The sequence below is a fragment of the Kribbella jiaozuonensis genome, from assembly GCF_005233875.1.
Taxonomy (GTDB): domain Bacteria; phylum Actinomycetota; class Actinomycetes; order Propionibacteriales; family Kribbellaceae; genus Kribbella; species Kribbella jiaozuonensis.
Window position 1 is genome coordinate 1,527,539 of sequence record NZ_SZPZ01000001.1, and the last position, 109,629, is coordinate 1,637,167.

A 109,629-nucleotide genomic window follows, 5' to 3' on the forward strand; every position below is an offset into this window, starting at 1 on the left:
GTCATTGGTTCTGTGGACCGCATACAAGGAGGCCTTGTACCTATATCCACCGCGTCCAGTCGCCAAAAGTTGCTCTTCAGCCCAGGACGTCGTCCCGTCCTGGGCTGAGGGATTCGTGCGAATCGACGCGGGTCTTGTGTCGACGGTGATGGTGCAATGGAAGGGGCCGCAGGACAACGCAGCGCTGGCCGAGGGACTTCATCGCGTCCTCGCAATGGAGCCCTTCGACACCGACACGGCGTAGGGCTCAATGCGTGCTTTGCAGAGACGAGATGGTCCGGTACCACGCGTACCGGACCATCTCAGATTTCACGGTGTGGACTCCGGCCGGCGTCGGAGCTGAAGCACCTTCGCATCGCGTGTCGGACCCTGCTGGGCTTCGGTATCAGGAAGCCAACGGCGCAGGTTGACCGGGTCCTGGCCGTACTCGTTGATGGCGGCTCGCCAGTCAGAGCCGACCGCGCGTTGAAGCGTCTGTGAGTACAGCTGCGGATTCTCTCGCGCGACCTCGACCGGCTCGTCGGTCCGCCAACCTTGACTTGACAGCTGGATATTCAGACTGCGGTAGCGGTCATCGCTCAGGATCCCGAGCTCCCATCCTCGCCGGATGATGGCGCCCACCGAAACGCCATAGTCGGCTTTGATGCGGAGGTATCCGTGCAACGACAGCGTGTTGGTGATTCGCTTGCGTGCGACCCGCTCCGGCAGGAGCAGTGCTCCGGCGAACCGATATGCACGTTGCTCCTCTGGGGCCCTGGTGCTCTTCAGCGCGCGCGTCAACTCTTTGTCGAAGAGGATGTGTCCGAGCTCGTGGCCGAGTGTGAGTCTCTGCACGGCGCCTGGGAGCGGACGGGCGGTGGCGATGATTGGCCGGTCGTTGTGACCGGCTGGTCTCGAGATACCGAAGTGGCCGTCGAGTGTGACGTCGGATTCGGAGCTGTCGAGGTGCGTGATGACTCCGACTCCGCGCCGTTCGATCAGGCGGGTGAGGTTCCGTACCGGATCCTCTGGTCGCAGGCCGGCCACAGATCGGAGCTCTTCTGCAACCTCCTCGGGATCATGATCGAACTTGCCCGGATCCGGCAGGTCCACCGGCCAGAATCCTGAGGCCTTCGACACCTCAAAGAACGTGCGTGCGGCCTCGTCGAACAGAGCTTTGACGCGTCGCTCATCGCGTGCACTGGCGCGAGCCTTCTTGCGGAACGTGTGGACGCCCCAGTCGGTCGGTCCTGGGCCGACGCTGAAGAACGAAAGCGGCAGGCGATATCGAGCCGCCGCCTCGGCAACAACGTGGTCAGGTATGGCCTTCTGTCCCTTTTCAAGCTGAGAGACGAAGCCCTGGGTGACGCCCAGGACATCGGCCAGGTCTGTCTGGGTCAGACCATGAAGATCACGGAGCACGGTGAAGCGTTCGCCGCGCCATGCTCCGTGGATCTGGTCACCCATCGGCATCGGCATCGTCCTCGACCTCGTCGATCTCGGCGTCGAAGAAGTTCACCGGGTCCTCGTCGCCCTGGAAGACGAGAGTCTCGAAGACAGTGCCCCCTGGCATGATCGCGAAGTCCATGTCGCACCGAACCTTCCGGCCATAGTCGCCCGACTCCGTCGGATGTACGACGCGGATGGTGAACCCCTCGGCGACCTTCTGCACCGACGCGTAGTCCCACAGCAGCAAAAGTTCCGAAAGGCGTCCGCTCCGGCCGCCCGGCATCAGGAACAGCGGAGCCGTCCAGTACTCCTGGCGCTTAGGACTGCGGCCAGCGGTCGGAACTCCGCCGGGATAGGTCCTCGACCGCTCCTTGAGGACACGGAGCTGAAGTCCGGCCTGCTTGTTGACCAGGTTGATCTGGCCCATCAGCGCGGGATTGCCGCCGATCGTCCAGTCGTCGGGCAGACCCTCGCGCTTCAAGTACCGACGTAGCTCGGTACGGACGATCAGTGGGCGTAGGTGGGGACACTCCGAGTGGTCGAGGCCTTTGGCGCGCTTCGCAGCAGATGCGATGCTCGTCGACATCCCCTCGAACACCACGGGCCCGAGCCGGTGAACCTCCGCCTTCACCAGCTCGTGGGTTTCCTGCGGCGTCATATTGGCACCTTCCTGTACGGCGAGGTATTAATATCACCACAAATGTAACCCGGCTGCCAGCCGCCACGCCGGACAGGTTTCTCAGCCTGCGATCGCCGCTCGCGGCGGCGTCCGGCCGCGAGCGAGCAGCGCAGCCTCGAGCTTCAGCGGCAGGTCGCCGCCTCCTGTGACGAACGTGAGGAGGGCGTAGAAGCCGGCCATCGCTTCCTGGATCTGGCGTTCGCGCTCCTCGAAGGGGGCTGGGCGAAGACGGCGTCCGCGGCCGCGATCTGCGCGTCGGGCAGCAGGTGGCTGTACCGGTCGACCGTGGTCTGGATGGACTCGTGGCCGATGCGACGAGACACCACGTGGATCGGGATGCCGGCGCGAGCAGCCAGCAGGCGTGCGTGTGCCGGACGTCGTGGATCCGGAGCCAGGACTGCAGGGTGCCATCGCAGCCGCGGGGCTCAGGCAGTTCGTCGCCGGGGTGGAGTTCGCACGGCCTCGGCCGGGTTCCGCCGCACCGCCAGCCGGCCAGCTAGTGGTCGTCACATCGCTGCGCGCGCCAGGCCGCGTGGCGCCAGATCTCGGACCAGAAGTGCGGTGCACGATGTGCGCGCCGCGGGGTCCGGTGAAGATCAGGTCTGCGGCCTTCTTGCCGTCTAGCGGCTCTTCGAGCTCGAGGGCCAGGTGGGCGGGGGAGGACGATCGTACGGCGGGAGCGTTTGGTTTTCGGTCCACGGATGACCACGGCGCGGGTCCCGCTGCGCTTCAGCGCGGCGGATCCGCACGACAGGCTGGTCACCGGTGAAGTCGAAGTCCACTTGCGGAGCACGGTTTTTTCGCCCCACCGGCAGCCGGTGCCGACGAGGAACCGTACGAGGTCGCAGTGCATGCCGCTGAGCTGGTTGCTGAGGATCTCGAACGGCGGCATGGTCAGCAGCGTCGTGTCGTCGTCTTCGGTGTCCGGGTCGATGTCACGGTCGGCAGGCGGATGCCCTTGGCGGGGTTCGTCCGAAGGGGTTCCTTCTCGATCGCGCGGCCGAGCACTGCCGACGGTAGACCGCGGTGGTTCTCCATCGACTTCGGCGAGTACGGCTGCTTGAGCTCGTCCACCACTTCCCAGATCGCGTCCTTGTCCACGGTCTCGGGCTGGACAGGAAGGTCGCCGAGAAACAGGCCCCGCGTACGCGCCCGCGTCTGACGTCAGCGGTTGTCGCCGTTGCCGCTGAGCATGTTGCGGGATTGGCGGTCGGCGAGTTTGGTGAGGTTGAGTTGGGCTACTTCTTCGAGGGGTACGTCGAAGTGGTCGGCGAGGACGGCGATGTACCAGAGGGTGTCGCCGAGTTCCTTCTTCAGGTCGTCGGGGTCCCAGCGGGTGAAGTCGCTGTCCTGGTCGCGGACGATCTTCTTCGCCTTCTCGGCGAGTTCGCCTGCTTCGCCGACCAGTCCGAGCAGCAGGTGGAAGACCTCGTTGGGCTTGTCCTTCGGAGCGGCGGTCCGGAGGGCGGCCTGCTGGTACTCGTCGAGGTGCATGTGCCAGAGGCGGGAGTTGAACCCGCACGCCCGGGGGCGCCGGCACCTAAAGCCGGTGTGTCTGCCGTTCCACCACTCTGGCTGAAGAGACGCGGACGCCTCCCCTAGGCAGACATCCTAGGGGAGGCGTCGGCGTCAGCGGCTCTGCAGGGCGTCGATGAAGACGTTCTTCAGGTCGCCGGGCTGGCGGGCGACGTACGCCTGGCCGCCGGTGGCCTGGGCCAGGGCGCTGAGCTCGTCGGCGTTCACCTCGGGGCCCATACCCAGGGCGATGATGCGGACCGGGCGGCCGGGGTCCTGCAGACCGCGCAGGGTGTTGACCGCCTGGGCCAGCGTCGGGCTGCCCGGGTCGTCGTTCTTGCCGTCGGTGAACAGCAGGATCGAGTTGACCGCACGCTGGTCGTAACCCTGCCGTACGGCGCGGACCGCGGCGATCGCCGTGTCGTACAGCCCGGTGCCGCCGTTCGGGATCGGGTGCTGGATCTTCAGTTGGTCGACGATCTTCCCGCGCTGCCGTTTCGACAGCGGCCCGATCGACACCAGCTCCTTGTAGTCGGCGCCGTCCGACCCGATCTTCGTCGAGAACGTCCACAGGCCGAGCGAGGCGCTGTCCGGGAACAGGCTCAGGCCGCCGATCGCAGCCTCGATCGTGAGCTGCATCCGGGTCTTGGTGCCGACCTTGTCGGCCATCGAACCGGAGACGTCGATGACTGCCAGCGAGTGCGTCAGCAGCGACAGCCGGGTCCAGTTCTGCAGCGTGGTGTCGATCGCCTCGCTGGTCGGCTTGGTCAGCTGGTTGACGTCGCCGACGCCACGCCCGCCGCTGAGCGGGCTCAGCTGCGTGTCGCGGAACCCGGCCTGGTCACGAGCCTGGCCGGCCGAGTCGGTCAGCAGTTCCCCGGCCAGCGCCTGGGCGGCGTTGGACGCGGCGTCGGTGTCCGACTTGGCGGTGACCACGATCGGGTAGTCCAGGTACAGCGTGCCGGTGGCCGGCTGGATCGCTCGCAGCTGGGCGTCCGGGTGGTCTTCCTGGTACTTCACGAAGCTCTGCTCGGACGCCGGCACGATGGTCGTGCTGCCGTCCTGGTCCGCCCGGCCGAACAGTGCTTCGGCGTCCGTGTACGGCTTGGCCATCGAACCGAGGCGCTGCGCCAGCGGAACGATCACCTGCGACACCTGCGTCTCGGACGCGGACGTCTTCGCCCGCTCCGCCTGTACCGCGAGCAGCGCGAGCGCGCCGGGCGAGGTGCTCAGCGGGTCGAGCAGGGCCGGCTGGGTCTTGCTCATGATCCGCAGCCAGGACGAGGTGTCGGCGAAATTCGTCCTCCGCCCGACGAGCACCAGTGGAGAGGTCGCGATGGACTGGACCGCGATGGTCGGGACGCTCTGGCCGTCGTCGGCCTGGGCGACCCACAGCGAGGAGTCCGGCACCCACAGGTCGGGCCGGTTGTCGCTGCCGTGCGCGACGTCGCGCGCGATCTGGGACGACGGGGCCGCCGTGATGGTGAACTGCAGGCACGGGTTGCCGTCCTTACCGCCCTTGGCCGCCAGCGACTTGGCCGCGGCTTCGAGCGAGGACTGCATCTCGGGCGTCGTCGCCATCTGGATCTGGGTCGGGTCGTCACACGCCTTACTGCCGCCGAGGAAACCGTCGGCACCCGATTCCGATCCGAAGGAGCGGACCACGAACACCGCTCCCAGCGAAAGCACCAATAATCCGACCGCGGTGATGTACACCGAACGGCGGTTGTTGTTACTTCCCGTCACCGCAGAGGAATGTTTTCCCATCGCGGCAGGTCCCTCCCTCCCAGAGGCTGACTGCGCGCGCAGATTACCCGGTTTCGGCAGGTCAGGGCGAAGGCCGCAACGATTCTTGACACAGCTGTGGTTGAACGCGGGTGGTCCCCGCAGTACCGCTCTTACACAGGAACGCTCTAAAACTCACCGACCGTGTCGGACCGGTCGCGGTCCGGTGAGATCTGAGTGTGATCCAAATCACAGTAACCAGTTTGCTCAAACGACCGTTCCATGGACCATCTGCATGAAACTGTCGAAGGTTTCCCTCCGGTAGCTGTGGTTTTAGAGGTGCCTTTTCACAGTCCCAGGTCGCGGCGGAGCTTCGCGACGTGCCCGGTGGCCTTGACGTTGTACTGCGCGACCGCGATCTTCCCGTCCGCGTCGACGACGAACGTGGACCGGATCACGCCGGTCACCTTCTTGCCGTACATGGTCTTCTCGCCGAACGCGCCGTACGCCTGCAGGACCTCCTTGTCGGGGTCGCTCAGCAGCGGGAACGTCACGCCGTCGCGCTCGCGGAACTTCGCCAGCTTGGCCGGCTTGTCCGGGGAGATCCCGAGTACGGCGTACCCGTGCGCCTGCAGCGAGTCGAGCGAGTCGCGGAAGTCGCAGGCCTGCTTGGTGCAGCCCGGGGTCATCGCGGCCGGGTAGAAGTAGACGATCACGTTCTTCCCGCGCAGATCCTTCAGCGCCACGTCGTTGCCGTCGGCATCGGGCAGGGTGAAGTCGGGTGCGGTGTCGCCGACCGACAGGCGTTCGGACATCAGGCCCTCCACGAATCGATTGAAGTGCCGCAATCGTACGTGCAAGATGCGCAGATGAGCCGCGCATCCGCCCGCCCCTTGTTCGACGGCTACCTGGACCCACGCCGCCCGCACGCCGGGGCGTACGACGAGATGTTCGACCCCGTCGACGGCGTCCGTACGGCGTACAAGCGGCTGCATGACTCGCTCATGCCGTTGCAGCCCGCGGACCTGACTACGCGGGCCGAGGCGCTGGACCGGGCACTGGTGGACCAGGGCATCACGTTCAGCCTGTCGGGGGAGGAACGGCCGTTCCCGCTGGACCTGGTGCCGCGGGTGATCACTGCGACGGAGTGGTCCCGGCTGGAGCGCGGTGTGGTGCAGCGGGTGCGTGCTTTGGAGGCGTTCCTCGCTGACATCTACGGCGACCAGAACATCGTCGCGGACGGAGTGCTGCCGCGTCGGCTGATCACCTCCTGCGAGCACTTCCATCGGCAGGCGGCCGGCATCGCACCGCCCAATGGCGTCCGTATCCATGTGGCCGGCATCGACGTGGTCCGCGACGAGCAGGGTGACTTCCGCGTGCTCGAGGACAACCTGCGCAGCCCGTCCGGGGTGTCGTACGTGATGGAGAACCGCCGGACGATGGCGCGGGTGTTCCCGGACCTGTTCGCCAAGCATCGGGTGCGGGCGGTCGGCGACTACGCAGTACATCTGCTCCGGGCTCTGCGGGCCGCGGCTCCGCCCAGTGCGACCGATCCGAACGTCGTCGTACTGACGCCGGGCGTCTACAACTCGGCGTACTTCGAGCACTCGCTGCTAGCGCGCCAGATGGGAGTGGAGCTGGTCGAGGGGCGGGATCTGTTCGCGCGCAACAACGTCATCTACCTGCGGACCACGGAAGGCGAGCAGCGGGTCGACGTGATCTATCGGCGGATCGACGACGAGTTCCTGGACCCGGTGCAGTTCCTACCGGACTCCGCGCTCGGTGTGGCCGGTCTGGTGAACGCAGCGCGCTCGGGCAACGTGGTGATCGCCAATGCGATCGGGAACGGCGTGGGCGACGACAAGCTGATCTATACGTACCTGCCCGAGATCCTGAAGTACTACCTGGGCGAGACGCCGCTGCTGCCGAACGTCGACACGTACCGGTGCTGGCTGCCCGCGGAGCAGACCGAAGTACTCGATCGCCTCGACGAGCTGGTCACCAAGCCGGTGGAGGGTTCTGGCGGGTACGGCATCGTCTTCGGGCCGGATGCCTCGCCGAAGGAGCTCCAGGCGCAGCGTCGCCGCATCAAGGCCAACCCACGCGGCTGGATCGCGCAGCCCGTCGTACAGCTGTCCACTGTGCCCACGAAGGTCGGTGAACGGCTGCAGCCGCGACATGTGGACCTGCGGCCGTTCGCGGTCAACGACGGCGAGGACGTGTTCGTTCTGCCCGGCGGGCTGACCAGAGTGGCGATTCCGGAGGGCAGTCTGGTCGTCAACTCGTCGCAGGGCGGCGGCTCGAAGGACACCTGGGTGCTGGCGCCCAGAGCGTCCGACGAGGACGCCGAGCTTCGTGGACCCGGTCTGGGGAGCCCCACTCCGAAGTCGGACAGTACGCCGGAGCAAGGCCCGGAACTCAACGTCGCCCAACAGCAGCAGCAACAGTGATGGGGAGGTGCTGACGATGCTCGCACGCAACGCCGAGTCGCTGTACTGGATCGGCCGGTACGTCGAACGCGCGGACGACACCGCGCGAATCCTCGACGTGTCGGTGCATCAACTGCTCGAGGACGCCACCGTCGACGCGAACACGGCCAGCCGCAGGCTGCTCTCGGTCCTCGGCATCACCCCGCCCGACGGCAGCACGCTGGACGTGTGGGGACTGACCGAGCTGGTTGCGATGTCACCGGAGACCGGGTCGATCGTGTCCTCGATCGCCAGCGCGCGCGAGAACACCCGCGTCGCGCGCGAGGTGGTGTCCAGTGAGCTGTGGCAGTGCATCAACGCCATGTGGAACGCCGTACCCGAGCGGCAGCGGGCTGCGCGGCGTGTAGGGCCGCATGAGTTCTTCACGTTCGTGGAGGACCGGGCGGCGATGTTCGCCGGGCTGGCCGACTCCACGATGAGCCGGGACGACGGGTGGCGGTTCCTGGTGCTCGGCCGGTCGGTGGAGCGCGTGGACATGATCGTCCGGATGCTGATGTCCCGAGTGGGCGACCGGCCGACCTCACCAGGCTGGGTGACGGTACTGCGGTCTGCCGGTGCGCACGACACGTACCTGCGGACGTACCGCGGGGCGCTGGACGCGTCGCGGGTCGTGCAGTTCCTGCTGATGGACCGCCTGTTCCCGCGGTCGGTGTTCCATGCGCTGCAGCAGGCAGAGTCCTGTCTGGACGACCTCGACCACGGGCCGGCGACACGGATCGGTGCCGGTGCGGAGGCTGCGCGGTTGTTGGGCAAGGCCCGGAGCGATCTGGAGTTCCTGCGGCCGGCGGACCTGCTGGACGACCTGACCGGCAGACTGCAGGACCTGCAGACCATGGTCCGCGAGGTCGGCGAGGCCGTGTCCCGTCAGTACTTCCACGCGGTGCCGTGGATCGAGTGGAACAACGCGGAGGTGAACCTGTGAACTGGCGTCTCCGTGTGGTGCACACGACTGGCTACAGATACGCGACTGCCGTCACGCAGTCGTACAACGAGGCCAGGCTGACTCCGCGCCACGACGACCGGCAGAACCTCATGGTCGCGCGACTGGAGACGGTCCCCGCGACCCGCGCGTACAAGTACACGGACTACTGGGGTACCGAGGTCAACTCCTTCGACCTGCACACTCCACACACCGAGCTGAAGGTGATCGCGGCGTCCGTCGTCGAGACAACCGACCAGACCCCACCGTCCGTCGACGCGACCTGGTCCCAGCTGAGATCGCCAGAGGTCCTTGACGCGTACGCCGAGTACCTGGAGTGGACCAGCTACGTCCCGAAGCACCGTGAGCTCGCTGCCGTCGCGCGCTCGCTCCGCAAGGGCCGTACTCCGCAGGAGACCGTGCTGGCCGTGTCGAAATGGGTGCACGACAAGCTGAAGTACCAGCGCGGCACCACTGGTGTGCACTCGTCGGCAGTCGACGCGTGGCAGGCCGGTGAGGGCGTGTGCCAGGACTACGCGCACCTGACGCTGGCGATGCTGAGGGCGGTCGACGTACCGGCGCGCTATGTCTCCGGCTACCTGCACACCAAGCCGGACGCGTCCGTGGGCGAGACGGTCGTCGGTGAGAGTCATGCGTGGGAGGAGGCGTGGACCGGTGAGTGGTGGGGGTTCGACCCGACCAACGACATCTCGATCGGTCACCGGCACGTCTGGGTAGCGACCGGGCGGGACTACGGCGACGTGTCGCCGCTCAAGGGCATCTACTCCGGCGGCGCTGCGACAGCCATCGAAGTGACCGTCGACATGACCCGGTTAGCCTGACCCCATGCGGGCCATGACAGTGACGCCGGGCAAGTCCGACTCGGCGACAGTAGGCGAGGTCTCGGAGCCTCCCGTTGCCGACGGTTCGATCCTCGTGGAGGGCCTGCTGACGGGCATCTGCGGAACCGATATCGAGCTGGTCTCCGGCGCGTTCGGCAGCGGACGTCCCGGCTCGGATCACCTCGTCGTCGGACATGAGTCGCTCGGACGCGTGCTGGAGGCACCCGCGGCCTCCGGCTTCGCTCCCGGCGACCTGGTGGCCGGAGTGGTCCGCCGACCGGACCCGGTGCCCTGTCCGGCGTGTGCGCGGGGCGAGTGGGACTTCTGCCGCAACGGCCTGTACACCGAGCGCGGCATCAAGGAGATGGACGGGTACGGCGCCGAGCGCTGGCGGGTCGACCCGTACTTCGCCGTACCGGTGCCGGCCGAGCTGGGAGAGCTCGGCGTACTCGTGGAGCCGGCCAGCATTCTGACCAAGGCGTGGGAGCAGGTGGACCAGGTCGGCGCGCGCTCGTGGTTCGGACCGCAACACGTGCTCGTGACGGGAGCCGGTCCGATCGGGCTGCTCGCGGCGCTCATCGCCCAGCAGCGCGGGTACGACGTACATGTGCTGGACCGGGTCACGGACGGGCCGAAGCCGGAGCTGGTCCGGGCGCTGGGCGGGACGTACCTGACTGACCTGGGACAGCTCGATGTCGTACCGGACGTGGTGATCGAGGCGACGGGAGCCGGCCAGTTGGTGTTCGACTGCGCCTCGCTGCTCCCGCCGGCCGGTGTGATGTGTCTGGCCGGGATCCACCCCGGGCCGGCGACTGTCGACGTACAGCTGGACGCGCTGGTCCGGCAGCTCGTGGTGCGCAACGCGGCGCTGGTCGGGACGGTGAACGCGGGCAAACGGCACTACGCCGACGCTGTGGACGTGCTGCTCGCGGCCGATCGGGCCTGGCTGCGGCGGTTGATCACCCGGACCGTGCCGCTGTCGCAATGGCCGGACGCATTGGTGCGGGAACCGGATGACATCAAGGTGGTCGTGGACTTGCGGGGATGACCTGCGAGGATGGTGGGTGACGAGGGGCAGATCGGGGCATGCCCCGCGGATGGAAGGAGCGTCGACAGGTGTCGGACACGAAGGCTCGGACCGCCGAGCAGATCGAGGCGGACATCGCCGCCACCCGGTTGCGCCTGGCCTCGACCGTCGACGAGCTGGTCGACCGCGCGAACCCGAAGAACGTGGCCCTGCGACAGGTCGAGCAGGCCAAGTCCCAGGTCTTCGACGAGCAGGGGCAGCTGCGGACCCAGAAGATCGTCGCGGTCGCCGGTGCGGTGGTCGGCGTCGTCGGCGTACTGCTGGTGATCCGCCGGCTGGTGGGCCGCCGGTGACTCCACGCAAGCGGCTGTCCGACGACAAACTCCCGATCCGGATGCTGCACGACCGCGTCCTGGTCTCCCTCGAGCAGGAGGGCGAGCGCAAGTCGTCGGCCGGCATCTTGATCCCGGCCACCGCGCAGATGGGCCGCCGGCTCGCCTGGGCGAAGGTAGTTGCCGTCGGCGCCAACGTGCGCACGGTGGAGGTCGACGACCGCGTCCTGTTCGACCCGGAGGACCGGGCCGAGGTGGAGGTCCGCGGCGACGACTACATCCTGCTGCGCGAACGCGACCTGCACGCAGTGGCTGCCGGCCGCCTGGAAGACGGCCAGACCGGCCTCTATCTCTGAAAACTGAAGCGGGCAGGCGTTTTCGCACTGCCCGTCACCAGGTCACGGACGAGCTCGCCGACCAGCGGAACGAACTTGAAGCCGTGGCCGGAGAAGCCAGCCGCGACGGTGATCGGTCCGGCGCGGTCGATGACGAACCTGGCCGACGGCGTGTTGTCGTACAGGCAGCTGATCGCAGTGGATCGCCCCGGGTCCAGCCCGGGGTACCACTGCGCGACGTACTCGCGAAGAGCTGAGTCCCGCTGCGGCTCGGGCCGGAAGTCGCGGGTGTCGGGGTCGACCTCCGGCCCGCTCGCGTGCATGCCGACCTTCACACCGGAGCCCGGCTCGTAGAGTCCGTAGCAGTCCGGGCCCCAGTGCACGAAGCTCGGCCACTCGAAGTCCTCCGACAGCGGAGTGAAGAACCGCGGCTGCTCCTGCGTCACCGTGAACCGCGGCAACGGCACCAGACCGGCCAGCAGCTTCGGAGTCCACGGTCCGGTCGTCACAACGACGTGCTGCGCCCGCACGGCCCCACCCGGTACGTCGAGCTCGACCAGCTCGTCGTGGAGCCGCAGCGCCCGTACCGGCGACTGGACGCGGAACTCCGCGCCGAGCCGGCTCGCCACCGTCTGCAGCGCGTGCACCGTGCGTTCGGCGTACAGCCGGCCAGAGCCCGGCTGGTAGAGCACCGGGCTCTCGAACCGGAAACCGGGCCAGCGCTCGGCGGCCTCTTCCGCCGCCAGCACCGACCCGGTTGCCGCATGCAACGACCGGAAGATCTCGACCGACACGTCGCTCATCCCGTGGTCGATCCCGCCGGTCTCCTCGAGCAGCGTCTCGCCCGAGTCGGCCTCCAGTTCACGCCACAGCGGCCGCGCCCGCTCGGTCAGCTCAGCCAGCTCGGCGTCGTCCGCCGCCGGCCGGAACAACCGCGTCGCGCCGTGCGAGCCGCCCCGCTCGTGCCCGAGCGTGAACTGCTCCAGTACGACGACATCCCGCCCCGCCGCTGCCAGTGCACGAGCCGCCGCCGACCCCATCGCACCGGCCCCCACCACCGCCACGTCGTACGTCATCCGAGCAGCGTACGGGCGGCGGGCACAGGCTAGAAGCTGTTGGGCCCGAAGCGGAGGATTGCTACCAGAGCCGTGAGGATCAGGATGACGATGTTGATCGCGATCGGCGGGAATTCCTTGCGGCGGCCGTGGGTGATGATGGCGCCGATCATGATCAGGGCGAGCCCGGTCGCGGCCAGCGGGACGAGGATCGGGGCGATGTCGAGGGCGGCGGGCAGGATCAGGCCGATCGCGCCCAGGACCTCGGCGGTGCCGATCAGTTTGATCGTGCGGGCGGAGAAGTCCTCGACCCATTTCATGTTCTGGTTGGCCAGCAGTTTGCGGCGGCTCTGGCTCAGCTTGGTTGCACCGGCGGCCAGGAAGAAGGCGGCCAGCACTCCGGCGACGATCCACAGAAAGACGTTCATATCCCACTCTCGGTTATCAGTTGACGCATCAACTCAACCGTAGAGGTTGTTGACTTGAAGCGTCAAGTAATCCGGTAGAATGGGGTCATGGTGGGGGATGCGCGGTGGTTGGAGCCGGACGAGCTGGCGACGTGGATGTCGTTCGCGGCGCTGATGTTCAAGCTGCCCGGGGTGCTGGACTATCAGCTGCAGCGGGACTCCGGGCTGACACATTTCGAGTACCTGGTGCTCGCCGGGCTGTCCGAGTCGCCGGGGCGGTCGCGGCGGATGAGTGACCTGGCCGGCTTCGCGAACGGCTCGTTGTCGCGGCTCTCCCATGTGGTCAAGCGCCTCGAGCAGCGTGGTTTCGTCGAGCGCCGGCCCGCCGAGGACGACGGGCGGATCACCGTCGCCACCATCACCGACAGCGGCTACGAGTTCCTCGTCGCCGCCGCTCCGGGGCATGTCGCGACCGTTCGTGAGTACGTCGTCGACGTGCTGAGCCCGGAGCAACTGGCGCAGCTGAAGGACATCGCCGACACGATTCTGGCCAAGGTTGATCCAGGCAAGGACTGCTGACGTTCTCGCGGAGCGGGCAGGCGGAGGCGGCGGGATCGGCAGGCGGGGGAGAATGGGCCCGTGATCTTCGAGACCTCCAGCCGGTTGCCAGACTTCCCGTGGGACAAGCTCGCCCCTTACACGCAGAAGGCGGCCGAGCATCCCGACGGCATCGTCGACCTCTCCGTCGGCAGTCCGGTGGACCCGGTGCCCGAGCTGGTGAAGAAGGCGCTGGCCGACGCGGCGGACGCCCCGTCGTACCCGACGACCATCGGTACGTCGGCTGCACGGCAGGCGGCCGTGGACTGGATGGCCAGGCGTCTCGACGTGACCGGAGTGGACCCGAAGAGCGGCGTACTGCCGGTGATCGGCACCAAAGAGCTGATCATGATGCTGCCGACGCTGCTCGGCATCGGCGCGGGTGACACCGTTCTCATCCCGGACCTGGCGTACCCGACGTACGAGGCGGGCGCTGCGCTCGCCCGCGCGACCAGCGAGCCGGTGGCGGACCCCACGACGTACGACGGGCCGGTGCGGGTCGCGTACCTGAACTCGCCGCGCAATCCGTCCGGTGAGATCACCTCTCCGGACGAGCTGCGTCGTGCGGTCGAGTGGGCGCGGGCGAACGACGTACTGCTGGTCAGCGACGAGTGCTACACCGAGTTCGGCTGGGACGAGAAGCCGGTGTCCGTGCTGCATCCGGACGTGTCGGGCGGCAGCTTCGACAACCTGCTCGCGGTGCACTCGCTGTCCAAGCGGTCCAACCTGGCCGGGTACCGCGGTGGCTTCGTGGCCGGTGACCCGACCGTGGTGACCGAGCTGCTTGCCGTACGCAAGCACGCCGGGCTGATGGTCCCGTCTCCGATCCAGGCGGCGATGGCGGCTGCCTTCGCGGACGACGTACACGTCGAGGAGCAGCGTGCGCGCTACCTCCGGCGGCGCGCGGTACTGCGGGATGCGCTGACCGATGCGGGCTGGGAGATCACGCTGTCCAACGGCGGGCTCTACCTGTGGGCGTCGCATCCGTCGTACGACGCGTACGGCTCGGTCGGGGCGCTGGCGGACAAGGGGATCCTGGTCGCTCCCGGTGCGTTCTACGGCACTGCCGGTGAGCGACACGTCCGGGTGGCGCTCACGGGGACCGACGAGCGCATCGATTCCGCGGTGAAGCGACTGCAGGAGTAAACAAAGTCCGCACTCCCCTGTGACGTATCCCGGTGTGGCCGCCTCTTATAGGGGGTACGGGTGCTGTCAAGGGGAGGGTGAGGCGGATGAGACGCTTCGTTGGGGTGGCTGTTGTGGTGCTGCTCGGGCTGGGGCCGGTGGGTGTCGCGCACGCGGACGACTCTCCGTCGCCGTCGATCACACCTTCATCGACACCAGCGTCGACACCGACGCCAACGCCTACACCCACGCCAACTCCCACGCCGACCCCCAAACCGGCGGCGACTCCCGCGGCGGCCTGGTCGATCACGCTCGACCAGCCGGCGGCGTCCTGGGAGGACAAGCCGACGGTCTTCACCGGCAAGATCAGCCAGCCGATCACCGGGTCGTACATCACCCTCTGGCAGCGCGTCCCCGGCGCCTGGGTGCTGCGCGGGTCGACCCGCACGACGGCCGGCGGCGTGTACAGGTTCAACTACGTCTCCGCGTACACCGGGACCTGGGCGTTCCGCACGATGATCGGGGTGAAGGCGGAGACGGCGCTCGCGATCTCGGCGTACCGGACCGTGCCAATCCAGGACCGGAAGATCCTGATCAACACGCCCGCTGCCTGGTACGCCACGCTGACCGGTGTCTCGGTCACCGGCCGGATGGTGCCGGCCGAGCCGGGCAAGGAGCTCGCGCTGCAGAGCTATCTCGGCAGCGGCAAGTGGCAGCTGCTGAACATCGGGGTCATGGATGCCAAGGGCAACTTCCGGCTCCGGGTGCCCGACGACCTGCCCGCTACCCGGACGGTGCGCGTCGTCACCCGGTACGTCAGTCAGGCCGCAATGGAGTACTCCGGCCTGGCGACGATCGTCATCAAGGCGGCCCTCAACCCCAAGGTGTACGCCGTCTCCGCCGCGATGGTGCCGAACACGTACCGGGCCGGCTGTCCGGTCGCACCGGCGTCGCTGCGGCTGCTGCAACTGAACTACTGGGGTTTCGACGGCCACGTGCACCGCGGCGAGCTGATCCTGCGGGACGCTGCCGTGGCGAAGATGATCACGGTCTGGACCACGACGTTCGCGTCGAAGTTCCCGATCCGGCAGATGCGGCGGGTGGACGTGTTCGGCGGCAGTGACGTGAAGTCGATGGCGGCGGACAACACGTCGGCGTTCAACTGCCGGCGGGTGACGGGTGATCCGTACTCGCTGTCGCCACACTCGTACGGGTGGGCGATCGACATCAACACCGTGGAGAACCCGTACCTGGCCGCGAACGGCGTCTGGTACCCGTCGAACGGGCTGGCGTACCGCACGCGTACGCCGGCGCGTCCGGGGATGCTGTTCGCGAGCAGCGTGCCGACGAAGGCGCTGGTCGGCCAGGGGTACTTCTGGGGCGCAGGCTGGGCCAAGCCCGACTACCAGCACTTCGAGCCGAAGTGAAACGCGTAGTCGTCGCTGGAGTGCTGGCGGTAGTGCTGGCGGGGTGCAGTTCGAACTCGGCGGCCCAGCAGCCTGCGCCGGGTGTTGTCCAGCGATCCGCGTCGCCGGTCATCCCCAGCACGGTCGGCGGGACGGTGCCGGTGCCGCCCGCGACCATGAGCACCGCTAAGCCGACAGATGCGGCCGTTCCGCCGGAGGTGCCGGAGCAGGCGACCGCACCGCCGCCCGCCAACGCCGGACCGCTCACCGCTCGCAACCTGCCGACTCCTGACAAGCTCGGCGCCGGCTGGAAGACCTACACCGACCCAGGTGGCGCGGAGGCTGGTTTCATCGGCAACAACACCTGGACCCGCCGCCGCGACCCCCACCAAGCCTCCTACGAAGCCCTGCCCTCCGGCTGCGCAGGCAAGCCCGTCACCGGATCGCTCCCGATCCCCGCCTACGCCCTGACCGGTAGCTACCGCACCGCCGACGCCCAGCCGGCCACAACTCTTCTCCTGCGGTTCAAAGGCTCTGCGCAGGCGGCTGACTACTACGCCGGCTATCAGGCCCGGATGAAGTCCTGCGGCTCCGGCGGCGACCTCTCCGTCAAACAGCTCTGGACTGCCGCCACAGCCGCTGCCGTGTCCCGCGCGTACGCAGGAGCCGAGTCCTACGTCGACCTCTCCGTGGTCGATGGCTCGACCGTCGCTCTCCTGGCAACCACCTCCGCCACCCCGGATCAGCAGGCTGCCTGGGCGCGCGGCGTCGTACCAGCCCTGGAAGAGGTCATAGATAGATCCTGAAGTCCCCCCGCTTCGGCGCCGGAGGCGCCGAAGTCCCTCCTGCAAGCGATTCCCACAGAAGTTGTATTACCTTTCAGTATTTCGTGACCTACACTCCGGTTATGGGTGACTTCGACCGGTATGCCCGCCTGACCGCGGGCCTCGATGCGCCGTACGCGGTGATCGATCTCGACGCCTTCCGGCGGAACGCGGACGATCTGGTCCGCCGCGCAGGCGGTACGCCGATCCGGATCGCCTCCAAGTCGGTCCGTTGTCGCGCCCTGATCGCCGCCGCGCTCGAGCGCCCCGGCTTCCACGGCGTGATGAGCTACGCACTCCCCGAGGCGCTCTGGCTCGCGCGCAACGGCGTCGACGACATCCTCCTCGGCTACCCGACCACCAACCGCACCGCTCTGCGCGAGCTCTCCGAGGACCCCGAAGCGGCCGGCCGGATCACGCTGATGATCGATTCGCCCGAGCACCTCGCGTACATCAAGGCAGCCGCGACCGGCACCGCCCGGATCCAGGTCTGCCTCGACGTCGACGCCTCGCTCCGCGTCTTCGGCCAGCATCTCGGTGTACGCCGTTCGCCGCTGCGGACACCCGCCGACGTCGCGGCCCTCGCCCGGACCGTCGCCGCCGACGACTCGTTCGAGCTGACCGGCGTGATGTTCTACGAGGCCCAGATCGCCGGCCTGCCCGACACGTCGCCGGCAGTCCGCTGGGTCAAGCGGCGTTCGGCTGCCGAGCTCGCCGATCGCCGTGGCGCGGTCGTTGACGCGGTCAAGCAGGTCGCGGCGCTCCGGATCGTCAACAGCGGCGGCACCGGCAGCCTGGAGATCAGCAGCGCCGACCCGTCGGTCACCGAGGTCACTGCCGGCTCCGGTCTCTACGGCCCGACCCTCTTCGACAAGTACGACATCTTTCAGCCGGAGCACGCGATGGCGTACGCCCTGGACGTCGTACGCCGTCCCGCGCCCCGCATCGCCACGCTCTTCGGCGGCGGTTACGTCGCGTCGGGGCCGGCGAAGAAGTCGCGGTTGCCCTTGCCTGCTTGGCCGTCCGGCCTGAAGCTGCTCGGCACCGAAGGCGCCGGTGAGGTGCAGACTCCGGTCCAGGGACAATCAGCCGATCGGCTGAATCTCGGCGACAGAGTATGGATGCGCTACGCGAAGGCAGGCGAGATGCTGGAGCGGTTCGACGTCGTGCACGCGATCGGCTCGGACGGGTCGAGTGATGAGGTGAAAGAACTCCTCACCTACCGCGGCGAAGGGAAGAACTTCGGATGAGCACCTGGCGGAACTGGTCCGGCACCGAGTCGGCGACCGGGATCGACACCCTGCGCCCGCGGTCGACCGACGAGCTCGCGGCTGCGGTCAAGTCCGCCGCCGAGCAGGGCAAGAAGCTCAAGGCGGTCGGCTCGGGGCACTCGTTCACAGGCTGTTCGGTGCCGCAAGGGGTGATGATCCGTCTCGACGGGCTGTCCGCGATCACGCATGCCGACCAGGCGTCCGGCCGGGTGACGGTCGGCGCGGGCACCGGCCTGCGGAAGCTCAACGCAGGCCTGGCTGCATTCGACCTCGCGATGGCGAACCTCGGCGACATCGACAAGCAGACGATCTCCGGAGCGATCTCCACCGGCACGCACGGCACCGGCGCGCGGCTCGGCGGGCTGGCCACGCAGGTCGTCGCTCTCGACCTGGTCACAGCGGACGGCTCGGTGCTGCATTGCTCGCCGGAGGAGAATCCGGACATCTTCGCCGCGGCCCGGGTCTCGGTCGGCGCGCTCGGCGTGATCAGCTCGCTGACCCTGCAGTGCGTGCCGGCATTCCTGCTGCGCGCGCAGGAGATGCCGCTGCCGCTGGCCGAAGTACTCGACGGGTTCGATGAGCTTGCTGAGGGCAACGATCACTTCGAGTTCTACTGGTTCCCACATACCGACATCGCGCTGACCAAGCGCAACAACCGGGTCGCCGCGGGCGTCGACGCGTCGCCGGTCGGCCGGATCCGCGGGTGGGTCGACGACGAGCTGCTGTCCAACAAGGTCTTCGAGCTGACGAACCGGCTCGCAGTACGAAGGCCCGCGATGGTTCCGCGTATCAACCAGCTCGCCTCGCGTGCGCTGTCGGCCCGGGAGTACGTCGATTCGTCGTACAAGGTGTTCTGTTCCGAGCGCAACGTGATCTTCCGCGAGTCGGAGTACGCCGTACCGCGGGAGCACGTGGTCGAGGTGATCCGCCGGCTGCGGGACTGGATCGACACGTCGGGGTCGCGGATCCCGTTCCCGATCGAGGTCCGGGTGGCTGCGCCGGACGACATCTGGCTGTCCACTGCGTCCGGGCGCGAGACGGCGTACATCGCGATCCATCAGTACCACCGGTTGCCGCACGATCCGTACTTCCAGGCGTTCGAAGACATCGTCGCCGAGTACGACGGGCGGCCGCACTGGGGCAAGCTGCACACGCTCACCGCGACCGACCTGCGAGCGCGGTACCCGCACTTCGACGACTTCCTCGCTGTGCGCGACCGCCTGGACCCGCAACGGACCTTCGAGAACGCCTACACCCGTCAAGTCTTCGGCTGATGCTTCGGCGGGCGATAGCCTGCGGGCATGAATGCTGCGGAGGGGCTCGAGCCATTGGCCGAGGATTGGCAGAAGGCGCTGGCGATTGTCGCGCATCCGGATGATCTCGAGTGGGGATCGGCGGCCGCGATCGCGCGCTGGACCGGCCAGGGGAAGCAGATCGCGTACTGCCTGCTGACGTCCGGCGAGGCGGGGATCGACGGCGTCGACCCGGCCGAGTGCGGACCGCTGCGGGAAGCGGAGGAGATCGAGTCGGCCCAGATCGTCGGGGTGTCGTCGGTCGAGTTCCTCGGCCAGCCCGACGGGACGATCGAGTACGGCGTACCGCTGCGGCGCCTCATCGCCGCCGCGATCCGGCGGCACCAGCCCGAGATCGTCATCACCGGCAACTTCCGCGACACCTGGGACGGCGACGTCGCGCTGAACCAGGCCGACCACATCAACACCGGCCGGGCGACGATCGACGCGGTCCGGGACGCCGCCAACCGGTGGATCTTCCCGGACGCCGGCGACAAGTGGGACGGCGTACGGCAGGTCTGGGCGGCCGGCTCACCCAACTCGCGGCACGGCGTGGACACGACCGACACCTTCGACCTCGGCCTGCAGTCGTTGAAAGCGCACCAGGCCTACATCGACGGGCTGAACCGCGCGTTCGACCCGGAGGAGTTCCTCGAGGGCGTCTCGCGTCCGACCGGCACTCAGCTCGGGACGAAGTTCGGCGCGCGGTTCGAGGTCTTCACTCCGTAGGGAGGTCGCGCGCGGCCTTCAGGTGCGGAGGCATCGGCTTCGGGTGCCGCGGCTCACGGTCGCCGGCGGTGCCCGGGCCGGGCGGGTTGCCCGGGCCGACCCACGAGCGGACCAGCGCACGGCCGCCCTTGCGGGTCATCCGGTGCAGGTCGATCTGCTGGACCTGATTGGCCGGGATGCCGAGCTGGGCCAGGCTACGGTTCGCCATCGCGCACGCGGCGTCGTGCTTGCGCGGCGAGAGGTTCTGCTGGAGGACGATCGCGATCGTCCCGTCGGGGAGGTCCTCGACCCGCTGGAACCGCATGCCCTTGTCGAGTGACCAGGACTTGAGGGCGAGCTCGAGGTAGTCGGAATCGGACAGTCGTCGATCGGTCTTCGCGCGCGCAACCACTTCGTAACGGGCCATATCCCGATCATCCGTCGGCCGACCGACGTTTTCCAGGAATCAATGGAGTGCGTTGATCGCCGCGGCCACCTCGGTCGGGTTGGAGATCAGCGTGAGGTGGTTGGCGTTCGGGATCAGCGTCGGCGCGGGGGCGCCGATGCGGGTCGCGGTCTCGGTCGCGTTGCCGCCGTTGGTGTCGAGCGCGCCGAACACGACCGACTTCGGGATCGGCAGATCGCGCAGTTTGGCCAGGCGATCAGCCGAAACGGCCGGGATTCCATGTGCGGTCATCTGCCACACCGCCTTCTCGGCCCCTGGCTGCCGGAACGGGCGGGTCCAGTCGTCGACGTTCATCGCCGGGCAGTCGGGGGAGCAGACGCTGTTGTAGATCTTCTTCAGCAGCCACCCCTGGTCGAGCACCAGCCGGAACAACGAGGTGCGGTACGGCGGAACGATCAGCCAGCGTGGCGGCCCGGCCTGCCCGCCCGGCAACGGCAGCGCGTCACCGTCGAGGAACATGATCCCGGCCATCCGGCTCGGCGCCTCCAACGTCGCCTCGGCGACGACGCCCGCACCGAGCGAGTGCCCGACCAGGATCGGCCGCGGTTCACCCGGCCCGCTGAGGTGCATCGCCTCCAGGAACCCGAGCAGTTGCGCCGCGAGATGCTCGACCGTGTACAGCGCTTTGCGCTCGGAGTACCCGTAGCCGGTGATGTCGTACGCGTACACGCGGTGGTTCGTCGCAAGCAGCGGGACGAGGCGCGACCAGGTGTCGACGGATTCCGCTGCGCCGTGGACCAGTACGACGGGTGTGCCCGACGTACCCCAGGTTTCGTAGCGGGTGTTGATGTCGCCGGTCTGCACGTACTTCAGCCCGGGAGGCGGTGCGGCGGTCCCGTTGGTGGCGAGGTTGTAACCGAGCGATGCCGCGGTGACGATCAGCCAGAGCCCGAGAAGTCCCAGGACCCCCCGCCACAGGAACCGTTTCACGCCCCCAGTGTTACAGCTGCAGGATGCGCTGCGACTCGGTGAGGACGGCGGGGGAGGCAATGGACTGCCAGCGCGGGACCTGTTCGGTGAGGAACGGGCCGAGCTTGACCGCGCGCTTGGCATCGTTGTCGAGGACGTCGAGCTCGTTGACGATGGTGAGATCGACGAAGTCGCGCAGGTCCGCCGTGCCGAGCTCTTCCGACGTGCCGGTGAAGCGGTCGGTGACCGTGCGGTGCTCGGCGAGATCGCGCCACGTGGTCTCGCGGTCGCAGGCGCCGTACCGGTAGACGATCTGCTCGGCCTCGGTGCCGATCACCGACTCCAGGACCGGTCGCTCGGTCTGCCAGTCGAAGAGATGGGTCGGGAAGCCGTCCGTCCCGTACGCCGCGTGGGCGAGGCCGGCGAGCACCAAGGTGTCGGAGGCACCGAGGGAGCCGAGGCGCTTGGCGACCCGATGCAAGTGGACGTAGAGGCTTCCCCCAGCGTGGTCGATCTCGTCGGCGCCGCGCACCAGCAGCAGCGAACCCAAGTCCTGAAAAGTGCTCATCTGACCTCTTCTCACCCCGGAGCGGTCAAATCGCTCGAACAGATCAGGGCCAAGGAGAGGACCCAGGTCACCCACGGTAAGGCCAACCACCCACGCCCGCCCACAGCTGCGGCGTGCCGTTTCGGTCACACCCCGTTCATTTCCTGTTCCCCGAGGTGGTGACCCGTGCCCAGGCGGTCAGGACTTCACCGGAGCACACCCCGGAGCGTCCCCTGAAACCCGGGCTCACCCATTCCCACCGGCGATCCCGCTGCCGACCATGAATCCATGAGTAACGCCGCAGCCCGCTGGACCTTGATCGCCGTCATGGCAGCCATGACCCTGCTCACCATCACGCTCACGACCGCTCTGAGCTAGGTCGTTGCCGTTGGCAAGGGATCCAGTGCGCGACGGGTCTCCTCGAGGAGCCGGTGCAGGAGCGGGTTCGCGCTGTGTCTGGGCCAGATCAGGGCCAGCACGTTCGGCGGTGCGTCGACCAGCGGCAGCCAGGTGAGCTTGGGGTGAGCGAAGTACGTGACGGTCGACGCCGGCGCGATCCAGCAGCCGTGTCCGGCCGCGACGAGATGCAGGCACTCCTCCGGTGTCCGCGCCTGCGGGCCGAAGATCGCGCGACCGCCGTCCGGACGCGGGTCGATGAACCAGAAGTTCACCACCGCTTCCGGCATCCCGTCCCGCGGCCCGACCACCGGTACGTCGGCCAGATCCTCGATGTACAACGACGTACGCGTCTCGAGCGGATGTCCCGGCGGCAGCGCGACCCAGCGCTCTTCCTCGAGCAGCGGGTGAACGGTGAACCGCGGATCGTCGCCGATCGGCAACCACAGGAACGCCGCGTCCGCCCGGCCCTCGACCAGCGCGGCGATCTCGTCCGGCAACGTGTGCGACGAGATCGGCCGTACGTCGACCTCGGGCACTCCCCGTCGTAGCGCAGCCTCGACCGCGGGCATGAAGTGTGCCGTGCTCTGCGCCTTGAACGTGATCCGCAGCGGATCCGGCCGACCTGTCGCCGTCAACCGTGCCTCGGTGACCATCGCCTCCGCGGACGACAACAGCGCCGCACCCTGTTTGAGCACGACCTCACCGGCCGCGGTCAACTCGATCCCGGTCGGGCGCCGCTCGACCAGCGGGGTCCCGACCACCCGCTCCAGTTGACGGATCTGCCCGCTGACTGCCTGCTGTGTCAGGTTCAGGACTCCGGCCGCGCGCGTCATGCTGCCCTCGGCCGCAACGGCTTCGAGCGCTTGCAGCAGCCGCAGGCTCAGATCCACGCCGTCCTCGCATCCACCCAGCCATCGTGCCACAACGATTCGTTGTGCCCTCGCCAAGAAGTCTCTGTTTCCACCCGCCGCGATCTCGCAGGACGATCGAGGCAGGCCACTCGAACGGAGAAGAAGAAGGATGACGCTCAAGGGAAAGACGGCGCTCGTCACCGGATCGTCGAAGGGGCTGGGACGGGCGATCCTGCTCCGCCTCGCCGCCCAGGGCGCGAACGTCGTGGTCAACTACTCGCGCGACGAGTCCGCCGCGAACGAAGTACTCGACGCTGCCAGGTCGCTCGGGGTGCAGGCCATCTCGGTCGCCGCCGACGTGTCCCAGGTCGACGGGATCCAGCGGCTGTACGACGCGACGGTGGACGAGTTCGGCCAGGTCGACATCGTGGTCGCGAACGCCGGCATGGAGAAGGTGAACGTCCCGGTCGCCGACGTCACCGAGGAGGACTTCGACCTGCTGTTCCGGGTCAACACCAAGGGTCCGTACTTCGTCCTGCGCGAGGCGGCCCGCCGGATCGCCGACAACGGCCGGATCATCACGATCTCGTCGAACACCACCACGGTCCCGCAGTTGGGTGTCGGTCTGTACGGCACCAGCAAGGTCGCCACCGGCTACCTGGCCCGCGTGCTCGCGCTCGAACTGGGGCCGCGGGGGATCACGGTGAACACGATCGTGCCGGGGCCGATCGACGGCGCGGGGATCTTCACCGACCCGGCGAACGACGAGTACAAGCAGAGCCTGATCGCGATGGTGCCGATCGGGCGGTTGGGCACCACCGAGGACGTGGCCGGGATCGCGGCCTTCCTCGCGAGTGATCAGGCCGGGTTGATCACCGGCCAGCAGATCGTTGCCGACGGCGGAATGCACTGAGGAGAGACGAGAAATGACTGAAACCATGCGGGCGGCCCAGGTCCAGCAGGCCGGTGGCCCTTTTGTGGTGACCGATGTGCCGATCCCGGAGCCGAAGGCCGGGCAGATCCGGGTGAAGGTGCACGCCTGCGGGATCTGCGGCGGTGACGCGATCCCACGGAACGCGCTCTTCGGCACTGTGCTGCCGCGGATCCCCGGGCACGAGATCGCCGGCGTCGTGGACGCGGTCGGCGAGGGCGTCACGGTCTGGGAGGTCGGTCAGCGGGTCGGCGTCGGCTGGTCCGGTGGCGTCGACTTCACCTGCGAGTTCTGCCGGCGCGGTGACTTCACGAACTGCGTGAGCCGCACGATCGTCGGCACGTCGTACGACGGTGGGTACGCCGAGTACATGGTCGCGCCGCAGGACGCGGTGGCGCGGATCCCGGAGGCGTTGTCGTTCGAGGACGCGGCGCCGTTGATGTGTGGCGGGATCACCGCGTTCAACGCGCTCCGGCACGCGAAGGCCGGCCCGGGGGACACGATCGCGGTGCAGGGTGTCGGTGGTGTCGGGCACCTGGCGATCCAGTTCGCCGACAAGATGGGTTTCCGGACGGTGGCGATCAACCGCGGCCGGGACAAGGAGAAGCTCGCGCGTCAGCTCGGGGCGGACGAGTACATCGACAGCAATGAAGGCGACGCCGGCGAGGCGCTCCAGGCGATCGGCGGCGCGGCCGTCGTACTCGCGACCGTCTCTCGCGCTGATCTCCAGTCGGACCTGGTCAAAGGCCTGCGGCCGAACGGTGAACTGATCGTCCTCGAAGGTAGCGATCCGATCCAGGTGACCGGTCACGCGTTGTCCGAGGGACGGTTGTCGGTGTCCGGCTGGTACTCCGGGGTGGCTCAGGATTCCGAGGAGACGTTGAACTTCGCGGTGCTGAAGAACATCCGGCCGATCATCGAGACGTTCCCGCTCGAACAGGCCGAGGATGCCTGGCAACACCAGCCGCAGGCGAACCTGCGCATCGTGCTGACTACCCAAGCCCAGTAGATCTCCCAGAACCCGTCCGCAACCACCTCACACGGTTGCGAACGGGTTCTGCATTTGCTGCCCGTGGTGATCAGGGAAGGTGACTACCACGGGGAGTCCTGCGTCGGGATCTCGTGAAGCTCAGGTGCGGCCTCAGTCGAGGTCGGCGAGAGCCTTCTTCGCGGCTTCCAGCTCGGCCTCGAGCGCGGCCACCTTGGCGGCCTGCTGGGAGCGGGCCTCCTCGATGACCTCGTCGATCGGGGTCGAGAGGTCCTCGTGCAGCTCCTTGGCCGCGCGGGACACCGCGGCCGCGGCAACGGCCAGGTCGCGGGCCAGGTACGTCGTGCCCTGCTTGAGCTCGGCGTGCCACTCGCCGTCCGCCGTCCCGGTGACGGTGAGTGTGAGCTCGATGGTCTTCGCCTTCTTGCCGGCAGCCTTCTTCGCCGGCGCCTTCTTCGGCTTGGGAGCCTCGACCGGAGCCGAGGTGGCCTCAGGTGTCGTTTCGGGCGCAGCTGCCGACGGGTTGATCAGGTCGGGAGTGTCGGCGAGGTCGGACGGTGTCTCTACTGCCAGAGTGTCTACAGTCATCGTTGCGGCGATCTCCTTCTGGGACTGGCGCTGTGTGACTATTAGAACACATGTTCGATTCGTAGGCCAACCAGCTTCACCAGGAAGCGGTCGATCTGGTCTGCCAGCGGCGGTAGGTCGGCCTCCGGCTCGTTGATCCGGATCGAGACCGCGCCGTGCACGGCGGCGCGAAGATCCAGCGCCACGGCAGCCGCGTCGTCCGCGGGTGCCAGGCCGGCGTCCATACAGGCCTGTACGGCGGCGGTCGCGCGCGTCGACAACTCCTCCTTGAAGACCAGGTGCATGCGCCGGTTCAGCGTGCTCTCGTGCAGCACCTTGTAGAGGCCGGAGTACTCGCGCACCCATGTGCCGAGGAAGAGGAGTCGGGCGCGTAGTCGCCGTACCGGATCGTCTCCGGCGCTGTCCTCTGCCTGCCCGAGGTCGCGGAGGAGGTTGGTCGTGGACTGCTCGAGTGCTGCGAAGACGAGCTCGTCGCGGTCGGCGAAGTGGATGTAGACCGAGGTTGCCGCGATCCCGACCTCGCGAGCGACCGCGCGCAGTGAGAGCGCCTCGTCGTCGCCGAGCTCGTTCAGCATTCGCAACGCGGCGTCGATGATCTCCTGCCGCAGCAGTTCCCCTTGCCCGCGACGGTTCCGGCTGCGCGACGTTCCAGCGTCCATAAAGCCGATTGTATTGCAACGGACGTTGCCCTACAGTCGTAGCACTACAGCTGTTCACTTAAGGATGATGATGAGCGAACTCAAGGGACAGGTCGCGGCGCCGGAGGTCGACGCCCGGCGGTGGTGGGCGTTGGGGGCGGTCGCCACGGCGCAGTTGATGGTCGGGATCGATCTGACCATCGTGAATATCGCGCTGCCGTCGGTGCAGCGGGATCTGGGGATGTCGGATCCGGCGCGACAGTGGGTGATCACGCTGTTCGCGCTGGGGTACGGCGGATTGCTGCTGCTCGGTGGGCGGATGAGCGACCTGATCGGGCGGCGGCGTGCGCTGCTGGTCGGGCTGACCGGTTTCGCGGCGGCCTCGGCGCTTGGCGGGGCCGCGACCGGACCGGCGATGTTGCTGACGGGGCGTGCGTTGCAAGGGGTCTTCGGTGCACTGCTGACACCGGCGGTGCTGGCAACGCTGGCGGCGTCGTTCCCGTTGCCGGCTGAGCGTGGGAAGGCGTTCGGGATCTACGGGACGGCGATGGGCAGTGCGTCCGGTCTGGGCGTGCTGGTCGGCGGCGTGCTCACGCAGTACCTGGACTGGCGGTGGTGCATGTTCGTCAACCTCCCGATCGCCGCACTGGCAGCGGGAGGTGTGCTGTACGCCGTACGTCCGGTCCCGCGCGCTAGTGGGGTGCGAGTCGACGTACTAGGTGCGTTGCTGGCGACTGCAGGTTTGATGGCGGTCGTGTTCGGGTTCGCCCGGGCGGAGTCGGATGGGTGGAGCGCGCCAGCGACGTACGCGTCGCTTGCAGGTGGAGTGGTGTTGCTGGCGGCGTTCCTGGCGGTGCAGGCGCGTTCGAAGTACCCGCTGCTGCCGTTGAGGGTCCTCGCGGACCGCAGGCGCGGTGCTTCCTACCTGGCTGTGTTCAGCCTGGCGATCGGCATGTTCGCCGCGCTGTTCTTCCTGACCTTCTACCTGCAGAACATCCAGCACAACTCACCGCTGAAGGCCGGACTGGCGTTCTTGCCGCTGACGGTGGGGCTGATGGTCGGAGTGCGCGCAGTGAGTCGGCTGCTGGCCAAGGCGCCGGTGCGGTCTCTCATCTGCCCTGGACTGCTGACCATCGCCATGGGCCTCGCACTGCTCGGGTTGCTCAGGGCAGACAGCAGTTACTGGCTGCACGTCATGCCGGTGTTCCTGCTGGTCGGTCTGGGGACCGGATGGGTCCTGATTACGGCCAACAGCACCGCGACCCTGGGCGCCGGCCCCGACACTGCAGTGGCCGGCGCCATGGTGATGACCTCTCAGCAGATCGGCGCATCACTCGGGACGGCACTGCTGAGCACAGTCGCGGGCACGGTCGCCGCCCACTCCGATGCTGTCCACGGGTTCAACGTGGCGAGCCTCGGAGCGGCCGGCTTCCTGTGCGTAGCGGCGGTGGCTGTCTACTGGGTGCTCTCGGAGCGGTCGCCCGACCACTCCAGGTGGAAGCTGCCCTCACGGTCGACGCGCTTGTAGGTGTGCGCACCGAACAGGTCGCGCAGACCCTGGATCAGCGCAGCCGGTAGCCGCTCGGCCCGGAGGCCGTCGTAGTACGACAGCGCTGCCGAGAACCCCGGAGCCGGTACGCCGACCGTCGCGGCGGCGGCCACCACCCGTCGCCATGCCTCCTGCCCGTTGGCGACGGCTTCCTTGAAGTAGTCGTCGACGAGCAGCGACGGCAGGTCCGGGTTCCGGTCGTACGCCTCCTTGATGCGGTCGAGGAACCGGGCCCGGATGATGCACCCGCCGCGCCAGATCGTCGCCATCGCACCGAGGTCGATGTCCCAGTCGTACTCGTCGCTCGCCGCCCGGATCGCGTCGAAGCCCTGCGCGTAGGCAACCAGCTTCGACGAGTACAGCGCGTGCCGTACGTCGTCGATGAACGCCTGCCGGTCGACGTCCAGCTTCGGGTTCGCAGGACCGGGCAGTACGCCGGCCGCCGCCTCCCGCCGTACGACGTCACCGGACAGGGAGCGCGCGAACACGGCCTCGGCCATGCCGCTGACCGGGATGCCCAGGTCGAGCGAGGACTGTACGGTCCAGCGGCCCGTGCCCTTCTGCTCCGCCTGGTCGAGGACGATGTCGATGAACGGGCCGCCGGTGGTCGGGTCGGTCTGGCTGAGCACCTCGGCGGTGATCTCGATCAGGAACGACTCGAGGTCGCCGGTGTTCCAGTCGCGGAACACCTCGGCCAGCTCGGTGGGGGACAGGTCGAGCACGTGCCGGAGCAGGTCGTACGCCTCGGCGATCAGCTGCATGTCGGCGTACTCGATGCCGTTGTGAAGCATCTTCACGAAGTGGCCGGCGCCGTCCGGACCGACGTGCACGCAGCACGGCTCGCCGTTCACGTGCGCGGAGATCTTGGTCAGCATCGGCTCCAACGCCGCGTACGACTCCGGGGAGCCGCCCGGCATGATGCTCGGGCCGTTGAGCGCGCCCTCCTCGCCGCCGGACACGCCGCTGCCGACGAAGTGCAGCCCCTTCTCCTTCAGCGCGCTCTCGCGGCGCCGGGTGTCCAGGAAGTGCGCGTTGCCCGCGTCGACGACGATGTCGCCCTCGTCGAGCAGCGGCACGAGCTCGTCGATGACCGCGTCGGTCGGCGCGCCGGCCTTGACCATGATGATGACCTTGCGCGGCTGCTCCAGCGACTCGACGAAGCCGGCCAGGTCCGTCGACGGGACGAAGGTGCCCTCGGAGCCGAACTCCTCGACCAGCGAGTCCGTGCGGGCCTGGGAGCGGTTGTGCAGCGCGACGCTGAACCCGTTGCGCGCGAGGTTCCGGGCCAGGTTGCGGCCCATCACCGCAAGGCCGGTGACACCGATCTGGGCTTTGGCAGAACTCATCGAATCTCCCGCAGTCTCGAGTTGTGTGCGGACCAAGTCTCGCGCGCCCGGCAAGAGACCCGGGCAGCGGGCCCGTACTGCACTTTAGGCTCGGCGTGTGAATCCTCTTGAGTCCCGTCGTACCGCGCTCATCCTCGTCGACCTGATGCCCCGAATCATCGCGCTCGACACCGCTCCGCTGACCGGTGCAGCTGTGGTCGAGCGCTCCGTCGAACTGGCCGCGGCGACGCGCGCGGCGGGTGGGCTGGTGGTGAACGTCCGGGTCGAAAGGCCGGGGGTCGAGGTACAGCCGGAGGGGAGCGGGTTCGCCGCGGAGGTCGTACCGCAGGCCGGCGACCTGGAGATCGTGAAGCGCACAATCGGCGCCTTCGGCCGCACACCTCTCGACTCGGAGCTGCAGTCGCGGGGGATCGCCAACGTGGCCGTCGCCGGCATCGCGACAAACTTCGGGGTCGAGTCCACGGGCCGTGCGGCGTCGGACCTCGGCTACGAAACGTTCTTCATCACGGACGCGATGACGGGACTGGATGGCTCAGCCCACGACTTCGCCGTCTCATACGTGTTCTCACGGATCGGCGAGGTCTGCACCACCACGGAGTATTTGAACGCGTTGAAGGAGTAGCCCATCGCGGTGCTACGCGCGGCTCGTCCCTCGCCGTGCTACGCGCCGCACCCGCCCACCCCCGGGCTTATCGCCCGGAGCATCCTCTCCGGCTATCGCCGGACGTGCGCGCTATCGCGCGGTCGACCGCCGGGTGGTGGGGCGCGGGCGGTTCACCTGAGCGGACCGTGGTTCCGGGTGCGGCGCGCATTCCGCCCCACCACCCGTCGGTCGACCCCGATCACGGCTCCGCCCGTCCCCCCGGGCCTCCACTCCGCGTCCCGACCACGCCCCGCCCCGGCCCCAGCCGCGCGTCGACCCACGACTACCCCTGTGTACCCCGTGCGGATCGGTCCGCACCAGCCCGGCCCGACCGCAGTCAGCTGTCGAGCGGGCGCGGGGCCGCGCGTAGCACCGCGATGGGCTGGCAGCTGTCCAAGGTGCCGCAGTCACCTCACCCGTCCGCAGCACGCCCCGCCACATGGCGGTCGATCGCGCGGCAGCGCGCACGTCCGGCGATAGCCGGAAAGGATGCTCCGGGCGATGAGCCCGGGGGGTGGGTGGGGCGGCGCGGAGCACGGCGAGGAACGAGCCGCGCGTAGCACCGCGAGGGCTGGCCGCAGTACCGCGGTGGGCTGTCCGCAGTACCACCCGCGCGGGCTGATCGAAGTACTAGGAGAACAGTTCGGCGTTTTCCTGGACCCAGGTTTGTAGGGTGCGGGGTGTTTGGCCGGTGACCTGGGTGACTGTGTTGTTGACCGATGTTTCGTCTATGGTGCCGTCGGCGAAGAAGGACTCGATGGCGGCTGCGTACGGCGCCGGCATCGACGCGAGCAGCGCATCATGCGTCTCGGACCGGCTCATCGGGTACGCCGTCAGCCCTCGCCCGATGCCCTCGCCGAGAATCCGCACCTGTTCCACGGGAGTCAGCGCGACCGGCCCGGTCAGCCGCAGTACCTCGCCATCCGACGAGCCCTGCAAAGCCGCCACCGCAACATCCGCAATGTCGCGCGGATGGATCGTCGACACCGGTACGTCCGGGAACTGCACCCGGACCTCGTCGCCAACCCTGAGCTGATCCAGCCAGCGCAACGTGTTTGACATGAACGAGTTCGGGCGCAGAAAGGTCCAGTCCAACGAAGTCGCCCGGACCGCTTCCTCCGTTGCATGGTGGTACGCCGCGACCGCGTTCGTCAGCTCTCCGTCGAGGGAGCTGCTCGAAAGCACCACAACCTTCCGAACCCCTGCATTTACTGCATTCGTGAGCAATTCCTCGAGCCGGTCGTACCCGCTCAGCAGGAAGATTCCGGTGACGCCGGTGAGCGCCTCCACGAAGGTGTCCGGCCGGTTGAGGTCGCCGAAGACAGGCTCGATCCCGTCCGGCAGCGCCCTCTCGGAGCGGATCAGCGCGCGGGCCGGGATGCCCTTTTCTGCCAGCGATTGCACGACGGCGCCGCCGGCGTTTCCAGTAGCACCCGTAATCAGGATCGTCACCGCTCAACCCTGACACATGCGCAGGGCCGCACGCAGACAAATGCCCGGGTCGTCCTCGTGGTAGATCCGTTCGTCGGGCTCGATGTTGTCGAGGAAGCGCTGGTACATCAGCGCGTACGTCAGCGGCCCCAACACACTCATCGGCTGCAGCGCCCGCAGCGGCTCACACCCCGGGAGCTCTCGCCGCCAAGCCGCTGACCACACGTCGCCCGCATGCGAGCGCTTCGACTCCGGCAAGAAGTCGAGCAGCCGCCTGATATCGGTCGCCGGATGACCCACGAACGTATCGGCCCAGTCGACGATCACCCGCCGCGTACCGTCCGACCGCCAGTTCCCGGGGTGGAAGTCACCGTTCACCAAGGTGATCGGCAACCCCGCCGACTCGAGCTCATCGACGATCGCGGGCAGCCGATCGACCAGGTCCACCAGACTGCGCACCTCCTCGTCGGACAATGCAACCCGCGGAATCAGAGCGGCAACCTCATCGGCCAGAGAAGCCGGCAGCAACCGAGGCGCGTCGAGTTCATCGACCTCCGCGGCGAGCGCGGCCTGCGCGCCGACCCATCGACTCACGACGCTCTCGACCGAAGGCCGGTCCGGCTCCCAGCAGTCCGTCCCCGGCGCATGAGCGAGCAACGACCAACGATCCTCACGCGACGATGCAAGTACGGCGGGCGCCAGCGTCTCGTCGTACCGCCGCACATGCTCGATGACGTCCGCGTCAATACTCCCGAACCGACTCGTCGCCTTGGCCCAAGCATCCGGAAACCGAACCAGACACGACAGATTCCAAGTCTTCACCTGCACACCGTCACCCGGTCCGAGAACGCTCTGAGCCCACGCAATCAACCGCGACGGCCCACCAACTTCGGCCCAACTCGCCCGCAGCGGTTCGGCTGCGACGATCGAATCCCAATCAGCCAACGGCGTCTCATCCAGTACGCCGGAACGCACCTCGCCCAACGCCTCGACGTGATACACAGCCCGCCCGCCGCGTCCGATCTCCGCCTCGTCGGCATGCACCAGCCGCAGTACGACGGTCCGAACCCCGAGCAGCTCCTCGAGCCGACGGTTGATCGCCTCGACCTCAGACCACCACCCCGGCTCCACGTCGAACGCCGGCGCCCGGCCGACGTACCGGGCGCCAACGCTGACCAAGGCCTCAACCGTCTTGAATTCCACCGGCCTACTGTCGCGTGATCCGGTGCCAAGTGCGAGCACCTGACTTCAGTACGACCTCGCCGCGAAGGTCGACGGGCGCAGCCGGATCATCCGTCTGTACGCCGTTGATCGTGACCGCGCCCTGCCGCATCAGCCGACGCAACTCGGAGTTGCTGTCATCCGGCCGAACCGCACGCAACAGGTCAAAAGCTGTCTCGACCTCGGAACCCACAACAACGCCAGGCATTTCAGCAGGCTGACCGCGATCCGAGAACGTCTGCCGGAACCCCGCCAACTCAGACCGAGCCACCCCCGCCCCGTGGTACCGCGTGACCACCGCCGCGGCCAGCCGGAGCTTCGCGTCGCGAGCCGCCGGACCACCCGAGGTTGCCGAGTCCGCAAGCGCCGCGACCGTGTCGAGCGGCAACTCGGTGTAGACCCGCGCGTACGGCTCGACCAGGTCGTCCGGGATGCTCATCAGCTTCCCGAATTTGTCCCGCGGACTGTCCGTCAGCCCGATGTAGTTGTTCAGCGACTTGGATTGCTTGGCCCGACCATCAATACCCGGCGTGATCGTCGTCGTGATCACGACCTGCGGCGGTGCCCCCAACCGCTGCTGGAAGTGCCGTCCCAGCTGCTCGTTGAACAGCTGGTCCGACCCGACGATGGTCAGGTCGCTCTGCATCGCGAAGCTGTCGCTGCAGCACCGGGTAGACCAGCTCGTGTACGGCGATCTCCCGCCCGGCCGCGACCCGTTCGCGGAACATATCCCGGCTCATCAACTGCGCCTGGGTGACCTGTGCGAACAGGCTCAGCACCTCCGCGACCGGCATCCCGTCGTACCACTCGGAGTTCCGCCGTACCTCGAACACCTCGGGATCGGTGCGGAGGACAAGGGACACCTGCTCCAGGAACGACGCCGCGTTCGCATCGATCTGCGCGGGAGTGAGGACGGGCCGGGTCTCGGAGCGGCCGGTCGGGTCGCCGACGCGGGTGGTGAGGTCGCCGAGCAGGAACACGACCCGGTGCCCGAGGTCCTGCAGTTGCCGCATCATCCACAGATTGACCGCGTGGCCGAGATGCAGGTCCGGAGCGGTGCAGTCGACGCCGTACTTGATTCGCAACGGGCGCCCGGAATCCAGCCGCTCGCGCAGGTCGTCGGCGCCGATGACGGTGTCGGTGGTACGGCGTAATCGCTCGATCACAGCGTTCATGAGGTTCCTCTCAGGACGAGGCACCCGGCCAGTGCCTCCGGCAACGGAAAGAGGCAGGAACCGGACGGTTCCTGCCTCGGAGGCTCTGGGTGGAGCGAGTGCGGGTACTACCGAATACCGGCTCCTCCCAGAGCCGGTCGATATGCCACGCGTCGCTTGATCACGGGCTCAGATTAGCAGACCCCTCTAAGCTCAGGGGCGTGAGTGACGAGCGGGTAGTGCTGGTGGACGAGGGCGGGCACGCGATCGGGACCGAGGCGAAGGCAACGGTCCACCATGCGTCGACCCCGTTGCATCTCGCGTTCTCCAGCTACGTGATCGACGCGGCCGGCCGGGTGCTGCTGACCCAGCGCGCGTTCGAGAAGCCGACCTGGCCGGGTGTCTGGACCAATAGTTGCTGCGGGCACCCACTTCCGGACGAGCCGGTCGAGCACGCGGTACGGCGACGGCTGGCCGACGAGCTCGGGATCGTCGTGGACTCGGTGGAGCTCGTGCTGCCCGAGTTCCGGTACCGCGCGGAGATGCCGACCGGCATCGTCGAGAACGAGATCTGCCCGGTCTACCGGGTGTGGTGGACCGGCGACCCCACGCCGAACCCGGCCGAGGTCGCGGCGTACCGCTGGGTCGAGTGGCATGAACTGCGAGACGTCCCCGACCTGTCGCCCTGGTGCCTCCTGCAACTGGACGTGCTCAGCACACCGCCGGTCGACTGGCCGATCGCCGACCCGACGCGGCTACCACCCGCCGCCCAGGTCTAGCTCCAGAAGGTCGTTGTGTACGGCGACAGCCGCCGTACTCGCATGACCCGCCGCCCCGATCGCGAGCAGCGCGGGGGCCGCCGTCGTACCGACCGCATAGACGCCGGGCACCGTCGTACGGCCGCCCTCGTCCGCCACGACCGCGCCTTCCGCGACCTGACACCCGAGCTGCTCGGCGAGATCGCTCTGCTGATGCTGCCGCACCACGACGAACAACCGCGCCGGCGCGAGCACCTCTCCGCTCTCGAGCTCCACCTTCGGCGCAAGAACCTTCGCCACTCGCTCGGTCCGGACCTTCACCCCCGCGACGGCCAACCGATCCTGCTGGGCGTCCGAAAGCTCGTCCCCGTCAGTGCAGAGCACGACATCCTCGCTCCACCGGCTGAGCAACAAGGCTCGAGCAACCGACCGATCCGGCGCCCCGCGCATTCCCAGTTGCACCAGAGGCTGATCCCGGACCTCCCAGCCGTGACAGTGCGGGCACGCCACCACTGACCGGCCCCAACCGTCAGCCACTCCCGGCACATCCGGCAGTTCGTCCCGCAACCCGGTCGCGAGCACGATGGCCCGAACCGAAATCCCGTCGACCACGAAACCCTCGTCGTCCACGGTCACGTCCTCGACCCGCGCGTCCCGGAACTCGACGCCGTACGCCGCGACCTGCCGTCGCCCCGCGGCGAGCAACTCACCCGGCGCCGGATCCTCGGCGCCCAGGTAGTTGTGCACATGCTCAGCCGGCCGGTTCCGCGGCTGCCCGTCGTCGAACACGACCACCTGCCGTCGCGCCCGTCCCAGCGTCAACGCCGCCTGCAACCCGGCCAGGCTCCCACCGATCACCGCTACATCCATGTGATCAATATACGAGAAGATTCGTCTCATACTCTAAAATTGGCGAGCGGTGAGATGACTACAGGCCGCCTAATGGGCGAATGATCGAGATCCGGCCGGTGACGACGGACGCGGACTACGAGGCCTGGCGTCAGGTCCGTATCGCCGTTCTCCCGCACGAGCGGTGTCCGAGCGTGGCCGAGCTGCGCGAGTTGGAGACGCCCGAGCGCCTGCTGGTGCTGGCCGAACTGGACGGCGAGGTCGTCGCCAACGGGCTCGCGGACAGGTCCGACGAGGCCGGGCGTGGATTCGTGTCGCCACGGGTTCGGCCCGAGGCTCGCCGGTGCGGGGTCGGGACGAAGCTGCTCGAGGCGCTCGCGGAACATGCCGGTGCGTTGGGCTATGAGGTAGTCGGATCGGGGGTCGAGGACGAGGGATCGTTCGCGTTCGCCCAGCGGTTCGGCTTCGTCGAGACGGGGCGTCAGGTCGAGCAGGTACGCCGGATCGGCGACGAACCGTGGCCGGCGCGACCGACGGAGTACGACATCGTGACCGTTGCGGAGCGGCCGGAGTTGTGGGCGGCGGCGTATGCGCAGGTCGCGCTGCCGACGTTCCCGGACATGGACACCCCGACGCCGCTCGTCGTGTCGGTGGAGGAGTGGGCGACCGAGTGGATCAACGACCCGGCGGCGATGTTCCTGGCCGTGGTCGGTGATGACGTGATCGGGGTGGCGGGGTTGATGCTCGACACCGACAAGCCGGAGCGGGCCGAGGTTGCCTACACCGCCGTACGCCGGGATTGGCGCGGGAAGGCGGTCGCGTCGACGCTGAAGCGGGCGAGCATGGCCTGGGCGGCCGAGCACGGGATCACCGAGGTCTACACCTGGACCCAGCAAGGCAACGCGAACATGCGCCGGCTCAACGAGCACCTCGGCTTCAGCTACGGAGCCGTGAGCATCAACGTCCGCGCGAACCTACCGCTGGAGTTCCCGGAGCAGGTCAGCTCCTGACCAACCACGGCGGTCAGTCTCCGCGGCCCGGATCAGCTCGACCAGCTTGGCGTTGACCGGCGCGGTCCTGCCGAGCGACTCCGCGAGCCGGACGACCTCGCCGTTCAGGTAGTCGATCTCGGTCGGCCGTCCGGCCTCCAGGTCCTCCCACATCGAGGTCCGCGCGAGCGGATCGATCGCCAGCATCTTCGACGCGAGCCGGCGGAAGAGGAAGTCGGGCAGCCGAAGGATCGTCGGGAAGCGCTGCATCGGAACCGCGAGCAACTGCGCCGGCTCGATCCCGGCAGCAGCCAGAATCCCGAGCGTCTCAGCCTGCGCCGCAGCGAGACACCGGCGGTACGCACGCTGCGACAGCTCGTCGCGCAACGGCAAGTTGGACAGCGCGTTGATCGGGTTGTTCAGGTTCAACAGCAGCTTCGCCCACTGCACCGGCAGGATGTCGTCGTGCTGCGTCAGCGGCAGCCCGGCCCACTGGAACGCCTCGACATACGGCGCCAAGGCCGCATCCCGTTGGACGTCAAGCGCCCCCTCGGTGCCCTGGTGAAACACCCCGGCGCCACGGTTCAGCACGTTGAACGGAACCATCCCCGGCACGACCACCTGCTCGGTCAACCGCGACCGCAGCAGCTCCCCGTTGCGTATGCCGTTCTGGAAACTCACCACCACCGCACCAGGCTTCAAGACCGGCGCCAACTCAGCAGCCGCGCCCTCGGTGGCGGCCGACTTCACCGTCACCAGCACCAGCTCAGCCCCGGCCGCAGCATCAGGCGTCGTCTCGAAATCGACCTCAGCCACCCGGAGATCCGCGCCCAGATAGTCGGTCAGGTGCAACCCGTGCGACGCCACCTCGTCGGCCATCCGCTGCCTGCCGACGAACGTCACCGCGGTCCCGGACGCCGCGAGCCGGCCGCCGACATAACAACCGATACCGCCGGCGCCGTACACAACGATCTTCATGGGGACAACGTACCTAGGGACAGGAGGTGTGCCCTGTGGTTCCGCCTGGCGCCCGCCCAAGACCGCCAGGTAGAGCCCACACCTCCTGTCCTTCGGTTACCACCCCAGGGCGAAACCCGACCAAGGAACCCCGGGAGCTAATGCAGTCGCACGCGCGGATCCAGTACGGCGTACCCGATGTCCACCAGGATGTTCGCCACCACGACCGCCGCCGAGGCGAACAACACGATGCCGATGATCACCGGCAGGTCCTGCTGGTTGATCGCGACCACGGCGGTCTGACCGAGCCCGGGCAGGCTGAACACGGTCTCGATGACCACCACACCGCCGATCAGCTGACCGAGGTCGATACCGAACTGCGTGACCACCGGCGTCAGCGCACTCCGTAGACCGTGGACCACGACCACCCGGCTCTCCCGGATGCCCTTCGACCGTGCGGTCCGGATGTAGTCCTCGCCGAGGACGTCCAGCATCGAACCGCGGGTCAACCGGGTATACGTTGCCGCCAGCAACAAGGCCAGCGCGATCCACGGCAGTACCAGGTGCTGGAACCACGGCCCGACGCCGCCGGCGATCGGCGAGTAGCCGCCGGCCGGGAACCAGTTGAACCCTGCGAGGGTGAGGCGGAAGTACAGGAAGTACAACAGCAACAGCCCGAGCAGGAACGACGGGAACGAGTAGAAGAACAGCGAGAACAACGTCAGCCCGCGGTCCGCCACGGACCGTGGATGCGTCGCCGAGATCACGCCGTTGAACACGCCCAGCAGCAACCACAGCACGGCCGCACCGAGCGCCAGCGACACCGTGATCGGCAGCGCCTGCGCGATGATCTTGGTCACCGGCACCTGGTGGTAGTAGTCGTAGCCGAGATTGCCCTTCACTGCGTTGCCGAGGAAGTGCAGGTACTGCTTCCAGACCGGCAGATCGAGACCGAGGCGGTGCTTGATCAGCGCGATCGTCTCCGGCGTCGCCTGCCGGCCGGCCAGCGTCTGCGCAACGTTGCTCGGAGCAACGAAGAACAGGCCGAACACCGCGATGCTGATCAGCCACAGGACCAGGATCCCGTGACCGATCCGGCGAATCAGGAACATGGCCATGGATCAGGTCCGATCTGCGCGCGGGTCGAAGGCGTCCCGGACGCCGTCACCGAACAGGTTGAAGGCGAGCGTCGTGATCAGCAGCGCCAGACCGGGGAACAGGATGAACCACCACGCGGTCGTGTAGTAGTTCTGCGACGCGCTGATCATCCCGCCCCAGTCCGCCGTTGGCGGCGGCAGACCGAGCCCGAGGAACGACAACGTCGCCTGCGTGACGATCACGACCGGGATCAGCAGCGTGGTGTAGACGATCACCGGCGCCATCACGTTCGGCAGTACGTCGACGAACATGATCCGGCCGTCGCCCGCCCCGAGCGAGCGGGCCGCTTCGACGAACTCACGCTCCCGCAACGACAGCACCTGCCCGCGCACGATCCGGGCCACCGACGCCCAACTGAAACAGCCGATGACCAGTACCGTGACGGTCAGACTGGGACCCGTCACCGACACCAGCGCGATCGCCACCAGCAGGAACGGAACCGACAGTACGACGTCGATCAGCCGGGCCAGGATGGTGTCGGTGATCCCCCCGAGGAACCCCGCAGCCAGTCCCAGCACGACTCCGATGACGACCGTGATCGCAGTTGCGATCACGCCGACGAGCAGCGAGACGCGAGCGCCGTACGCGATCCGGACCAGGATGTCCCGGCCGAGATCGTCGGTCCCGAGCCAGAACGTCCCGTTCGGTCCGCGCGGCAGACCGTCCGGCGTCAGCCCGATGTCGCGGTACTGCTCGTTCGGCGGATGTCCGGTGATCGCGGTGAACACCGGCGCGAAGATCGCCATCAGCACGATCAGCAGGATCACGACGAGCGAGATCATCGCCACCTTGTCCTTGCGCAACCGGTGCACGGCAAGGACGAACGGACTCCGGCCCTCGATCGCCTTCGGCTCGTCGAGGACGTCAACCATCTCGATGGCAGCGGTCATGACGCCTTCAGATCAGGTACGGCGGTGGACAGGTCCTCGCCCACCGTCAACGGGTAGAAGCACGCGGTGCGGTGTTGCCAGGAGTCGTCGAGGACGGACTCCAGCGGCGGCTCCCCGGCCGCGCAGTCCAACCGCGCCTTCGGGCACCGCGTGTGGAACCTGCACCCCTCCGGCGGGTTCGTCGCTGAGGGGATGTCGCCCCCGAGGATGATCTGCTCGCGGCTGTCCGCCGTGTCCGGATCCGCCACCGGCAACGCCGACAGCAACGCCCGCGTGTACGGGTGCCTGGTCTGGCTGAACAGGTCATCCGTCGGCGCCAGTTCGACGATCTTGCCCAGGTACATCACCGCGATCCGGTCGCTCACGTGCCGGACCACGGACAGGTCGTGCGAGATGAACACGTACGTCAGGTCGAACTCCTGCTGCAGATCCGCCAGCAGGTTGATGATCTGCGCCTGGATCGAGACGTCCAGTGCCGACACGGGCTCGTCGCAGATCACCAGCTTCGGCCGCAGCGCGAGCGCCCGCGCCACCCCGATCCGTTGCCGTTGGCCACCACTGAACTCGGCCGGGAACCGGTTGTAGTGCTCGGGGTTGAGCCCGACCAGCTCCATCAGCTCCTGGACCTTCTTCTTCCGCTCGTTGCCAGAGGCAATATTGTGGATCGCGAACGGGTCACCGATGATCGAGCCGACCCGGCGGCGCGGGTTCAGCGAGCCGTACGGGTCCTGGAAGATGACCTGTACGTCGCGGCGCAACGGCCGCATCGCCTTGCGGGTCAGCTTGGTGATGTCCTTGCCCTCGAACGTCACCGTGCCCGATGTCACGTCGTACAGATGGGCCATGCAGCGCGCCAGCGTGGACTTGCCGCAGCCGGTCTCGCCGACCAGGCCGAGGGTCTCGCCCTTGTGCACCTCGAGCGATACGCCGGCGACTGCCTGGACCACTTCTTTGGAATGCGTGGGGAAGTCCTTGCGGACGTCCTCCACCTTGAGCAACACATCCTCGTTCATGAAGCGATCGCCTCGCTGTTCTCATGCGGCAGCCAGCAGGCCGACTGGTGCCGCGGATCGCGGGCGACGTCGACGAGCGGCGGTGCCTCGGTGCGGCACTTGTCGAACACGTGCGGACAACGGGCCGCGAACGGGCAGCCCTTGGGCAGACTGATCAGGCTCGGCGGGGTCCCCGGGATCGGGGTCAGCCGGTCACCGCTGCGGGCCGGCAACGACGCCAGCAGGCCCTGGGTGTACGGATGATGGTTGCGGTAGAAGATGTCCCGCCGCGGCGCCCGTTCCATCACCGCGCCGGCGTACATCACCACGACCTCGTCGGCCATCTCGGCCACCACACCGAGGTCGTGCGTGATCAGGATGATCGCCGTACCGAACTGCTCCTGCAGCCGGCGCATCACGTTCAGCACCTGGGCCTGCACGGTCACGTCGAGCGCGGTGGTCGGCTCGTCCGCGATCAGCAGGGCGGGGTCGAGCGCCATCGCCATCGCGATCATCACCCGCTGCCGCATCCCGCCGGAGAACTGGTGCGGATAGTCGTCGATCCGCTCCGCGGCCCGTGGGATGCCGACCAGGGTCAGCAACTCGGCGGCCCGTTTCCGGGCGCTCTGCTTGCTGATCTCGTGGTCATGCGCCCGGATCATCTCCACGATCTGCCAACCGATCCGGTACTGCGGATGCAAGCTGGACAACGGATCCTGGAAGATCATCCCGATCTGGTCGCCCCGCAGCCGGCGTAACGTCGACTGGTCCGCCGTGATCAGGTCGGTCCCGTCGAAGAACGCCGTACCGGAAACGGTCGCGCCGCGGGTGAGGCCGGTGATGGTCTGGGTGGAGACGCTCTTGCCGGACCCCGACTCGCCCACCACGGCGAGCGTCTGGCCGGCTTCGACGTCGTACGACAGGCCCCGGACGGCGCGGACGGTGCCGTCCGGGGTGTCGAAGGAGACCCGAAGATCCCTTACTTCAAGCAGAGCCATGAGGTCTTAGCCGCCCTGCTTGTCTTTGGACAGCCAGACGTTCGTCGGATCGTAGTTCTGCATCGACGGGACGTAGACGGCGTTGTGCACCTGCTCGGCGTGGTAGTTCGCCTGCTTGTTGCTGGTGAGCGGGTAGAACGCGGCCTGGTCCATCACCCGGGCGTCGGCCTTGGCCCACAGCTCGGCGGCCTGATCGTCGGTCGGTGCGGCGATCGCCTGCTTGATCATCGTGTTGGTCTCCGGGTCGTTGTAGAGCCCGAAGTTGCTGCCGACCGGCGGGAACGACGGCTCACCGGAGAACAGCGGGTTGAAGAACGACAGCGCCGCATTGCCGTACCAGTCGGCGCCCCAGCCGGCCAGCGACAGGTCCCAGACGCCGCGCTGGGCGACGGTCGGTACCTGCAGGTACTTCACGTAGAAGTCCGCGTTCGGCGACGGTACGCCGACGACGGTGATGCCGACCTTGGACAGGTCCTGCTGGATCGTCTGGAAGGACTTGCTGCTGCCCTCGGTCGCGTTCCGGTACAGGAACTTCAGCGTCAGGTGCGGGAACCCGGCCTCGGCGAGCATCTGCTTGGCCTTGTCGGGGTTGTACGGGTACGGATCGATCTGCTTGGAGCCGAGGATCACGTCCGGCAGTACGTGGGTCAGCGGCGGGTTCAGCGTCTTGCCGCCGAGCACCTGCAGGATGTGGTCGCGGTTGATCGCGAAGCTGATCGCCTGCCGCACCTTCGGGTTCTGCAACGCCTTGTTGTTGTTCGGCGAGGCGGTGTTGTAGATGACGTACGGGTTCGAGCTGGAGGTGTCGCCGATGTTCAGCTTCGGGTCCTTCTTGGCCTGCAGCGCGGGCAGCTGGGACGGCGGCGGTGCGACGTCCCACTCCATGTCGGCCGACGGAGTACCGGTCTGCAGCTGCTGCTGGACCGAGTCCTGCGTGACGGTCTCGTTGACGACGATCTTGTCGACGTACGCCTTCCGGACCGGGTCGGTGGCCGCGTCCCACGCGGGGTTGCGGGAGTACGAGATCGACTTGGTCGGAACCCAGGAGTCGACCTTGTACGGTCCGTCGGACGGGAAGTGGTTGCCGAGCTCGGTGCTGGCCGGCAGGTAGTTGAGCGACTCGACCGGAGCGGGGGAGAAGGCCGTCAGCGTCAGCATGCCGGTGAAGTACGCGGCCGGCTGGTTGAGGTGGAAGACGACCGTGGTCGCGTCTTTGGCCTCCACGCCCGGGAGCGGCGTCTTGTCGATGTAGTCCTTGATCCCGGCGATCGTCTTTGGTGCCTTTGCGAACCCGTCCGCGAACGCCTTGTAGCCGACGATCAGATCGGCGAAGTCCGGGATGCCGCCGAACGGCTGGACCGGGTTCGCGGTGCGCTTGACGCCGAGGACCATGTCGGCCGCGGTCACCTGACGCTCCGGCGAGGTGTTCCACTTCGCGCCGGGCCGGATCTTGATCGTGTAGGTCTTGCCGTCCTTGCTCACGCCGCCGTTCGCGACGGTCGGGAGGTCGGTGGCCAGGTCGGCGACCGGCGTGGTGTTCTTGCCACCTGGATCCGCGGGATAGGTGAACAGCTGCCTGCTCCACATCCGCAGGTTCTGGTAACCCACCGCGTAGTAGCTCAGGTTGGGATCCATGTAGTCGACGTCGCCGGCCCCGAGCATGTTCAGGGTGCCGCCGGTGACCGGGGTCGCGGCGGTGCCTCCGGATCCGGATACTGTGCCGCCGCCGTTGCTACAAGCCGCGAGCACGATGCTCGCGACGGCGGCAAGGGATACTGCCGCCAGCCGTCTTCTGGCCATTGGTCCTCCTCCGGGACTCGATAGCGCCGAAGTTAGGACTTCCGGGCCCAACCGGAACCGCGGTCACGGAACCGTCAAACAGATGTCAATCGCGGCCCGCCCGAACATGACGGATTCATGACAGCCGTAACCGCCATTGCGCCCGTCCGTGAGCGACACTGGGTCCGTGGCACACAGCTTGCTGCTGGTCGATGACGAGCCGAGGATCAGGCGGGTACTGCGGCTTGCCCTGGAGGACGAGGGCTACGAGGTGGCCGAGGCAGCCAACGGGTACGACGCCCTGGCCGCCCTGCGCCGGGAGCCGCCGGACGTGGTGCTGCTGGACCTGATGCTGCCCGACCGGGACGGATTCACCGTCTGCCGGGAGATCCGGCGGTCCAGCGACGTACCCGTGATCATGGTGACCGCGCGGACCGACAGCCACGACGTGGTCGCCGGGCTGGAGGCGGGCGCGGACGACTACGTGACCAAGCCGCTGGTCGCGAAGGAGCTGTCGGCGCGGATCCGGGCACTGCTGCGACGGGTCGAGCCGTCCAACGCGCGGCAGGCCGAGCTGGTCGAGGTCGGTGACCTGCGCATCGACGTACCGGGTGCCGAGGTGACGCGGGACGGCCAGACGCTGCCGCTGACCCGGACCGAGTTCAAGCTGCTCGCCGAGCTGGCCGGCGCCGAGGGCAAGGTGCTCAGCCGCGAGCAGTTGCTGTCGAAGGTCTGGGGCTACGGGTACTTCGGTGACAGCCGGATCGTAGACGTACACATCCGTCGGCTCCGGCTGAAGATCGAGCGTGACCCCGCCAGCCCGAAGCATCTCGTCACCGCCCGCGGCCTGGGCTACCGACTGGTGAGCTGACCTTGCTCGGACGGTTCAGCCTGCGGAATCGCGTCATGCTGGCGTACGGGCTGCTCGCGCTCGTGCTGTCGACCGTCCTGGCGGTGGTGACCTGGAGCGTGGTCTCCGACTACCTCACCCAGCAGCGCGACGAGTCGGCGGAGTCGGTGACCTCGGACAACGCCGCGGCCCTGCGGTACGGGCTCTTCGGCGCGCCGCAGCCGTGCGTCCCGGCCCGGGAACGGGCCGACTGCTCCGGTCTGACCCTGCAGCCCGGCGTTCAGGTGCTGCAGGTCCTGCGGACGTTGCCCTCCACGGACGCCGCCGCCTCGATGGCGTACGTCGACGACGAGTGGTACTCGCTGACCGGGAGACCCTCCGACCTGCCGCCCGACCTGATCCGGACCGCGCTCGGCGGCAACACCGTGCACCGGCGGATCGAGGTGAGCGGGCAGCCCGTACTGGCGGTCGGCGTACCGATGGGAAGGCCGGACGAGGCGTACTTCGAGTGGCATCCGCTGACGGCGCTCGACAACACACTGCTGAAGCTGAAGCTCACGCTGATCGCGGCGGCGATCGCGACCGCGCTGGTCGGGCTCGCGGTCGGGCGACTGGCGAGCACGCTGGCGCTGCGACCGCTGGCCGAGCTGAACCGGGTCGCGGACGCGGTCGCACGTGGGAAGCTGGACGCGCGGCTGCTGGCCGAGCAGGACCGGGATCTCGGGGGGCTGGCGCGGTCGTTCAACCAGACGGCCTCGGCTCTGGAACGTCGGGTGGCCGCGGACGCGCGGTTCGCGGGCGATGTGAGTCATGAGCTGCGTACGCCGCTGATGACGATGCTGAACTCGATGCAGCTGATCCAGAACCACCGGGCCGAGCTGCCGGCCGCCGTACGTGAGCCGGTCGAGCTGCTCGGTGACGATCTGGATCGCTTCCGGCGGTTGGTGATCGACCTGCTGGAGATCTCGCGGGACGACGGTGGCGACCGGGGGAGCCGGGAGATCGTCCGGATCGCTGATCTGGTCCGGGCTGCGGCCGATGCAACCGCCGGACGCGAGGTGACGACGGTCGAACCCGAAGCCGAAGGGCTGACGCTGCAGGCGGACAAGCGCCGTCTCGAGCGGGTGATCGCAAACCTGGTCGAGAACGCCGAGGACCATGCGGGTGGGTGCAAGGGCGTAGGTGTGGAGGCCGGCGGTCTGGGCGTCATCATCACCGTCGACGACGCGGGTCCCGGCATCGCCGCCGAGGACCGCACCCGCATCTTCGAACGCTTCGGCCGCGGCGAAACCTCCGGCCGCGGCCGCGGCGTAGGCCTGGGCCTCGCCATCGTCGCCCGCCACGTCCAATGGCACCACGGCACCATCCAAGTAACCACCCGCCCCGGCGGCGGCGCCCGCTTCATAGTCGAACTCCCCGCGAAAACCAGCTGACCCGGGCCACCGGCCCCAGGCCTCGAGCACCGCCCCGAGCACCGCCCCCGGGGCCACGGACGGAGCTGCTTTGGTTCTTCCCCCGCCCGCCGCCCGGCGTTAGCCGGGCGGCGGGCGGGTAAATCGGTGACGGCGATCTGAGCGTCCACGTACTCTGGACCCATGGCTACCTCCCTCTGTGTCTAGCTGGCGCACTCCATCTGACAGGTGAAGTGCGTCTACTAGTAATCACGGAGAGTAACCATCATGATCACCGTCCGCGGTGTTGATATTCGTGTCGGCGCTCAGCTGCTGCTGGCCGATCTTTCGTTCACTGTCGGCGCGGGCGACCGCGTCGGGCTCGTCGGCCGCAACGGCGCCGGCAAGACCACCCTGCTCACGACGTTGGCCGGCGAACGCCGTCCGGCGGCCGGTGACATCGCCGTCACCGGGTCCATCGGCTACCTGCCGCAGGACCCGCGCGCGGCCGACCCGGCGATCACGGTCACCGATCGCATCCTGTCCGCGCGCGGCCTCGACACCGCCGTACGCGATCTCCGCGCGGCCGAGACCGCGATGAGCACCGCGACCGGCGAGGCGCAGGAGAAGGCGATGGCGGCGTACGCCCGCGCCGAAGCAGCCTTCCAAGCCGGCGGCGGGTACGCGGCCGAGGCAGAGGCGGCCCGGCTCGCGGCCGGTGTCGGCCTGCCCAACCGCGCGCTCGAGCAGCCGGTCGGTCACCTGTCCGGCGGTCAGCGCCGCCGGGTCGAGCTGGCCCGGATCCTGTTCGCGCAGCACGACATGCTGCTGCTCGACGAGCCGACCAACCACCTCGACGCCGACTCGGTGCTCTGGCTGCGGCAGTTCCTGCTGTCGTACCCGGGCGGCCTGATCGTGATCAGCCACGACCGCGAGTTGCTCAAGGCAACGGTCAACCGGGTCTTCCACCTGGACCCGCAGCGGCTGACGATCGACATCCACAACACCGGCTGGAAGAAGTACCTCGAACAGCTGGACGTGGACGAGCGACGCCGGCAGCGCGAGCGCGCGGTCGCCGAGCGCAAGGCCGCGGTCCTGCACGCGCAGGCGGCGAAGATGCAGGCCGGTGCCAGCACCGCGATGGCGGCCAAGAACATGGCCCGTCGCGCGGACAAGCTGCTCTCCGACCTCGAGCCGGTACGCCGGTCCGCCCGCGTCGCGAAGATCCGCCTGCCTGCACCGGCGCCGTCCGGCAAGACCCCGCTGTCCGCCATCGGCCTGAAGAAGGCGTACGGCGGACTCCAGGTGCTGAACGGTGTCGACCTGGCCGTCGACCGGGGCAGCCGGGTCGTCATCCTCGGGCTGAACGGCGCGGGCAAGACCACCCTGCTCCGGCTCCTCGCGGGCCGCGAGCAGCCGGACGCCGGTCGCGTCGTACCCGGTCACGGCCTGCGGCTCGGGTACTTCGCGCAGGAACACGACACGCTCGACCTGGCCGGCACCGTCCGCCAGAACCTGGCCGCGGTCGCGCCCGGACTGACCGACGGCGAGGTCCGGAACGTGCTCGGTTCGTTCCTGTTCAGCGGCGACGATGTCGACAAGCCGGCCGGCGTACTGTCCGGTGGCGAGAAGACGCGGCTCGCGCTCGCCGGGCTGGTCCACTCCAGCGCGAACGTGCTGCTGCTGGACGAGCCGACCAACAACCTCGACCCGGTGTCGCGGGACGAGGTGCTGGGCGCGGTCGGCAGCTACCCGGGCGCGATCGTGATGGTCACCCACGACGAGGGCGCGATCGAGGCCCTCCGTCCGGACCGGGTGCTGATCCTCCCGGACGCGACCGAGGATCTGTGGTCCGACGACTACCTGGATCTGGTGTCGCTGGCTTAAGGCACGTCAACCCTGGGGTTGAGGCTCGGGTTCCACCCGGGTCTCACCTCCGGGCTGACGTTCGCGGAGCCGGTTCCGAGGAGTGTTGTCATCAACAACAACTCCTCGGAAGGAACCACAGAAATGTCGGCCGTGATCGGTATCTTGGTGGGTCTGCTGGTGCTGGTGCGCGTGATCGGCCGGCAGGTGACCGGTTCGTTCGTCACCCAGAAGTCGCTGTTCCTGATGCCCGCGATCCTGCTGGGCGTCGGTCTTCTCTCGCTCTCCCCGGTCGCCCACAACGCGACCCCCGGCGAGGTCGCGTTCCTGGTCCTCGACTGCGTCGTACTGGCCGGTCTCGGTCTCGCCCGCGGCGCCAGCGTCCGGCTCTCGCCGACCGACCAGGGCCTGTTCCAGAAGGGCACCGCCGCGACGCTGGCGCTCTGGCTGGTGACGATCGGCCTCCGGGTCGGTACGTCGTTCGCCTCGGCCGCGCTCTGGCCGCACAACACCTTCGGTACGTCGACCCTGGCGCTGACCATCGGCGTCACGCTCGCTGCCCAGAGCGCGATGATCTACCGCCGCTCGCTCGCGATGAACATCCCGTTCGCCACCCAGCGCGTGTGATCCGGGCATGATGAGGGCATGAACTCCGGCCTTGCGGACCGGGTGCGGGAATCCTCCGTACCCGGTCTGCTGCTGCGCGCGGTCCCGACCGTGCTGACGATCCTCTCGGTCGTCTTCGCCGCCCGGGACCACAACGAACACCGGCTGCCGTACCCGGTGATCGTTGCCCTCGGCGTGATCGTTGTCATCAGCAACGTCTCGCTGTACGGGCAGCGGTACGGCGAACCGCTCGGCCGGGCCGGCTACGGCCTGCTGGTGTTCGGCATCGCCGGTTCGGTGCTGTGGTACGCGCTGCCGGCCAGCCCGATGATCATCGCCCCGTTCTGGGTGAGCCGGTCCGCGGTCAGGTACTACAAGCCGACGCCGCTCGCGTGGGTGATCGTCGGGGTCGGGATCCTCGGCGCGAGCGTGCCGCTCTACGTCACGACCCGGTCGGGACCGGGTGCGATCGGCGCCGCGTTCGGCGTAGTCGCGCTGACCCTTGCCGCGGTCAACCGGCGGAGCCGGGAGCAGCGGTTGGAGGAGCTCGAGGTGTCGCTGGCCCGTAAGCAGGCCGCGATCGAGGAGCATGAGCGGGCCGCGGCGCTGGCCGAGCGGGCGCGGATCGCGCGCGACGTGCACGACGTACTCGCTCATTCGCTGGCCGGTCTGTCGTTGAGTCTGCAGGGTGCGCGGTTGATGCTCGTGCGGGACGGTGCGTCGGCAGAGGCGGTCGAGCAGGTGACGCGGGCGCAGGGGCTGGCGGCCGAGGGGTTGGCCGAGGCGCGGCGGGCGGTCGCGGCGTTGCGGGAGGACGCGGTTCCCGACGTACGGGCGCTTGGCGATCTGGTCACGGCGTACCGGCTGGAGAGTGGGGCGACGGCGGAGTTCGACGTGGAAGGTACGCCGCGGGAGCTGTCGGCTGACGTGATGAGCACGCTGTACCGGACTGTGCAGGAGGCGCTGGCGAACACCCGCAAGCACGCGCCCGGCGCACCGGTGGAGGTCAGGCTGTCGTACGGCGACGTCGTGAGCCTGAGCGTGGAGGACAGGCCGGGGAAGCGACCGGATCGCGCGGCGCCGGGCGGCTATGGTCTGGTCGGGATGCGTGAACGGGCCGACCTGGTCGGCGGATCGTTGGAGGCCGGACCGACGTCGACGGGCTGGCGAGTCGAGCTCAAGGTGAAAGCATGACTGTGCGAGTGGTGGTCGCGGACGACCAGACCGTGGTGCGGGACGGGCTGGTCACGCTGCTCAAACTGCTGCCCGGGATCGATGTGGTCGCGGCGGCGTCGGACGGCCAGGAAGCGGTCCAGTTGGTGGCCGAGCACGACCCCGACGTACTGCTCGTCGATCTCCGGATGCCGACGATGGACGGCGTGGAGGCGACCCGTCAGGTGCGGGCGGATCATCCGCGGACCGAGGTCGTCGTACTCACGACGTACAGCGACGACGACTCGGTGCTGTCCGCGCTCCGGGCCGGCGCCCGTGGATTCCTCACCAAGGACGCCGACGCCGAGTCGATCGGCCGCGCCCTGGTCGCCGCCGCCAACGGTCAGTCGATCGTCGACGCCGAAGTCCAACGCCGCCTGATCGAAGGCGCCACCACCAAACCGCCCGAACCCACCGACACCGGCCTCACCCCGCGCGAACTAGAGGTCCTCCGCCTCATCGCCGAAGGCCTCTCCAACACCGAGATCGCCAGGCACCTGGTCGTCAGCGAAGCCACCGTCAAAACCCACATCAACCACCTCTTCGCCAAAGCCAACCTCCGCGACCGAGCCCAAGCCGTCGCCTACGCCTACCGCCTCGGCCTCGCCTGACGCACCGCGTCCATCAGCAGGTCGAGGTGCCCGCGGTGCTGCGCGGTCTCCTCGATCATGTGCAGATAGATCCAGCGCAGACTGACCAACTGCCCACCGAACGATCCGCGGACGGCGCGCGCATCGAGCGACCCGATCCGCGCGGTGATCCGCCTGCTCGCCTCGCATGCCACCTGGTAGAGCCCGCGCAGCTCCTCGACCGTGTCGTCGGCCGCGGAGTGGATCTCCCAGTCCGGGTCCTGGTCGAACGGCGCCGATCGCCATGGCTCGGCGGACGGGACGTCGAGAAGCTTGTGGCTGAACCAGAGGTCCTCCACCGAGGCGAGGTGTTTGACAATGCCGCCGACGGTCAGTTCCGTCGCCGGGAGCACCCGGGTCGCCGCCTCGGCGTCGGTCACCTCGTCGAGGGTTCGGAGTACGCCGGTGCGGTGGAAGTCGAGGAACTGCTCGAGGGACTGGCGTTCACCGGCGGTGACGTCCGGATAGGCGTTCATGTTCCACAGTCTGACTGTTCATGCGACTAGGTTGCATCTAGGGGGCGAGCGGCGTTTACTGGCGGATCGTGAGGCGGATGGATGTCAGTCGGCGCGAGTGGGGTGCGGTCGGGGGGATGGCGGCGTTCGTGCTGCTGTTGCATCTGGTCGGTTGGGGTGTGCTGGCGCTGATCGTGGCGCCGCGGCATTACCTGCTCGGATCGGCCGGGGTGTTCGGGGTCGGGCTCGGCGTGACGGCGTACACGCTCGGGATGCGGCATGCGTTCGACGCGGACCATATCGCCGCGATCGACAACACGACCCGGAAGCTGATGGCGGACGGGCGGCGGCCGTTGTCGGTCGGGTTCTGGTTCTCGCTCGGGCACTCGACCGTGGTGTTCGTGCTGTGCTTCCTGCTCGGGATCGGCGTCCGTACGCTCGCCGGACAGGTCGCTGACGACTCGTCCCGCCTCCAACAGATCACCGGCGTCGTCGGTACGGCGGTCTCCGGCGTCTTCCTGTACCTGATCGCCGCGCTCAACCTGGCCGTACTGGTCGCCGTCGTCAAGGTGTTCCGCCGGATGCGCACCGGCGAGTACGACGAGGCCTCGCTCGAGCAGCACCTCGACAAGCGCGGCCTGATGAACCGGATCCTCGCCGGCGTCACCAAGGCGGTCACCCGCCCGTGGCAGATGTACCCGATCGGCTTCCTGTTCGGCCTCGGCTTCGACACCGCGACCGAGGTCAGCCTGCTGGTGCTCGCCGGCGGCGCGGCCGCGTTCAGTCTGCCGTGGTACGCCGTACTGACGCTGCCGATCCTCTTCGCGGCCGGGATGAGCCTGCTCGACACCATCGACGGCTGCCTGATGAACTTCGCCTACGGCTGGGCCTTCGCGAAGCCGGTCCGCAAGGTCTACTACAACATCACGATCACCGGCCTGTCGGTCGCGGTCGCGCTGGTGATCGGCAGCATCGAGCTGATCTCGATCCTCACCGACAAGCTGCACATCGACCACGGTCCGCTGGCCGCGATCGCCGGCGTCGACCTGAACTACGTCGGCTACGCCATCGTCGGCCTGTTCGTCCTCACCTGGATCACCGCCCAGGCGATCTGGAAGTACGCCCGGATCGAAGAGAAGTGGTCGACCAACTGAAGGTCGCTCCACCCAACCGTTGACAGCCGGTGGCCGTTCGGTGTGTGATCTGCGAAAGCGCTTTCGCCTACTCGTGTAGATCGAAATGAGGCCGCCCAATGCTCGGTTCGTTTCGGAGGCTGACAGCAGTTCTGGCCGCCGGGTTGCTCGCCGCCACTCAACTCGTTGCCCCCGCGCGGGCCGCGGGTGATCCCGGGATCGTCTTCAGTAGCCCGGTCGCCGCCGACGGCATCACCGCCTGGCCGGGTGACGCGGACAAGACGCCGGAGCACGCCGCGTCGTCCCGCCTCGGGGTGCCGTGCTGGCAGACCAGCAACGACCCGAAGGATCAGTACATCTACCTGAACCTCGACGCGGCCCGGATCCCGGCCGGCGCGACCGACGCCGTACTCACGGTCAACTACTTCGACACCCCGGGCCAGCAGTTGACCGCGCAGTACGACAGCGTCAGCGCCGCGTTCACCCCGCTGCCGTGGTTCACGTTCCCCGGCAGCGGCGCGTGGGCGAGCACGCAGTTCCGGATGTCCAACATCAACTTCCAGAACCGTGCGAACGGCGCCGACATCCGGCTGATGGCGAATGCGCCTGGTGGCGTCATCAGCTCGGTCTGCATCAGCTCGGTGAGCGTCTCGTTCGCGGACACCACGGGTATCACGGTCACCAACCAGAGCCTGGTCTTCCAGCAGGGGAGTGGCAGCGTCACACTCAGCTCGACCGCGCCGTCTGTTGCCTGGAGCATCACCGACGACCAGTACCTACCCGTTGCCTCGGGCAACACCAGCACAGGTTCTATCAGCACAGCATCTCTCGGCGCCGGTTTCTACAACCTCCGTCTGACCGCAGGGGACACCGTCGTCGCTACGACGCTCGCGGTTATCCCACCGCTCCCGGCCGGAACCCAATCCCCACAGGGCAAGTGGGGCGTCAACACCCACATGAATCACTACTACAACCTCAGCAGCGCCTTGATCCGCACCCTCGCCCTCACCGGCTTCTCGCACATCCGGGAGAGCCTCGAGTGGCCGCGGATCGAGTCCGGCTCACCGGGCAACTACGCGGTCGATCCGCAGGAGGACGCGGTGATCGCGGACGCCAAGGCGAACGGTCTGACTCCGCTGCTGGGCACCGGTTACCGCAACCCGCTCTACGACGGCGGTCACACGCCGAGCACTCCGGAGGGTCTCGCGGCGTACGGCCGGTACCAGAGTTGGTGGCTGAAGCATTTCGCGGGTACGACCAACGACATCGGGACGTACAACGAGTATTACCAGCCCGGCTTCAACGACAGCGCCTGCGGTGTCACCGGCGCGTGCTTCGTCCAGCTGATGAAGGCGGCGTACGAACAGACGCACGCGGACAACCCGAACGCGAACGTCCTCGCCGACGTCGGGCCGAACAAGGGTGACACGTCGTTCCGGGACCAGATCCTGTCGCTGGGCGGGCTGGCCTACGTCGACACGATCGACGCGCACATCTACACGTTCGCCGGCCCGGAAGGCGATCTGGACACCCAGATCCAGAGTCTGCGCACCGCGGCCGACGCGCACGGCGGCGCCGGTAAGCCGATCTGGATCAGCGAGGAGGGCTACCCGACCGCCCCGAGCTTCGGCGGCTCGATGCTCGACCAGGCCCGCAAGTCGATCCGCAACGACACGATCATGATCGCGAACAACGTCGGCCAGTTCTACTGGTACGACGCCCTCAACGACGGCACGAACCTGGACGACAAGGAGAGCACGTTCGGCCTCCTGCAAGCGCCCGCCGGACCGATCGCCGGCATGGCGCCGAAGCCGGGCCTGGTCGCGAAGGCGACCACGATCCGCGCCCTGACCGGCCTCGCCTACAGCGGCCGCGACACGCTGGCCGCGCCGCTGTACTCGTACCGCTTCGGCTCCGGTACGTCGACCACCCGCGTGCTGTGGTCGACCGCAACGGGCACGTCCTCCGTGCAGCTGAACACCACCAGCCCGCTCGAGGTCACCGACATGTACGGCCACAAGATCACCCTCACGCCGACCGCCGGCGTGGTCACGCTGACCGTCGACCAGGACCCGGTCTTCGTGAAGGGCGCGGCCACGAGCGTCGCCGTCACCACCGCACCCCAGGCAACGGTCGCCGCCGCCGACCCCTCGAACTCCCAGGAGCCGACCGCGGTCACCGTGACCATCAAGGGTTCCGTGCACAACGCCGGCCCAGCAGCCGTGACGGTCGCGGGCCAGACCAAGTACGCGCTGGTGCTGCCAGGGAAGAAGACCACCGTCACGATCCCGGTCCCGGCGAGCGACACCCTCGGTCTGCGGCACGTTGTCGCTACCGTCTCGCGGCTCGGCAAGACCACCGCCCGCCTGGTCGCGTGGACCAGCGTCGAACCGGCAACGAAGATCCGCGTCGTCCCACAGCTCACCGCAACCGCCCCGACCGGTCTGGGCGTCGAGCTGACCAACACGAGAGCTAGCGCGTCGGCGACGATCCAGGACCTGAGCTGGACCATCGCCGGCCAGCACGGTACGGCGGGCGCCGGACAGTCGATCGCACCGGGGCAGAAGGCAACGATCAGCATCCCCGTCACCGGCCTCGCTCCGTGGAAGGCGTATGCCTACACCGTCGACCTGACCACCTCAGACGGCAACAAAGTCTCCGCCAAAGGCACCACGGCATTCGACCCGATCGTGCCCTCGGCAACGACTCCGGCGACGTCGATCAACCTCGCCACCGACGCCAGCTGGATAGCCTTCACCCGACCGTGGGGCGGCGCCGCCGACCTGTCCGGTTCGGCCAACTTCCAGTACGACGCGACTGGTCTGACCATCAACGCGGCCGTCACCGACGACGTCTTCGCGCAGACCGAAACCGCGCCGAACCTGTGGCGCGGCGACAGCCTCCAGTTCGCGATCAGCAACGGCCTGCCCGGCGAGAACGCAACCGCCACCGAGCTCGGCGCCGCCCTGCTGCCGACCGGCCCGGCCGTCTACACCTTCGGTACGTCGGACGGCAGCCCGACCGGGACGACACCCGGCGCGACCGCCGCGATCACGCGCGCCGACGGCGTCACGTCGTACCGGGTGAAGGTGCCGTGGGCGGCACTCGGATTCACGAGTCAGCCGGCCGGACCGGTTGCGATCTCGCTGGCTCTGAACGAGAACGACGGGGCCGGCCGGGCCGGGGCGATGCAGTGGGCGAGTGGCATCGTCACCGGGAAGACCACGACCTTGTTCCTGCCGGCGACGTTCACCGGTTAGTTGCGGGGCCGAGGGGCGGCCCTTAGAGTTGATATATGAAGAGTTCTGCAGATGTGCAGGGTATCGACGACTGTCGGGTCAGGCTGGTGAATCCTGAGCGCGTGGCCAGCGTCAACGCCAGGATGCCCGGCGAGGACGACATCGTCGACACCGCTGACGTCTTCGGGCTCCTGGGCGACCCGCGGCGGCTGAAGCTGCTGGTCGCCCTGCTCGACGGGGAGCTGTGCGTCTGCGACCTCGCCGCGATCACCGGGCTGAGCGAGTCCGCGACCTCGCATGCGCTCCGCCTGCTCCGCGCGCACCGGGTGGTCTCCGTACGGCGTGACGGCCGGAACGCGTTCTACCGCCTCGACGACGCGCACGTCCGGATGCTCGTCGACCTCGCCGTCGCGCACACCGAGCACACCGACGCGATCCATCCGGAGAGGTCCGAGTCATGAGCGCGGACCACGGGCACGGCCACGGTCATGCGGTCAGCGTGCGGGCGGATCGCAAGCTGCTGAGCGGGGCGCTGGCGCTGATCGTCGGCTTCATGATCGCCGAGGTGATCGTCGGATTCGCGGCCGGTTCGCTGGCCCTGGTCACCGACGCGGCGCACATGCTGACCGACGCGATCGCCATCGCCCTCGCGCTGCTCGCCATCCGGCTGGCCGCGAAGCCGCCGGCGGGCGGGTTCACGTACGGCTTCAAGCGGGTCGAGATCCTCTCCGCGCAGGCCAACGGCATCACGCTGCTGCTACTCGCGGCGTACTTCGTCTTCGAGGCCGTCAACCGGATGATCCATCCGCCCGAGGTCAAGGGCGCGCTGGTTCTGATCACGGGCGTGGTCGGCATCGTGGTGAACCTGTTCGCCACCTGGCTGATCAGCAAGGCGAACCGCACCAGCCTGAACGTCGAGGGCGCGTTCCAACACATCCTCAACGACCTGTTCGCGTTCATCGCGACCGCGATCGCCGGTCTCGTCGTACTGCTGACCGGGTTCGCCCGGGCGGACGCGATCGCGGCGCTCGTGGTCGCCGTACTGATGCTGAAGGCCGGCATCTCGCTGGTCCGCGCCTCCGGCCGGATCTTCCTCGAGGCCGCGCCGAGCGCGATCGACCCGCAGGCGCTCGGCGCCGAGCTGTGCGCGATCGAGGGCGTCGTCGAGGTCCACGACCTGCACGTCTGGGAGATCACGTCGGGCGAACCGGCCGCGTCTGCGCACATCCTGGTTGCCGAGGGCCTCGACTGTCACCAGATCCGGATCCAGATCGAGCAGGTCCTGGCCGAGCGCCACCACCTGACGCATTCCACGCTGCAGGTCGATCACGCCACCGGCGGGACGCATTGCAGCGACGCGCACGGCGCCGTACACCGCTCGTCGATCACAGACGCTGGACGAGCACCTGACCCGGCCAGTCCGGCTCATTGACCCGCGGTACGGCGAACTCCACGTCCCGCGTGAACCCCTGCGCCTCGTAGTACCGGACGAGGGCGCCGTCGCCGCCGGCGAAGCAGTCGACGCGCATAACACGCGCACCGGCGTCGAGGGCCAGCTTGCGGGCGTGGTCGAGCAGTTCGCCGCCGATGTTCTGCCCGGCGGACGCGCGCTCGGTCACTAGCAGGCGGACGTACAGCTCGGGTTCGGTTGCCGCAGGCACATACTCCATCGCCGCACCGACCGCGAGCGCGCCGACAACGCGGCCCTCGGCCTCGCTGACCCACAGCTCGCCGTCATCCGCGAACCCGGTGATCTGCGCGACCCGGCGCGGGCTGGTCGAGTGGGGCGACGTACCCCACTGCTCGGTCTGCCCCCGCGCGACCAGCCATTCGGTGGCCCCGTCGAGCAGGCCGAGCACCGCCGGTACGTCGTCCCGCCCGGCCCGGCGGATCGTCATCTGCACGTTCCCAGAATAGGTTGGCCGTGGATGTCGAAAGCCCGTCCGCAGTCTCTACCCAGGGGTGTAGAGAGGAGCTCATCGTGAGCAAGAAGACCGGAAAGCTGGACAAGACCTTCACCGCGCCGCTGCTCAAGAGCGACGCCAAGGGCGGCTGGACCTACGTCCAGATGCCCGATTCGGCCGAGTACTTCGGCACCCGCGGCCTGGTCAAGGTCCGCGGAACCATGGACGGCCACCCGTTCGAGAGCTCGTTCATGGCCCTCGGCGACGGCACCCACAAACTCCCCGTCAAGGGCGACCTCCGCACCCTCCTCGGCAAGCAGCCGGGCGACGAGATCACGGTCTACCTGGAAGAACGCCTCGGCTGAGAGTGACTTTCATTTGATCTGAGATCACCGTCACAGCCGGTCATGTTCTGAGTAAGGACTCTGTGAAGAATCAGTCCTGACCGGCTGCTCGGGTGGGGATCATCGCGGGCCTGACCGTAAGTTCGATTCTTGGGTGGTCCGTCGAAGTCAGGAGTGATCGAAGTGCTACGGGGCTCACGGGGTGTGCCGTCGGCATGCCCACAACAAGTGGTTCCGGTCTGACCGTGATCACGCTGAACAAGATTCTCGGCGCGGCCGGGGTGGTGCTGCTGCTCGTCGGCGGCCTGCTCGGGTTCCGCTCGGTCTCGGCCAGCGGCACCCGCTGCGGCTCGGCGTTCCAGCCCGCCGGCGGGATCACGCCGATGGCCTGCGACAACGCGCTGAACGGCGCGAGCACGCTGGTCACGGTCGTGATGAGCGCCGGTGTGCTGTGCCTGATCGCCGCCGTGGCGGTCAAGGTGGTCCGCGACCGCACGCACGCCAAGGTCGCCGCCTGATCCCGGCCGTTCGGTGTGGCAGGGTGCCGGAGTGACGATCGAACCGTTCCGGCTGGACGTGCCGGAGACCGAGCTGGACGACCTGCGCCGGCGCCTCGACCTGGTGCGCTGGCCCTCCGAGCTGCCCGGCGTCGGATGGTCCCGCGGTGTCCCGTTGGCGTACCTCCAAGAGTTGGTTGCCTACTGGCGGTCCTCATACGACTGGCGAGCTGCCGAAGCGCGGTTGAACGAGTGGCCGCAGTACACGACTGTGATCGACGGTGCGCAGGTCCATTTCGCGCATGTTCCGTCGTCGGATCCATCGGCGATCCCGCTCGTCCTCACCCACGGTTGGCCGGGTTCGATCGTGGAGTTCGCCGAGGTCGCGAAGCTGCTGACCGACTTCCATCTGGTGATCCCGACCATCCCGGGGTTCACGCCGTCCGGCCCGGTGAACGAGCCCGGCTGGGAGTTCAAGCGGGTCGCCCGCGCGTGGACCGAGCTGATGACCCGGCTCGGTTACCAGCGGTACGGCGTACAAGGTGGTGACTGGGGTGCGGCGATCTCACGCGAAGTCGGGCGGATCGATCCCGAGCGTGTGATCGGCGTACATCTCAATCTCATCCCTGGTGCGGGTGCGACGTCCGAGCCGACGCCGGAGGAGCTTGCGCCGCTCGATCCGGCTGAGCAGGAACGCACGTGGGCGTCGTGGCGTCGGCAGCAGGAGTTCGCTTCGGAGCAGCAGGGGTACGCCGATCTGCAGTCGACGCGGCCGCAGACGTTGGCGTATGCGCTGACCGACTCACCGGTCGGGCAGTTGGCGTGGATCGCGGAGAAGTTCGCCACCTGGTCGGATCCGGCGTCGCCGATCGATCGCGACGTACTGCTGACCAACGTGATGCTCTACTGGCTCACCCGTACTGCGGGCTCGGCCGGCGCGATCTACTACGAGCGCGCGCATGCGTCGTACTGGGGCCAGCCGACCGAGCCGTCGCGGACGCCGACGGCGCTGCTCGACCTGGCGCACGAGAACTTCATCCCGCTGCGGCACAAGGTCGCTCGGACGGACAATGTCGTCCGGTGGACCAATCATCCGCATGGTGGGCACTTCGCCGCGTTGGAGCAGCCGGCCGTGCTGGCCGAGGACGTCCGCGCCTTCTTCAGGGCTTGAGAATCAGCTTGCCGGTGGTCCGTCGGGCGAGGAGGTCCTCGTGAGATCGCCGGGCCTCTTCGAGCGGGTACTCCGCGCCGACGAGCGGGCTGAGCTTCTTCGCGGCGGTGAGGGCGAGGAGCTCGGTCAGCGGTTCGACGTACCCGCCGGGGAGGTCCATCGCTGGGACGAGCCAGAAGCCGGCGACCGAAAGGTTGCGTTGGGCAAGCGCGCTCGGGTCGACGGACGGCCGTCCTTCCCGGCCGGCGTTGCCGTAGTTGACCAGGCGCCCGAAACCCTTCAGACACTCGAGTCCGGCCAGCATCGTTGGTCCACCCGTCGAATCGAGCACCACATCGACGCCATCGGTTGCTTCAAGCACCCTCTCGGCGTACCCGTCCGGGTTGTTGTCCACAGCAACATCTGCGCCGAGCTCGAGGGCCAGTTCTCGTTTGTCCGCGGTCGAGGCGGTCGCGATGACCTGGCCGGCTCCGAAGTACTTCGCGAGCTGAACGGCGAGTGATCCGACCCCGCCCGCCGCCGCGTTGACCAGGACGGTCTCGCCGGGGCTCAGCCGGGCGCTGTTCTTCAGCACGTGCCAGGCGGTCAGTCCTTGGATGAGCAGCGCGAGCGCCTGCCCGTCGCTGACCTCGTCCGGTACGTCGACCGCGCGGTGCGCCGGCGCGACGGCGCACTCGGCGTACCCGCCGCCGGTCTCGAAGATGGGGGAGAGGATCCGGCGATCGTTCGTGCGACCGACGATCTCGACGCCGGGGACGAACGGGAGCTTCACGCCGCCGCGGTACGAACCGTCGGTGCGATGCGTGTCGGCGAAGTTGACGCCGGCCGCGCTGACCTCGACCAGCAGCTGGTCCGGTCCGGCGACGGGCGGGTCGAGCTCCGTCGGGACGAGAACCTCGGGACCGCCGAACTGGGTGACCTGGATCGCACGCATGGGGGTGTCTGTCCGTTCTGTCGGGCGAACTATCGTTGCCGCATGAGTTTTACCGGGTTTCCGGCTGCGGCGCTGGATTTCTACGACGATCTCGAAATGGACAACACCAAGTCGTTCTGGACGGCGCACAAGGAGGTCTACGAGGAGTCGGTCCGCGCGCCGATGACCGCGCTGCTCGCGGAGCTCGAGGAGGAGTTCGGCACGGCGAAACTGTTCCGCCCGTACCGCGACGTCCGCTTCGCGAAGGACAAGACGCCGTACAAGACCCACCAGGGCGCCTTCATCGACCTGGCTCCGGCACTGGGCTGGTACGTGCAGGTCTCGGCGCCCGGAGTACGAGTGGCCGCCGGCTTCTACGACGCATCCTCCGACCGCCTGGCCAGGGTCCGCACCGCCATCGCCGAGGATCGCCGCGGCAAACAACTGGAAAAACTCCTCGCCAAGCTGACCCGAGCCGGCTGGTCGATCGGCGGCGACAAACTAAAAACCAGCCCCAGAGGCTACGACGCGGACCACCCCCGCATCGACCTCCTCCGCCACAAATCCCTGACAGTCTCCAAGTCCTACGGCTTCGAGCCCATCATCCACACCCCCGAACTAGCCACCGCCATCCGCACCGACTGGCAATCCACCAAACCCCTCCTAACCTGGCTAACCGACAACAGCTGAACCGAGTCCCCCCGCACGCGACGCAGCCGCTTCCTTCGTCGCTTCGCTCCTCAGCGCGCCCGCTCCGCGTGCTCCCACCCACCCCCCGGCTTATCGCCGGTGCATCCTTCCGGCTATCGCCGGGCCTTGCGGGCTGCCGCCCGCGTTCTGCTCGCTATCGCTCGCAACCGACTGCCTCGTGATCCGCCCGCCCGTTGTCGTCGGTCAGACCGGCCCGATGCGCATGCTCAAAACCCGCGCTCCAGGCCGCCCCGCATGAGTCGCCGGACCGCATGAGAGGCATCCGTCGAGAGCGGACGCACCGCAGCCGGCCCGCTTGCTATCGAGGCATGCCACGAGGCGGAGTCAGCGTTCGAAGTCTTTGCGGATGTCGGTGAGGATGTCGCGGGTTTTGTTCGGGGGTGGGGCGGCGACGCAGAGGGCTTCCATGGTGGCTGTGTACTGGTCGAGGTCTTCCAGCTTGTCCAGGTACAGGGCGCTGGTGAGGTGCTCGATGTAGACCATGTCCGGCAGGTCCTGCTCCGGGAAACGCAGGATGCTGTAGGCGCCGCCGGTGGCTGCGTGGCCGCCGACGCTGAAGGGCATCACCTGGAGCGTGACGTTGGGCAGCTGCGAATGATCGATCAGGTGGTTGAGCTGCTCGATCATGCTCTTGACGCCGCCGATCGGCCGGCGAAGCACCGCCTCGTCCACTACCGCCCAAACGCGCACCGGCTCCGGGCGCGTCAGCACGCCCTGCCGGTTCGTCCGAAGCGTCACGCGGCGCTCGACTTCCTCGGCCGGGATCATCCCTCGGCCCAGTTGGACAACCGCACGGATGTAGTCGGGTGTCTGCAGCAGACCGGGGATGAACTGCAGCTCATACACACGGATCAGCTGTGCCGCGGCTTCGAGGTCGAGGTACGAGTGGAACCAGCTCGGCAGCACGTCGCCGTACCGGTGCCACCAACCGGGGTTGTTCGCCTCGCGTGCGAGACGCAGCAGCCGCTCGCGCTCTTCCTCGTCGTCAAGCCCGTACAGACTGAGCAGGTCGCCGACGTCGCGTTCCTTCAGGCCGACGCGGCCCAGCTCCATCCGGCTGATCTTGGACTCCGGCGACCGGATCTCCCAGCCGGCGTCCGACCGGCTGATACCGGCGGCCGCCCGCATCCGGCGAAGGTGCGCTCCGAGAATAACGCGCAGCGCGGTCGGTCCGCTTTGCGCGCCCGACTCGGTCACCCCAACCTCCCTGCGGCCCCAGCGGTCTTCATCAACAAGCAACCTCACCCGCGAGTGCACATCATCGCACGCCGGGGCGTTGATCTGCCGAAGTTCTTACAAAAGAGCGTCGAATCCGCAGCAGCGATCACGGAGCGTAAGCCTAGCCGATCGACTCCGGGTCCGATTTGTCAGTACATAGTAGCCGACCAGCGCGCCGTCGAACACCGTTCGCGGCCCTTCGATTGATCCCGCCCCAGGCGGAATGAGGTCCGTTGTGGTCTCGAATTGGAAAACGTGCGGATGCACGTGCATCGGGCGCTTGCATTCGTCGCGTGCCGACGCCATGATTGCTTCATGCACAGAAGGTGAGCTGGATCTCGCGAAAAGTGACATCGCGTGATCCGGCAGGCCGGTCCTTACAGAGCGCCAATGGCCCCCCGTTGGCTTGACTGGTTGGGGAACCCGAGTCGATGAACGACAACGACAGTGAGGTTGTGGAGCAGACCGCTGAGCTTGCCGGCGGCCGCGCGCCCGAGGAGCTGACGGAGCGGGAGATCCAGGAACTGGTTGCGCGTTGCCCCGAGCAACAGCGCTGGGCCTTCGAGGGCTGGTTGCGCGGTGTTCGCCAACTCGACGGCGACCCGATCGTGAGCCTGGCCCCATGACCACCGACAGAGCAGTAGGAGGACGGAAGATGGTGCGGATCTGGCTGGGCGACCACCTGATCGCCGAGTACGTCGCCGAGCCGGACCGCGCGTCGCGGTACCAGCGGGTGATGACGCCGAAGTTCACCGGATTGCGAATCACCGTTGACAATGCGGCCACCGGGAAGGCATCGGAGTTGCCGAGCGAGCAGCTCTGGCCGCTCACCGTCCAGTAGTTCCGTACTCGCCCCTCAGACACGCCAGGGCCGACTCTCGCCGGAGGGTTGGCCCTGGCGTTTCCATGTGCCGAGCTGCTCGTCTCGGCCGGCGCCTCACCGGCCGTCGGCGGCCGCGGACATCGTCGCGTAGGCAAGCGCCGATCGAGCACCGGGCAGGCCCCGGACACAACGAAAGGGCCCCTTCGTCACTCGCCTGGCGAAGGGGCCCTTGCTTCGGTGTTGCCGCTGTGTGTTGTTCAGGCGAGGTAGTCGAACTCGCCGTCGTGAACGCCGCCGAGGAACGCCTCGATCTCGGCCTTCGTGAACACCAGGGCCGGTCCGTCGGTGAAGCGCGAGTTGCGCACCGCCACACCACCGTCCGCCAGCTTTGCTACCTCGACGCAGTTGCCCTGCGGGCCGCTGCGCTGGCTCTTCTTCCAGATCAGCTCACTGTTCGAGTCGCCGGGCATGCCGTTGTAGATCGCAGTCATCAGCTGCACCTTCCATACGTCCTTGGCATATGCACGTGCATTTGGCCTTGCATCTGCATCGTACACACTTTTGGGTCACGTGTCCGCTCCCTTACGTCCTGTGATGGTGTCGGGGTCAAACGCCCGTTAGACGGCGTGTCCGGTCGCGATGAGTGACTGTTTGGCGGTTTGTGCATGAGATGGAGAGAGGTGGGGTACGACTTCTCCTGCAGGCATGACCGTGGTTCAGCGAAGTGCCACGCCGTGACGAGACAGTCGCGAGGTCATACCAATGGTCACGAGCATCATGGAGCGGGTTTCCACCCGCTGCGCCACACCGGCCGATCGGGCCGCACGTGAAGCAGCTACCCGGAAGCTGATGGAACGCCGGGCTGCCAGTACCGCCGAAGGCGAACGGCAGGAACTTCTCGAACAAGTCGTCGAGCTCAACCTGGAAATGGCGCAAGGCATCGCGCGCCGGTTCCGCGGGCGCGGCGCAGAGTCGGACGACCTGGAGCAGGTCGCGTACCTAGGGTTGGTGAAAGCAGCCCATCATTACCGGCTCGAGGCGGACACCCCGTTCATCGGGTTCGCCATTCCGACCATCCGGGGCGAGGTCAAGCGGTACTTCCGCGACTGCGCCTGGACGGTCCGGATCCCGCGCCGGCTGCAGGAGATGCAGGGCACGATCGCATCCAAGCTGCCGGAGCTGGAGCAGCAACTGAACCGCGAACCGACGCCGGCCGAGATCGCCGAGCACCTCGAGGTCGAGGTGACCGAGGTCGAGCAGGCGTTGGCGGCGAAGGGCTGTTTCAACGTGCTGTCGCTGGATCGTCCGGCCGAAGCGGACGCCGAACTGACGCTGGCCGACGTCGTCGCCGACGACGATGACGCGAGCATCGACCAGCTGGAGACGGTCGAGATGCTCGAGCCGGTGCTCGCCGATCTCGGCGAACGCGACCGGCGGATCCTTCAACTGCGCTTCATCGAAGGCTGGACGCAGTCGGAGATCGGTAACGACATCGGCGTCAGCCAGATGCAGGTGTCCCGGGTGCTGCGTCGGATCCTCGACGACCTCCGCGACAAACTCGCACCCACCCAGGCCGCTGCCTAAGAGTTGCCCGCAGCAACTGTGCCTTGGTGGTAGTAGAGCCGCCAGGTGCCGCCGGTCCGTCGCCACAACGAACTACGACGGACCGGCGCACCACCTGTACGGCGGGACCGGCGCGGACTCGATCGCGGTTCACACCTCGTCATCCACACTGTCAAACCTAGACTCGCGGGCCGTTGGATCTCACGGACGGTGGTGGGTGGCGGCACAATGGGGGTGGACGAGGGGATACGTAGTTGCTGTTGGCCTTGCGCATGTTCAAGACCGTGCCCATGGACGCGGTCTCGGTGCTGCGCGCCTACCCGCCGATGGTGGTGTGCTTCGCGGCCGCGCTGACCGGCACCGCCGTGGTGTTCGACGTGTTCTATCTGGTCGCGAGCCCCGGTCTCACACTAGCGCTTGTATATACAGTGCCGGTGCTCGCTGGTCTGATCGCGGGACTCGTCGCTGCGGCCGACGATGTCGGGCTCGAGCGGCGGGTACTTCTCTGTACGGTCGGCCTGGCGATCGCCCTCGGCATCACCAACGCGATCGTGGTGGCGATGATCTCCGCGATGGTGCGCACCGACCCGTCGAACTGGTCGTCCGGCGGCCAGTCGATCCTGTTCGCGGGCTGCACGGTACTCGCGGTCGCCGTCTCGATCGTTGCCTGCCGCAAACTGATCGATGCACTCGGCATCGAACTGCGCACCCAACTCCCGCATCGCCGCCGGCCGGTCCCGGCTCCGACCGTCTCACTCGTCGCACCGCGCCCGCGGGTGAGCAAGGAGTCGGCCGCACGCGCCCGTCCCGTCCCGCCGCCACCTCTACCGGTCGCCCAAGACGAGGAGGAGACCATCCCGGTCTTCGTCCCTCCACCCCTCAAAGTCGTCGATCCGGACGAGGCCCGCCCCGTCACGCCAACCGGGGCCGTCACCCCGCACGCCTCGCGCGTGCGCCGCGCCCCCCGCCGCAGCAACAAGCCGGGCCGCCGCCCCGGCACCTAGTCTTCGAGACGCACCCGCCTGCGCCCCCACCAGCCCGCACCCAGTACGTCGCCGCACCGCCGCCCCAGCACCCGGCGCTCCAGCTCGCGGGGCGGCGTCTCGGCGCCCAGCGGTCCAGGGCGGCGGTCAGGCGCGCGGTGGCTTCGGGCAGCTGCGAGACTGATGCTGTGTGGGATCTGGTGATTGTGGGGGCCGGGCCGGCGGGAGCCGCGGCCGCGCTCGGTGCGTTGGGGGCGGATCCGAGTCTGTCGGTGCTGTTGGTCGACCGGCACGACTTTCCGCGGGACAAGGCATGTGGTGACGGGATCGCGCCGCACGTACTCGATCTGCTCGCCGGCGTCGGCGTCAAGGGAATCCTCGACGACTGGACCCCGGTACGGCGCTTCGTGCTGAACCGCGGGACCGCCGGCGTGGATCGGGAGATGGAGCGCCCGACCTGGGTCGTACCGCGGATGGTGTTCGACCAGCGGCTCGTCGAGGCCGCCCAGGCGGCCGGGGCACACCTGGTACGGCGACGCGTCCGCGGCCTGGCCATCCAGCCGCAGTCAGTCACGATCGATGGCGACCTGCACGGCCGGTTCGTGGTCGGCGCGGACGGCGCCCATTCCGTCGTACGGCAGGAGCTCGGGACGAAGCCTGGTCCGGTCGCACTCGCGATCCGCGGCTATGCGCCGACGCCGCCCGCGCGCGCGGCGAGCCAGGTGATCGCATACGGCCCCGGCAGGCAACCGTCGTACGCCTGGTCCTTCGACCGCGGCGACGGCTGGTCGAACGTCGGGTACGGCGAACTCCTCGCCGGCACCCGCCCCACGCGAGCCGACCTGCTCAAGAACCTCGAGACCCTGCTACCGGGCGCGACCGATGGCGGCGAGTCGTGGTGGGGCCATCACCTGCCGCTCGCCGGCTGGTCCTGGCGACCGCGGAGCGGCCCGGTGCTGCTCGCCGGCGATGCGGCCGGCCTGATCAACCCGATGACCGGCGAAGGCATCTACTACGCGGTCGCGACCGGTCTGCTCGCGGGCCGCTCGATCGCGGACGCGCTCAGGGCAGGAAACTCGGACGCCGGTACGCCGTACCGCCGGCGCACGTCTCGTCTGCTGTCGAGGCACCTACGCCACACCGCTCTTGTCGCCCAACTCAGCCGCTCGGACCGGATCCTCGACGCGGGCATCCGCGCGGCCAACGCCGACCAGGGCATCTTCGACGACCTCGTCGAGCTAGGCCTCGCCGACGGCCACCTCACTCGTCGCCTGCTCCGGAAGCTGCTGCCTTGACCGCATAGTTAACCGCATCGGTCACCCGCTCGACCGGCCAATCCAGCCTCCGCGCGAGTTCGTCAGGGTCGAGCAGCCGATCGGCCTTCCAGAGGACCGCGAGTACAGAGAGACAGTCCTGGAAGCCGGCGCCGCCGGACATGTCCTCGCTGAGCCGCTGGAAGAACTCGGCCATCTGCGTCAGCCGCTCGCCCGCCGGGGTGTCACGTCCGACCAGGTCGACGCCTTCAGCCGCGGTCTCGGCCCAGTTGAAGTTGGTCCGCGCGCTGATCTCCCACGCCTTCAGCCAGACGTCCTCGGCGATCACGTAGTGCTGGAGCCGACGCTGCGGATCGGGCTCGCGATGAACCATGCCCACGCGCTCGAGGTACCCGATCGCCTTCGAGATCGACGCCGGACTGACCTCCATCTCCCGGACGAGATCGGCCGCGGTGAGCGTGCGCGAGTCGGCGGTATAGAGCAGCGCGAGCACCCGCGACGCCATCCGCGGCAACCCGCCGTCCACCATCATCTCCGCAAACCGCTCGACGTACGCCGCTCGCGGATCGCCAAGCCGTCCCGCGCGGCCCGCACTCCCGGCCGTAAGACGAGTCGGCCGTCGTCGAGCCCGGGAAGCAGTCGCGTAGTGGGCGTGGTCCGCCCGATACCCACCCGCGCCGCCGTTGCGCGCGACCTCCCGGCTGATCGTCGACGTCGGCCGGTCCAGCTGCCGCGCGATCTCGGCGTACCCGAATCCTTCGGCCAGCCCGGCCGCGATCTCGAGCCGGTCCTGATGGCTCAGCCTGCCTCCGGGCATCCCGATACCTCCGCGCGTTTACCGTCAGGTCATTGCAACGTATTGCGTTCTCTTCCAGTCTCATTGCACACAATGCCAGGTTTTAAAGGGTTTTGCGAGCAACAACTAAACCATCATGATTGCCGGGCGAGTGAACGCAACGTAGCTTCGCTCCCATGGTTCTGACAGTGGACAGCTTGCGGATGCGGTACGGCGATACCGAGGTCCTCCACGACGTCTCGTTCGACGCGAGTGCGGGCGAGGTGGTCGCGTTGCTCGGCCCGAACGGCGCCGGCAAGAGCACGACGATCGAGATCCTTGAAGGCTTCCGGCTTCGCTCGGCCGGCCGGGTCGAGGTGCTCGGCGTCGACCCGGCCGCGGGCGATGAACGGTGGCGGTCGCGAATCGGCATCGTGCTGCAGTCCTGGCGCGACCACGGCAACTGGCGCGTCCGCGAACTCCTGCACCACCTCGGTTCGTACTACGAGCCGTACGCGACGCCATGGCCCGTCGACGAGCTGCTCGAGAAGGTCGGTCTAACCGCGCAGCCCAAGCAGAAGATCAAGACCCTCTCCGGCGGCCAGCGTCGGCGGCTCGACGTCGCGATCGGGATCGTTGGTCGCCCCGACGTACTGTTCCTCGACGAGCCGACGGCCGGCTTCGACCCGGAGGCGCGGTACGAGTTTCACGAGCTGGTCCGGCGGCTCGCGGCCGAGCAGGGCACCACGATCCTGCTCACCACCCACGACCTCGACGAAGCGAGCAAGCTCGCGCACCGCATCCTCGTCCTCGCCGCGGGACGCATCATCGCGTCCGGTACCGCCACCCAGCTGATCGCGGGCGCGGGCTCGCTCGAAGACGCCTATCTCGCCTTGGTCCGACGGGAGCGCCGATGAAATACCGACCCGGCTGGCAGCGCGGCCTGATCGAGCTGCGGCAGTCCTTCACGAACCCGGCCGAGCTGACCAGCCATTTCCTCTGGCCGGTCCTGATGCTGGTCGCGTTGTTCTTCCTCAGGTATCGCGACTTCGGCTCGACCGGCCTGCTGCTCGGCGCGCTCGCACTGCCGAGCATCCTCGGCATGAACGCCGCGATGGGCATGGTCAGCATGAGTCAGCTGCTGACGGCCGACCGGGCCGACGGCACGCTGCTCCGAGCGAAGGCCATACCAAACGGTATGGTCTGCTACCTCATCGGCAAGGTCGTATCCGTCGCGGGCGGGCTGATCGTCGACCTGGCGATCCTGTTGATCCCCGGCCTGATCATCGTCGACGGGATCGCACTCGGATCGGCGCACTGGTTCACGCTGGTGTGCGTCCTGTTGCTGGGGCTGGTCGCGACGCTGCCGATCGGCGCGGTCCTCGGCTCGTTGTTGACCACAGCGCGTTCCCAGGGCCTGATCCAGCTGCCGATGCTCGCGCTGATCGCGATCTCCGGCATCTTCTATCCGATCACCGCGCTGCCCGGCTGGCTGCAGTTCATCGGCCAGCTCACCCCGATCTACTGGATGGGCCTCGGCATGCGCTCGGCCCTCCTCCCGTCCGAAGCGGTCGTGGTCGAGGTCGGCGAGTCCTGGCGGCACCTCGAGACCGCGGCGGTCCTCGGCGTCTGGGCGGTCGCCGGTCTCCTGCTGGCCCCCGTCGTACTGCGGCGGATGGCCCGGCGCGAGTCCGGCTCGAAGGTCGCCGAACGCCGCGAGCAAGCCCTCCGCCGCGTCGCGTAAGAGCAGATGATGGACAGATGATGCAGGCGTGGGCAGTCGAACATCCGGGTCCGATCGACACCGGTCCGCTCCGCAAGGTACGCCGGCCCCTGCCGGAAGCCGGGCCAGGTGAGGTCCTCGTCAAGGTCGAGGCGTGCGGGATCTGCCGTACCGACCTGCACCTCAGCGAAGGCGATCTCCCACCGAAACACTCGGGCGTCATCCCGGGCCATCAGGCCGTCGGCACCGTGGTCGACCAAGGAACCGGCGACCGGTTCACGACCGGCGATCGCGTCGGGATCGCCTGGCTCCGGGGGACCTGCGGCGTCTGCGAGTTCTGCCGCGCGGGCAACGAGAACCTCTGCCCACGCTCGACGTACACCGGCTGGGACGCCGACGGCGGATTCGCGGAGTACGCCGTTGTGCCGCAGGACTACGCGTACGGGCTGCCGAAGAACCGTCCCGCGGAGGAGCTCGCGCCGTTCCTGTGCGCCGGCATCATCGGCTACCGCTCCCTGCTCCGCGCGAACCTGCCACCTGGCGGCAGGCTCGGCATCTACGGGTTCGGATCCAGCGCGCACCTCACCGCGCAGCTCGCGACCGCCCAGGGCGCCGAGTTGTTCGTGGTGACGCGTGGTGAGAAGAACCGCGCACTTGCCCGTGAGCTGGGTGCGGCCTATGTGGGCGACCGGCCGCCGGTGCCGCTGGACTCGGCGATCGTGTTCGCCCCGGCCGGAGATGTCGTCCTGCACGCGCTCGAGGCGCTCAAGCCGGGCGGGACCGTCGCGGTCGCCGGGATCTACCTCTCCGACGTACCGGTGCTGAACTACGAGCGGCATCTCTTCCACGAGCGGGACCTTCGCAGCGTCACCTCGAACACCCGCCGCGACGGCGAGGAGCTGTTCCGCCTGGTGGCCCGTCTGCCGGTCAGAGCGCACACGACGGTGGTCCCGTTCGACAAGGTCGCCGAAGCCCTCGCAGACGTCGCCCACGGCCGTGCGAGCGGCTCTCTGGTTGCCGTCCTCGACGATTGAACCAGTCGGCCCCGCGACACGTTCCAACCTGGTAGGGGAGCGTTAGAACTGGGTGAAGATTCCATCAGCCGGCCGTGCTGAGCTTCAAGGCTGACTGCTAGCTGCGTTAGATTTGATCAAATCTTGCGAGTCAGTCGAAGGCTGTCAGGGAGCGTGAGCGTGGGTATGTGGGATCTGACCAGGCAACAACGGTCGGTCCTTGCTGCTGCGCCGCGAGAGGGTGGCCGGTGCTGAGCAAGGTCCTCGGCGCGGTGGGAGTGCTTCTCCTGGTCGTCGGGGCGGTGTTCGCTGTTCGGCCGGTGCACGCCGGCGGTGACGGCTGCGGCTCGGTCTTCCAGCCCGACAAGGGCATCACGCCGATGCAGTGCGACTCCCGGCTGAGCAGCCGCGGCAATCTGGTCACCGGCTTCGGCGCCGGTGGCGCAGCCCTGGTCGTGGGCGCCGTAGCAGTCGCCGCCATCCGCGAGCGCCGTACCCGCGTCACGTCGTCCTGATCGGAACGTACGCTCGGGCTTGACCTTGACACTGTGTCAAGCCGGAAGGTCGTGGCATGTTCACCATCGGAGACTTCGCCGCGTTCGGGCAGGTGTCGGCGCGGATGCTGCGGCACTACGACGCGCTCGGGCTGCTGCGCCCGGCCGTCGTCGACCAGGTGACCGGGTACCGGTTCTACTCGGCCGACCAGTTCCGCCGGCTGAACCGGATCGTCGCGCTCAAGGACCTCGGGTTCACGCTGCAACAGGTCGGCGAGATCGTCGACGCGAAGCTGTCGGCCGAGGAACTGCGCGGCATGCTGCGGTTGCGGCAGGCCCAGCTCGAGGACGAGCTGGCCCGCAATACCGCCCGGTTGACCAGCGTCGAGGCGAGGCTCCGACTCATCGAGAGGGAAGGTCACATGCCTACCGACGACGTCGTCCTCAAACACATCGCCCCGACGCGGGTCGCCGAGCTGTCCGCGATCTCACCGAGCTATGACGGTGAGGACATCGGTCCCGTCCTGCAACCCCTGTTCGGCCAGCTCTTCGAACGTCTGGGGATGGCCGGCCTCAATCCGTGCGGCTCACCGGTCGCGTACTACGAGAATGCCGACGGCGAGACGGTCCGTGTCCACGCCGCCGTACCCGTCGACACCGGCACCGCCGCGGACGTCGACGTACTCGAGCTGCCCGAGATCCCGCAGGCGGCCACCATCGTCCACAAGGGGGACATGATGGAGGCCGACCGCAGCATGCAGACGCTGGCGCGGTGGATCGAGGACAACGGCTACCGCAGCCAGGGGTACGCGCGTGAGGTCACGCTCCAGTTCGACCCGGACAACCCGGCGAACTGGGTGCACGAGTTCCAGATCGCCGTCACAAAGCCGAACTGACCGTCGCGAACGAATGCGGCGGCAGCGTCACCCGTAGACCGCGGGGCTCCGGTTCCACTCTGAGCGGAGCCGGAGCCACCGCTTCCGGATCGCCGAGCGTGTTGTACGACTGCGGTTTCGATGCCGTCAGCAACCGCCCGATCGACTCCCGTACCTGAGCGCCCCGCAGATCCAGTACGACGTCCACCGGCGCGGTCGGATCGAGATTGCTCACCGACACTAGCGCCCGCCCGTCCTTCACCGACGCGGACGCCGACACCAGCTCCATCGATTCGTACGTCGGCTGCTCGACCACATGCACCGGTACGGCGGTCGCGTCGTGATGCCCCTTGTTCATCTCGAACACGTGGTACGTCGGCGTACGCACCAGCCCGCCCTCGTCGTCGGTCAGCAGCATCGCCTGCAACACGTTGACGGTCTGCGCGATGTTCGCCATCACCAACCGCTCCGCATGCTTGTGGAACACGTCGAAATGCAGGCTCGCCACCAGCGCGTCCCGCATCGCGTTCTGCTGGTACAGGAAACCCGGATTCGTCCCCGGCTCGACGTCCCACCACGTGCCCCACTCGTCCAGCACCAGACCGAGCTTGCGCTCCGGGTCGTACGCGTCCATCAGCGCGGAGTGCCCGCGGATCACGCGGTCGACGTCCTGGGCCTTGCGGATCGTCTCGTAGTACTCGTCGAGGCTGAACTCGGTCGCGCTGCCCTTGTGGTCCCAGGTCCCCACGAACGTGTAGTAGTGGAACGAGATCGCCTGGAACAGGTTCTTCGGACCGCGCTCGCAACCAAGGCAGCTGACCGCCTTGAGCAACGCCTCGGTCCAGGCCAGGTCGTCGTCGGCGGCACCCGCGGCGATCCGGTACAGCTTGTTGTCGCCGTGATCCTTGAGGAACGTCGCGTACTGCCGCGCCAGATCGGCGTACGCGTCGGCCCGCATGTTCCCGCCGCAGCCCCAGGTCTCGTTGCCGATGCCCCAGAACGGGACCTTCCACGGCTCGTCCCGCCCGTTCGCCTTACGCTCCCGGACCATCGGGCTGTCGCCGTTGCGGGTCAGGTACTCGACCCACTCGCTCATCTCCCGCACGGTCCCACTGCCGACATTCCCGTTCACGTACGGCGCTGCCCCGAGCAGCTCGCACAACGCCATGAACTCGTGGGTGCCGAAGTGGTTGTTCTCCTCGACGTTGCCCCAATGCGTGTTGACCATCGACGGCCGGTCCGCCTTCGGCCCGATCCCGTCCTTCCAGTGGTACTCGTCCGCGAAGCAGCCGCCCGGCCAGCGCAGGTTCGGAATCTCCAGCGCCCGCAGCGCTTCGACCACGTCGAGCCGGATCCCACCCTCGTTCGGGATCGAGGAGTCCTCGCCGACATAGAACCCGCCGTAGATGCACCGCCCGAGGTGCTCGGCGAAGTGCCCGTACAGATGCCGGCTGATGGTCGCTCCCGGGACGTCGAGATCGATCACGACCCGAGCGGTTGATGCCTCTGACAACATCTTCTCCTTCATGATTTGACGCTTCCGGCCAGCAGACCGCTGACGATGTGGCGTTGGGTGAGGACGAAGAACACGACCATCGGGATCAGTACCAGCACGCTCATCGTCATGAACGCCGGCCAGTCGGTGGAGAACTCGCCGACCGAGCGATAGACCTGCAGCACCAGCGTGGACTTCTCCGGCGAGCTGAGGAAGACGTTCGGGGTGATGAAGTCGTTCCAGATCCCCATCGTCTGGAAGATCCCGACCGTCACCAGGATCGGCCGGATCAGCGGCAGCACGATCCGCCAGTAGATCTGGAACGGCCCGGCGCCGTCGATCCGGGCGGCCTCGATGATCTCGAACGGCACCCGGCTGATGTACGCCTGGATCAGGAAATAGCAGAAGATCGCGCCACCGGAGTAGATGATCACCAGCCCGCGCAACGTGTCGACCAGTTCGGCTCCGACCAGGAGCCGGTACAGCGGGATCAACGTCGACTGCCCCGGCACGATGAACCCGAGCAGCAGCAGCGCGCCGAAGATCCGGTTGAACCGGCTGGCCCGCATCGCCATCGCGTACGCCGCCGTCGACCCGACGAACAGCTGCACCAGCAGCGCCGCGATCGTCACGATCAGCGTGTTCAGGAAGCTCCTCCCGAGCGGCACCGTCTCGAAGATTCGCTGGTAGTTGTCCAGGAACAAGCTCGTTGGCAGCGCCAACGGCGACCGTGCCATCTCCTCCTGCGTCTTCAGCGTGTTGACGACGATGTAATACAGCGGTACGCCGACCAGACACGCGAGCGCGATCATCACCACGCTCGTGATCGGGGAACGTCGTTGCTTCACAGCACCCTCCGTTCGATCCGGCGCGAGGCCCACAGCTGCGCGACCGCGACCAGCGCGACCGCGAACGTGAACAGCACGGCCAATGCCGAGGCCAGGCCGTACCGACCCTGCGCGACACCGCCGGTGATGATCGACTGTGTGATCGTGTACGTCGAGTACCCCGGCCCGCCCTTCGTCAGCGTGAACGGAAGATCGAACACCTTGAGGCCGCCGGTCATCAGCAAGAAGTTGCTGATGACAATGGCCGGGGTCAGCAACGGCAGCGTCAGATGGAAGAACTGTTGCCGCGCCGACGCACCGTCGATGGTTGCCACCTCGTAGTAATCCGCCGGAATCGACTGCAGGTAGGCGAGGTACAGCATCGCGTGCCATCCGGCGCCGCCCCAGACCGCGACCACGATCACCGACAGCCGCGCGAGCGTGTCATCCGACAACCACGGGTACGGCCCGGCGTGGAACAGACTCTGCAGGACCGAGTTCAGTACGTCGGAGCCCAGCGGCGAGAGGATGTAGCCCCAGACCAGCCCCAGGATGGCGATACTCGGGATGGCCGGGAAGAAGAACACGGACCGGACGAAGTTCCGGCCGAAGAACTTCTTGTTCAGTACGACGGCCAGCGGGATCGCGCAGGCCGTGATCAGCACCGCCGTACCGATCGTGTACGCCAGCGTGAACCCGAGACCCGCCAGCATCGACGGGTCCGTGACCACCTTCCGATAGTTGGCCAGGCCGACGAACTTCACGTCCGCGGAGTAGCCGGTGAAGTCGGTGAAACTCCAGTAGAACGTCTGCGTCAGCGGGATCACCAGCAGTACGACGAACACCAGCGCAACCGGCACGAGGAACAACTGGTTCGCGGACGCCTCACGGGCCCGCGCCCAGGTCGACCGTTCAGCCCGGACCGGGGCCGGGGAGGCGGCCTCGGTCCGAGCGAGCAGGCGAGTGCTCACGACGTACTCGCGAGCTTGGTGTCGAGGGCGTTCGCGACCTGTTCAGGGGTCGCCTTGCCCTGGACCAGCAGCTGCAGCTGGGCGGTCGCCTCGACGTTCAGGATGTCCTCCGCCCGTTTCCAGGCGATCTGCGGCAGGTAGATGTTCCCGGCCCGGACGTCTTTCACGATCGGCTGCAGCGCCGGATCGAGCGCGGGCTGGAAGGCGGTCGTCACCGTGATCGCGCCGGTGGCCTTCTGGTACAGGGCCATCGCCTCCGGCGTGTCCAGGAACGCGAGGAACTTCTCCGCGGCCGCCGGGTTCTTCGCCTTCGAGTTGATCGCGTAGCCCGGGCTCGCCGCACCCGCCAGGTACGCCGGACGGCCGCCGATCCCCGGGATCGGCGCCATCTCGATCTTCAGCTTCGGCGCAGCCTTGCGAACCCCGGGGATGTCCCACGGCCCGGCGATCATCATCGCGACCTTGCCGTTGGCGAACTCGGTCCGGACCTGGTCACCGGTCAGACCGACGACCGCCGGTGTCACCAGGCCTTCGGTCCACAGCCGGGACCACTGCGTCAGCGGCTCGACCCAGTAGTCCTTGAACTTGGCCGACCCGTCGAAGATCTTGCTGTCCATCGAGTTGCCGTCCGCCGCGCTCTCCGCGCCGAGGAAGGCCGCGAGCGGCGTCGACATCGCCTGCACGGATTCGAGGTACGGCGTCACGCCGGCGTTCTTCAGTTTGTGGCACAGGGCAAGGAACTCGTCCCAGGTCTGCGGGATCGCGGTCGCGCCGGCGTTGGCCAGCAGGTCCTTGTTGTACAGGATTCCCGCGCCCCACGACGCGACCGACAACCCGTAGACAGCGCCGTCCTCACCGCCGTACGTGGTCTGGTTGAACTTCGGCACGTTCTTCAGGAACGGCTTGTCCTTCAGATCGACGACATGCTTGCCGTTGATCAGGTTGGTCTTGTTCTCGGCCGCGATCGCGAACACGTCCGCCGCCGTACCGGACAGGATCCGGGACTGCAGGGTGGAGATGTACTCCGCGACCGGCGGGGCGTTGGAGAACTCGATCTTGATGTCCGGATTCTCCTGCTGGAACTTGTCGATCACCGGTTTCATCGTGTCTTCGCCGTCCCAGGAGAAGAACGTCAGTTTCCCGCTGCTGCTACCGCTGCTCCCGGAGGATCCGCCACAGGCGGCCAAGGGGAGGACGAACGCGACGGCCGCGAGAGCGGCTACTGTACGACGCAGTCTCATCGCAGACTCCTTTTACGTAAGGTGGGTGACATGAAGAAGGGCACGACCGTGGTGACGATGGCCGATGTCGCGCGGTCCGCGGGGGTGTCCACGATGACCGTTTCGAACGTGATCAACGGGCGGCCGCGGGTCGGTGCCGCGACGCGCGAACGGGTCCTGGCCGCGATCAGCGACCTCGGGTACCAGGTCAATCTGGCCGCCCGGCACCTGCGCGCCGGCCGGACCGGAGTGGTCGGTCTCGCTGTCCCGGAGCTCGAGCGTCCGTACTTCGCCCAGCTGGCCGGCCGTCTCGCCGACCGGTTCGAGGCACACGGGCTGCGGATCGTGATGGAGCGCACCGGTGCGAGCCGCGAGGGGGAGGCCGACGCAGTCGTGTTCTCCCGGCTGCGGATGTACGACGGACTGGTGCTGAGCGTGGTCGACAGCGACCCGGCCGAGCTGACCCAGCTCCGGAACGACTCGCCCGTCGTGATGATCGGTGAGCGCGCGCTGCCGTCGAAGTACGACCACGTGATGATGGACAACGTCGACGGCGCCCGGCAGGCGACCGCGCACCTGCTCGCCACCGGTGCCCGGCGCGTCGCGATGCTCGGCGGCAACCCCGACTGGACCGCGAACATGCCGGCCCTGCGCGCGCAGGGATACGGGCTCGCGCACACCGATGCCGGCGTACCGATCGATCCGGAGCTGACGGTCCGCTGCCACTTCACGATGCAGGACGGGTACGACGCGATCCGGTCGCTGATCGATCGCGGAATCGCCTTCGACGCGGTCTTCGCCCTGACCGATGTGGTCGCCCTGGGCGCGCTCCGGGCGCTGGCCGATGCGAATCTGCGGGTCCCCGAACACGTCCAGGTCATCGGCTTCGACGACATCGACGAAGCGCCGTACCTGGTGCCGGCGCTGTCCAGCATCAACCCCGGGCACGAGGAGATGGCGGACTCGATCGTCGCGCTGCTGATGGCGCAGATCAACGGCGGTCCGGGCGGCGAGCCGCAGGAACTGATCGCGCCGGCGCGGCTGATCCAGCGCGGCACCACCAAACCTGTCGTCTGACACCACGGTCCACCTCGTCACGCAGTGGGAAGTTGTTGCGCAGAGGTATATCGATAAACCTAGCCCGTGACAAGACCTCGGCCCGGAACCGTCGCTGAGCGGTTCCGGGCCGGGGGGTGGGGGTGACTAGTCCGCGATCAGCGCCGCGATCTCGGTCAGCTGCTCGGCTTTCAGCGGTCCGTAGGCCGTCGCGCCGGCGTTCTCCTCGGCCTGCGCCACGGTCCGGAAGCCCGGGATCGGCACAGTCTTCTCGCTCCGCGCCCACAGCCACGCAAGCGCTCCCTGTGCCAGCGTCCGGCCGTCACTCTGTAGGAGCTCACGGATCGCGGACACCTTCTCCCACCACTCGGGAGCAGGTGCGCCGCCTTCCGCGAAGTACCGCAGCCAGGACGGCGGCAGCGTGCGGATGTCCGCGCCGGTCGCCGGGCTGCTCGCGTCGCGACGGCCGAGGATCCCCATCCCGAGCGGGGTCCGGTTGATGCTCGCCAGATCCTCACGCTCGCACAGCGCGAAGAACTCCGGCGCATCGTGCAGAACGCTAGCCTCGTGCTGTACGGCAGCGCAGTGCTTGCCCTGGGCAAACAATTCCGCGCTGTGCAGCGTGTCGGTGCTCCACGCGTAGCTGCGGATCAGCCCTTCGCGCACAAGCTCCTCGCACGCCTCGCGCAGCGGCAACGCGATCTCGTCGGTAGTGTCGAAATGCAGCTGGTAGAGATCCAGGTAGTCGGTGCCGAGCCGGTCGAGCGAGGCCCGGACGGCCTTGTGTACGTACTCAGGCGTCGAGTCCTGGTGGTGCATGACCTTGGTCGACTCGTCGAACGTGTTGCCCCACTTGCTGGCGATCACCACCTGGTCGCGCATCCCGGCGAGGGCCTTCCCGAGTACGCGCTCGCTGTGGCCCGCGCCGTACACGTCAGCGGTGTCGAAGAACGTCACGCCGAGCTCGACCGCCCGCCGGATCGCCCGCACCGACTCGTCGTCGTCGACCTCGCCCCAGCCCAGCGGTTCGCCGGCCGGGTTACTGAACGGACCGCCGATCGCCCAGCACCCGAAACCGACCGGGCTGACCTCGATCCCTGCTCGTCCTAATCCGCGCATGTCCATAGCGTCGACTCAACCAGTCGGGCCGTTCATCCGTCCAATGAATCTTCTGCCACTAGTTGATGTGTTTGGTGCATGAAGGTGCTACTGGGCGCTGGCTCGCGCGGCGAGCGCACGGTTCATGGCCTCGAACTGGGGCTTGATCGTGTTCTTCAGCATCGACTGCGTGAACGGGATCGCCGCGCCGGTGAACTTCTCCTCCTGGACCAGGTGCGTGCGGCCACCCGGCAGCGCGGTCAACCGGTACGAATGCTCGCCGGTGAACAGCGCACCCGGCGGCACCTTGCCCACCCAGCGGAGCTCCTCGTTGGGGACGACAGCCAGCAGCGTCGGGGTGAACTTCGTTTCGCTGCCCTTGGTGTCGCGGAGGACGTTGGTGATCTTGTCCCCGACCTTGAGGTCGCCGGTCGAGGAGATGATGAACGGATTCCACTCCGGGTAGGCCTGGCGGTCCGTGAGTACCTTCCAGACCTGCTCCGGTGACGCGTCGATGTCGAGCTCGGTGTGCAGGGTGAACGGCCGGACGACGGTGTAGACGGTGTAGCCGGCCAGCAGGACGAGAACGCTGCCGAGGGCAACGAGGAACTTCTTCATGACTTGTTCTCCGGTCCGAGAGTGCTGTGCACCAGCGCCCTCACGTAGGCGGGATCGATCGGCTCGCCCGTGATGAGGAGCCGGTAGTACAGCGGTCCGACGAGCTGGTCGACGACGACGCCGGGATCGGCATGCGCGAGCAGGAGCCCTTCGGACTGGGCTTGGGCGATGACTGCGGTGACGGCCGCGTGGCGCTCGGCCCAGAGGGCGCGGACGCTGTCGCCGACCCGCGGTTCGCGGGCGGCTGCAGCGGTGAGGTCGGCGACCAGCGTGGTCGGGATGACCTCGAGGGTGGCGGCGATACCGGTGACGAGCTCGGTCAGGTCGCGCCGCGCGTCCCCGCTCGGCTCGAACGGTACGGCGCTGCGCAGGCCGGCGATCATCGCGACCACCAGCTCGGCCTTGCTCGGCCAGCGCCGGTAGATCGTGGTCTTCGCGACCCCGGCCCGCTCGGCGACGCGGTCGACCGACATGCCGTCGTAGCCGCGGGCACGCATCTCGGTCATCGCGGCCTCGAGCACCCGCCCCTCGACGCCGGCGTCGCGCGGTCGCCCTCGTCCAACCATCGCCATCCTCTTTTCGCTACTGCGGTGTCGAAAAAGAGACTAGCTCTGGTCCTCGATTTACGCAACCGCCGTATCGTAAAACGATCACTGCCATGGTTTGGCAGTCTTTGCTGACACCGTTAAGCAAGTGACTTCGAGAACCCGCCTGCTGCTGCCCGCAGCGTTCATCACGTCCCTCGGCAACAACGTCCAGCTCCTCGGCGCCGCGCTGCTGCTCGTCCGCGCGCATGGCTCGATGCTCGACGTCGGCTGGCTGTTCATCGCCGTCGCAGTACCGCAGGCAGTCCTCTCGCCGTACTTCGGCCGCCTCGCCGACCGCTTCGACCGCCGCCGGCTGTGGGTTCTGTGCGACGTGATCAGCGCGCTCGCCGCCCTGGCTCTCCCTGTCGGCCTGGCCCTGGGCGTCGCCCAACAGCCCCTCGTCTACGCAACCAACTTCGCGCTGGCGATCATCGCTGCCCAGTTCACCCCCGCCAGTGCTGCCCTCATCCGCGAACGAGTCCCCACCGAAAACCTCCGCCCCTTCAACGCCCACTACGAGATCGCACTCCAGTCGGGCATGCTCCTCTCGGCATCGCTGGGAGGCATCGCCCTCCAGTACTTCGGCCCCCAACCCCTCTTCACCTTTAATGCGCTGACCTTCGCGTTATCCGCCGCTCTGGTGCTCGCGGTCGGGGAGAAGCGCCCCCGCGGACACGTCGAGGAGGTGTTGCCGCAGGCAACCAAGCGCCTCCCGCAGGCGGCGCCCACGGCGGCCGTTCCGGATCGGATCCCGCTTGTTCCGCTCGCCGTGTTGTTGGGGCAAGGGCTTGTGGTGGTGACCGTCTTCAACGCCTTGTTGCCGGTGTTGCTGATCGGGGAGTGGCAGCGAGGGCCCGCGGTGCTTGGGGTGGTTGATGCTGTGGGTGGGGCTGGGTTCTTGCTTGCTGCGGCTGTTTATCGGCGGTCCGCGGGTTGGTTCGGGGATTTGAAGCTGGCGACCGGGGGGTTCTTGGTCTGTAGCGGGTTGCTGGTGCTTCAGCCGTTGTTCGGCGTGCCCGCGCTGATGGGTCTTGTGCTGCTGGGAGCGTTCCTCTTCGGTCAGGCCCGCATTGCGACCCGCTCACTGCTGATGACGTCGGTCGATGAGTCGCGCGTCGGCCACGCCTTCGGCATCGCCAACGGATACGGCCTGGCGGCAACGATCGTCGTCATGCTGATCGCATCGATCGTCACCGGCCACTCCGACACCCGCTACGGCTTCGCGGTACTCGCCCTCATCAGCATCCTCTCCGCCGCCTTCGCCACCACCTGGATATCCAAAGCATCAAAAGAGCCGCAACCAGAAGTGACAGCACTTATATAAGCACTGTTATGATCACCGCATGGACGATCCCACCGAGCAGAGTCAGTGGCGGCCGCTGCACGAGTTGCTGGACCGGTTGCACGCCGAGATCGGACGGATCTACACCGATCGCGAGATCAAGGGGCTCAAGCCGAGCTACGTGCGCGAGCTGATCCAGCTCCACCTCAAGGGCCCGATGACGATCACCGAGCTCGCCGACACGGTCGGCCGGACCCATTCCGCGCTCAGCCAGAAGGTCTCCGCGATGCGCACCGCCGGCCTGGTCCGCACGGTGGCCGGCGCCGATGCGCGCAGCAAGAAGGTCACGCTGACGGCCAAGTCGAAGAAGCTCGTCGAGCTCCTGACGGCCGAGTGGCAGGCGACCGAGGCCGCCATCGCCGAGCTCGAGGCCGAGCTGCCGTATCCGATGACGCAGGTGGTCCGTGACATCGAGCAAGCCCTGGCCCGCAAGAGCTTCCACGACCGCATCACCGAGAAGCTGAAGTGAAGAACGCGCTCATCGACCTCGGCCCGTTGCGGGTCACGGCGTATCGGCGTCTGTGGATCGGGCAGGTGCTGTCCGGATTCGGCGGGCAGCTGACGTTCGTCGCGGTGATGTTCCAGGTCTGGGATCAGACGTCGAGCCCGGCCTGGACCGGTGCCGTCGGGCTGGCCCAGGCATTGCCGCTGATCGTGCTCGGTCTGTTCGCGGGCTCTCTCGTCGACCGGCTCGAACGTCGACGGATCTACCTGATCACGACCTGCGGGCAGTTGCTCACAGCAACCGTCATGGCGAGCCAGTTGGTGTTCGGGCGCGTGCCCGTCGGCGTGCTCCTCGCGCTCATCGCCGTACAGTCAGCGTTCGGCGCGACCGCCGGCCCGGTCGCGCGGACGGTCCTGCCGCAGCTGCTGTCCCGCGACCAGCTCGCGGCCGGGATCGCGCTCAACCGGATCGGGTTCCAGGGCGCGATGCTGCTCGGACCGGCGCTCGGCGGCGTGATCATCGGCGCCTGGGGAGTCGGCGTCTGCTACCTGATCGACGCGCTCAGTTTCCTGGCGGCGCTGTACGGCGTACTCGGTCTGCCCCGGATGCAGATCGAGGGGACCGCCAAGGCGGGGCTGCGCGGGGTGTGGGACGGATTGGCGTTCGTTGCGTCGACGCCGGTGATCCGTGGGGCGTTGATCACCGATCTGGCGGCGACCGTGTTGTCGATGCCGATCAGCCTGTTCCCGGTGATCAATGCGGAGCGATACGGCAACAACCCGCGCACACTGGGGTTGTTCCTGACCGCGATCGCCGTCGGTGGGGTCGCCGCGTCGCTGTTCTCCGGTTCGTTCACGCGACTGCCGCGTCATGGCGTCGTGATGCTGTGCGGTTCCGCGGCGTGGGGGATTGCCTTGCTGTTGTTCGCGTTCTCGCCGGCGCCCTGGTTGGCCTTGGTGTGGCTCGCGTTCGCCGGCGCCGCGGACACCGTCGCCGTCGTCTCGCGGAGCACGATCGTTCAGCTACACACGCCGTCCGAACTGCTCGGCCGGGTCAGCGCCGCCGAGCAGATCGTCGGCCAGGCCGGCCCCGACCTCGGCAACCTCCGCGGCGGCGTCGTCGCGCAGTTCACCTCACCGGTCGCCTCCCTCGCGTCGGGTGCGTTGCTGTGTGTCGCAGCGGTAGCCGCAGTTGCCGCGAGTACGCCGGGATTGCGGAAGCCCGCGGTCAGTCAGGACGCGTGAGGCCGACCGTACGGAAGCCGGCGTTCCCCATCGAGGACTCGGGCGTGTTCGACGAGCGGGCGGCGTTGCGGTAGCGGTTGCAGTACGAGTCATGGCACAGGTACGAGCCGCCGCGGATCACCCGCGCCGCGCCGAGCGACGGTCCGTGCGGGTTCTCGGTGGGGGAGAACTTGTAGTACCGCGGGCCGAACCAGTCCCCGCACCACTCCCAGATGTTCCCGACCATCTGCCACAGCCCGTACCCGTTCGGCTCGAAGGTGCGGGCCGGGGCCGTCGTGAGGAATCCGTCCTCCTCGGTATTCGCCCGCGGGAAGTCGCCCTGCCAGATGTTGCAGCGCCACTCGTCGTCGATCAGCTCATCGCCCCACGGGTACCGCGCGCCGTCCAGACCGCCGCGCGACGCGTACTCCCACTCGGCTTCCGTCGGCAATCGCCGTCCCGCCCACTTGCAATACGCGACGGCGTCGTTCCAGCTCACATGGACGACGGGATGCTCGTCGAGACCGTCCAGATCGGAGCGCGAGCCGCCCGGGTGCCTCCAATCGGCCCCGCGAACGCCGGCCCACCACGGCGTACCGGACGCCGGCCCCATCAGCTCCTCCGGTTCGGCGGCGAGCGCGAGATGGAACACCGCGGAGTACCCGAAGATCTCCGCCTCGGTCCGGTATCCGGTCGCGTCGACGAACCGAGCGAAGTCGGCGTTCGTCACGCTGGTCGCATCGATGCTGTACGGCGAGAGCTCGACCGTGTGCACGGGCGTCTCGCCGTCGCCGACGTTCTCGTCACCGTTGGTGTTACCCATCGCGAACGAGCCGCCCTCGAGCACCACCTGCTCGATCCCGTGGTCGCCGCATCCCGCCGGACCCGGAGGAGGCGACGATGCCTCACCACGAGAAGGCGCGCAGCAGGAGTCGCTCATACCGACAAGCTTCCCAGCTCACGCCGACATGAGCGCCCGAAGGTCCTGATGATTCAGGTAAACCACGATCTGCCACTCGCCCTCGACTCTCCGGAGCAGGTACGTCGACGCGAAAATCGTGCCCTCCGGGACGGTCGACGACTCGGTGCGCTCGAGCCGCCAGGTCGACCGCACCAGCGTGTGCTGCTCGTCGACAGGCGACTCGTCGAGCGAGTCCAGGGTCATCCCGCTGATCCCCAGCCCGGCGAAGAACTCCTTGCGTTTCGGCAGGCTGGCCACGACCTGCTCGCGGGTCACCGGCGTCACCGACACCGGATCCAGCGTGAGCAAGGTCGGATGGAAGCCTGCTCCGTCGCTCGCAGTCGCGAACCGGTCGAAGAACTCGGCGACATCATCGCGTACCTTCATCAAACCCCCTCGATCAGGTAGCAGTCTAGACAGTAGCTGTCGCGACAGCAATAGCGAAGGAGGCCGGACATGCCGGGTCCGCGGCTCGAGCTGACCAGTTTGGTGACGCAGGTGGCCCGCGGGGTCCGGACGGCGCTCGATCAGCGCTTCGCCGAGCTCGGGCTGACGTCGCAGCAGGCCGGCGTACTCCTGCACGTCTCGGGCGGTACGACGAGCCCGCGCAAACTCGCCGACCTGCTCGGCACCGACACCGCGGGCATGACGCGACTGGTCGACCGGCTGGTCGAGAAGGACTACCTCGACCGCCAGCCCGGCTCGGCGGATCGTCGTGCAATCACGGTGGCCCTGACGCCGGCCGGGCGCAAGATCCTGCCCGCAATCAAGCCGATCTTCGACGAGGTTGCCGACGCGATCACCGCCGGCATCCCGGCCGAGGTGCTGCCCGACGTACTGAAGGCCCTCGAGGCGATGCGGGCCGCGGTCAGCTGAGACTCGGTGGGCCCTGCTCGATCCGGCGCATGACCGGCTCGAGGCGGTAGAAGTCCTTGCCGCGGATGAGCTGCCGCTCGTCCCACCAGGTCGCGCCGGCCTCGGCCAGCGGCTCGACCAGCGCACGGGACTGGGCCGCGTCGGCCGGGCTGATCCCGCCGACGATCACGTCGTACGGCGTACTCCGGTCCTCGCGCTGCTCGTAGATGAAGGCAACCAGTTCGCGCAGCTCGTCGACCGGAGGGGCCTCGCCGTGGTTGGCACTCGTGAACAGCGGTACGGCGCCGTCCCAGCGCGCGGCGCGTCGCATCGGAGCCTTCTTCGGCCAGTAGCCCGCGATCCACACCGGCGGCCTCGGGCTCTGAACCGTTGCCGGCAGCAACTCCACGTCGTCGACCCGGTAATGCTTGCCGGTGTGGTCGACCCGCTCGCCGGACCAGTACGCCGCCAGCACGTCGAGGCCCTCGTCGAGCCGCTCGGCCAGCACCTTCGCATCGGTCGTGTCGCCGAAGCTGCCGAACTCGTCCGTGATCGGCCCACCGAGCCCGGCGCCGAAGATCACCCGGCCGCCGCTCATCGAGTCCAGCGTGGCGACCTGCCGCGCGAGCTGCTCAGGCCGCCGCCGTGCGACCGGCGTGACGAGCGGACCGAGCTTGATCCGCGACGTCGCCAGCGCGGCCGCCGTCATCAGCATCCACGGATCGCCGAACGGCTGTCCGCGCCGCTGCTCCTTGCTGTGGACGACGTGGTCCCAGAAGAAGAGCCCGTCCCAGCCGGCCTCCTCGGCAGCCGCCGCCACCCGCGCGACCGTGTGCGCGTCGGCGAAGTCCCCGAAGTTCGGAATGTTGATCGAAAAGCGCATCGTCACTCGCCCAACCGTAGTTCGACAAAAGGAATCGTGTCGCCGGGCAGCAGGTACGTCTCCACTTCGACGAACCCGTGCGCCTTCGCGAACCGCACCCCGTCCTCGTTGCTCGCCAGGATGTGCGTCTCGAAGGTGTCGCCCAGTTGCTGTCCTCGTTGCAGACAGTGCTGATAGATCGCGTCACCGAATCCGCGCCGCCGGTACTCCGGGAGCACGCGGGCGATCACGGTCACGGCCGCGGTCTCGTCCGACGGCGGCCGTACGGTGGAGCAGCCGACCAGCACGTCCCCGTCGTACGCGACCTCGAGCACGTTCCGCGTCAGCCGCTCGCGGATGTCGTCGACCGACAACGGCGCCGTCGGGATGATCTCGTTGTGCACCCGCTGCCAGTCCAGCAGCGTGGCGTCGTCCTCCACCGGCACGATCCTCATCCCGCCAGCCAACAGGCCGTCCTATCAGCCGGTCAAACTGATTCCGGGGTAGCGTCCGTCCCGTGCGGATTCTCTTCGTCGGTAACAGCTTCACGTCACGCAACAACCTGCCCGGGCTGATCAAGGGTCTCGCCGCCGCGCGAGGGATCGAGGTCGAGCACAAGCTGATCTCGGCCGGCGGCGCCTCGCTCCGGCAACACCTCAACGCCGGCAAGGCGCTGGAGGCGATCGCGAGCGGCGGATTCGACACCGTCGTACTGCAGGAGCAGAGCACGCTCCCGATCAAGAGCCCGGCCCGCTTCCGCGACAGCGCCCGCGACTTCGACACCGCCATCACCGCCGCAGGTTCGCGCACAGCGCTCTACCTGACCTGGGCCCGCCGCAACGCCCCGGAAACCCAAAAGGCCCTCACCGACGCGTACGGCGGAGCCGCGGCCGAACTCGGCGCTGCGCTTATCCCGGTCGGCCTCGTCTGGGAACGCTTCCTCGCCACCCACGACGAGCCTGTCCTGCACGACCCGGACAACAGCCACCCAGCCCTGGCCGGCAGCTACCTGGCCGCCTGCGTCTTCTTGATCGCTCTCATGCAGGAAGACCCGGTCGGCATCGACGTGCCGGTCAAAGGCCTCGACCCGGACACCGCTGCGCTCCTCCGCCAGGCTGCGTGGGACATCTGCACGGAGCTCGCGGTGGGATAGAGAGGAAAAGTTCGGAAACATGTTGCCTCAGGCGTGCCGTCCCGGTCAGGATGGTGCGGTGACGACGACTGATCAGGGACCGGCCGCGCCGGTTGCGGCCACCGCGCTGCGCCCGCTCGGCCTACGCGACGTACGACTCGACGGCAGTTTCCTCGGTGAACTGCAGGCGACCAACGGGACGGTCTCGATCCCGAAGGGTGCCGAGCATCTCGAGGAGCAGTGGGACAACTTCCGCAATGTCGCCAAGGGGGTGACGGATGCGGAGTATCACGGGCCGAACTACGAGGACGGCGAGGCCTACAAGTGGCTCGAGGCGGTCGCCTGGGAGGCCGGCCGGAGCACGGATCCCCGGCTGATCGACTGGCTGGAGTCGCGGACCGCGCTGGTCGCGGCGGCACAGGACGAGGACGGGTACCTCGGCACGTTCGTGCAGTCGGGGCGGCGGGACGAGCGGTACGGACAGCTCGACTTCGATCACGAGATCTTCAACATGGGCGCGATGATCCAGTCGGCGGTCGCGCAGTACCGGGCGACCGGACGGACCGCGTTGCTCGACGTCGCGCGGCGGGCGGGCGATCACCTGCATCGGACGTTCGGCACCGGGCCCGGACAGCGTGAGGGTTTCTGCGGCCATCCGGTCGCCGAGCTGGCGCTGGTCGAGCTGTACCGGGCGACGGGCGAGCAGCGGTACCTCGACCAGGCGAAGTACTTCGTCGACGCGCACGGCCGCTCGATCCTTGCCCCAGGCAACCCGGGACGCGCGGCGTACTTGTCCGACCGGATCCCGGTCCGCGAGACCACCGCGCCGGAGGGGCACGCCGTACGCGCGATCTATCTCGCCGCCGGTGCCACCGATGTCGCGATCGAGACCGGCGACACCGAACTGCTCGAGAAACTCGAGACACAGTGGCAGAACATGGTGCGGACGAAGATGTACGTCAACGGCGGCCTCGGCAGTCGCTGGGACGGTGAGTCGTTCGGAAACCCGTACGAGCTTCCCAACGACGTCGCGTACGGCGAGACCTGCGCCGCGGTCGCCAGTCTGCAATGGAGCTGGCGGCTGCTACTGGCAACGGGTAGGGCGAAGTACGCCGATCTGTTCGAGTGGCAGCTGTACAACGCGGTGCTGCCGGGAGTTTCGCTTGATCGGTCGAAGTACTTCTATGTGAACGCGTTGCAGGTGCGCGCCGACTCCGACGACGCCGACAAGCGGGCTCCGGGCAACGGTCGTCAACCGTGGTTCGGGACGAGCTGTTGCCCGACGAACCTGATGCGCACCTTCGCGTCACTCCAGCACTACATTGCCACTAGCAACGAGAGTGGCGTGCAGATCCATCAGTACGCTGCCGGCTCGATCACGGCGGGCGACCTGCAGTTGAGCGTCGCCACCGACTACCCGTTGTCCGGACGTGTGGTCATCACGGTCGATCAGCCTGTCGAGACGGCGATCAGCCTGCGGATCCCCGCCTGGTCGGCCGGCGCCGAGATCGCTGTCGGGGACGAGGTCGTCCCGGGCGTCGCGGGCACGTACGCAACGGTCCGCCGGGACTGGCGAGCCGGCGATCGCATCGTTCTCAACCTGCCGATGGCGCCTCGGTTGGTGCACGGTCACCCACGGGTCGAAGGCATCCGCGGCTCGGTCGCCATCTGCTGCGGTCCGCTCCTGTACGCCGTCGAGCAGGCCGACCAGGCCGCACCCGTCGACGATCTCGTCCTGACCGGCGCCACGCTCGACGAAGTGCCTGGCACCGACCGCATCACCGCCCGCGGGGCCACCTGGCAATCCTCGAGCGAGTTGTACGCCGACGTACCAGCTGGAGTGGACGAGGCTGTTCAGATCACGGCCCTGCCCTACTACCAGTGGGCGAACCGCGAAGTCGGGCCGATGAAGGTGTGGCTGCCGTATCAGCCGGCCGTCTCGTCGGTCGACGCCCGTACGACGAGCTGACAGGGCACCTGCTCGAGGCCCGCATGCGGCCGTCCTTCGATTGCGTCGAGCAACCGTTGGGCGGCCACCCGGCCGACGTCGGCAAGCCGCAGATCCACGGAGGTCAGCGGCGGTCGTGCGCCCTCGGCGATCAGCTCCCAGTTGTCGGTGCCGGTGATCGCGACGTCTTCCGGGATGCGGCGGCCGAGCTCTCGCAGGGCGTCAGCTCCGCCGCGAGCGAGCAGATCGCTGCCGTAGTGGATCGCGTCGATGTCCGGGTTCTCGCGGAACAGGATGTGCGTCGCCTGGCGTCCCCATGCTTCGGTCCAGCCGCCGTACATCGCCATGCCGGTCAGCTCGAGACCGGCCGCGGCGAGCGCCTCGCTGAGACCGGCGTGCCGGCTCCGTGCGGGGTCGAAACGCTCCGGCCCGGTGACGTGCGCGATCTTGGTCCGGCCGATCCGGAGCAGGTGCTCCGCGACCAGTCGCCCTGATGCGGTGTCGTCAACGACCACCGAGCAGTCGTTGTCGTCGGCGGACGGCGTCAACGCATAGACGACCGGTACGTCGCGTGCGCCCGCCAGGGGAGGCCTGCGGTTGAAGTTGCGGCCGGTCACGATGAACCCGTCGACGCGACGACCGAGCAGTACGTCGACGTAGTGCCGCTCGCGGATCGGATCGCCGCGGCTGTCGCACAGGAACACCGAGATCCGGCCGGCCCCGAGCGCATCCTCAGCGCCGAGCATCACCGGGACGCTGAACCGTTCGAAGCTGTCGGTGGTGATCATGCCGACCGTGTAGCTGCGCCGCTCGAACACGCTGCGGGCCAGTGCGTTCGGCCGGAAGTCGATCTCCTCCGCCGCCTGCCGGATCCGCTCCCGCGTCGCCTCGCTGATCTGGCCGGTGCCGTTGAGTGCCTTCGACACCGTGCCCGGTGACACCCCCGCCCGCGCCGCGACATCCCTGACCGTCGCCCGCTTCTCCTGGCTCAACCGACCTCCCAGATCCATGTTTCCGGAAACAACCATACCTTCCGGGACGCCTGAATCGATCCTGTTACAACGTTGACCCTTGACCGATTTCTGCTCCGCTCCTATTGTCAGGAAACATGTTGCCGCCGTGTTTCGGTGGCCGTGTTCACTGCCCGAGGAGGGCTCATGTCAGCAACTACCTTCGGACGGCGCCGTGCGCTGCAGCTCGGCGGGCTGGCCACACTCGCCGGGCTGGCCGGCTGCAGCGGCAAGTCGCTGGGGGACAGCGGCTCGGGCTCCGGCGGCGGGTCCAAGGAACTGCAGTTCATGTTCTGGGGCTCGACCGCGGAGCAGAAGGCCATCTCGAACATGCTCAAGGCGTTCGAGCAGGAGAAGTCCGGCGTTACGGTGAAGCCCGTCTTCACCCCGGCGGACTACGACACCAAGCTGAACGCTCTGGTCGCCAGCAACCGCCAGCCGGACCTCTGCTACATGCAGAGCCCGATGGGATATCGCCTTGCCGAGCAGGGCAAACTCGTCAACCTGTACCCGTACTTCGACAAGTACCCGGACCTCGCGAACCGTCTGCCCGGCACGTACTTCTGGTGGGACAAGGGCAAGACGTACGGCACGCAGAGCGCCAACGAGATCATGTCGCTCTGGTACAGCAAACCGGCGCTGTCGGAGGCCGGCGTGGAGACGCCGCCGGCCGAGGCGGACAAGGCGTGGAGCTGGGACACCTTCGTCCAGAACGCCTACAAACTCACGCTCGACCAGAACGGCAAGCACCCCGACGAGGACGGCTTCGACCCGAAGCGCATCCGCCAGTACGGCGTTTCCGCCGGGCTGGGGCCGACGGTGTATCAACCGCTCCTGCTCAGCCGCGGCATCAACTTCGCAGACGACACCGGCCGCAAGTCGATGCTGGACACCCCTGAGGCGATCGAGGTGTTCCAGAACCTCGCCGACCTGATGTACAAACACCGCGTCGCGCCGACACCGGCGCAACTCGGCAACAATGCGCCGAGCACGACGGTGCAGCTCAAGACCCGTCGCGTGGCGATGGTGATCGACGGGCAGTGGACGCTGCTGGATCTTGCCCAGGGCAAGCTCGAGTTCGGGATGGGCGTGCTGCCGAAGTACAGCAAGCCGATGACGATCACACTCGGCGGTGCGACCGCGATCTTCTCCTCGACCAAGCACGAGCAGGAGGCGGTCGAGCTGTATCTCTTCCACGACAACCCGACGAAGGTCGACCTGTTCAGCACCGGTCTGTGGATGCCGTTGGAGAAGCGGTACTACACCGATCCGAAGGACATCGACGTCTGGACGAAGAACGACGCGCACCCGGCGGAGTACAAGACGGCCGGGGTCGACTACACGATGAACAGCTCGGCGCCGTACTTCTACCAGAAGCTTCGCAACATCGAGGCGATCGACAAGGTGCTGACGCCGGCGATCCAGGTCATCCAGCAGGGCAAGACCCCGGCTGCCGACGTACTCAAGCCGTTGGCGGCGAAGCTGAACGGCGGTCTCCTGCAGGGCACGTACCCCACCAACGGCAGCTGATGAGAGCAGAACGACGCTGGGGATGGTTGCTCGCGGCACCGGCGATCCTCGGCTTCCTGATCTTCACGATCGGCCCGATGATCGCGTCGCTGTTCTTCAGCCTGACCGACTGGCAGATCGGCGCCCCGGCGAAGTTCGTTGGTCTAGGCAACTATCGGCAGCTGGGGCACGATCCGCTGTTCTGGAAGTCGTTGAGCGTCACGACGTACTACACGCTCGGCGTCGTACCGCTCACCCTGGTGGTCGGGTTCGTGATCGCGATGCTGGTCAACCAGGGCATTCGCGGTCGCGGGTTCTGGCGGACGGTCTACTACCTGCCGACGCTGGTGCCGGCGGTCGCCAGTTCGGTGCTGTGGATCTGGATCTTCAACCCGGACTTCGGTCTGCTCAACAGCATGCTCCGGCAGGCCGGGCTGCCGACGTCGAGCTGGATCTACGGCGAGCAGAGCGCCGTACCGTCGCTGATTCTGATGAGCACGTGGGGATTCGGGAACGCGATGGTGATCTTCCTTGCCGGGCTGCAGGGCGTGCCGCGTCAGTTGTACGAGGCGGTCGCGATCGACGGCGGCGGGTCGTGGGCGCGGTTCCGGCACGTGACGCTGCCGTTCATGACGCCGACGATCTTCTACAACCTGGTCACCGGCACGATCGGCACGTTCCAGGTCTTCAACCAGGCGTACATCATGACGCAGGGCGGGCCGAACAACGCGACCGAGTTCTACATCTACTACCTCTACACGAAGGCGTTCACCGACAGCGAGATCGGGTACGCGAGCGCACTGGCCTGGGTGTTGTTCGTGATCGTCCTGGTCATCACTGTGCTGCTGTTCCGCAATGCGCGCCGATGGGTGTACTACGAGATGGGAGCGGCCCGGTGACACGAGAAGGCTCGCTGGTTCGCCGTACCGCGGTCTGGGTGTTGCTGGCCGCGGGCGGGCTGATCATGGTCACGCCGTTCGCCTGGCTCGTCCGCAGTGCGTTGATGGACGACAACCAGATCTTCGTGTCGCCGCCGCAATGGATCCCGCGGCCGTTCGCGTGGGCGAACTTCAGCGGGGCGTTGGGGTCGCAGCCGTTCGCGCGGTACTTCCTGAACACGATGATCATCGAGGTACTCGTCGTCACCGGGACCGTCCTCACCTGCGCGCTGGCGGCCTTCAGCTTCTCCAGGCTGCGCTGGCGCGGCCGGAACCTGATCTTCGGGTTGCTGTTGACGGGCGTGATGCTGCCGTACGCCGTGACGCTGATCCCGACGTTCGTGATGTGGGGCTCCGTCGGCGCGCTCGACACCTTCATCCCGCTGACGGTGCCGGCGTGGTTCGCCGGTGCGGGCGGCGGGGTGTTCAACATCTTCCTGTTCCGGCAGTTCTTCCTGACCATCCCGTACGAGCTCGACGAGGCTGCCTACATCGACGGCGCCACCCCCTGGAAGGTTTTCTGGGCCGTCATCATGCCGCTGTCGAAACCGGTCGTCGTGGTCGTGGTGATCTTCACCTTCATCGGCGTCTGGAACGACTTCCTCGGCCCGCTCCTCTACCTGACCTCCGACAGCCACTACACCCTCGCCCTCGGCCTGGCCGGCTTCCAATCCACCTACACCGCCCAATGGGGCTTCCTGATGGCCGCCTCCCTGGTAGTCATCCTCCCCATAATCCTCATCTTCTTCGTCCTCCAACGCTACTTCGTAGAAGGCGTAACCCTCACCGGCGTAAAAGGCTGAAGCGGACACCGACAAACAGACACCACCCCGCGAAAGGACACCGCTTCGCGGCGGCTGTCTTGTTGGCCGCCTTCGGCGGCGTGCGCGATGTCATCTCGCCTGTCTGTTTCCGGCGCGCATCATGTGATCTGGTGACCGCGAGAGCGGACACCGCTTCGCGGCGGCTGCTTTCTTGGCCGCCTTCGGCGGCGGGCAATGCGTCTCGGCTGCACGTGTCCGGCGCGTGGCACGTAGGTGGGCTGCGGGGCGGGTTGGGCTGCTGACTGTGTAGGTGTGGCGGATGAGGTGGGCGGTCGCCCGCTTCCCGGCGGCTGTTTTCTGGCTGCCTGCGGCGGTAGCCGCGGAGAGATGCCTCGGCAGGACGACCTAGCGGACTGGGATTCGGGAGGCTGCAGCTAACGACAGGAGGTAGTCGGGTTTGGGGGCCGATCGGCGAGCGATTCACGCTGAGGGACGGCCCGCCGCGAGGGACACCTCCTGTCGTTAGCGGACATCCACACCGCCGAGGATCACAGAGAGTGGTACCGGCCTTTCGACGTGAGCTGCAGGGGTGGTTCTGGATTGGCTGGGTGATGTCGAATCAGGCGTGGTGTGTTCGACGCAGGGGTGAATGGCCGCCCATCGGGCGCGGCCGAGGCATTCAAGGGAGACCTACATGACCGCGACCTATACCTTCGACGTCTTCTCCAGCCTTGACGGGTTCGCGTCGTACGACAACGCCGACTGGGGGCCGTACTGGGGGAAGCACGGGCCGGAGTTCATCGAGCGGCGGATTGCGCAGTACGACGAGGAGCAGCGGATGGTCTTCGGAGCCGACACGTTCCGGCTGATGATGCAGATGATCGGCTCGAGCAAGATCTCGGCCGAGGAGCTGGACCCGGTGAACGGTCGGATGCGGCCCATGCCGACCACTGTGGTGTCGTCCACGCTCGAAGGCCCCTTCGACTGGCCTGACGCAACCGTCGTGACCGGCGACGCCGTCGAGCTGATCACCCGCCTCAAGGAGGAGTCCGACGTACCGCTCCGCTCCCACGGCAGCCTGTCGCTGAACCGAGCCCTGATGGCAGCTGGCCTCGTCGACCGCGTCCAGATCACGATCTTCCCGGTCATCGCCGGCCAAACCGGCGTCGAGCCCATCTTCCAGAACGCCGCCGACTTCGACCTCGAGCTCCTGGAAACCCACACCTTCGACGGTCGCACCCAAGAACTCATTTACCACCCCACGCTGCACAGCTGAGCCGAGCTACTTTGGAGCATGAGCAGGATGGCTCAAGGTACGGCTGGCGGTGACAATGAGCATCCACCGAAGGTGCCGATCGACGGCGCGGTGCCGATCGAGCTGATGCCGACGCCGCTGACCATCGCGGCCGACGCTTTGGGCGCCTGGATCGCGCAGCACCCGAATGCGGACGTCGGTGGTGTCGCGCTCCAGCGCCATGGCAACAGCATCAAGGTCTATTGGAAGGGCGCACCTCCGCCGGAGTTGCAGACCCTCGCCGCCGCGCAGCCGATGCCCGTGATCTTCCACGCAACCACGTACTCAGCCCCGGAGCTCGACCCGATGGCGCGGCAACTGATGACCGATCACGGCGACACCGTCAGCTCAACCGGCCCGAGCCACGACTACTCCGGCATCAGCGTCACCCTCCGCTCCACGGCACCCGCAGTCGCCACCATGGCGAAGTTGAACGCCGAGTCGCCCGTACCGGTCATCTTGTGGACGTTCGCCGATCCTGTCGACCTGACCACCAACACGTAGTTCGAGTACGCCGCCGAGGGCCAGCAGACAGTCGTCGCGGAGGGGCGTCCGATCGGCTTGTCCAGCGGATCGAATGATGCTCGCCGGGTACGTTCGGGCGAGGGGGCGTTCGCGCGCCGCCGGAGGCGGCCAAAAGGCAGCCGCCGCGGAGCGGCGTCCGGTCGTCGTGTCCGCCTCGCCAGGTGATGCTCGTCGGGTTCGGCTGGGTGAGGAGGCGATCGCGTACGCCGCCGGAGGCGGCCGATAGGACAGCCGCCGCGTAGCGGTGTCCTTTTTACTTGGCGTCGTGGAAGACGAGGCCGAGGGTGTGGCGGTGGCCGGTTCGGATGGGGGAGACGCCGTGGCGGACGGGGGAGGCGGACCAGCCTCGGGTTGATTTGACTGGGCGGTCTCGGGTGGTGAAGAGGAGGCCGTGGCCTTGGGGGATGAGGGTTGCGGTGCCGCGGGATTGTGCTCGTGGGCGTTGTTCGACGAGGAGGAATTCGCCGCCGGTGTGGTCGACCCCAGGCGCGTTCAGGTTGATCACGACCTGCAACGGAAACACCTTGTCGCCGTACAGATCCCGATGCAGCGCGTTCCAATCGCCGGCGCCGTAGCGCAGGAGGATCGGCGTCGGGCGGGTCTGGCCGGCTGAGTGGCAGATGTCGAGCCATTCGTCGAGCGTGTCCGGCCACTCCGGTTCGCGGCCGAGTTTGGTATACCAATCGCGCGCGATCGGCAGCAGCCGCGGATAAAGCGCCTGCCGCAACGCCTCGACCTCAGCGGGGAACGGCCGATCGAAGTACCGGTACTGCCCCTCACCGAACCGGTGCCGCGCCATGTCGATGGTCGCGCGGAAGCGCGCGACGTCGTCGTACAGCGCGGCGATCCGCCCAGCCTCAGAGGGCGTCAGCAGTTCGGGGAGCAGCGCGCCGCCGAGGTCGTTCACCTCGGCGGTCACCGCGTCCCAGTCGGCTCCGGCTACTCGTCGCTCGTACTTGTTCATATCTATGGAACGCCGCAGCCCCAGAAGGTGTGAGACCTACGAGGGGTAGTACACGCCACCTTCACCCCACACCGACGGCAACAGAAGCAGGCTGCCGTAGTGGTGCATCGCGATCCCGGCGAAGGCGGGCGTGTCTCCGAGAGCGGCGTACACCTTGTCCAGCTCGGCCTCCATGTACGTCCGGCCTTCTTCGTAGAACGTGACCGTCTCGGGATCGCTGGTCCCGGACAGATCCTTGCTCTCGACACCGATCACCACCGACTGCGGTTTGCCGATCGCCGCGGCATAAGCGATCTCGTGTTCGGCGCGCGAGATGATCCCGGTCGCGGTCTCGGTGTAGTCCATCAACGCGACGTAGTCGGTGAGGTCCTGGACGTGATCGCTCAGCGGCGCGGTCTTGCCGTGCCAGGTGATCGCCGTACAGCAGTCCGAACTGTCGAACCAGAACGGGATCGCCGGCCCGACCAGCAGCTTCTGCCCGGACACGTCCCGCAGATGAATGAACTTCGCCAGCAGGTCGAGCCAGATCGTCGGCAGCGTCGTACCCGGCTCCTTCCACTCCGGCAGCAGATACGGCTCGATATCCACATTCACGCCATCGAACCGAGCGTTCGCCGGCGCGGTGCGGTTGTAGTCGAGCACCTTCGTAAACTCACCGATCGCCAGATGCTGGTACTGCGGAAGCACCCCGAGGTACGGCGGATTCGTACCGCCCGCGATCACCGCCTGCACGTGGTACCCGCGCCCCCGAGCCCATCGCACGAACGACGCCACCTGTTGCCGCGAGTCCCGCAACATGTCCTGACCGTTGTACGCCGCTACGCCGACGTACAACGTCTTCACCGGATCCGACCCGAACGTCGTCGTGTCGTCCATCATCCGCCCGAGCTTGTCCCGCGCCGCCCGGTCGAACACGGCCGAGTACGAGTCCTGCTCCCACAGCCACATGGCTCGATCCTGGTTGTACCTCGCCACCGGCCGGCCAGTGCTGGCCGACGCCGGCACACCAGGAACGACCGCGAACAACAGGACCAGAGCCGCGATAAGCCGCTTCACAACTGCTCGAGCACGGTGATCGGAGCCAGCATGGTCGCGTCGTCGAGAGGACGTTGCCCGGTCTCGAGCATCTGCAAGAAGACCTTCAATCCAGGTACGACGTAGTCCTCGTCCAGCTGAATCGCCTGGCTGGCAAGACCGGTACGCCCGACGACGGCAGCGTGGAAAGGCACCCGGCCCTCGTCCGTCGGCTTCACGAACTGCAGCGTCACCAGCACCCCGTTGCTGCGGTACCGCGCAACGATCGTCGAGCCGACGCGCTCGACCTCGACCGGACCGGGTTCGCCCGGCGCCAACCGCTGCGCAAGGTCCGCGATATGAATCCCGTAGAAGAAGATCCCGCTGTACTCGCTGTCCGGATCAGCCGGCCCCGTGACCGTCACCGTCTGCACCTCGCCGACGTCCGCCGCCGCAATCGCATCAGCGTCAGCAACCCACCGAACGGCCGAATACGAAGTGACAAGAGTGTCCCCAGCAGCATCGAGGATCGCCCGCGCATCCGCACCACCAGCAGCGAGCGGCTTGTCGACCCAAACCGGAACGCCTGCTTCCAGGAAAGGTACGGCGTGCTCGCGGTGCAGCGCCCCATCGCGATTGGTGATGATCAACGCGTCGACCGAGCCGATCAGCTCGCCGGACGTGGGGACGACCTCAGTGATTCCGCCGGCAGCGGCGAGCTTGCGGGTCTTCTCGTCGTCGCCGACCAGAGCGGCGATCCGTGCGTCGGCGATCCGGTCAACGTTCAACAGGCGGACGATGTGGTCCGCGTGGCTGTTCTCAGTCCCGACCAGGGCGATGCGCATCAGTTCTCCTCCAGCTCAACGGGACGCCCCAGCCGGGCGGATTCGTACACGGCGAGGACCGTCGCCAACGAGCGTCGCCCGGCCTCCAGCGACACGGCCGGCGCACGTCCGGAACGGACAGCGGCGATGAAATCGCGGTACTGCGCGAGATGCGCAAGCTCCACCGGACCCCAATCGGCTGGTCCCTCCAGCACTGACGCCTCAGGCGCAGCAGCCGAGGCGGAAGCGAAGTACGCGAGCTCATCGTCGTCGAGCACCGCCGTACCTTGATCGCCGTGGATCGTCAGCCGCACCGGACGACCCGGGTACGCCGCAGTGCTGGCGAGCAGCAACCCGATCGCCCCGCTCTCGAACAGGATCGTCGCGCCGGCCAGATCCTCCACCTCGATACCGGAATGGGCGAGCATGCCGGTCTGAGCGCTGACCTGCACCGGGCGGCCGAGCATCCACACCAGCAGGTCGAGCGCGTGAATGCCTTGGTTCATCAGCGCGCCGCCGCCGTCGATCGCGAGCGTGCCGCGCCAGTCGTCGCCGTCGTAGTACGACTGCGGCCGGAAGAACGCCGACTCGGAGATCCCCGACGTCACCCGGCCGAGCGCGCCGGAGTCGATCGCCGCGCGGATCTGCGCGACCGGCGGCTGGAAACGGCGCTGGCTGATCACGGACATGGTGAGCCCGGTCGATCGCGCAGCCTCGATCAGGCGGTCGGCGGCGGCGAGCGTGATGTCCACCGGCTTCTCGACGATCACGTGCTTACCGGCCTGCAACGCCTCGATGGCAAGGTCCGCGTGCAGCGCACTCGGTAGACAAATGGACACGGCATCGACCGAAGCAGCCGCGAAAGCATCGGCGGGCGACGAGAACGCCTGACCGCCGTACTGTTCGACGAGCTTTCCGGCGCGGTCGAGGTCCTGGTCGACGACCGCGACCAGTTCGGCTTCGTTGCCTAGGGCTTCGATGAGGCGAGCGTGCACAGTGCCGATCGCGCCGGCACCGATCAGGGCGAAACGCATGAGACCTCTCTTCGATCAGGGATCAGGGAGTCGTCCAAGGAAGCGGTACGCCGCCGATCTCGGCGGACTGTTGTGCGAGCAGGGCCAGGCGCGTGGCCAGCAGGCCGCGAGCCGTGGTGATATCCGGTTCGTTGCCTGCAGCAAGCGCCTGCAGGGGCAGCTCGGCGGGGCGATGACCGGCCGGCAGCGGTATGTCGTGTGGTGCGAGGTCGGTCGTCGTGAGGACGAGACGGTGGCGCGCCCAGAGCAGTTCGGCGGTGCCGTCCGTGCCGATGAGCTTCATCCGGTAGTCGCCGTGCACCGGTGAGCCCGCCGGATTCATCCAGTCCACGCCGGCGGTGATCAGCGCACCGGGTCCGCTCAGCGTCGCGACGCCGTACGAACTGCCCACGATCGAGCCGCTGACGGTGCCACTGGTCAGACCGGTGAAGAGCAGCCCTGCGTCGATGTCATGGACGGCGAGGTCATTGAGTACGCCGCCGTAGCGCGCCCGGTCGAAGAACCAGTCCGGGCGGGTCGGGCGGTTGAGCTTGTGCGGGCCGGAGGCGGTGACGCCGTGGATCGTGCCGAGTTGGCTGGAGATCTCCATGGCCGCGAGCGTCACGGGGTAGTAGCGCTTCTCCAGCAGCAGCGTCACGTGGCGGCCGGTGCGTTGCGCGGCTTCGGTGATCGCGTCGAGGTCCTCGATGGTCGTGCAGAGCGGCTTGTCGGCGATGACGTGGCAGCCGGCATTCAAGGAGTCGACGACGGCCTGACCGCGGTCACCGTAGATGCCGGCGACCATGACAATGTCGGGCGACACCTCGCGCAGCATCTGCTGGTGATCCGTGAACACCTTCGCGTCGTACGGCGCGGCCCATCGCTCAGCGAGCTCGCGACTCGGGTCCGCCACCGCGACCAGTGAAAGCGAGTCGACAGCGTCGACCTCCGCGGTCGCGTAGGCCACGTGCGGATGGGCGGCTCCGGCGATGGCGATCCGAGTCATCTCGTGATTCCAGCATGCAACCGGTTGCACGTCAACGCGTCACGCATCAGGTCAGCGCCCCTTTCGGCGCCGTCGCGGTCGTCGCCCGAGTCACCAGGTGAGTCGCGATCGTCATGCACTCTCCGGCGTCGTCGGCGTCCTCCATCAGGCGGATGAGCAGCTGGGCTGCGGCTGTGCCTGCCGTGGATGCTCCGGCGGACACGCTCGTGAGGGCGGGCGTGGTGAGCGCGGCGAGAGTGTCGTCGCAGCCAACCAGGCTGAAGTCGCCAGGCACCGAGATCCCGCGCAACTCGAGCCCCGCCAGCACCCCCTGCGAGACCACGTCGTCGAACGCGATCGCAGCCGTCGCGCCGGACCGCACGAGCGCCGACACCGAGTCCCGCCCGGCCGCGTAGCTCGGCCGGCCCACCTCGATGACCTCCACCGTCAACCCCGACGCGGCCGACGTCAGAACCTCCCGTCGCTGCTGGTCAGACCACGAGTCCCGAGGGCCGGCCAGATAAGCGATCCGCTCGTGCCCGAGCTTCTTCAGCAGCATCACCGCCTCGGTCATACCGCCGGTGGAGTCGATCAGCACGCGGGGGATGCCGTCCAGATCGCGGTTCACCAGCACAACTGGACGAGTAGCCGCCAGTTCCCGGATCAGCTGCTCCGACAACCGCGGCGAGGCCAGCACGAACCCCTCCACCTGCGGCGCGAGCCGGGCGATCAGCTTGGCCTCCCGCTCCGCGGACTCGTCCGAGTCGCCGAGGAACACCGCCAGGTCGGCCGTCTCCGCGGCCGATTGCAGGCTCCGAACCAGCGGCGGGAAGAACGGGTTCGCGATATCCGGTACGACGACCGCGATGTTGCCGAACCGCCCCGTCGACAGCGCCCGCGCCGCCTGGTTCCCGACGTACCCGAGCCGGGCCGCGACCGCACGGACATGGTCGACGGTCTCCGGACTGAGCAGCTGCGGCCGGGTGAACGCCCGCGACACCGTCGACCGCGAGACCTGAGCTGCGGCAGCGATATCGCCGATCGTGACCCCCGGCGCCCGCTGCAGACGTGGCGACATGAACCCACGATAGTGCAACCGGTTGCAGACTGCGTTACCTGAGGACCTTGAACCGGAAGTTCAGTCCGTCGGCGGTCACGACCTCGAGTTTGGTGGGGTCGACGCCGGGGCTGTCGTAGAAGCGGATGCCTTCGCCGAGCAGGACCGGGGCGATGTGCAGGACGATCTCGTCGACCAGGCCGGCGTCCAGGGCCAAACGCGGTACGGCGCCACCGGTCACGACGAGGTTCTTGCCGGCGGCCGCCTCCACGCCCCGGCGTACGACGTCGCGGATGTCTCCTGACACGTAAGTGAACTCGGGGCCCGGGTTCGTCGCCGGATCCTTGCGCGTGTAGACGAAGACCGGCCCGGTCCACACCCCACCGTACGGACGATTCTCGGCGACCGCCTCGATCCGCTTCCCGCCGCACAGGAAGGCGCCGGTCGTCCGGATCACCTCGTCGCCCAGCGCGGACGGCCCGCCGGCGAAGCTCCAGTCGAGCTTGTCGTCGCGATCCCCGATGAATCCGTCCAGCGACATCGTCATGTGCCAGATCACTGCGCCGGTCATGGGGAACTCCTCTCCTTCGACCCACCCTGCCGGTGCGCGGGCGACACGTCTACTGACTTACTGGGCATGGTGTCTTCATTGATGGCCACCGGCGAGTAACACTGGGGGTGGAACGTCTGGTTGGACGACTGGGCGATGGGGCACTGGGATGAACATGGTGGACGTCGAGCTGCGGTATTCGCGCATCTGGCGGGCAGCCGTGGGACTGCTGGCCACAATCGGAGTCGTTGCGTCGCTGGTGTTCGTCTCGCCGTCGACGAACCTGGTCGCGTTCCTGGTCGCCGCGTTCACCGCGGGAGCGGTCTGCTTGAGCATCGCGCTCGGTCGAGACCTGCCGTCCAGTGATCTGACGTACCTCGTTCCGCGCTGGGCCGTGCTCGGCGGACTGTTCGTCCTCGCGGTCTGCGGGTACGCCGCCGCGGTCGGCGCCCGGACGGTCGCGCTGATGCTCCTCGTCGTCGGCTCCTCCCCACCCGTCATCAGCTGGCTCCGCTCCGGGACGGCCGAGAAGCCGCCCCGTGAGGTACGGCGGCGCCGGCCGATGAAGTTGCCCAAGGCATCGGCTAGCCTTAGGCAGGTAGTGCAGACGGACGGCCGCCCGGCGCCCGACTGGCCGATGCCGAAGTACCTCACCGCCGTCGTGCGCAGCGTCGGTGAGCTCAGTGACGACGAGCTGTGCCTGGCCTGGCGGCGGAGCTTCACCCAGCTCCAGCGGGCCCTCGGCGCCGACCGTCGGCAGGCGATGGTCGACGTACGGCGTGCTTATCTCGACGAACTCGAGCGCCGCCACCCGGACTCGTTCGCCACCTGGCTGGCCTCGAACCCGCGAGCCGCCGGCAACCCCGCGCGCTTCTTCACCTACCGCGCGGAGCACTGACCGACCCCCTGAGCCGATCAGCAAGGAGATTCTTGCCGTGAGCAGCCCGGAGACCGAACAATCGCAACGCACGTTCTTCGGCCAGCCGCCCGTACTGGCCAATCTTTTCGGCGTCGAGCTGTGGGAACGCTTCTCGTTCTACGGCATGCAGGGCATCCTGCTGATCTACCTGTACTACCCCGCCGATCGCGGCGGCCTGGGCATCGACGAAGGTACGGCGACCAGCATCGTCGGCGCGTACGGCGGACTCGTCTACCTCTCCACGATCCTCGGCGCCTGGCTCGCCGACCGCGTGATCGGCCCCGAACGGACCCTGTTCTACGCGGCGGTCGTGGTGATGGTCGGTCATATCGCGCTCGCAGTGATCCCCGGCCTGGCCGGGGTCGCGGTCGGGCTGGTGCTGATCGCCGTCGGTAGCGGCGGGGTGAAGGCGAACGCCACCTCCCTGGTCGGGACGCTGTACAGCGAGAACGACGATCGCCGCGACGCCGGCTTCTCCCTCTTCTACCTCGGGATCAACCTCGGCGCCTTCGCCGGACCGCTGCTGACCGGGCTGCTGCAGAAGAACGTCGGTTTCCACTACGGCTTCGCGCTGGCGGCGGCGGGGATGTTCCTCGGCCTCGTCCAGTACGGTGCCGGCCGTCGCCGGCTGAGCGACGAGGCCCGCCGGGTGCCGAACCCGCTGACCCCCGACGCGATGCGGCGGATGATCATCGGCGCCGTGGCGGCGCTGGTGGTCGTCGTCGGGATCTTGATCTCCGGCATCCTGCCCGCCGCGCGGTACGCGCTCGCGGTCGCGGTGATCAGCGCGCTCGCCGCGATCGCGTACTTCGTCGTCATCCTCGGCAGCGGCCGGCTGACCGACGTCGAACGGAGCCGGGTGCTCGCGTTCATCCCGCTGTTCATCGCGAGTGCGGCGTTCTGGTCGCTCTATCAGCAGCAGTTCACCGTGGTGACGGTCTATTCGGACCAGCGCCTGGACCGGAACATCTTCGGCTGGGAGATGCCGGTGTCGTTCGTGCAGTCGATCAACCCGGTGATGATCATCGTCCTGTCCGGCGTGTTCGCCGCGCTGTGGACGAAACTCGGTTCGCGGCAGCCGTCGACACCGATCAAGTTCAGCGCCGGGCTGGCCGTGATGGGGATCGCGTTCCTGCTGTTCCTGACCATGGCCGGCGGCGGTCCGAACAGCGCGCCGCTGCTCGGACTCGCCGGCATCCTGCTGGTCTTCACGATCGCCGAGCTACTGATCTCGCCGGTCGGTCTCTCCTTGTCGACAAAACTCGCGCCCGAGGCGTTCCGCACCCAGATGGTCGCGTTGTTCTTCCTCTCGGTCGCACTCGGTACGGCGATGTCCGGCGTACTCGCGAAGCTCTACAGCACCGAGCACGAGGCGCCGTACTTCGGCGTCATCGGCGTGGTCGCGCTGGTACTGGGTGGGCTGCTCGCGCTGGCCTCCCGTCCGATCAAGCGCCTCATGCGCGGGGTGCACTGAACGTCGAGCGGAGGTCTGCGCCGATCAACTCGACCGCATGACGCCCGGCCGACAATGCGGCCGGAAAGTTGAGGAACGCGTGCATGGTGTCGGCGTACTCGACGAGCCGGGTTGGTATACCGGCCTGTCCGAGACGGTCGGCGTAGGCGATGGCGTCCGGTCGCAACGAGTCTCGGCCGGCGGCCAGCATGAGCGTTGGTGGGAGACCGGCGAGCGAGTCTGCTTTGAGCGGTACGGCGGTGGATGGGATCTCGTCCGTGGCGAAGTACCACTCGTGCCAGTCTGCGTCCGGGTGTAGGTCCAGGGTCGGGTAGCAGAGGATCTGGCGGTCGGGGAGTCGGGTGCCTTCGTCCCGCGCCAGCAAACAGGTGCCGGCGGCAAGCGCAGCTCCCGCGCTCTGACCTCCGATGGCGATCTGGCCGTCGCCGTTCAGCTCGGCGGCGTGTTCGCGGATCCATTGCAGCGTTTCGTAGGTGTCGTGAAGCCCTGCTGGATAAGGGGCTTCGGGCGCCAGTCGATAGTTGAGCGAGACAACGGTGACGTTGCCGTTGGCAGCGATGCCGGAGGTCGCGTACTCGATGTCGCGTAGGTGACCGCCGATGAAACCGCCGCCGTGCAGCCAGAGCACGATCGGTCGCGGCTGGGTTGCGTAGCGGTATACCCGTGCTGCCAGCGTGCGTCCGGGGAGTTCGATCGTCAGGTCGTCCAACGAAACGCGGGGATCGGGTAGGCCGGCCAGCGCGGGATCCGGTAGGTCTTCGCGGTCCAGCAGCAATGCTTCGTAAGAGTCTTCGATCGCCGGCGCGTCGGCGAGCAGCTTCAGCAGGGCGTCGGTTTCGGACCCGTACTCCGGGCTCTCGATCAGCTCCGGGGTCATGCGGCCACCGGCTGCAGATGACGGGCCGCGTGGGCGAACAGGAACCCGTCCGGCGTCGTCGACACATATTCGGCCAGCGCCCCGATCCCGCCGTCGAACCCGGCACCGGTCGACGGGTCGGCCCACGCCTGCTCGTCGTACTGCTCGATCTCGGTCACCAGCGTGGCGCCGACGCTGGTGAACCGGTGGAGCACCAGCTCGGACGGGATCCGCCGCCCGGCTTCGACGCCGCCCAGGTTGAGGGCTCGCCCGATCTCGGCGGTCTCCCAGCGCGGGTCGAGGCTCCAGTGCAGCCGGCCGGCCTTGGCATCCCGCAGTACGGCGAGGTTGATCTCGTCCCACATCAGCACGTGGGCGACTAGGTCGTGCAAGGAGTCGCAGAAGTCGCCGAGCGGGCCGGCAGTCACGTCGTACGGCGCCCTCAGCTCGTCCTCGCTCTTTCCCTCGACCCGGCTGAGCAGGAGTTCCTGGTCGCGGCGGATCATTCCGGCCGCCTGCGCCGGAGTAGTAGTCGGTGTACGCATACCGACAATCAACCAGCCGCGCTGTCCACGCCCTGATGGATTGCGCGAACTTCTCAATCGGGCGCGCGGTACGTCGCCATCTTGGCCCGGGCGCCGCAGGTGTTCATCGAGCACCAGCGGCGTTGGCCTGGGCGGCTCGTGTCGACGAACAGCAGGGAACAGTCGTCGGACGCGCAGACCCGGATCCGCTCGGCCAGCGGCCCGGTGACCAGGTCGACCGCATCGCGGGCGAGCCTGCTGAGCAGCTCCGGAACGTCTGTCAGCGCTGTGGCCACGCGACGGTCCGGGGTCAGCCGCGGGCCGGCCAGCGGGCGGGTGCTCCATTGGTTGACCACGTCGAGATCGGCGGGACGCGTGGCGCCGGTGAAGAGCCGGTAGAGCGCCTCCCGGAGCTGGACCGCCTGACGGTACGTCCGGCGCGAGACCGGCACCTCGTCATGCGTGAGGCCCGCCTCCCGGAACCAGCGAGCCAGATCTGCCGGCTCCTGCATGCGCTCGAACGGAGCCTGCTCCCGCTTGCCGACGGTCGCGGTGAAGTCGACCGACGGGCGGCTGCCGACCCAGGTGAAGCGCGTGTTCATGGCCGTAGCCTATCATTTCTGTTACCAGTTAAACCGGTAACAAGGGAGCAGCTTGTGAGGATCGGGATCATCGGCGCCGGTGGTGTGGGCGGGTACTTCGGCGCGCGGCTGGCCGCGGCGGGGCAGGACGTCGGGTTCGTGGCGCGGGGCAAGCACCTCGAGGCGCTGAGGTCGGACGGATTGGTGGTGCAGAGCCCCCTGGGTGACCTCCAGTTGCCGGTGCAGGCGACGAGCGATCCGGCCGAGCTCGGGGTGGTCGACTTCGTTCTGGTCAGCGTGAAGACCTGGCAGCTGTCCGAGGCGATCGGCGCGATCCAGCCGCTGGTCGGTCCCGACACCGCGATCGTGACGGTGCAGAACGGCGTAGAGGCGCCGGATCAGGTGGCCGAGTCGTTCGGGCGGGACGCCGTACTGCCCGGTGCTGCCGAGGTGATCGCGTACGTCGACGGTCCGGGGATCATCCGGCACCTCGGCAGCGGCAAGCTGACGTTCGCCGAGTGGGACAACCGGCCGTCCTCCCGCGCCGACTCGCTCCGGGATGCCTTCGTCGCGGCCGGACTGCAAGCGGTCGTCGCGGAGGACATCTGGGCCGCGCTGTGGAGCAAGTTCCTCTCGGTCGTCCCGAGCGGCGGCCTGGGTACTGCGACGGGCGCTGGGTACGGCGTACTCCGGACGCACCCCGCCACCCGGCGACTCCTCACCGATGCCACCACCGAGATCCGCGACGTCGCCGTTGCCCGCGGCATCCACCTCGCGGAGGATGTCGTACCCCGGACCCTCGCCTGGATCGACAGCCTCCCGGCCGACGGCACCACCTCTCTCCAGCGCGACCTCATCGCCGGTCGCCCCTCCGAACTCGACGCCTGGACCGGCGCGGTCGTGCGCCTGGGCAACGAAGCGGGCGTCCCGACCCCGGTCAACACGTTCCTCTATGAGCTCGCCACCGCCCGAGCACTTGCCACTAGCAACTAGTCGCAGTTGCTTCTCAACTGCATGCTCAAAGACCTAAATGGCCTGATCAGTCCTCGGCCAGGCGCTGGAGCAGCTGGGCCAGCGTCTGCTGCTCGTCGGCGGTCAGGCGGGACAGTTGAGTCACCATTACGTCGCGGCGTTTTTCCCGGAGGGTCGTCAGGATCTGGCGGCCCTCAGGGGTGAGGTCCACCAGGGTTGCCCGGCGGTCGTGTGGGTCCGGTTGCCGTTCCAGCAGTCCGGCCGCCTCCAGGTCGTCCACGACCGAGGTGGCCGAGCGCGGCACGATTCCGAGCCGCGCCGCCAGCTCGCTCAGTCGCAGCGGCTGGTCTGCGTTGTCGAGCGTCCGCAGTACGCGGAATTGGCCGTGGGTGACGCTTTCGCCGAAGCCCTCGCGGGAGGCGCGGCGTTGTCGGCGGACGATTCCGTCCAGCAACGCTGCGATCTGCTCCGCGGCATCATCCGGCCCATGCATGAGCAGAGCCTAGTAGTCGGCGGCCCGTAGGGCCGTCGTGCGCGCGTGGGAATAGAACGGGATCTTGTGAGGTTGTCTCATAATGAGTTAACCTCAGTATAACTGTTCCCTGCCGAAAGGGTCTGTATGTCACAGATTTCTGGACTTCCCGGCGGGGGAGCCGGGGGCGGGCGTGCGATGCGCTCGCTGATGAAAGACTCCTCCGTTCGTCACCACAAGCTTTCCGCCGGCACGCTCCGGCGGATTCTCGGGTTTGCCCGCCCCTACCGCGGCTACCTCGCCTTCTTCCTGGTCCTCGTCGCGTTCGACGCCGGGACCGGTGCAGTCACCCCGCTGCTGTTCAAGGCGATCATCGACAAGGGGATCATCCCCGGCCATGCCCAGGTCGTCGTCTGGCTCGCCTTCGTCGTCGCCATGCTGGCGGTCGCGAACAGCGCGATCACCCTCGGCGAGCGCTGGTTCTCCGCACGGATCGGTGAAGGTCTCGTCTACGACCTCCGCACCGCCGTCTTCGACCACGTGCAGCAACTCCCCGTCGCCTTCTTCAGCCGGACACAGACCGGCGCCCTGATCCAGCGGCTCAACGGCGACGTCCTCGGCGCCCAGCAGGCGTTCACCTCGACGCTCTCGAACGTCGTCAGCAACCTGCTCAGCGTCGCCCTCGTACTCGCAGCGATGTTCGTGATGTCGTGGCAGATCACCCTGCTCGCCCTGGTCGTACTCCCGCTGTTCGTCATCCCGGCCCGGCTCCTGGCCGGGAAGTTGCGTGAGGCGACCGCCGAGACGTACAAGCTCAACGCCACGATGGCCCAGACCATGACCGAGCGCTTCAACGTCGCCGGTGCGGTTCTGGCCAAGGTCTTCGGCCGGACCCAGGACTCGTCGCGTGACTTCGCCGGCAAGGCTGCCCGCGTCCGCGACATCGGCGTCACCACCGCCATGTACGGCAGCATCTTCCGCGTCTCGCTGACCCTGGTAGCGGCGCTCGCCGTCGCCCTCGTGTACGGCGTCGGCGGTGTCTTCGCGGTAGAAGGTGCCCTCGGCATCGGTACGGTCGTTGCCCTGACGGCGTACCTGAACCGCCTGTACGGCCCGCTGACCGCGCTGTCCAACATTCAGGTCGACGTGATGACCACGCTGGTCAGCTTCGAGCGGGTGCTCGAGGTCCTCGATCTCCCGCCGATGGTTGCCGACCGCAAGGATGCGCGCGAGCTCCCGCCGACCGCCGAGCCGTCGATCGAGTTCGACCACGTGTCGTTCCACTACCCGTCGGCCGAGGAGGTGTCGCTCGCCTCGCTGGAGTCGGTCGCGACGCTGTCGGCCGAGACCGGTGAAGAGGTCCTCAAGGACGTCACCTTCACCGTCGAGCCAGGCCAACTGGTCGCCGTCGTCGGCCCGTCCGGTGCCGGCAAGTCGACGCTGTCCTCGCTCGTCTCCCGGATGTACGACGCCACCGGCGGGGCCGTGCTGGTCGGCGGTCACGACGTACGCGAAGTCACGCAGAGCTCGCTCCGCGCGGCGATCGGCGTCGTCACGCAGGACTCGCACATGTACCACGACACGATCCGCGCCAACCTGCTGCTCGCCCGCCCGGATGCCACCGACGCCGAACTGCACCAGGCGCTCCAAGGCGCCCAGATCGCGACGCTCGTCAAGAGCCTGCCCGACGGCCTCGACACCGTGGTCGGCGACCGCGGCTACCGGCTGTCCGGCGGTGAACGCCAGCGCCTCGCGATTGCCCGGCTGCTGCTCAAGTCCCCGTCGATCGTCATCCTCGACGAGGCGACCGCCCACCTCGACTCCGAGTCGGAGGCCGCGGTTCAGGCCGCGCTGGCCAACGCGCTGGTCGGCCGTACGTCGCTCGTCATCGCGCACCGGCTGTCGACGATCCGCAACGCCGACGTCATCCTCGTCCTCGACGAGGGCCGGATCCGCGAACGCGGTACCCACGAGGAACTCCTGGCCCAGGGCGGGCTGTACGCCGACCTGTACGCCACCCAGTTCGCCAAGGCGGCCTGACCGCCAGCTGGACCCCCGGTCGCGGGCGACGCCGCGCTCGGGGGAGGATCTCCGCATGAGAGATCGGATGACTGCGGCCGCCACCGAGCTGACGTACGACGCTCCCGCGGCGAACTGGCTGGAGGCGCTGCCGCTCGGCAACGGCCGGATCGGCGCGATGTCGTTCGGCGACCCCGGGCACGACCGGATCGCGTTGAACGACGAGACGCTCTGGTCGGGCAGTCCGGAGACCACCCGCCGGCTGGCCACGCCGGTGGGCGAGGTCGGCGCTGCCGCGGTGGATCGGATCCGGGCTGCGCTCGCGTCGGGCGACGTACGTACGGCGGAGGAGCTCGCTCATGGGTTCCACAGCGGGCACTCGCAGGCGTATCTCCCGCTCGGGGATCTGTTGCTTGATTTCCGGGTTGAGGGCGAGGTCACGAAGTACAAGCGTCGGCTCGATCTGGACACTGCGGTCGCGCGATCCTCGTATGAGGTGGCCGGTGTCGAGGTGCGGCAGGAGGTGTTTGTCAGCGCGCCGGCGCAGGCATTGATCCTATGTCTGGGCGCTTCGCAGCCACTCGACGTGACGATCAGCCTCACCTCGCAACTGCGTGCAACCACGGAAGCTGTCGGCGACAACGGTCTCGCGCTGCTCGCAACCTGCCCGTCGTCGGTCCCGCCGTCGCACGGCCGCGCCGGCCTGACGATCGAGTACTCCGACGGCCACGACCGCGGCATGAACGCCGCCGTCGTCCTCCGCGCCCAGACCGACGGATCGGTCACACCGACGCCCGAAGCGCTAACCGTCAGCAACTCGACGCAACTGCTACTCGTGCTATCGACCGCCACCGGCTACGAAGGCCCGCACACCGCGCCGACCCGGACGGGGGAGGAGTGCCGCGAGGCAGCCGACGCCAACGTGCGCACCGCCCTCGCCACCCCGGCCCTCGCCACCCCCGCCCTCCCTGACCCCGGCGGCGATGCCGGCACGGCGGGCGTCGCGGCGGGGCTGCGGGAGCAGCACATTGCCGACTATCAGCGGCTGTTCCGGCGTTCGGTTCTTACCTTGCCGTCGACCGCGGAGCTGACGACCGACCGCCGGCTCGCTGAAGCGTCCGACGATCCCGGCCTCGCCGCGCTCATCTACAACTTCGGCCGTTACCTGATGATCTCGAGCTCCCGCCCCGGCGGTCTCCCGACCAACCTGCAAGGGATCTGGAACGAGCATCTCCAGCCGCCGTGGAGCAGCAACTACACGGTCAACATCAACACCGAGATGAACTACTGGCCATCCGAGACCACCTCCCTGTCCGAGTGCCACGAGCCGCTGCTCACCTACGTGAAGAACCTCGCGCAAGCAGGACGCCGTACCGCCGAGGACCTGTACGGCGCAAAGGGCTGGGCCGCGCACCACAACGCCGACGCGTGGTGCTGGACCGCGCCCGTCGACGGCAACCCGAAGTGGTCGAACTGGCCGATGGCCGGCGTCTGGATGTGCCGCCACCTCTGGGACCACTTCGCCTTCACCGGAGACCGCGACTACCTCCGCGAGGCCTGGCCGGTACTGCGAGGTGCCGCCGAGTTCTGCCTCGACTGGCTGATCGAACTGCCGGACGGCACCCTCGGCACCGCGCCGTCGACGTCCCCGGAGAACGAGTTCATCGCCGCGGACGGCAGTCCCGCCTCGGTGACGATCTCTTCGACGATGGACCTGTCGCTGATCGCCGACCTGTTCGACCGCTGCACCCAGACGGCGAACGAGCTCGACCTGACCGACCCGCTCGTCGACGACCTGACCGCGGCCCGCAAGCGCCTCCCCGATCCGCAGGTTGGTGGCCGAGGGCAACTACAGGAGTGGCTCGACGACCTGCCCGAGGCAGAGCCGCACCACCGCCACACCTCCCATCTGATCGGCCTCCACCCCGGCGACCAGATCACCCCGGACGGTACGCCGGAACTCGCGCGGGCCGCCGCCCGCACCCTCGAACTGCGCGGCGACAAGAGCACCGGCTGGTCGCTCGCGTGGCGGATCTCGCTCTGGGCCAGACTGCGT

The 109,629-nt window shown here is 67.8% G+C and carries 114 protein-coding genes, 1 tRNA gene and 1 pseudogene (2 of these 116 only partly in view); 61 read left to right on the forward strand and 55 right to left on the reverse strand.

Translation table 11 applies throughout. From position 1 onward, the window contains the following. Nucleotides 1-244: the end of a hypothetical protein gene (locus FDA38_RS07365; RefSeq protein WP_137253279.1), read on the forward strand. It extends 470 nt beyond the left edge of the window; only the last 244 of its 714 coding nucleotides appear in the window; its start codon lies off the left edge, out of view; it ends in the stop codon at nt 242-244. Between the two features lie 65 nt (nt 245-309). Here the strand turns inward: FDA38_RS07365 and FDA38_RS07370 are convergent, their stop codons facing one another. The 7 genes from FDA38_RS07370 to bcp form a co-directional block, all read right to left on the reverse strand. After that, nucleotides 310-1,446 (reverse strand): XRE family transcriptional regulator, encoded by a 1,137-nt coding sequence (locus tag FDA38_RS07370; RefSeq protein WP_170989613.1) that lies wholly within the window; start codon nt 1,444-1,446, stop codon nt 310-312. Continuing rightward, nucleotides 1,439-2,086 carry a hypothetical protein gene (locus tag FDA38_RS07375; RefSeq protein WP_137253281.1) on the reverse strand — a complete coding sequence of 216 codons (648 nt, stop codon included), beginning with the start codon at nt 2,084-2,086 and terminating at the stop codon, nt 1,439-1,441. The genes FDA38_RS07370 and FDA38_RS07375 overlap by 8 nt, the downstream gene beginning before the upstream one ends. Nucleotides 2,087-3,001: 915 nt before the next feature. After that, nucleotides 3,002-3,208 (reverse strand): hypothetical protein, encoded by a 207-nt coding sequence (locus FDA38_RS07380; RefSeq protein ID WP_137253282.1) that lies wholly within the window; start codon nt 3,206-3,208, stop codon nt 3,002-3,004. Between the two features lie 63 nt (nt 3,209-3,271). Next, entirely contained in the window at nt 3,272-3,601 is a 330-nt protein-coding gene (locus FDA38_RS07385) for a nucleoside triphosphate pyrophosphohydrolase family protein (RefSeq protein WP_137253283.1), read from the reverse strand. Between the two features lies 1 nt (nt 3,602). Next, nucleotides 3,603-3,683: transfer RNA gene (locus FDA38_RS07390), tRNA-Leu, on the reverse strand. A gap of 53 nt (nt 3,684-3,736) precedes the next feature. Next, nucleotides 3,737-5,368 (reverse strand): substrate-binding domain-containing protein, encoded by a 1,632-nt coding sequence (locus FDA38_RS07395; protein WP_233714575.1) that lies wholly within the window; start codon nt 5,366-5,368, stop codon nt 3,737-3,739. Between the two features lie 326 nt (nt 5,369-5,694). After that, entirely contained in the window at nt 5,695-6,162 is a 468-nt protein-coding gene (gene bcp, locus FDA38_RS07400; protein WP_137253285.1) for a thioredoxin-dependent thiol peroxidase, read from the reverse strand. 54 nt (nt 6,163-6,216) lie between these two features. Between bcp and FDA38_RS07405 the strand changes: the two genes are divergently transcribed. From FDA38_RS07405 to FDA38_RS07430, 6 genes are all read left to right on the forward strand, one after another. Then, nucleotides 6,217-7,797, forward strand: a complete 1,581-nt coding sequence (locus FDA38_RS07405; protein ID WP_137253286.1) for a circularly permuted type 2 ATP-grasp protein — start codon at nt 6,217-6,219, stop codon at nt 7,795-7,797. A gap of 16 nt (nt 7,798-7,813) precedes the next feature. Beyond that, entirely contained in the window at nt 7,814-8,758 is a 945-nt protein-coding gene (locus tag FDA38_RS07410; RefSeq protein ID WP_137253287.1) for an alpha-E domain-containing protein, read from the forward strand. Continuing rightward, the gene (locus FDA38_RS07415) at nt 8,755-9,597 is read left to right on the forward strand and encodes a transglutaminase family protein (protein WP_137253288.1); all 843 of its coding nucleotides are present in this window, start codon (nt 8,755-8,757) and stop codon (nt 9,595-9,597) included. Before FDA38_RS07410 ends, FDA38_RS07415 begins: the two co-directional genes overlap by 4 nt. 4 nt (nt 9,598-9,601) lie before the next feature. After that, entirely contained in the window at nt 9,602-10,645 is a 1,044-nt protein-coding gene (locus FDA38_RS07420; protein ID WP_137253289.1) for a glucose 1-dehydrogenase, read from the forward strand. A 68-nt stretch (nt 10,646-10,713) separates the two neighbouring features. Continuing rightward, entirely contained in the window at nt 10,714-10,977 is a 264-nt protein-coding gene (locus FDA38_RS07425) for a DUF3618 domain-containing protein (protein ID WP_137253290.1), read from the forward strand. Then, on the forward strand, nt 10,974-11,312 hold the full coding sequence (locus tag FDA38_RS07430) for a GroES family chaperonin (protein ID WP_132210994.1): 339 nt from the start codon (nt 10,974-10,976) through the stop codon (nt 11,310-11,312). The genes FDA38_RS07425 and FDA38_RS07430 overlap by 4 nt, the downstream gene beginning before the upstream one ends. Here the strand turns inward: FDA38_RS07430 and FDA38_RS07435 are convergent. Together FDA38_RS07435 and FDA38_RS07440 are read right to left on the reverse strand one after the other, a co-directional pair. Continuing rightward, nucleotides 11,303-12,367, reverse strand: a complete 1,065-nt coding sequence (locus tag FDA38_RS07435) for an FAD-dependent oxidoreductase (RefSeq protein WP_137253291.1) — start codon at nt 12,365-12,367, stop codon at nt 11,303-11,305. The genes FDA38_RS07430 and FDA38_RS07435 overlap by 10 nt on opposite strands. Nucleotides 12,368-12,396: 29 nt before the next feature. Continuing rightward, the gene (locus tag FDA38_RS07440) at nt 12,397-12,774 is read right to left on the reverse strand and encodes a DoxX family protein (protein ID WP_137253292.1); all 378 of its coding nucleotides are present in this window, start codon (nt 12,772-12,774) and stop codon (nt 12,397-12,399) included. Between the two features lie 87 nt (nt 12,775-12,861). On the opposite strand from FDA38_RS07440, the gene FDA38_RS07445 reads away from it, so the two are divergent. The 7 genes from FDA38_RS07445 (at nt 12,862) to FDA38_RS07475 (ending at nt 19,997) form a co-directional block, all read left to right on the forward strand. Then, nucleotides 12,862-13,332 carry a MarR family winged helix-turn-helix transcriptional regulator gene (locus FDA38_RS07445; protein WP_137253293.1) on the forward strand — a complete coding sequence of 157 codons (471 nt, stop codon included), beginning with the start codon at nt 12,862-12,864 and terminating at the stop codon, nt 13,330-13,332. A 63-nt stretch (nt 13,333-13,395) separates the two neighbouring features. Further along, the gene (dapC, locus tag FDA38_RS07450; RefSeq protein ID WP_137254166.1) at nt 13,396-14,496 is read left to right on the forward strand and encodes a succinyldiaminopimelate transaminase; all 1,101 of its coding nucleotides are present in this window, start codon (nt 13,396-13,398) and stop codon (nt 14,494-14,496) included. Nucleotides 14,497-14,582: 86 nt separating this feature from the next. Continuing rightward, complete coding sequence (locus tag FDA38_RS07455; RefSeq protein WP_137253294.1) at nt 14,583-15,902, forward strand: M15 family metallopeptidase; 1,320 nt, start codon at nt 14,583-14,585, stop codon at nt 15,900-15,902. Further along, the gene (locus FDA38_RS07460; RefSeq protein WP_137253295.1) at nt 15,899-16,687 is read left to right on the forward strand and encodes a hypothetical protein; all 789 of its coding nucleotides are present in this window, start codon (nt 15,899-15,901) and stop codon (nt 16,685-16,687) included. Before FDA38_RS07455 ends, FDA38_RS07460 begins: the two co-directional genes overlap by 4 nt. A gap of 101 nt (nt 16,688-16,788) precedes the next feature. Then, nucleotides 16,789-17,955, forward strand: a complete 1,167-nt coding sequence (locus tag FDA38_RS07465) for an amino acid deaminase/aldolase (RefSeq protein WP_137253296.1) — start codon at nt 16,789-16,791, stop codon at nt 17,953-17,955. After that, nucleotides 17,952-19,250: a D-arabinono-1,4-lactone oxidase gene (locus FDA38_RS07470; protein WP_137253297.1), complete on the forward strand. Its 1,299-nt coding sequence runs from the start codon at nt 17,952-17,954 to the stop codon at nt 19,248-19,250. The genes FDA38_RS07465 and FDA38_RS07470 overlap by 4 nt, the downstream gene beginning before the upstream one ends. 27 nt (nt 19,251-19,277) lie before the next feature. Continuing rightward, a complete protein-coding gene (locus FDA38_RS07475; protein ID WP_137253298.1) occupies nt 19,278-19,997 on the forward strand; it encodes a PIG-L deacetylase family protein in 720 nt (239 codons plus the stop codon). On the opposite strand, the gene FDA38_RS07480 is transcribed toward FDA38_RS07475, so the two are convergent. The 4 genes from FDA38_RS07480 to FDA38_RS07495 form a co-directional block, all read right to left on the reverse strand. Then, nucleotides 19,987-20,403 (reverse strand): hypothetical protein, encoded by a 417-nt coding sequence (locus tag FDA38_RS07480; RefSeq protein ID WP_137253299.1) that lies wholly within the window; start codon nt 20,401-20,403, stop codon nt 19,987-19,989. The genes FDA38_RS07475 and FDA38_RS07480 overlap by 11 nt on opposite strands. A gap of 39 nt (nt 20,404-20,442) precedes the next feature. Further along, the gene (locus FDA38_RS07485; RefSeq protein WP_170989615.1) at nt 20,443-21,372 is read right to left on the reverse strand and encodes an alpha/beta fold hydrolase; all 930 of its coding nucleotides are present in this window, start codon (nt 21,370-21,372) and stop codon (nt 20,443-20,445) included. A 10-nt stretch (nt 21,373-21,382) separates the two neighbouring features. Next, nucleotides 21,383-21,919 (reverse strand): DUF6817 domain-containing protein, encoded by a 537-nt coding sequence (locus FDA38_RS07490; RefSeq protein ID WP_137253301.1) that lies wholly within the window; start codon nt 21,917-21,919, stop codon nt 21,383-21,385. Between the two features lie 353 nt (nt 21,920-22,272). Further along, nucleotides 22,273-23,220 (reverse strand): LysR family transcriptional regulator, encoded by a 948-nt coding sequence (locus tag FDA38_RS07495; protein ID WP_137253302.1) that lies wholly within the window; start codon nt 23,218-23,220, stop codon nt 22,273-22,275. A gap of 97 nt (nt 23,221-23,317) precedes the next feature. Between FDA38_RS07495 and FDA38_RS07500 the strand changes: the two genes are divergently transcribed. Together FDA38_RS07500 and FDA38_RS07505 are read left to right on the forward strand one after the other, a co-directional pair. After that, on the forward strand, nt 23,318-24,061 hold the full coding sequence (locus FDA38_RS07500) for a glucose 1-dehydrogenase (protein ID WP_137253303.1): 744 nt from the start codon (nt 23,318-23,320) through the stop codon (nt 24,059-24,061). Nucleotides 24,062-24,074: 13 nt separating this feature from the next. After that, nucleotides 24,075-25,088, forward strand: coding sequence for an alcohol dehydrogenase catalytic domain-containing protein (locus FDA38_RS07505; RefSeq protein ID WP_137253304.1), 1,014 nt, complete (start codon nt 24,075-24,077; stop codon nt 25,086-25,088). Nucleotides 25,089-25,220: 132 nt separating this feature from the next. Here FDA38_RS07505 and FDA38_RS07510 read toward each other — a convergent pair whose 3' ends face one another. Together FDA38_RS07510 and FDA38_RS07515 are read right to left on the reverse strand one after the other, a co-directional pair. Next, nucleotides 25,221-25,655 (reverse strand): DUF6319 family protein, encoded by a 435-nt coding sequence (locus tag FDA38_RS07510; RefSeq protein ID WP_137253305.1) that lies wholly within the window; start codon nt 25,653-25,655, stop codon nt 25,221-25,223. A gap of 41 nt (nt 25,656-25,696) precedes the next feature. Further along, nucleotides 25,697-26,314 (reverse strand): TetR/AcrR family transcriptional regulator, encoded by a 618-nt coding sequence (locus tag FDA38_RS07515; protein ID WP_137253306.1) that lies wholly within the window; start codon nt 26,312-26,314, stop codon nt 25,697-25,699. 70 nt (nt 26,315-26,384) lie between these two features. Between FDA38_RS07515 and FDA38_RS07520 the strand changes: the two genes are divergently transcribed. Further along, nucleotides 26,385-27,821, forward strand: coding sequence for an MFS transporter (locus FDA38_RS07520; RefSeq protein WP_202877577.1), 1,437 nt, complete (start codon nt 26,385-26,387; stop codon nt 27,819-27,821). Here FDA38_RS07520 and gndA read toward each other — a convergent pair. Then, nucleotides 27,749-29,188, reverse strand: coding sequence for an NADP-dependent phosphogluconate dehydrogenase (gndA, locus tag FDA38_RS07525; RefSeq protein ID WP_137253308.1), 1,440 nt, complete (start codon nt 29,186-29,188; stop codon nt 27,749-27,751). The two genes, FDA38_RS07520 and gndA, sit on opposite strands and share 73 nt — an antisense overlap. Nucleotides 29,189-29,285: 97 nt before the next feature. Here gndA and FDA38_RS07530 point away from each other — a divergent pair, with 97 nt between their 5' ends. Further along, the gene (locus tag FDA38_RS07530) at nt 29,286-29,810 is read left to right on the forward strand and encodes an isochorismatase family protein (protein WP_233714576.1); all 525 of its coding nucleotides are present in this window, start codon (nt 29,286-29,288) and stop codon (nt 29,808-29,810) included. Between the two features lie 651 nt (nt 29,811-30,461). Here the strand turns inward: FDA38_RS07530 and FDA38_RS07535 are convergent. The 3 genes and pseudogenes from FDA38_RS07535 to tyrS form a co-directional block, all read right to left on the reverse strand. Beyond that, nucleotides 30,462-31,283, reverse strand: coding sequence for an NAD(P)H-binding protein (locus FDA38_RS07535; protein ID WP_137253309.1), 822 nt, complete (start codon nt 31,281-31,283; stop codon nt 30,462-30,464). Nucleotides 31,284-31,286: 3 nt separating this feature from the next. Continuing rightward, the gene (locus tag FDA38_RS07540; protein WP_170989616.1) at nt 31,287-32,465 is read right to left on the reverse strand and encodes an aminoglycoside phosphotransferase family protein; all 1,179 of its coding nucleotides are present in this window, start codon (nt 32,463-32,465) and stop codon (nt 31,287-31,289) included. Nucleotides 32,466-32,469: 4 nt separating this feature from the next. Then, nucleotides 32,470-33,658: pseudogene (gene tyrS, locus FDA38_RS07545) on the reverse strand (tyrosine--tRNA ligase). Nucleotides 33,659-33,858: 200 nt separating this feature from the next. On the opposite strand from tyrS, the gene idi reads away from it, so the two are divergent. Continuing rightward, the gene (gene idi / locus FDA38_RS07550) at nt 33,859-34,416 is read left to right on the forward strand and encodes an isopentenyl-diphosphate Delta-isomerase (RefSeq protein WP_137253311.1); all 558 of its coding nucleotides are present in this window, start codon (nt 33,859-33,861) and stop codon (nt 34,414-34,416) included. Here idi and FDA38_RS07555 read toward each other — a convergent pair. Beyond that, complete coding sequence (locus FDA38_RS07555) at nt 34,393-35,265, reverse strand: NAD(P)/FAD-dependent oxidoreductase (protein ID WP_170989617.1); 873 nt, start codon at nt 35,263-35,265, stop codon at nt 34,393-34,395. The two genes, idi and FDA38_RS07555, sit on opposite strands and share 24 nt — an antisense overlap. 80 nt (nt 35,266-35,345) lie before the next feature. Between FDA38_RS07555 and FDA38_RS07560 the strand changes: the two genes are divergently transcribed. Then, the gene (locus FDA38_RS07560; RefSeq protein WP_137253313.1) at nt 35,346-36,254 is read left to right on the forward strand and encodes a GNAT family N-acetyltransferase; all 909 of its coding nucleotides are present in this window, start codon (nt 35,346-35,348) and stop codon (nt 36,252-36,254) included. On the opposite strand, the gene FDA38_RS07565 is transcribed toward FDA38_RS07560, so the two are convergent. From FDA38_RS07565 to FDA38_RS07590, 6 genes are all read right to left on the reverse strand, one after another. Beyond that, the gene (locus tag FDA38_RS07565; protein WP_137253314.1) at nt 36,219-37,211 is read right to left on the reverse strand and encodes a 2-dehydropantoate 2-reductase; all 993 of its coding nucleotides are present in this window, start codon (nt 37,209-37,211) and stop codon (nt 36,219-36,221) included. The genes FDA38_RS07560 and FDA38_RS07565 overlap by 36 nt on opposite strands. Nucleotides 37,212-37,348: 137 nt before the next feature. After that, nucleotides 37,349-38,308, reverse strand: coding sequence for an ABC transporter permease (locus tag FDA38_RS07570; protein WP_137253315.1), 960 nt, complete (start codon nt 38,306-38,308; stop codon nt 37,349-37,351). A 3-nt stretch (nt 38,309-38,311) separates the two neighbouring features. Then, nucleotides 38,312-39,238: an ABC transporter permease gene (locus FDA38_RS07575; protein WP_137253316.1), complete on the reverse strand. Its 927-nt coding sequence runs from the start codon at nt 39,236-39,238 to the stop codon at nt 38,312-38,314. Next, nucleotides 39,235-40,251: an ABC transporter ATP-binding protein gene (locus tag FDA38_RS07580; protein WP_137253317.1), complete on the reverse strand. Its 1,017-nt coding sequence runs from the start codon at nt 40,249-40,251 to the stop codon at nt 39,235-39,237. Before FDA38_RS07580 ends, FDA38_RS07575 begins: the two co-directional genes overlap by 4 nt. Continuing rightward, nucleotides 40,248-41,228 (reverse strand): ABC transporter ATP-binding protein, encoded by a 981-nt coding sequence (locus tag FDA38_RS07585; protein ID WP_137253318.1) that lies wholly within the window; start codon nt 41,226-41,228, stop codon nt 40,248-40,250. The genes FDA38_RS07580 and FDA38_RS07585 overlap by 4 nt, the downstream gene beginning before the upstream one ends. A gap of 6 nt (nt 41,229-41,234) precedes the next feature. After that, on the reverse strand, nt 41,235-43,028 hold the full coding sequence (locus tag FDA38_RS07590; RefSeq protein ID WP_137253319.1) for an ABC transporter substrate-binding protein: 1,794 nt from the start codon (nt 43,026-43,028) through the stop codon (nt 41,235-41,237). Nucleotides 43,029-43,194: 166 nt separating this feature from the next. Between FDA38_RS07590 and FDA38_RS07595 the strand changes: the two genes are divergently transcribed. From FDA38_RS07595 to FDA38_RS07620, 6 genes are all read left to right on the forward strand, one after another. Beyond that, nucleotides 43,195-43,878: a response regulator transcription factor gene (locus FDA38_RS07595; protein ID WP_137253320.1), complete on the forward strand. Its 684-nt coding sequence runs from the start codon at nt 43,195-43,197 to the stop codon at nt 43,876-43,878. Nucleotides 43,879-43,913: 35 nt separating this feature from the next. Then, complete coding sequence (locus tag FDA38_RS07600; protein WP_233714577.1) at nt 43,914-45,290, forward strand: HAMP domain-containing sensor histidine kinase; 1,377 nt, start codon at nt 43,914-43,916, stop codon at nt 45,288-45,290. Between the two features lie 246 nt (nt 45,291-45,536). Next, nucleotides 45,537-47,135 carry an ABC-F family ATP-binding cassette domain-containing protein gene (locus tag FDA38_RS07605; protein ID WP_137253322.1) on the forward strand — a complete coding sequence of 533 codons (1,599 nt, stop codon included), beginning with the start codon at nt 45,537-45,539 and terminating at the stop codon, nt 47,133-47,135. A gap of 123 nt (nt 47,136-47,258) precedes the next feature. Further along, nucleotides 47,259-47,741: a hypothetical protein gene (locus tag FDA38_RS07610; RefSeq protein WP_137253323.1), complete on the forward strand. Its 483-nt coding sequence runs from the start codon at nt 47,259-47,261 to the stop codon at nt 47,739-47,741. An 18-nt stretch (nt 47,742-47,759) separates the two neighbouring features. Further along, entirely contained in the window at nt 47,760-48,914 is a 1,155-nt protein-coding gene (locus tag FDA38_RS07615; protein ID WP_202877578.1) for a sensor histidine kinase, read from the forward strand. Then, entirely contained in the window at nt 48,911-49,543 is a 633-nt protein-coding gene (locus tag FDA38_RS07620) for a response regulator (RefSeq protein ID WP_137253324.1), read from the forward strand. Before FDA38_RS07615 ends, FDA38_RS07620 begins: the two co-directional genes overlap by 4 nt. Here FDA38_RS07620 and FDA38_RS07625 read toward each other — a convergent pair. Continuing rightward, nucleotides 49,522-50,037, reverse strand: a complete 516-nt coding sequence (locus FDA38_RS07625; RefSeq protein ID WP_137253325.1) for a DinB family protein — start codon at nt 50,035-50,037, stop codon at nt 49,522-49,524. The two genes, FDA38_RS07620 and FDA38_RS07625, sit on opposite strands and share 22 nt — an antisense overlap. 77 nt (nt 50,038-50,114) lie before the next feature. Here FDA38_RS07625 and nicT point away from each other — a divergent pair, with 77 nt between their 5' ends. From nicT to FDA38_RS07645, 4 genes are all read left to right on the forward strand, one after another. Beyond that, on the forward strand, nt 50,115-51,170 hold the full coding sequence (nicT, locus tag FDA38_RS07630) for a Nickel transporter NicT (RefSeq protein WP_202877579.1): 1,056 nt from the start codon (nt 50,115-50,117) through the stop codon (nt 51,168-51,170). 98 nt (nt 51,171-51,268) lie between these two features. Beyond that, nucleotides 51,269-54,409, forward strand: a complete 3,141-nt coding sequence (locus FDA38_RS07635) for a sugar-binding protein (RefSeq protein WP_137253326.1) — start codon at nt 51,269-51,271, stop codon at nt 54,407-54,409. A 35-nt stretch (nt 54,410-54,444) separates the two neighbouring features. After that, nucleotides 54,445-54,849 carry an ArsR/SmtB family transcription factor gene (locus tag FDA38_RS07640; RefSeq protein ID WP_137253327.1) on the forward strand — a complete coding sequence of 135 codons (405 nt, stop codon included), beginning with the start codon at nt 54,445-54,447 and terminating at the stop codon, nt 54,847-54,849. Then, complete coding sequence (locus FDA38_RS07645; RefSeq protein ID WP_137253328.1) at nt 54,846-55,820, forward strand: cation diffusion facilitator family transporter; 975 nt, start codon at nt 54,846-54,848, stop codon at nt 55,818-55,820. Before FDA38_RS07640 ends, FDA38_RS07645 begins: the two co-directional genes overlap by 4 nt. On the opposite strand, the gene FDA38_RS07650 is transcribed toward FDA38_RS07645, so the two are convergent. Next, complete coding sequence (locus tag FDA38_RS07650; RefSeq protein ID WP_137254170.1) at nt 55,774-56,286, reverse strand: GNAT family N-acetyltransferase; 513 nt, start codon at nt 56,284-56,286, stop codon at nt 55,774-55,776. The two genes, FDA38_RS07645 and FDA38_RS07650, sit on opposite strands and share 47 nt — an antisense overlap. 83 nt (nt 56,287-56,369) lie before the next feature. Here FDA38_RS07650 and FDA38_RS07655 point away from each other — a divergent pair, with 83 nt between their 5' ends. The 3 genes from FDA38_RS07655 (at nt 56,370) to FDA38_RS07665 (ending at nt 58,304) form a co-directional block, all read left to right on the forward strand. Further along, on the forward strand, nt 56,370-56,657 hold the full coding sequence (locus FDA38_RS07655; RefSeq protein ID WP_137253329.1) for a DUF1905 domain-containing protein: 288 nt from the start codon (nt 56,370-56,372) through the stop codon (nt 56,655-56,657). A gap of 194 nt (nt 56,658-56,851) precedes the next feature. Next, nucleotides 56,852-57,154 (forward strand): hypothetical protein, encoded by a 303-nt coding sequence (locus FDA38_RS07660; RefSeq protein ID WP_137253330.1) that lies wholly within the window; start codon nt 56,852-56,854, stop codon nt 57,152-57,154. 31 nt (nt 57,155-57,185) lie between these two features. After that, the gene (locus FDA38_RS07665; protein WP_137253331.1) at nt 57,186-58,304 is read left to right on the forward strand and encodes an epoxide hydrolase family protein; all 1,119 of its coding nucleotides are present in this window, start codon (nt 57,186-57,188) and stop codon (nt 58,302-58,304) included. Here the strand turns inward: FDA38_RS07665 and FDA38_RS07670 are convergent. Then, entirely contained in the window at nt 58,294-59,238 is a 945-nt protein-coding gene (locus FDA38_RS07670; RefSeq protein ID WP_137253332.1) for a quinone oxidoreductase family protein, read from the reverse strand. The two genes, FDA38_RS07665 and FDA38_RS07670, sit on opposite strands and share 11 nt — an antisense overlap. Before the next feature lie 42 nt (nt 59,239-59,280). Between FDA38_RS07670 and FDA38_RS07675 the strand changes: the two genes are divergently transcribed. Beyond that, nucleotides 59,281-59,907 carry a DUF2461 domain-containing protein gene (locus FDA38_RS07675; RefSeq protein ID WP_137253333.1) on the forward strand — a complete coding sequence of 209 codons (627 nt, stop codon included), beginning with the start codon at nt 59,281-59,283 and terminating at the stop codon, nt 59,905-59,907. Nucleotides 59,908-60,252: 345 nt separating this feature from the next. Here FDA38_RS07675 and FDA38_RS07680 read toward each other — a convergent pair whose 3' ends face one another. Next, entirely contained in the window at nt 60,253-61,125 is an 873-nt protein-coding gene (locus FDA38_RS07680) for a helix-turn-helix domain-containing protein (protein WP_137253334.1), read from the reverse strand. A 452-nt stretch (nt 61,126-61,577) separates the two neighbouring features. Between FDA38_RS07680 and FDA38_RS07685 the strand changes: the two genes are divergently transcribed. Together FDA38_RS07685 and FDA38_RS07690 are read left to right on the forward strand one after the other, a co-directional pair. Beyond that, entirely contained in the window at nt 61,578-61,772 is a 195-nt protein-coding gene (locus tag FDA38_RS07685; protein ID WP_137253335.1) for a hypothetical protein, read from the forward strand. Beyond that, nucleotides 61,769-61,987, forward strand: a complete 219-nt coding sequence (locus tag FDA38_RS07690) for a hypothetical protein (protein WP_233714578.1) — start codon at nt 61,769-61,771, stop codon at nt 61,985-61,987. The genes FDA38_RS07685 and FDA38_RS07690 overlap by 4 nt, the downstream gene beginning before the upstream one ends. 239 nt (nt 61,988-62,226) lie before the next feature. Here the strand turns inward: FDA38_RS07690 and FDA38_RS07695 are convergent, their stop codons facing one another. After that, nucleotides 62,227-62,460: a DUF397 domain-containing protein gene (locus FDA38_RS07695; protein WP_137253336.1), complete on the reverse strand. Its 234-nt coding sequence runs from the start codon at nt 62,458-62,460 to the stop codon at nt 62,227-62,229. 271 nt (nt 62,461-62,731) lie between these two features. Between FDA38_RS07695 and FDA38_RS07700 the strand changes: the two genes are divergently transcribed. From FDA38_RS07700 to FDA38_RS07715, 3 genes are all read left to right on the forward strand, one after another. Beyond that, nucleotides 62,732-63,553, forward strand: coding sequence for a SigB/SigF/SigG family RNA polymerase sigma factor (locus FDA38_RS07700; RefSeq protein WP_137253337.1), 822 nt, complete (start codon nt 62,732-62,734; stop codon nt 63,551-63,553). A gap of 251 nt (nt 63,554-63,804) precedes the next feature. Further along, nucleotides 63,805-64,536 (forward strand): hypothetical protein, encoded by a 732-nt coding sequence (locus FDA38_RS07710; protein ID WP_137253338.1) that lies wholly within the window; start codon nt 63,805-63,807, stop codon nt 64,534-64,536. 167 nt (nt 64,537-64,703) lie between these two features. Then, nucleotides 64,704-65,810: an NAD(P)/FAD-dependent oxidoreductase gene (locus tag FDA38_RS07715; RefSeq protein WP_202877580.1), complete on the forward strand. Its 1,107-nt coding sequence runs from the start codon at nt 64,704-64,706 to the stop codon at nt 65,808-65,810. Here FDA38_RS07715 and FDA38_RS07720 read toward each other — a convergent pair. After that, the gene (locus FDA38_RS07720; RefSeq protein ID WP_137253339.1) at nt 65,776-66,606 is read right to left on the reverse strand and encodes a GbsR/MarR family transcriptional regulator; all 831 of its coding nucleotides are present in this window, start codon (nt 66,604-66,606) and stop codon (nt 65,776-65,778) included. The two genes, FDA38_RS07715 and FDA38_RS07720, sit on opposite strands and share 35 nt — an antisense overlap. A gap of 155 nt (nt 66,607-66,761) precedes the next feature. Between FDA38_RS07720 and FDA38_RS07725 the strand changes: the two genes are divergently transcribed. From FDA38_RS07725 to FDA38_RS07745, 5 genes are all read left to right on the forward strand, one after another. Further along, nucleotides 66,762-67,481, forward strand: a complete 720-nt coding sequence (locus FDA38_RS07725) for an ABC transporter ATP-binding protein (RefSeq protein ID WP_137253340.1) — start codon at nt 66,762-66,764, stop codon at nt 67,479-67,481. Next, complete coding sequence (locus tag FDA38_RS07730; protein ID WP_137253341.1) at nt 67,478-68,308, forward strand: ABC transporter permease; 831 nt, start codon at nt 67,478-67,480, stop codon at nt 68,306-68,308. The genes FDA38_RS07725 and FDA38_RS07730 overlap by 4 nt, the downstream gene beginning before the upstream one ends. 17 nt (nt 68,309-68,325) lie before the next feature. Then, the gene (locus FDA38_RS07735; protein WP_233714579.1) at nt 68,326-69,321 is read left to right on the forward strand and encodes a zinc-dependent alcohol dehydrogenase family protein; all 996 of its coding nucleotides are present in this window, start codon (nt 68,326-68,328) and stop codon (nt 69,319-69,321) included. 227 nt (nt 69,322-69,548) lie between these two features. After that, nucleotides 69,549-69,815, forward strand: coding sequence for a hypothetical protein (locus FDA38_RS07740; protein WP_137253342.1), 267 nt, complete (start codon nt 69,549-69,551; stop codon nt 69,813-69,815). A 56-nt stretch (nt 69,816-69,871) separates the two neighbouring features. Further along, nucleotides 69,872-70,690 (forward strand): MerR family transcriptional regulator, encoded by an 819-nt coding sequence (locus FDA38_RS07745; protein WP_137253343.1) that lies wholly within the window; start codon nt 69,872-69,874, stop codon nt 70,688-70,690. On the opposite strand, the gene FDA38_RS07750 is transcribed toward FDA38_RS07745, so the two are convergent. Genes FDA38_RS07750 through FDA38_RS07765 form a run of 4 tightly spaced genes read right to left on the reverse strand, consistent with a single transcriptional unit; the run spans nt 70,674 to nt 75,203 of the window. Continuing rightward, on the reverse strand, nt 70,674-72,197 hold the full coding sequence (locus tag FDA38_RS07750; protein ID WP_233714580.1) for an alpha-N-arabinofuranosidase: 1,524 nt from the start codon (nt 72,195-72,197) through the stop codon (nt 70,674-70,676). The two genes, FDA38_RS07745 and FDA38_RS07750, sit on opposite strands and share 17 nt — an antisense overlap. Continuing rightward, nucleotides 72,194-73,012: a carbohydrate ABC transporter permease gene (locus tag FDA38_RS07755; RefSeq protein WP_202877581.1), complete on the reverse strand. Its 819-nt coding sequence runs from the start codon at nt 73,010-73,012 to the stop codon at nt 72,194-72,196. Before FDA38_RS07755 ends, FDA38_RS07750 begins: the two co-directional genes overlap by 4 nt. Continuing rightward, nucleotides 73,009-73,962 (reverse strand): carbohydrate ABC transporter permease, encoded by a 954-nt coding sequence (locus FDA38_RS07760; protein ID WP_202877582.1) that lies wholly within the window; start codon nt 73,960-73,962, stop codon nt 73,009-73,011. Before FDA38_RS07760 ends, FDA38_RS07755 begins: the two co-directional genes overlap by 4 nt. Beyond that, nucleotides 73,959-75,203 (reverse strand): ABC transporter substrate-binding protein, encoded by a 1,245-nt coding sequence (locus tag FDA38_RS07765; RefSeq protein ID WP_137253344.1) that lies wholly within the window; start codon nt 75,201-75,203, stop codon nt 73,959-73,961. Before FDA38_RS07765 ends, FDA38_RS07760 begins: the two co-directional genes overlap by 4 nt. 30 nt (nt 75,204-75,233) lie before the next feature. Here FDA38_RS07765 and FDA38_RS07770 point away from each other — a divergent pair, with 30 nt between their 5' ends. Then, a complete protein-coding gene (locus FDA38_RS07770) occupies nt 75,234-76,259 on the forward strand; it encodes a LacI family DNA-binding transcriptional regulator (RefSeq protein ID WP_137253345.1) in 1,026 nt (341 codons plus the stop codon). Nucleotides 76,260-76,385: 126 nt separating this feature from the next. On the opposite strand, the gene FDA38_RS07775 is transcribed toward FDA38_RS07770, so the two are convergent. The 3 genes from FDA38_RS07775 to FDA38_RS07785 form a co-directional block, all read right to left on the reverse strand. Then, entirely contained in the window at nt 76,386-77,357 is a 972-nt protein-coding gene (locus FDA38_RS07775; protein WP_233714581.1) for an aldo/keto reductase, read from the reverse strand. Nucleotides 77,358-77,444: 87 nt separating this feature from the next. Then, the gene (locus FDA38_RS07780; RefSeq protein WP_137253347.1) at nt 77,445-77,954 is read right to left on the reverse strand and encodes an SRPBCC domain-containing protein; all 510 of its coding nucleotides are present in this window, start codon (nt 77,952-77,954) and stop codon (nt 77,445-77,447) included. Further along, nucleotides 77,951-78,520: a TetR/AcrR family transcriptional regulator gene (locus FDA38_RS07785; protein ID WP_130445062.1), complete on the reverse strand. Its 570-nt coding sequence runs from the start codon at nt 78,518-78,520 to the stop codon at nt 77,951-77,953. The genes FDA38_RS07780 and FDA38_RS07785 overlap by 4 nt, the downstream gene beginning before the upstream one ends. A gap of 97 nt (nt 78,521-78,617) precedes the next feature. Here FDA38_RS07785 and FDA38_RS07790 point away from each other — a divergent pair, with 97 nt between their 5' ends. Genes FDA38_RS07790 through FDA38_RS07800 form a run of 3 tightly spaced genes read left to right on the forward strand, consistent with a single transcriptional unit; the run spans nt 78,618 to nt 81,572 of the window. After that, nucleotides 78,618-79,865, forward strand: a complete 1,248-nt coding sequence (locus FDA38_RS07790; RefSeq protein WP_202877583.1) for an MFS transporter — start codon at nt 78,618-78,620, stop codon at nt 79,863-79,865. 19 nt (nt 79,866-79,884) lie between these two features. Continuing rightward, nucleotides 79,885-80,352 (forward strand): MarR family winged helix-turn-helix transcriptional regulator, encoded by a 468-nt coding sequence (locus FDA38_RS07795; protein WP_137253348.1) that lies wholly within the window; start codon nt 79,885-79,887, stop codon nt 80,350-80,352. Next, nucleotides 80,349-81,572, forward strand: coding sequence for an MFS transporter (locus tag FDA38_RS07800; protein WP_137253349.1), 1,224 nt, complete (start codon nt 80,349-80,351; stop codon nt 81,570-81,572). The genes FDA38_RS07795 and FDA38_RS07800 overlap by 4 nt, the downstream gene beginning before the upstream one ends. On the opposite strand, the gene FDA38_RS07805 is transcribed toward FDA38_RS07800, so the two are convergent. Together FDA38_RS07805 and FDA38_RS07810 are read right to left on the reverse strand one after the other, a co-directional pair. After that, nucleotides 81,556-82,491 carry a formylglycine-generating enzyme family protein gene (locus tag FDA38_RS07805; RefSeq protein WP_137253350.1) on the reverse strand — a complete coding sequence of 312 codons (936 nt, stop codon included), beginning with the start codon at nt 82,489-82,491 and terminating at the stop codon, nt 81,556-81,558. The two genes, FDA38_RS07800 and FDA38_RS07805, sit on opposite strands and share 17 nt — an antisense overlap. A gap of 18 nt (nt 82,492-82,509) precedes the next feature. Further along, the gene (locus FDA38_RS07810) at nt 82,510-82,899 is read right to left on the reverse strand and encodes a hypothetical protein (RefSeq protein WP_137253351.1); all 390 of its coding nucleotides are present in this window, start codon (nt 82,897-82,899) and stop codon (nt 82,510-82,512) included. A gap of 69 nt (nt 82,900-82,968) precedes the next feature. On the opposite strand from FDA38_RS07810, the gene FDA38_RS07815 reads away from it, so the two are divergent. Continuing rightward, complete coding sequence (locus FDA38_RS07815; RefSeq protein WP_137253352.1) at nt 82,969-83,388, forward strand: MarR family winged helix-turn-helix transcriptional regulator; 420 nt, start codon at nt 82,969-82,971, stop codon at nt 83,386-83,388. On the opposite strand, the gene FDA38_RS07820 is transcribed toward FDA38_RS07815, so the two are convergent. Both FDA38_RS07820 and FDA38_RS07825 read right to left on the reverse strand, forming a co-directional pair. Then, entirely contained in the window at nt 83,381-84,250 is an 870-nt protein-coding gene (locus FDA38_RS07820; RefSeq protein WP_137254177.1) for an LLM class flavin-dependent oxidoreductase, read from the reverse strand. The two genes, FDA38_RS07815 and FDA38_RS07820, sit on opposite strands and share 8 nt — an antisense overlap. Before the next feature lie 2 nt (nt 84,251-84,252). Continuing rightward, nucleotides 84,253-84,684 (reverse strand): GNAT family N-acetyltransferase, encoded by a 432-nt coding sequence (locus FDA38_RS07825; protein ID WP_137253353.1) that lies wholly within the window; start codon nt 84,682-84,684, stop codon nt 84,253-84,255. Nucleotides 84,685-84,746: 62 nt separating this feature from the next. Here FDA38_RS07825 and FDA38_RS07830 point away from each other — a divergent pair, with 62 nt between their 5' ends. Beyond that, entirely contained in the window at nt 84,747-85,382 is a 636-nt protein-coding gene (locus FDA38_RS07830) for an SGNH/GDSL hydrolase family protein (RefSeq protein WP_137253354.1), read from the forward strand. A 58-nt stretch (nt 85,383-85,440) separates the two neighbouring features. Next, nucleotides 85,441-87,330 carry a glycoside hydrolase family 127 protein gene (locus FDA38_RS07835; protein WP_170989618.1) on the forward strand — a complete coding sequence of 630 codons (1,890 nt, stop codon included), beginning with the start codon at nt 85,441-85,443 and terminating at the stop codon, nt 87,328-87,330. On the opposite strand, the gene FDA38_RS07840 is transcribed toward FDA38_RS07835, so the two are convergent. Next, entirely contained in the window at nt 87,288-88,301 is a 1,014-nt protein-coding gene (locus FDA38_RS07840) for a LacI family DNA-binding transcriptional regulator (RefSeq protein WP_233714582.1), read from the reverse strand. The two genes, FDA38_RS07835 and FDA38_RS07840, sit on opposite strands and share 43 nt — an antisense overlap. Nucleotides 88,302-88,466: 165 nt before the next feature. Here FDA38_RS07840 and FDA38_RS07845 point away from each other — a divergent pair, with 165 nt between their 5' ends. The 5 genes from FDA38_RS07845 (at nt 88,467) to FDA38_RS07865 (ending at nt 93,328) form a co-directional block, all read left to right on the forward strand. Next, nucleotides 88,467-89,849: an extracellular solute-binding protein gene (locus FDA38_RS07845; RefSeq protein ID WP_137253357.1), complete on the forward strand. Its 1,383-nt coding sequence runs from the start codon at nt 88,467-88,469 to the stop codon at nt 89,847-89,849. Further along, nucleotides 89,849-90,727 (forward strand): carbohydrate ABC transporter permease, encoded by an 879-nt coding sequence (locus tag FDA38_RS07850; RefSeq protein WP_137253358.1) that lies wholly within the window; start codon nt 89,849-89,851, stop codon nt 90,725-90,727. Before FDA38_RS07845 ends, FDA38_RS07850 begins: the two co-directional genes overlap by 1 nt. Further along, a complete protein-coding gene (locus FDA38_RS07855; RefSeq protein WP_233714583.1) occupies nt 90,724-91,569 on the forward strand; it encodes a carbohydrate ABC transporter permease in 846 nt (281 codons plus the stop codon). The genes FDA38_RS07850 and FDA38_RS07855 overlap by 4 nt, the downstream gene beginning before the upstream one ends. 655 nt (nt 91,570-92,224) lie before the next feature. Beyond that, entirely contained in the window at nt 92,225-92,806 is a 582-nt protein-coding gene (locus FDA38_RS07860) for a dihydrofolate reductase family protein (RefSeq protein ID WP_137253360.1), read from the forward strand. A gap of 18 nt (nt 92,807-92,824) precedes the next feature. Further along, the gene (locus FDA38_RS07865; protein WP_137253361.1) at nt 92,825-93,328 is read left to right on the forward strand and encodes a hypothetical protein; all 504 of its coding nucleotides are present in this window, start codon (nt 92,825-92,827) and stop codon (nt 93,326-93,328) included. 274 nt (nt 93,329-93,602) lie between these two features. Here the strand turns inward: FDA38_RS07865 and FDA38_RS07870 are convergent, their stop codons facing one another. The 7 genes from FDA38_RS07870 to FDA38_RS07900 are packed head-to-tail and all read right to left on the reverse strand — an operon-like array spanning nt 93,603 to nt 99,777. Next, on the reverse strand, nt 93,603-94,313 hold the full coding sequence (locus FDA38_RS07870; RefSeq protein ID WP_137253362.1) for a 2OG-Fe(II) oxygenase: 711 nt from the start codon (nt 94,311-94,313) through the stop codon (nt 93,603-93,605). Between the two features lie 36 nt (nt 94,314-94,349). Continuing rightward, nucleotides 94,350-95,369 (reverse strand): hypothetical protein, encoded by a 1,020-nt coding sequence (locus FDA38_RS07875; protein ID WP_137253363.1) that lies wholly within the window; start codon nt 95,367-95,369, stop codon nt 94,350-94,352. Next, complete coding sequence (locus FDA38_RS07880; RefSeq protein WP_137253364.1) at nt 95,366-96,172, reverse strand: Gfo/Idh/MocA family oxidoreductase; 807 nt, start codon at nt 96,170-96,172, stop codon at nt 95,366-95,368. The genes FDA38_RS07875 and FDA38_RS07880 overlap by 4 nt, the downstream gene beginning before the upstream one ends. Then, nucleotides 96,172-97,185 (reverse strand): Gfo/Idh/MocA family protein, encoded by a 1,014-nt coding sequence (locus FDA38_RS07885; RefSeq protein ID WP_137253365.1) that lies wholly within the window; start codon nt 97,183-97,185, stop codon nt 96,172-96,174. The genes FDA38_RS07880 and FDA38_RS07885 overlap by 1 nt, the downstream gene beginning before the upstream one ends. A gap of 22 nt (nt 97,186-97,207) precedes the next feature. After that, nucleotides 97,208-98,170: a Gfo/Idh/MocA family protein gene (locus FDA38_RS07890; protein ID WP_137253366.1), complete on the reverse strand. Its 963-nt coding sequence runs from the start codon at nt 98,168-98,170 to the stop codon at nt 97,208-97,210. 46 nt (nt 98,171-98,216) lie between these two features. After that, complete coding sequence (locus FDA38_RS07895; RefSeq protein ID WP_137253367.1) at nt 98,217-99,227, reverse strand: LacI family DNA-binding transcriptional regulator; 1,011 nt, start codon at nt 99,225-99,227, stop codon at nt 98,217-98,219. 34 nt (nt 99,228-99,261) lie between these two features. Then, complete coding sequence (locus FDA38_RS07900) at nt 99,262-99,777, reverse strand: dihydrofolate reductase family protein (RefSeq protein WP_137253368.1); 516 nt, start codon at nt 99,775-99,777, stop codon at nt 99,262-99,264. Nucleotides 99,778-99,925: 148 nt separating this feature from the next. On the opposite strand from FDA38_RS07900, the gene FDA38_RS07905 reads away from it, so the two are divergent. Further along, nucleotides 99,926-100,654: a hypothetical protein gene (locus FDA38_RS07905; protein ID WP_137253369.1), complete on the forward strand. Its 729-nt coding sequence runs from the start codon at nt 99,926-99,928 to the stop codon at nt 100,652-100,654. Nucleotides 100,655-100,691: 37 nt separating this feature from the next. Next, on the forward strand, nt 100,692-102,149 hold the full coding sequence (locus tag FDA38_RS07910; protein WP_137253370.1) for a peptide MFS transporter: 1,458 nt from the start codon (nt 100,692-100,694) through the stop codon (nt 102,147-102,149). On the opposite strand, the gene FDA38_RS07915 is transcribed toward FDA38_RS07910, so the two are convergent. Genes FDA38_RS07915 through FDA38_RS07925 form a run of 3 tightly spaced genes read right to left on the reverse strand, consistent with a single transcriptional unit; the run spans nt 102,130 to nt 104,131 of the window. Further along, the gene (locus tag FDA38_RS07915; protein ID WP_137253371.1) at nt 102,130-103,026 is read right to left on the reverse strand and encodes an alpha/beta hydrolase; all 897 of its coding nucleotides are present in this window, start codon (nt 103,024-103,026) and stop codon (nt 102,130-102,132) included. The genes FDA38_RS07910 and FDA38_RS07915 overlap by 20 nt on opposite strands. Further along, nucleotides 103,023-103,550 (reverse strand): hypothetical protein, encoded by a 528-nt coding sequence (locus FDA38_RS07920; protein WP_137253372.1) that lies wholly within the window; start codon nt 103,548-103,550, stop codon nt 103,023-103,025. Before FDA38_RS07920 ends, FDA38_RS07915 begins: the two co-directional genes overlap by 4 nt. A gap of 53 nt (nt 103,551-103,603) precedes the next feature. After that, nucleotides 103,604-104,131, reverse strand: coding sequence for a CGNR zinc finger domain-containing protein (locus FDA38_RS07925; RefSeq protein ID WP_137253373.1), 528 nt, complete (start codon nt 104,129-104,131; stop codon nt 103,604-103,606). Between the two features lie 54 nt (nt 104,132-104,185). On the opposite strand from FDA38_RS07925, the gene FDA38_RS07930 reads away from it, so the two are divergent. Continuing rightward, nucleotides 104,186-105,103 carry a 2-dehydropantoate 2-reductase gene (locus tag FDA38_RS07930; RefSeq protein ID WP_137253374.1) on the forward strand — a complete coding sequence of 306 codons (918 nt, stop codon included), beginning with the start codon at nt 104,186-104,188 and terminating at the stop codon, nt 105,101-105,103. Nucleotides 105,104-105,149: 46 nt separating this feature from the next. Here FDA38_RS07930 and FDA38_RS07935 read toward each other — a convergent pair whose 3' ends face one another. Next, a complete protein-coding gene (locus FDA38_RS07935) occupies nt 105,150-105,575 on the reverse strand; it encodes a MarR family winged helix-turn-helix transcriptional regulator (RefSeq protein WP_137253375.1) in 426 nt (141 codons plus the stop codon). Nucleotides 105,576-105,764: 189 nt separating this feature from the next. Between FDA38_RS07935 and FDA38_RS07940 the strand changes: the two genes are divergently transcribed. Both FDA38_RS07940 and FDA38_RS07945 read left to right on the forward strand, forming a co-directional pair. Further along, entirely contained in the window at nt 105,765-107,594 is a 1,830-nt protein-coding gene (locus tag FDA38_RS07940) for an ABC transporter ATP-binding protein (protein ID WP_233714584.1), read from the forward strand. Nucleotides 107,595-107,649: 55 nt separating this feature from the next. Beyond that, nucleotides 107,650-109,629, forward strand: the 5' portion of a protein-coding gene (locus FDA38_RS07945) for a glycoside hydrolase family 95 protein (protein ID WP_137253377.1). Its footprint extends 414 nt past the window's final position; only the first 1,980 of its 2,394 coding nucleotides appear in the window; it begins with the start codon at nt 107,650-107,652; the stop codon falls past the right edge of the window.

What these genes read in the sequence shown, in the direction of transcription:
- FDA38_RS07815 (WP_137253352.1), top strand. Translation starts at nt 82,969, where the DNA reads ATGCCGGGTCCGCGGCTCGAGCTGACCAGTTTGGTGACGCAGGTGGCC.
- FDA38_RS07670 (WP_137253332.1), bottom strand. Translation starts at nt 59,238, where the DNA reads ATGCGTGCGATCCAGGTCACCCAGTTCGGCGGTCCCGAGGTTCTCGTC.
- nicT (WP_202877579.1), top strand. Translation starts at nt 50,115, where the DNA reads ATGGATGTCAGTCGGCGCGAGTGGGGTGCGGTCGGGGGGATGGCGGCG.
- gndA (WP_137253308.1), bottom strand. Translation starts at nt 29,188, where the DNA reads ATGAGTTCTGCCAAAGCCCAGATCGGTGTCACCGGCCTTGCGGTGATG.
- FDA38_RS07685 (WP_137253335.1), top strand. Translation starts at nt 61,578, where the DNA reads ATGAACGACAACGACAGTGAGGTTGTGGAGCAGACCGCTGAGCTTGCC.
- FDA38_RS07470 (WP_137253297.1), top strand. Translation starts at nt 17,952, where the DNA reads ATGAGCACCTGGCGGAACTGGTCCGGCACCGAGTCGGCGACCGGGATC.
- FDA38_RS07920 (WP_137253372.1), bottom strand. Translation starts at nt 103,550, where the DNA reads ATGCGTACACCGACTACTACTCCGGCGCAGGCGGCCGGAATGATCCGC.
- FDA38_RS07880 (WP_137253364.1), bottom strand. Translation starts at nt 96,172, where the DNA reads ATGCGCATCGCCCTGGTCGGGACTGAGAACAGCCACGCGGACCACATC.
- FDA38_RS07850 (WP_137253358.1), top strand. Translation starts at nt 89,849, where the DNA reads ATGAGAGCAGAACGACGCTGGGGATGGTTGCTCGCGGCACCGGCGATC.
- FDA38_RS07375 (WP_137253281.1), bottom strand. Translation starts at nt 2,086, where the DNA reads ATGACGCCGCAGGAAACCCACGAGCTGGTGAAGGCGGAGGTTCACCGG.
- FDA38_RS07845 (WP_137253357.1), top strand. Translation starts at nt 88,467, where the DNA reads ATGTCAGCAACTACCTTCGGACGGCGCCGTGCGCTGCAGCTCGGCGGG.
- FDA38_RS07570 (WP_137253315.1), bottom strand. Translation starts at nt 38,308, where the DNA reads ATGGCCATGTTCCTGATTCGCCGGATCGGTCACGGGATCCTGGTCCTG.
- FDA38_RS07915 (WP_137253371.1), bottom strand. Translation starts at nt 103,026, where the DNA reads ATGACCCCGGAGCTGATCGAGAGCCCGGAGTACGGGTCCGAAACCGAC.
- FDA38_RS07785 (WP_130445062.1), bottom strand. Translation starts at nt 78,520, where the DNA reads ATGGTTGGACGAGGGCGACCGCGCGACGCCGGCGTCGAGGGGCGGGTG.
- FDA38_RS07675 (WP_137253333.1), top strand. Translation starts at nt 59,281, where the DNA reads ATGAGTTTTACCGGGTTTCCGGCTGCGGCGCTGGATTTCTACGACGAT.
- FDA38_RS07440 (WP_137253292.1), bottom strand. Translation starts at nt 12,774, where the DNA reads ATGAACGTCTTTCTGTGGATCGTCGCCGGAGTGCTGGCCGCCTTCTTC.
- FDA38_RS07500 (WP_137253303.1), top strand. Translation starts at nt 23,318, where the DNA reads ATGACGCTCAAGGGAAAGACGGCGCTCGTCACCGGATCGTCGAAGGGG.
- FDA38_RS07490 (WP_137253301.1), bottom strand. Translation starts at nt 21,919, where the DNA reads ATGAGCACTTTTCAGGACTTGGGTTCGCTGCTGCTGGTGCGCGGCGCC.
- FDA38_RS07600 (WP_233714577.1), top strand. Translation starts at nt 43,914, where the DNA reads ATGCTGGCGTACGGGCTGCTCGCGCTCGTGCTGTCGACCGTCCTGGCG.
- FDA38_RS07775 (WP_233714581.1), bottom strand. Translation starts at nt 77,357, where the DNA reads ATGCGCGGATTAGGACGAGCAGGGATCGAGGTCAGCCCGGTCGGTTTC.
- FDA38_RS07585 (WP_137253318.1), bottom strand. Translation starts at nt 41,228, where the DNA reads ATGGCTCTGCTTGAAGTAAGGGATCTTCGGGTCTCCTTCGACACCCCG.
- bcp (WP_137253285.1), bottom strand. Translation starts at nt 6,162, where the DNA reads ATGTCCGAACGCCTGTCGGTCGGCGACACCGCACCCGACTTCACCCTG.
- FDA38_RS07865 (WP_137253361.1), top strand. Translation starts at nt 92,825, where the DNA reads ATGAGCAGGATGGCTCAAGGTACGGCTGGCGGTGACAATGAGCATCCA.
- FDA38_RS07480 (WP_137253299.1), bottom strand. Translation starts at nt 20,403, where the DNA reads ATGGCCCGTTACGAAGTGGTTGCGCGCGCGAAGACCGATCGACGACTG.
- FDA38_RS07690 (WP_233714578.1), top strand. Translation starts at nt 61,769, where the DNA reads ATGACCACCGACAGAGCAGTAGGAGGACGGAAGATGGTGCGGATCTGG.
- FDA38_RS07870 (WP_137253362.1), bottom strand. Translation starts at nt 94,313, where the DNA reads ATGAACAAGTACGAGCGACGAGTAGCCGGAGCCGACTGGGACGCGGTG.
- FDA38_RS07610 (WP_137253323.1), top strand. Translation starts at nt 47,259, where the DNA reads ATGTCGGCCGTGATCGGTATCTTGGTGGGTCTGCTGGTGCTGGTGCGC.
- FDA38_RS07410 (WP_137253287.1), top strand. Translation starts at nt 7,814, where the DNA reads ATGCTCGCACGCAACGCCGAGTCGCTGTACTGGATCGGCCGGTACGTC.
- FDA38_RS07695 (WP_137253336.1), bottom strand. Translation starts at nt 62,460, where the DNA reads ATGACTGCGATCTACAACGGCATGCCCGGCGACTCGAACAGTGAGCTG.
- FDA38_RS07580 (WP_137253317.1), bottom strand. Translation starts at nt 40,251, where the DNA reads ATGAACGAGGATGTGTTGCTCAAGGTGGAGGACGTCCGCAAGGACTTC.
- FDA38_RS07935 (WP_137253375.1), bottom strand. Translation starts at nt 105,575, where the DNA reads ATGCATGGGCCGGATGATGCCGCGGAGCAGATCGCAGCGTTGCTGGAC.
- FDA38_RS07735 (WP_233714579.1), top strand. Translation starts at nt 68,326, where the DNA reads ATGATGCAGGCGTGGGCAGTCGAACATCCGGGTCCGATCGACACCGGT.
- FDA38_RS07515 (WP_137253306.1), bottom strand. Translation starts at nt 26,314, where the DNA reads ATGGACGCTGGAACGTCGCGCAGCCGGAACCGTCGCGGGCAAGGGGAA.
- FDA38_RS07565 (WP_137253314.1), bottom strand. Translation starts at nt 37,211, where the DNA reads ATGAAGATCGTTGTGTACGGCGCCGGCGGTATCGGTTGTTATGTCGGC.
- FDA38_RS07720 (WP_137253339.1), bottom strand. Translation starts at nt 66,606, where the DNA reads ATGCCCGGAGGCAGGCTGAGCCATCAGGACCGGCTCGAGATCGCGGCC.
- FDA38_RS07810 (WP_137253351.1), bottom strand. Translation starts at nt 82,899, where the DNA reads ATGAAGGTACGCGATGATGTCGCCGAGTTCTTCGACCGGTTCGCGACT.
- FDA38_RS07385 (WP_137253283.1), bottom strand. Translation starts at nt 3,601, where the DNA reads ATGCACCTCGACGAGTACCAGCAGGCCGCCCTCCGGACCGCCGCTCCG.
- FDA38_RS07370 (WP_170989613.1), bottom strand. Translation starts at nt 1,446, where the DNA reads ATGGGTGACCAGATCCACGGAGCATGGCGCGGCGAACGCTTCACCGTG.
- FDA38_RS07420 (WP_137253289.1), top strand. Translation starts at nt 9,602, where the DNA reads ATGCGGGCCATGACAGTGACGCCGGGCAAGTCCGACTCGGCGACAGTA.
- FDA38_RS07890 (WP_137253366.1), bottom strand. Translation starts at nt 98,170, where the DNA reads ATGACTCGGATCGCCATCGCCGGAGCCGCCCATCCGCACGTGGCCTAC.
- FDA38_RS07925 (WP_137253373.1), bottom strand. Translation starts at nt 104,131, where the DNA reads ATGAACACGCGCTTCACCTGGGTCGGCAGCCGCCCGTCGGTCGACTTC.
- FDA38_RS07625 (WP_137253325.1), bottom strand. Translation starts at nt 50,037, where the DNA reads ATGAACGCCTATCCGGACGTCACCGCCGGTGAACGCCAGTCCCTCGAG.
- FDA38_RS07750 (WP_233714580.1), bottom strand. Translation starts at nt 72,197, where the DNA reads ATGAAGGAGAAGATGTTGTCAGAGGCATCAACCGCTCGGGTCGTGATC.
- FDA38_RS07900 (WP_137253368.1), bottom strand. Translation starts at nt 99,777, where the DNA reads ATGACCGGCGCAGTGATCTGGCACATGACGATGTCGCTGGACGGATTC.
- FDA38_RS07730 (WP_137253341.1), top strand. Translation starts at nt 67,478, where the DNA reads ATGAAATACCGACCCGGCTGGCAGCGCGGCCTGATCGAGCTGCGGCAG.
- FDA38_RS07725 (WP_137253340.1), top strand. Translation starts at nt 66,762, where the DNA reads ATGGTTCTGACAGTGGACAGCTTGCGGATGCGGTACGGCGATACCGAG.
- FDA38_RS07605 (WP_137253322.1), top strand. Translation starts at nt 45,537, where the DNA reads ATGATCACCGTCCGCGGTGTTGATATTCGTGTCGGCGCTCAGCTGCTG.
- FDA38_RS07635 (WP_137253326.1), top strand. Translation starts at nt 51,269, where the DNA reads ATGCTCGGTTCGTTTCGGAGGCTGACAGCAGTTCTGGCCGCCGGGTTG.
- FDA38_RS07795 (WP_137253348.1), top strand. Translation starts at nt 79,885, where the DNA reads ATGGACGATCCCACCGAGCAGAGTCAGTGGCGGCCGCTGCACGAGTTG.
- FDA38_RS07615 (WP_202877578.1), top strand. Translation starts at nt 47,760, where the DNA reads ATGAACTCCGGCCTTGCGGACCGGGTGCGGGAATCCTCCGTACCCGGT.
- FDA38_RS07445 (WP_137253293.1), top strand. Translation starts at nt 12,862, where the DNA reads ATGGTGGGGGATGCGCGGTGGTTGGAGCCGGACGAGCTGGCGACGTGG.
- FDA38_RS07710 (WP_137253338.1), top strand. Translation starts at nt 63,805, where the DNA reads ATGTTCAAGACCGTGCCCATGGACGCGGTCTCGGTGCTGCGCGCCTAC.
- FDA38_RS07560 (WP_137253313.1), top strand. Translation starts at nt 35,346, where the DNA reads ATGATCGAGATCCGGCCGGTGACGACGGACGCGGACTACGAGGCCTGG.
- FDA38_RS07465 (WP_137253296.1), top strand. Translation starts at nt 16,789, where the DNA reads ATGGGTGACTTCGACCGGTATGCCCGCCTGACCGCGGGCCTCGATGCG.
- FDA38_RS07895 (WP_137253367.1), bottom strand. Translation starts at nt 99,227, where the DNA reads ATGTCGCCACGTCTGCAGCGGGCGCCGGGGGTCACGATCGGCGATATC.
- FDA38_RS07405 (WP_137253286.1), top strand. Translation starts at nt 6,217, where the DNA reads ATGAGCCGCGCATCCGCCCGCCCCTTGTTCGACGGCTACCTGGACCCA.
- FDA38_RS07510 (WP_137253305.1), bottom strand. Translation starts at nt 25,655, where the DNA reads ATGACTGTAGACACTCTGGCAGTAGAGACACCGTCCGACCTCGCCGAC.
- FDA38_RS07575 (WP_137253316.1), bottom strand. Translation starts at nt 39,238, where the DNA reads ATGACCGCTGCCATCGAGATGGTTGACGTCCTCGACGAGCCGAAGGCG.
- FDA38_RS07455 (WP_137253294.1), top strand. Translation starts at nt 14,583, where the DNA reads ATGAGACGCTTCGTTGGGGTGGCTGTTGTGGTGCTGCTCGGGCTGGGG.
- FDA38_RS07555 (WP_170989617.1), bottom strand. Translation starts at nt 35,265, where the DNA reads ATGGATGTAGCGGTGATCGGTGGGAGCCTGGCCGGGTTGCAGGCGGCG.
- FDA38_RS07825 (WP_137253353.1), bottom strand. Translation starts at nt 84,684, where the DNA reads ATGAGGATCGTGCCGGTGGAGGACGACGCCACGCTGCTGGACTGGCAG.
- FDA38_RS07700 (WP_137253337.1), top strand. Translation starts at nt 62,732, where the DNA reads ATGGTCACGAGCATCATGGAGCGGGTTTCCACCCGCTGCGCCACACCG.
- FDA38_RS07590 (WP_137253319.1), bottom strand. Translation starts at nt 43,028, where the DNA reads ATGGCCAGAAGACGGCTGGCGGCAGTATCCCTTGCCGCCGTCGCGAGC.
- FDA38_RS07885 (WP_137253365.1), bottom strand. Translation starts at nt 97,185, where the DNA reads ATGCGTTTCGCCCTGATCGGTGCCGGCGCGATCGGCACTGTGCACGCT.
- FDA38_RS07505 (WP_137253304.1), top strand. Translation starts at nt 24,075, where the DNA reads ATGACTGAAACCATGCGGGCGGCCCAGGTCCAGCAGGCCGGTGGCCCT.
- FDA38_RS07520 (WP_202877577.1), top strand. Translation starts at nt 26,385, where the DNA reads ATGAGCGAACTCAAGGGACAGGTCGCGGCGCCGGAGGTCGACGCCCGG.
- FDA38_RS07805 (WP_137253350.1), bottom strand. Translation starts at nt 82,491, where the DNA reads ATGAGCGACTCCTGCTGCGCGCCTTCTCGTGGTGAGGCATCGTCGCCT.
- FDA38_RS07435 (WP_137253291.1), bottom strand. Translation starts at nt 12,367, where the DNA reads ATGACGTACGACGTGGCGGTGGTGGGGGCCGGTGCGATGGGGTCGGCG.
- FDA38_RS07765 (WP_137253344.1), bottom strand. Translation starts at nt 75,203, where the DNA reads ATGAGACTGCGTCGTACAGTAGCCGCTCTCGCGGCCGTCGCGTTCGTC.
- FDA38_RS07780 (WP_137253347.1), bottom strand. Translation starts at nt 77,954, where the DNA reads ATGAAGAAGTTCCTCGTTGCCCTCGGCAGCGTTCTCGTCCTGCTGGCC.
- FDA38_RS07940 (WP_233714584.1), top strand. Translation starts at nt 105,765, where the DNA reads ATGAAAGACTCCTCCGTTCGTCACCACAAGCTTTCCGCCGGCACGCTC.
- FDA38_RS07860 (WP_137253360.1), top strand. Translation starts at nt 92,225, where the DNA reads ATGACCGCGACCTATACCTTCGACGTCTTCTCCAGCCTTGACGGGTTC.
- FDA38_RS07820 (WP_137254177.1), bottom strand. Translation starts at nt 84,250, where the DNA reads ATGCGCTTTTCGATCAACATTCCGAACTTCGGGGACTTCGCCGACGCG.
- FDA38_RS07650 (WP_137254170.1), bottom strand. Translation starts at nt 56,286, where the DNA reads ATGACGATCCGCCGGGCCGGGCGGGACGACGTACCGGCGGTGCTCGGC.
- FDA38_RS07620 (WP_137253324.1), top strand. Translation starts at nt 48,911, where the DNA reads ATGACTGTGCGAGTGGTGGTCGCGGACGACCAGACCGTGGTGCGGGAC.
- FDA38_RS07475 (WP_137253298.1), top strand. Translation starts at nt 19,278, where the DNA reads ATGAATGCTGCGGAGGGGCTCGAGCCATTGGCCGAGGATTGGCAGAAG.
- FDA38_RS07660 (WP_137253330.1), top strand. Translation starts at nt 56,852, where the DNA reads ATGCCCACAACAAGTGGTTCCGGTCTGACCGTGATCACGCTGAACAAG.
- FDA38_RS07645 (WP_137253328.1), top strand. Translation starts at nt 54,846, where the DNA reads ATGAGCGCGGACCACGGGCACGGCCACGGTCATGCGGTCAGCGTGCGG.
- FDA38_RS07745 (WP_137253343.1), top strand. Translation starts at nt 69,872, where the DNA reads ATGTTCACCATCGGAGACTTCGCCGCGTTCGGGCAGGTGTCGGCGCGG.
- FDA38_RS07905 (WP_137253369.1), top strand. Translation starts at nt 99,926, where the DNA reads ATGAACATGGTGGACGTCGAGCTGCGGTATTCGCGCATCTGGCGGGCA.
- FDA38_RS07770 (WP_137253345.1), top strand. Translation starts at nt 75,234, where the DNA reads ATGAAGAAGGGCACGACCGTGGTGACGATGGCCGATGTCGCGCGGTCC.
- FDA38_RS07640 (WP_137253327.1), top strand. Translation starts at nt 54,445, where the DNA reads ATGAAGAGTTCTGCAGATGTGCAGGGTATCGACGACTGTCGGGTCAGG.